The following is a 100,302-nucleotide window of genomic DNA, read 5'->3' as shown; positions in this document are numbered from 1 at the left end:
CCTGCTCAACCGGGTCTCCGGGGAGCTGCGCTCGGTGGTCCACGACGTCGCCGGTACGACGGTCGACCCGGTCGACTCGCTGGTCGAGCTCGACGGCGAGGTGTGGCGCTTCGTCGACAGCGCGGGCGTGACCCAGTGGAGGCGGCTGGGCCCCGGGCTTTCGGCGGGCATCGCCGATCCGATACAACATGGTCATCATCTGATGACACAGCGTCGCCACGGTGTCGCCCGAAAACCGGTCGAAACGGCGACAGGACGCGGACAGGGGGACGCCAGGTGAGTTGCTCATGACGCCGGCGGATGACGAGCAGGAGCTCGGTCTGATCGGTGCGGTCTTCGAGGATCCCTTCGAGGAGGAGAATCGCTCGGCGTTCGTCCGGCCCTACGTGTTCACCAAGGGCCGGACCCGCTCCCGCTACGAGCTGGGCATCGAGACGCTGGTGTCGACGGTCCCGGCGGCGCTGCACCGGCCGGACCTCGAGGAGCACCGCGGCGTCCTCGAGTTGTGCCTGCAACCGCGGTCCGTCGCCGAGGTGGCTGCGCTCTCCCGCGTCCCACTGGGGGTGGGGCGGGTGATCGTCGGCGACCTCGCGGTGGCCGACGCGCTCGTCGTGCACCGCACGACCGGCGCCGCCGGGCCGGACCTCGCGCTGATGGAACGGGTGCTGAGCGGGCTGCGCCGGCTCTGATCCCGGCCCCGCCGGGGAGTGATGTTGCCGGTCCTGCGGTGCGGCGCGGGTCCGGCTGTGGCACAACATCACCGTGACAGAGACGTCTGCGCCGTCGCCGGATCCCGCCGACCTGATGCCGCCGCCGATTCCCGTGGTGCCCCCGCCGTACCACTCCCCGGAGCGCGAGAGGCTGCAGGCGCAGGCCCGCCGGTTCGCGGCGGAACGGGTGCTGCCGGTCGCCAACGAGCTGGACCCGGTCAAGGGCGAGATCCCGCGATGGCTGCTCGAGGAGATGGCCGCCGAGGGCTACTTCGGTATCACCGTGCCCACCGAGCACGGCGGGCTGGGACTCGGCGCGTTCGAGTACTGCATGGTCGCCGAGGAGCTCGCCAGGGCCTGGATGAGCGTCGCCAGCATCATCGCCCGGGCGCAGGGCGCGGGTACCGGAGTCGCCGACGAGGCCCGCCGCCACGAGCTGCTGCGCCGCAGCGCCCGGGGGGAGTGGATCGGCGCGATCGCGCTGTCCGAGCCCGACGCCGGCTCCGACCTGGCCGGGGTGGCGACCCGGGCCGAGCGGGACGGTGACGCGTTCGTGCTCACCGGCCGCAAGCGCTGGACCGGCAACGCCAAGGCCGCCGACTTCATCCAGGTGCTGGTGCGCACCGCCGACCCGGGCCCGGACGAGCGCCGCTCGGCCGGGCTGGCGACGCTGCTCGTGGAGAAGCAGCGCGACAGCTTCCCCGAGGGCCTCACCGGCCGGCCCATCGACAAGATCGGCTACCACGGGTTCGTCACCTGGGACCTGGAGTTCGACGGGCTGCGGGTGCCGGTGGCCAACCAGCTGGGCGGCGAGAACGCCGACGAGGGCGCGTTCGCCTCCACTCAGCAGTGGCTCAACATCGCCCGGGTGCACACCGCCGCCCGGGCGGTCGGCCTGGCCCGCGCCGCGGTCGAGGACTCCATCGTCTACCTGCAGGAACGCCGGCAGTTCGAGCACCCTATCGGCGACTTCCAGGCCGTGCGGTTCAAGCTGGCCACCATGGCCGCCCGGGTGGAGCAGGCGCGGGCGTTCTACCAGCACGTGGCGCACCTGATCGATCTCGGGCAGCCCTGCGAACGGGAGGCCGCGATGGTGAAGCTGCTGGCCACCGAGATGGCGGCCGAGGTGACCGGCGATGGCATCCAGCTGCACGGCGGCAACGGCTACACCACCGAGCACCGGGTCGAGCGGCACTGGCGCGACGCCCGGCTGACGACGATCTTCGAGGGGACCAGCGAGATCCAGATGAAGATCGTGGCCGACCGGCTGCTGCCGCGCAGCCCGCTGGGTTAACCCGAGGGCTCGGCGGTGGGCAGCTCCCGCACCCACAGCTCGGCGAGCCGGCGTCCGACGATCGTGCCGACGGGCCAGTCGGCCACCAGTTCGGCGAGCTCGTCGGCCTCCTCGTCGGCGCAGTCGTCGCACGGCTCGTAGCCCTGCTGTTGCAGGCTCGACCGGATCGCCTCCACGTAGTCGGGGTAGGACAGCGGGACCTCCGCGACCCGGGCCGTGGTGGTCGCGCGGTGGGAGTTCAGTCCGGCGAACGCGCGTCCGCAGCCGCAGCCGCCGCCCGGGTCCGCCCGGTCGAGTGCGCAGATCTCCCCGATCCGTACCAACTCGCCCTCGACACACCAGTGGTAGTCACCTGCCCGGGCACCCTGCGTCCGCGCGGTCGCCACCAGGACCTTCATGGCCGTCTCCTCTCGTCGACGGCAGAGATCTAGCAGTGACCCCCGACACCTGCGCGGCGCGGCGTGTGCCGCGACCTGGTCGCCCATGTGTCAGCGATACATTGACGCTCCTACGATGTCAATCGATCGTTGACGCGACGTGCGCGCTCGTCCGTCCGCGCGTGGCAGTCAGGGCAGTGGGCGTCGGCAGCTGCGGCCGATCCGGGACCCGGGGCCGGTCATCCGGGCCAGCGCGGGTGGCGGGGCCGTGAATCGGTGAGCGGCGCGGGCGCGAGCGATGGGGGAGGCGGCCGGCGTCTCGCGGGGCCCCCGGACCGATCTCCGGCGAGCGGGGCGCCCGGCCGCGGCCCGGAGACGCTGGTGATCGGGGCGTCCGATCGGCGCCGGGGACGGCCGATCACGCGTGGTCGCCTGCCCCCGCCGGGGACGGCCGGACGGTGTGCGGGGTCGCGGGCGGGTTGCGGTTCGGGCGGCCGGTCCCGGTGGGCACGGCCTGCCTAGCCCTGCGCGTCGCCGCCGGCGTCGGTCTGCTTGCGGCGGCCACCACGCTGCATGTCCCCGGTCGTGGTGCGCCGTCCGGGGTCGATGAGCCGCTTCCACTTGCCCTGCGCCGCCTGGCGGCTGCTGAGCTGGGCCTGGACGGTCTCCGCGACCTGGGCCCAGGTCATCCCGTCCTTGCGCAGCTGACGGATGAGATCGCGCTCGTAGTAGTCGGCCAGCCGGCGCATCTCCTGGACCAGGGCGTACCAGGTGGCTGCCCCGTTCTTCGTCAACGCGCCGTTCTTGCCGAGCTCCTTGAGCGCGTCGAGCTGGCCGACGATCGACGGGTTCCCGCTGGTCGTGGCCAGGCCGGCGTTCTCGAGCCAGCGCTGCGCCTCGTCGTACTTCATTCGTCAACCATAGATTGACGGCTTCATTTCGTCAATCATGCGTTGACATCATCAACCACGCCGCGGTGACGCGGGATTCGCGGCGTGGATCGACCTGGGCAGAGACGCCCGCACGTCGCCGTGCGGGCGGGGAGGAACGCCCGGGCTCAGACCGTGTCGGAGACGCCGGTGACCCACACGACCGCGGTGCCCTCCTCGTCGGAGGCGGTCAGGTCGATCTCGGCGGTGATGGCCCAGTCCCGGTCGCCGGCCGGGTCGTCGAGGACCTGCCGGACGATCCAGCGCTCGGGCTGCTCCTCGATGTCGATCAGCTGCGGGCCCCGGGCGTCCGGGCCGATGCCGATCTCGTCGTGCAGCTCGAAGTACGGCTCGAACGCCTCGCGCCATGCCGCCGCGTCCCAGCCGGCGTCGGCGTCGAGCTCGCCGAGCAGATCCCAGCGGCGCAGCGCGGCCAGCTCGACGCGGCGGAACATCGCGTTGCGCACCAGGACCCGGAAGGCCCGCTTGTTCGACGTGACCCCGGCCGGTAGCTGGTCGACCGGCGGGGGAGCGACGTCGGCGCCGCTGTCCACTCCGGCCGCGAGCTTCTCCCACTCGTCGATCAGGCTGGAGTCGACCTGGCGGACCAGCTCGCCCAGCCACTCGATGAGGTCGCTGAGCTCCTCGGTCTTCGCCTCGTCCGGCACGGTCTGGCGCAGCGCCCGGTAGGTGTCGGCGAGGTAGCGCAGCACCAGGCCCTCGGACCGGGCCAGTTGGTAGTGCGAGATGTACTCGACGAAGGTCATCGCCTTCTCGGACATGTCCCGCACGACCGACTTGGGCGAGAGCCGCGCGTCGGAGACCCACGGGTGGCCGCGCCGGTAGGTCTCCAGCGCCGCCTCCAGCAGCTCGGCGAGCGGCTTCGGGTACGTGACGTCCTCGAGCAGCGCCATCCGCTCCTCGTACTCGATCCCCTCGGCCTTCATCGCCGCGACCGCCTCACCGCGCGCCTTGTTCTCCTGCGCGTGCAGCACCTGGCGCGGATCGTCGAGCGTCGCCTCGATCACCGACAGCACGTCCATGGCGTAGCCCGGCGACTCCCGGTCCAGCAGCTCGACGGCGGCCAGCGCGAACGGCGACAGCGGCTGGTTGAGCGCGAAGTCGAGCTGCAGGTCGCCGACCAGCCGGACCCGGCGGCTCTCCGCGTCGGGCGCGGGCAGCTCCTCGACGACACCGGCGTTGCGCAGCGCGCGGTAGATCGCGATCGCGCGCAGGATGTGCTTGCGCTGCGCGGGCCGCGGCTCGTGGTTGTCCTCCAGCAGGTGGCGCATCGCGGTGAACGCGTCGCCGGGCCGGGAGATGACGTTGAGCAGCATCGCGTGGGTCACGGCGAACTGGCTGGTCAGCGGCTCGGGCTGGGCGACGGTGAGCTTCTCGAAACCCTTCTCGCTCCAGCCGACGAAGCCCTCCGGCGGCTGCTTGCGCACGATCCGCTTGCGCTTCTTCGGGTCGTCGCCGGCTTTCGCGAGCAGCCGGGCGTTCTCCACCTCGTGGTCGGGGGCCTCGGCCACCACAGTGCCGACGGTGTCGTAGCCGGCGCGGCCGGCCCGCCCGGCGATCTGGTGGAACTCCCGGGCCTTCAGGCCGCGGGTGCGCACGCCGTCGTACTTGGACAGAGCGGTGAACAGCACGGTGCGGATCGGGACGTTGATCCCGACGCCGAGGGTGTCGGTGCCGCAGATGACCTTGAGCAGGCCGGCCTGGGCGAGGGTCTCCACGAGCCGGCGGTAGCGCGGCAGCATCCCGGCGTGGTGCACGCCGATGCCGTGCCGGACCAGCCGGGACAGCGTCTTGCCGAAGCCGGCGGTGAACCGGAAGTTGCCGATCAGCTCGGCGATCGCCGCCTTGTCCTCCTTGGACGAGACGTTCACGCTCATCAGCGACTGGGCCCGCTCGATCGCCGCGGCCTGGGTGAAGTGCACGACGTAGACCGGCGCCTCGTGGGTCTCGAGCAGCTCGGTGATCGTCTCGTGCAGCGGGGTGAAGACGTAGCGGTAGTGCAGCGGGACCGGCCGTTCGGCGGAGGTGATCACCGCGGTGGGCCGGCCGGTGCGCCGGGTCAGGTCGTCGCGGAAGAACGTGACGTCGCCCAGCGTGGCCGACATGAGCAGGAACTGGGCCTGCGGCAGCTCGATGAGCGGGACCTGCCAGGCCCAGCCGCGATCGGGGTCGGAGTAGAAGTGGAACTCGTCCATCACGACGCTGCCGACGTCGGCGGTCGGGCCTGAGCGCAGCGCGATGTTCGCGAGGATCTCCGCGGTGCAGCAGATGATCGGCGCCTGCTCGTTCACGGCGGCGTCGCCGGTGAGCATGCCGACCTTGTCCGCGCCGAACACCTCGCACAGCGCGAAGAACTTCTCGCTGACCAGCGCCTTGATGGGTGCGGTGTAGAAGGTCCGCTCGCCGCGGGCCAGCGCGGCCGCGTGCGCCCCGATGGCCACCAGCGACTTCCCGGACCCGGTGGGGGTCGACAGGATGACGTTGCCGCCGGTGACGATCTCGAGCAGCGCCTCCTCCTGGGCCGGGTACAGGGACAGTCCCTGTTCCTCGAAGGCCCACTCGGTGAAGGCCTCGACGAGCGCGTCGGGGTCGGTGGAGCCGGTCGGCAGCCGTTCGGTGAGGGTCATGGTCTCCTGATCGTCCCGGGTCACCGACCGCCGCTGCGGCCCGGGTGTCTGCTTCCCGGTTCGGTAACGTAGTCCAGTGTACGCCGTGACCGATATCGTCGCATTGGTCACGGAGATCGACATCGAAGGGCGCGCACATGGTGGCCGGACGCAGGGACCTGCTCCTGGAGGTGGCCGCCGAGCTCGTCGCCCGACGGGGCTTCGCCAAGACCGCGGTCGCCGACGTCGCCGAGGCGGCCGGGGTGGCCAAGGGCAGCGTCTACCGCGAGTTCGCGAGCAAGGACGACCTGCTCGACGCGCTGCTGCGGGACCGATCCCTGCGGCTGCTCGCCCGGGTACGCGACGCGGTCGAGGCCGATCCGGACGGCGGGCGACTCTCGGTGCTCTACCGGCACGCCCTGTGCGCCGTGCTCGACGAGCCGCTGCTCTGCGCGCTCTACGCCCGCGATGCCGGGGTGCTCGGGACGCTCGTCCTCGGGCGGGGCGCCGGGGACTCGCAGGAGGAGTGGCCGCGCGAGGTGCTGCGGACCCTCGACGACGCCGGGCTGCTGCGGCCGGGACTGGACGCCGGGGCCGTGCAGCACGTCCTGGGCGCCCTCGCGACCGGGATGATCGCGCTCGCGCGGCGCCCGGGAGCGCAGCAGGCCGCGCGCACCGAGGACACCCTCCGGGTGCTCACCGACCTCGTCGCCCGCGGACTGGAACCCGAGGGCCCGGTCGATCCGGATCCGGGGAAGCGGGCCGTCCGCGCACTGCTCGACCGGTTCACCGAACGGGTGGCCGGCCGAGTGCCGGCTGGCAGCCGATGACGCGGCCGGTACCGGCCGTCATGCGGATCGGGCCGTTCGGCGGGTCCGGGGCCACCGCACACCAGTCCGATCGGGAACGAACGGACGGACGCCGACTACGCTGAACGTGTGAAAGGCCGGGTGTCTTCGGGTGGAATGCCCGATCTCGTGCCCGCCATGCAGCCCGCGGAGGGGGAGTTGCCCGCCGGGCCCGGATGGGCGGTCGAGCTCGCCTGGGACGGGCTGCGGTGCATCGCGTATGCCCGCCCGGGCCGCGTCCGGCTGCTCACCACCGAGGGCCGACCCGTCACGTCCGCGTTTCCCGAGCTGGCCGTGCTGGGTGACAAGGCACCGCGCCGCGGGATGATCCTCGACGGCACGGTGGTGGCCTTCGACGGGGCCGGGATCGGGCACCGGCGGCTGCTGGTGCGCCGCACCGCCGCCGCGCGGCCGTCGTCGGCGCTGGTCGCCGACGTGCCGGTCGGCTTCCTCGTCAGCGACCTGCTGTGGCTCGACGGTGCGCCGACCGTCGCGCTGCCCTATGCGCGGCGCCGCGAGCTGGTCGACGGGCTGGGGCTCGCCGAGATGCCCGTGCTGCTGTCGACGTCGTGGCCGGCGGACGACCCCGGCGTGCTGCAGACCGCCGAACGCTTCGGTGTCGACGCGCTGCACGCGAAGCGGCTCGACGCGGCCTACCGGCCCGGGCAGCGGTCCCGCAGCTGGCTGCGGGTGACGCTGCAGCGCACCCGGCAGGTCGTCGTCGGCGGCTGGAACCCGGCCGATCCGCGGCGCCCGGAGTCGGTCGGCGCGCTGCTGCTCGGGGCGCCCGGTCCGGCCGGGCTGCGCTATGTCGGCCGGGTCGGTCTGGGTTCGGGTGCCGTGCGGCGGCCCGTCACCGAACTGCTGGGTGACCTGAGGGCCGATGCCTCGCCGTTCACGGGTGCGCTGCCGCCCTCGGTCGCGCACGACGCGGTCTGGGCGGTGCCCCGGCTGGTCGGCCGGGTGCGTTTCCCGGCATGGACCGCGGACCAGCGGCTGCGGCTGCCCACCTGGCTGGGGCTGGTCGGCCCGGACGAGGTCGACGACGCGCTGTGGGAGGACGGGCCGGACGACGGTCCGTACCGGGGGGACTCCGCCCGGCCTGCGGCCGACGCGGGCCCCGGCGGTCCGCCCGGTCCGGCCGCGCCCGCCGCGGCTCCCGAGGTGGCGCGACGGCCCGGGCAGGCCGCCGCCGAGGCCGGCCGCACCGCCGTTCGCCGGCTCGAACAGCACTTCGTCTACAACTCGCTCAGCACCATCGCCTCACTCGTGCGCACCGACCCGGCCCGGGCCCGCGAGTTGCTCCTCGGCTTCGCCGACCTCACCCGCGCCGCCGACCAGCCCGCCGACGCCGTGACCACCCTGGGTGACGAGCTCGCCGCGGTGCGCGCCTATCTGCAACTCGAGCAGGCCCGCTTCGGGAGCCGCCTGCAGGTCGAGGTGACCGTCGACCCGGCGCTGCACGAGACCCCGGTCACCCCGCTGGTCGTGCTGAACACCGTCCGGGCCGCGGTGCAGCAGCGCATCGAACCGCGTCCCGAGGGCGGCACCCTGCGGGTGACCGGCGAGGACACGGGGACCGACTGTGTGATCACCGTGACCGACGACGGCCCGGCAGGACCGGTGCGGCTGCAGGTCGGTGCGCCGGCGGGGCCCGCTCGGGCGGCGCGGACGGGAGTCGCCGGTATCACGCTGTGACGTGGGGCGTCAGCGCACTCCTGCCCGGCCGGTCCGATCGGTCACCGGCTACCGTGCGCGCATGCTGGGGCTGCCCGAGGGCACGCGTGCCTGCTTGTTCGACCTGGACGGGGTCCTGACCGACACCGCCAGCGTGCACGCCGCCGCGTGGAAGCAGATGTTCGACGAGTATCTCCGTGCTCGCGCAGAGCGCGAGGGGACCGCGTTCCGGGAGTTCGACGTCGCGGCCGATTACGGCCGCTACGTCGACGGCCGGCCGCGGCTGGAAGGCACCCGGGAGTTCCTGCGGTCGCGGGGGATCGAGCTGCCCGATGGCGGCCCGGACGACCCGCCGGACGCCGAGACGGTCTACGCGCTGTCCACCCGCAAGAACGACCTGGTGCAACAGAAGATCAAGGCCGACGGGGTCGAGGTGTACCCGGGCTCGGTGCGCTACCTGCACGCGGTCCGCGACGCCGGCCTGAGCACCGCCGTCGTCTCGTCCTCGGCGAACGCCGCCGACGTGCTCGACGTGGCAGGGCTGAGCGCCCTCATCGACCACCGGGTCGACGGCGTCAGCGCCAGGGAGCGCGGCCTGCCCGGCAAGCCCGCGCCCGACACCTTCCTGGCCGCGGCCGCCGACCTCGGGGTCGCGCCGGGGGTGGCCGTGGTGTTCGAGGATGCGCTGGCCGGGGTTCAGGCCGGTCGTGCGGGGAACTTCGGCTCCGTCATCGGGGTGGACCGCCTCGGGCAGGCCGAGGCGCTGCGCGAGCACGGTGCTGACGTCGTCGTCGCCGATCTCGCCGACCTGCTGGGGGGCCAGAAGTGACCGCTGCTCCGGACTCAGGGCGTCCGTTCACCGTCGAGCCGTGGGTGGTGCGCGAGCCGGCGCTGCACCTGGAGGCGATGGGACAGACGGAGTCGGTCTTCGCCCTGTCCAACGGCCACATCGGGATGCGCGGCAACCTCGAGGAGGGGGAGCCGCACGCGATCCCCGGCACCTACCTCAACTCGCTCTACGAGCGCCGCCCGCTGCCGTACGCCGAGGGTGGCTACGGCTACCCGGAGTCCGGCCAGACGATCATCAACGTGACCAACGGCAAGCTGATCCGGCTGCTGGTCGACGACGAGCCGTTCGACCTGCGCTACGGCCAACTGCGCCGCCACGAGCGGGTGCTGGACATGCAGGCCGGCACGCTCACCCGCGAGGTCGAGTGGATGTCACCGGCGGGGCGCGGGATCCGCGTGCGCAGCGAGCGGATGGTGTCGCTGACCCAGCGCGCGATCGCCGCGATCTGCTACGAGGTCGAGGTGCTCGACGAGCCGGCGCTGCTGGTGGTGCAGTCCGAGCTGGTGGCCAACGAGCAGCTGCCGCCCGCCGACGACGGCGACCCCCGGGTGGAGGCGGCGCTGGCCGAGCCGCTGGTCGCCGAGCTGCACCGCAGCGACGAGGCCGGCGCCACGCTGGTGCACCAGACCCGGCAGTCCGGGCTGCGGGTGGCGGCCGCGATGGACCACGAGGTGCACGGCCCGGCCGACACCAAGGTCACCTCCGAGGCCACCGAGGACATCGCACGCACCACGGTGATCACCCGGCTGAAGCCGGGGGAGAAGCTGCGGATCGTCAAGTACCTGTCCTACGGCTGGTCGTCGCGGCGTTCGCTGCCCGCGGTGCACGACCAGGTCCGCGCCGCGCTGGCCGCCGCCCGGTTCACCGGTTTCGACGGGCTGGCCAAGGAGCAGCGGGCCTACCTGGACGACTTCTGGAGCACGGCCGACGTCGAGATCGAGGGCGACGCCGAGCTGCAGCAGGCCATCCGGCTGGCGATCTTCCACGTGCTGCAGGCCGGGGCCCGTGCCGAGCGCCGGCCGATCGGGGCGAAGGGCCTGACCGGCAACGGTTACGACGGGCACACGTTCTGGGACACCGAGACCTTCGCCCTGCCGGTGCTCTCCTACCTCGCCCCCGATGCGGCGGCGGACGCGCTGCGCTGGCGGCAGTCGATCCTGCCGTTGGCCTACGAGCGGGCCGAGCAGCTCGGCCTGGCCGGGGCCGCGTTCCCGTGGCGGACCATCCGCGGCCAGGAGTGCTCGGGGTACTGGCCGGCGGGCACCGCGGCGTTCCACATCAACGCCGACATCGCCGACGCCGTGCGCCGGCACGTCGCCGCGACCGGGGACACCGACTTCGAGCGCGAGGTCGGCCTGGAGCTGCTGGTGGCGACGGCGCGGCTGTGGCGTTCGCTGGGCCACCACGACTCGTCGGGTGAGTTCCGCATCGACGGGGTCACCGGGCCCGACGAGTACACCGCGATCGTGGACAACAACGTCTACACGAACCTGATGGCGCAGTTGAACCTGCGCTACGCCGCGGAGGTCGCGGCCCGGCACCCGCGCTCGGCGGCGCGGCTGGGGGTCAACGCCGAGGAGATGGCCAGCTGGCGGGACGCGGCGACGGCCATGCGGATCCCGTACGACACGAACCTCGGGGTGCACCCCCAGTCGGAGGGCTTCACCGACCACCAGGTGTGGGACTTCGAGAACACCCCGCCGGAGAAGTACCCGCTGCTGATGAACGTCCCGTACTACGACCTGTACCGCAAGCAGGTGGTCAAGCAGGCCGACCTGGTGCTGGCCATGCAGTTGCGGCCCGATGCCTTCACTCCGGAGCAGATGGCCCGCAACTTCGCCTACTACGAGGCCATCACGGTCCGGGACTCGTCGCTGTCGGCGGCCACCCAGGCCGTGGTCGCGGCGTGGACCGGGCATCTCGACCTCGCCTACGACTACCTGGCCGAGGCCGCGCTCGTCGACCTGAACGACCTGGCAGGCAACACCGATCACGGCATGCACATCGCGTCGATGGCCGGCACCTGGAACGCGGTGGTCTCCGGGTTCGGCGGGATGCGTTCGGACCGTGACGGGATCTCCTTCGCGCCCCGGCTGCCCCCCGCGCTGGGCCGGATCTCGTTCGGGCTGAACTGGCAGGGCCGGCAGCTGCGCGTGACGCTCAGCCAGGAAGAGGCGGAGTACCGGCTGGTGAGCGGGCCGCCGATGCGGCTGCGCCACCACGACGAGCCGCTGGCCCTGGCCGACGAGCCGGTGACCCGGCCGATCCCGTCGGCCCCCGTCGTGGAGCCGGTGGAACAGCCCTACGGCCGCGCGCCCCGCCAGCGCCACCCCGGCTGAACCCACCCCTCTCGAACCGCGATCCGCAGCGGTCAGGCCGCGGATCGCGGATCGGGGGTACATCGCGACGTGAGCGCCCTGGTCGCCGGACCCCCGTCGGACTGATCCGGGTCGACCCGGCGCCGCCCGGGTGGGGCAGGCGCCGTGGTCCGCTTGATCCGCTCCTCCTGACCGCGATCAGCGGGCTCGCCACTGCGGCTCGTCCTTCGAGGCCGTGACCTTCCGGCCGGCGGCCCGCTTCTCCGTGGTGATCTTCTCGACCACCTCACCCACCGCCGTGCCCCCGTGGCTGTGCCATTCGACCTCGTCACCCTTCTGGAGATTCTTGTCGCTCATGCTCGCCGCCTACCCGACCGCGTAACCCGGCACACCGTTTGGTGCCGACCGGACCAGGGCATCCCGGGGGAGAACCGGTCTTCGAACGGCCGGGTCGGGAAGGGAGTCATGGCAGGAAAGTTGGACGGCAAGCGCATTGCGATCCTGGCCACCGACGGGGTGGAGCAGGTCGAGCTCACCCAGCCCCGCGATGCGGTGACCGCCGAGGGGGCGCGCGCCGAGATCGTCTCGATCAACGACGGCGCGATCCAGGCGATGAACGGCGACATCGAGCCGGCCGACACGTTCGGTGTTGACGTCACCCTCGACAAGGCCCAGGTGGCCGACTACGACGCGCTGATCATGCCCGGCGGCACCGTGAACGCCGATCGGCTCCGGATGGACGAGAACGCGCGCCGCTTCGTGCAGGAGATCTTCCGTGCCGGCAAGCCGGTCGCAGCGATCTGCCACGCGCCGTGGACGCTGGTGGAGGCCGACCTGGTGCGCGGCCGCACCCTGACGTCGTTCCCCAGCCTGCGGACCGACATCCGCAACGCCGGTGGGACCGTCGTCGACGAAGAGGTCGTCACCGACAAGGGCCTGGTCTCCAGCCGCAACCCGGACGACCTGCCCGCGTTCTGCGCGAAGATCGTCGAGGAGTTCGCCGAGGGCAAGCACCGGGTGCACGACGAAGGGGCCACCGTCGGCTGAGCAGGCTGCTGTGTTCCGAGCCCGGGTACCCGCCGCAGGGGCCCGGGCTTTGTCGTGTCCACCCCCGCCCGGACCGCTGATCGGCGTCGACCCGTCACACGGCGACGGGGCCGCTCCGCGGTGCGGAACGGCCCCGTCGCTCCGGGCAGGGACGGTGGGTCAGGCCGGCGGTCCCGCGGTCTGTCCGCGCTGGGACGCGCGCTCGACGTCGCCGCGCCACGCGCCCTCCGCGGCGCCCCGGGACTCGATGAAGCGTTTGAAGTTGTCCAGGTCGGACTTGGTCCGCCGTTCCACGATGCCCAGCGCGTCGCCGACCTTCTCGGTCACGCCCTCGGGCTCGTAGTCCAACTGCAGGGTGACCCGGGTCGTGTCGGCGTCGACCCGGTGGAAGGTGACGACGCCGGCCTGGTGCACGCCGTTCTCGGTCTTCCACGCCACGCGCTCGTCCGGGTGCTGCTCGGTGATCTCCGCGTCGAACTCACGCTGGACGCCGCCGATCGAGGTGACCCAGTGCGTGCGGGTCCGATCGAGCTGGTCGATCCGGTCCACACCCTCCATGAACTGCGGGAAGCTCTCGAACTGCGTCCACTGGTCGTACGCGGTGCTGACGGGAACGGCGACATCGACACTGTGCAGAAGGTTGGTGCTCATGTCAGCTGCGTACCTCACCGGAAAACGCGCCAAACATTGTTCATAAGAATCCGATGTCGTCCTCGTTCATCCGCTGGCGCAGCTGCGCCACGGTCTGGGCGAGCAGCCGGGACACGTGCATCTGGGAGATTCCGACCTTCTCGGCGATCTGGGTCTGCGTCATGTTCCCGAAGAACCGCAGGACGAGGATCATGCGTTCGCGCTTGGGCAGCTCGTCGAGCAGCGGGGCGAGGGTCTGGCGGTACTCGACCTTCTCCAGCTCGGCATCGGCGACGCCGAGGGTCTCGCTCAGCGCGGCGTCGGCACCGGCCACCAGCTCGTCGAGCGACGTGCTGCGGTAGACCTGCTGGGCGTCGAGCCCCTCCAGCACCTCATCGGTGTCCAGGCCGAGCCGGGCGGCGATCTCACTGGGCTTCGGGGCCCGGCCGAGCTCCTGGGACAGCGGGCCGATCACCCCGTTGATCGCCCCCTGCAGTTCCTTGAGCCGCCGCGGTACCCGCATCGACCAGGTGCGGTCCCGGAAGTACCGGCGCACCTCCCCGGTGATCGTGGGAACCGCATAGGACAGGAAGTCGACGCCCCGGCCCGGGTCGAACCGGTCCACGGCGTTGATCAGGCCGACCGTGCCCGCCTGCTCGAGGTCGTCGACCGGCTCGCCGCGGCCGGCGAAGCGGCGGGCGATGTGCCGCACGATCGGCAGATAACCGGTGACGAGCTCCGCGCGCAGCTCGCCGCGCCGGGGTGCGTCGTCGGGTAGTGACGCGAACTCGTCGAACAGGGGCAACAGGTGCGCGTACTCGGGATCAGGAGTGGTGCCGGACCGCAGGTCAGCCACGGTGCCGAGAGGGGCCGCAGGGCCGGAGAGGGCGCACCCGGGCGTCTACCCGCTGCCCCGCAATCGGAAACCCGGGCGCTGGTACGTTGGATAGTCGCTCGGCTCGAGGGTGCATGTCGACCGGGCGTACGTCGTCCCTCCCCTGGTGAAGGTGTCCGTCTGGTGTCGAACAGCGCGTCGTCCGAGAGTCCGCGCGACCCGCGACAGGGCAACGGAACCGCTCCCGCCGACGATGGCCTCGCGCACGAGCAGGCCTATGTCGGCATGCTCTACGAGCGGCTCGACGAGCGGCGCCGGGAGACCGCGCGCCGGTTGCACGACGTGCTGCACGGCGAGACCGTCGGCACCCCGCAGGCGCTGACCGAGCGGGACGCCGCCGCGGCCATGTACACCGACCGGCTGGCCGCCCTGCGGGCCGCCGAGCACGGGCTCGCGTTCGGCCGGCTGGACACCGAGGAGAACGAGACGCGCTACATCGGCCGGCTGGGTCTGCTCGACGAGGAGCACGAGTACGAGCCGCTGCTGATGGACTGGCGCGCCCCGGCGGCCCGGCCGTTCTACACCGCCACTGCCGCCTCGCCCGAGGGGATCCGCCGCCGCCGGCACCTGCGCACCCGCGGCCGCACCGTCATCGGCGTCGACGACGAGGTGCTCGACCTCGCCTCGGCCGAGCAGGGCAGCCGCCCCGGGCTGACCAGCGAGGCCGCGCTGATGGCGGCGGTGACGCAGGCCCGCACCGGGCGGATGAGCGACATCGTGGCCACCATCCAGGCCGAGCAGGACCGGATCATCCGGTCCAAGCCGTCCGGGGTGCTGGTGGTGCAGGGCGGACCGGGCACCGGGAAGACCGCGGTCGCGCTGCACCGCGCCGCGTACCTGCTCTACACCCACCGCGACCGGTTGGCCCGCCGCGGCGTGCTCGTGGTCGGCCCGAACGCGACCTTCCTGCGCTACATCGGGCAGGTGCTGCCGTCGCTGGGGGAGACCAGCGTGGTGCTCGGCACCGTCGCCCAGCTGCACCCGGGACTGCACGCGCGCCGGACCGAACCGGCCGCGACCGCCGAGATCAAGGGCCGCGCGGAGATGGCGCAGGTCATCGCGGCGGCGGTGCGGGACCGCCAGCAGGTGCCGCGCAAGCCGATCGAGCTCGTCGTCGAGCAGCAGAAGGTGCGGCTGGACCGCGACATCGCCAACCAGGCCCGTACCAGGGCCCGGCGCTCCCGCAAACCGCACAACGAGGCCAAACGGGTGTTCCAGCGTGAGGCCATCCGGCTGCTCGCCGAGCAGGTCGCCCGGACGCTGGGCGGGCGCCGGCTGCTCAGCCCGGCCGACCTGGATGACATCCGCGAGGAGCTGCGGGAGAGCCCCGAGCTCACCCGCGAGCTCGACGAGCTGTGGCCGACGCTGTCGGCCGAGCAGCTGCTCATCGACCTGTTCGCCTCGCCGCGGCGGCTCAACTCGGTCGCCCGCCGGATCCCGGCCGAGGAGCGTGCGCTGCTGGCCCGCGAGGCGCCCGGCGACGATGTTCCCTCCGACGATCGGTGGACCCCGGCCGACGTCCCGCTGCTCGACGAGGCGGCCGAACTGCTCGGCGACGACGGGTCCGCGGCGGCCGCCGCGGCGGCCGCCGCGCTGCGCGAGGAGGTCGAGTACGCCCAGGGCGTGCTCGACGTGCTGGATCTCGAGGAGGACCTCGACCCGGAGCTGCTGCGGGCGACGGACATCGTCGACGCCGACCGGCTGGCCGAGCGCCAGCAGGTGCGCCGCTACGACTCCACCGCCGACCGCGCCATGGCCGACCGGGAGTGGACCTACGGCCACGTGATCGTCGACGAGGCCCAGGAGCTGTCACCGATGGCCTGGCGGCTGATCATGCGGCGGGTCCCGAGCCGGTCGATGACCCTGGTCGGCGACATCGCCCAGACCGGCGACCTGGCCGGTGCCGGGTCGTGGAACGAGGTGTTGAGCCCGTTCGTGGCCAACCGCTGGCGGCTCGAGCAGCTGACCGTCAACTACCGGACGCCGGCCGAGATCGCCGACGTCGCCGACGACGTGCTCGCCACCATCGATCCGGGCCTCGCACCGCCCAGCTCGGTGCGCAGCACCGGCGTCCCGCCGCGGGCGCTGCGGGTGGCGCCCGGCTCGCTCGACGGGTCGGACGGGCTGCTCGTCGACGTGGTCGGCGAGGAGCGCGAGGCGGTCGGGGACGGCCGGGTCGCGGTGCTCGCCCCCACCGAGCGGGTCGCGGCGTTGCGCGAGCGCCTGCTCGGCGCGGACGGGTCCGCCGAGAACGGTGACGACGCCGAGGACCTCGAGGCGCCGGTCGTGGTGCTGCCGATCACCGCGGCCAAGGGCCTGGAGTTCGACGCGGTGGTGCTGGTGGAGCCCGCCGAGGTGCTCGCCGAGTCCCCGCGCGGCACGAACGACCTCTACGTCGCGCTCACCCGGGCCACCCAGCGGCTCACCGTCGTGCACGCCGCAGACCTGCCGTCGATGGTGAAGCGGCTGCGCCGCCCGTGAGCGGATAACGCCGTTCCGGCGACTGTTTTCGCTCACAATGCACCGGATGATGTGGTTCGGGTGGTCCGTCCGGAGCTACCGTGATCAGGTGCGTGAGCTGTTGCTGACCCGCCGCTGGTGGGTGGACCTGGGAACTCTGCGCGGCGGGGCGTGTCGCGGCCGCTGAGCCCGCCCGTCCCCCGCAGCGCAGAAGGAAGACCCCGATGTCGGTCGACGCACCTCCCCGATCTCTCCTGGCCCCGGCGCCGACCTGCGGGCCCCGGCCGCCCGCCGGCGCCGCGCCGCCGGTCCAGTGGCTTCCGCTGAGCCTGTTCCTGCTGGTCGGTGCGGTGCTGACCGGGCTGGTCGCGGCCGAACACGGGGCCCGGCAGGCCGTGCTGCTCGCGCTCGGCGTCGGCCTCGGCTTCGCGCTGTTCCACTCCCGGTTCGGGTTCACCTCGGCGTGGCGCCAGCTCGTGGCGGTCGGCAACGGCTCGGGCCTGCGGGCGCACACCCTGCTGCTGGGCACCACGGCGACGCTGTTCGCGCTGATCATCGGCACCGGGACGGGGTTGTTCGGCTCGACGCCGGCCCCGACGGCCGGGCCGCTGGGGGTCGGGCTGCTGCTCGGCGCGTTCCTGTTCGGGGCCGGCATGCAACTCGGCGGCGCATGTGCCTCCGGGACGTTGTTCGCCGTCGGCTCCGGGCAGGGCACCATCGTGCTCACCCTGCTCGGGTTCGTGGCCGGCTCGGTGCTCTACACCTGGCAGTACGAGCTGGTCGCCGACCTGCCCGCGCTGCCGGCCGTCGTGCTCGCCGAGCACATCGGCTGGTTCGGCTCGTGGGTGGTGACGATCGTGGCGCTGCTCGCGGTGGTGCTGGTGAGCCGTGCGGTGCAGGCCCGGCGCAACCCGCCCCCGGCGGGCGCGGTGGCCACCAGCACCGGGGTCGCGCGGGTGGTCCGCGGGGCCTGGCCGATGCTCGTCGGCGCGGTCGTGCTCGCGGTGCTCGGGGCGGGCGTGCTCCTCGTTTCCGGCGGCGCATGGGGCGTGACCAGCGCGTTCGGGCTGTGGGGGGCGAAGGTGCTGCAGCTGATCGGGTTGCACCCGCAGACGTGGGCCTTCTGGCAGCAGCCCGCACAGGCCCGGATGCTGGCCGGGCCGGTGCTCGCCGACAAGACGTCGCTGACCGACATCGGGATCATGGTCGGGGCCGCGGTCGCGGCCGCGGCCGGCGGCGTGTGGGTGCTGCACCGCAGCATCCCGTGGCGCACGGCGCTGGCCGCGGTGCTCGGCGGGATCATCATGGGCGTCGGCGCCCGGCTGGCGTCGGGCTGCAACATCGGGGCCTACCTGGCCGGCATCGCGTCGGGCAGTCTGTCGGGCTGGGTGTGGGGGCTCGCGGCGCTGGTCGGCACCTGGGTCGGGCTACGCGGCCGGCGGCTGTTCGGCCTGACCAATCCGAAGCCGTCGGACTCGGTCTGCTAACCGGCCGTCGATCACGGTCTCGACCCGGCAGGACCAGCGGGCAGCTACGACGCGGTCACCCCGGGTGGAGGTGCGGGCACCGGTGTCGGGCGCAACCTGGGACCAGGCCGGCGGCGGGGTGGTGGATCTCGTCGCCGGCGTTCCAGGAGGCGTGATGACGACAGCGGTGCGATCGGTGGTTCTGCCGTCCGGGGAGACCATCGCGGCGCTCGGGCAGGGCACGTGGCACTTCGCGGAGAGTCCCGCCCGGCGTGCCGACGAGATCGCCGCGTTGCGGCTGGGCCTCGACCTCGGGATGACCGTGGTCGACACCGCCGAGATGTACGCCGACGGCGCATCCGAGGAACTGGTCGGCGTGGCGATCGCGGGTCGCCGCGACGAGGTGTTCCTGGTGGACAAGGTGATGCCGCACCACGCCACCCGGGTCGGCACCGTGCGGGCCTGCGAGGCCAGCCTGGCACGGCTGGGCACCGACCGCATCGACCTGTACCTGCTGCACTGGCGGGGCCGGATCCCGCTCATCGAGACCCTCGCCGGGTTCGCCGACCTGATGGCCGCGGGCCTGATCCGATACTGGGGCGTGAGCAACCTCGACCTCGACGACATGGTCGAGCTGATGGGTCTGCCCGGCGGCGACCGGTGCCAGACCGATCAGATCCTCTACAACCTGACCCGCCGCGGCCCCGAGTACGACCTCATCCCGTGGCTGTTCCGGCAGAACATCCCGATCATGGCGTACTCGCCGATCGAGCAGGGCCGGTTGCTCGGCCACCCGGTGCTGTACGAGGTCGCGCGGCGGCACGACGCCACTCCGGCCCAGATCGCCCTGGCCTGGGTGCTGCGCCTGGACGGCGTCAACACCATCCCGCGCGCGGCCAACCCCGAGCACGTCCGGGAGAACGCCGCCGCCCGCGACATCCGGCTCACCCCCGAGGACCTGGCCGAGCTCGACGCGGCGTTCCCGCCGCCGACCCGGCCGCGGCCCCTGGAGATGCTGTAGCGGTCTACAGCGGGGTGACGTAGGCGCCGGAGATCCCGCCGTCGACCAGGAACGTCGACGCCGTGATGAACGAGGCGTCGTCGCTGGCCAGGAACGCGACGGCGGCGGCGATCTCCGACGGCTCCGCGAACCGGCCCGACGGCACGTGCACGAGCCGGCGCTGGGCGCGTTCGGGGTCGGCGGCGAACAGTTCCTGCAGCAGCGGGGTGTTCACCGGACCCGGGCACAGCGCGTTGACCCGGATGCCCTCGCGGGCGAACTGCACCCCGAGCTCGCGGGACAGCGCGAGCACCCCGCCCTTGGCCGCGGTGTAGGAGATCTGCGAGGTCGCCGAGCCCATGACCGCGACGAACGAGGCGGTGTTGACGATCGAGCCGCGCCCGGCGCGCTGCATGTGCGGGATCGCGGCCCGGCAGCACAGGTACACCGAGGTCAGGTTCACCTCCTGCACCCGATGCCAGGCGTCCGGTCCGGTGGTGAGGATGGAGGCGTCGTCGGGCGGGGAGATGCCGGCGTTGTTGAACGCGACGTCCACGCCGCCGCAGGTCGTCGCGGCCGCGTCGAACAGGGCTGCGACGGCTGCCTCGGAGGTGACGTCGGTCGGCACGAACAGGCCGTCGACCTCGGCCGCGGCGGCCTTTCCGCCGCCTGCGTCGACGTCCCCGATCACCACCCGGGCGCCCTCGGCCGCCAGCCGTCGCGCGGTGGCGAGCCCGATCCCGCTCGCCGCGCCCGTGATCACCGCGGTCCGGCCGTCGAACCGCCGGATGCCGGGTGCCGGTGTGGTCACCGGTCCACCTCCTCGTGTCGTCCGGCGGCGAGCTCAGCGGCTCTCACGAGCGCGCTGACCAGCCGGATGTCCGTGACGTCCTGCTCCGGGTGCCACTGCACGCCCACGACGAAGCGGTGCCCGGCCAGCTCGACGGCCTCGATCGTGCCGTCCTCGGCCCGTCCGGTCGCGACCAGTCCCCGGCCGAGCCGGTCGATCGCCTGGTGATGGTGGCAGTGCACGAGCGCGCGCTCGCCGAGCAGTTCGGCGGTGCGGCTGCCGGCGGTCAGCCGCACCGCGGTCGGGCCGAACACCCCGGGCGCCGGGTTGTGCCGTTCGTGGCCGAGCACCTCGGGCAGGTGCTGGCTGAGCGTGCCGCCGAGGCCGACGTTGAGCAGTTGCGCGCCGCGGCACACGCCGAGTACCGGGATGCCCCGGTCCAGGGCCCGGTGCAGGATCACCAGCTCGGTCGCGTCGCGCTCGGGGCGCGGGGTGAAGGCCTCGGGATGCGGCGCTGCGCCGTAGTGACCGGGTCCGATGTCCGGGCCGCCGGTGAGGATGAGGGCGTCGAGCGCCGCGACGGCCTCGGCCGCGGCGAGCACCGGGGGCAGCAACACGGGGGCGCCGCCGGAGGCGGTGACGACGTCGACGTAGCTGCGGGGCAGGAGCGCAGCCTGGTGGTCCCAGACCAGGTACCGGGCCCGCTCGCCGTACGTGGTCAGGCCGATCAACGGCCGTCGCGGCGGGTCCGCCATCCGCGCCGCGACGGTGTGCTGCTCCTCGTCCGCCAGGACGCGCAGGTTCTCCAGCGAGAGCAGGCCCTGGCGAGGGGTCATGGCGGCACGCTCCTGTCGTGATCCGCGGGGCTGGGCGGGCCCCGGGATCGACGCTACCGGTGATGATCGGCTGATGATCGGCTGATGATCGGCTGATGATCGGCGCTGTGCAGGACGGTGATGACAGAAGCGGCGCAGCCCGGCTCAGTCCTCGCACAGCGAGAGCGCTTGGCTGGGGCAGATGTGCACGGCCTGCCGCACGCGTTCGAGGGCGTCTCCGCTCACCTGGGCGGTGCGCAGCACGACCGTTCCCTCATCCTCGTCCTGATCGAAGATGTCCGGCGCGGTGAGCACGCACTGCCCGGCGCCCACGCAACGTCCGGTGTCCGCCACGATCCGCATGGCGACTCCTCCTCACCAGGTCACCGGGAGCGCGTGGATGCCGTAGATGAAGACGTCGTCCTTGAACGGCAGCTCGTCGACGGTGGTCGCCAGCCGCAGCCCGGGGATGCGCCGGAACAGCGTGTCGAACACGATCTGCAGCTCCGTCCGCGCCAGGTTCTGCCCGAGACACTGGTGGGCGCCGAAACCGAACGCCACGTGATGCCGGGCGCCGCGCTCGACGTCGAGGGCGTCCGGGTCGTCGAAGGCCTCCGGATCGCGGTTGGCCGCGTTGCCCAGCGCTATCACGCCCTCCCCGGCCCGGATGTGCACCCCGCCCAGCTCCACGTCGTCGAGCGCCAGTCGCGACGTCGCCGTGTCGACGATGGTGAAATACCGCAGCAACTCCTCGACGGCGGCGGGCGTCTTGCCCGGGTCGGCCGTGACGATGGCGAGCTGCTCGGGGTTCTTCAGCAGTGCGACGGTGCCCAGCGAGATCATGTTCGCGGTGGTCTCGTGCCCGGCGAGCAGCAGCAGGAAGGCGAGCCCGACCAGCGCTGCGTGGTCCTCGGTGCCGGTCTCGCGCTGTTTGAGCAGCTGCCGGCTGAGCAGGTCGTCGGCCGGCTCGCGTTCCTTCTCGGTGACCAGGTCGTCGAGGTAGGACCTGAGTTCGTCGATCCCGGTCTGCCGCTGCTGCGCGCTCGAGGTGCGGCTGATCAGCAGTCTCGTCCGTGACTGGAAGAAGTCGTGGTCGGCATAGGGCACGCCGAGCAGCTCGCAGATGACCAGCGAAGGCACCGGCAGCGAGAGCGCCTGCACCAGGTCCGTCGGGCGCGGCCCGGCCAGCATCGCGTCGATGCAGTCGTCCACGATCTCCTGGATCCGCGGCCGCAGTTCCTGGATCCGCTTGACGGTGAACTCGCCGACCACCGCGCGCCGTGCCGGACCGTGTTCGGGCGGGTCCATCGAGATCAGCGACGGAGTGAAGTTCGAGTTGGGCTGCGGGAACTTGATCAGCCGCGGGAAGTCGGGGTGGCGGCGATCGGAGCTGAACCGCGGGTCGGTCAACATCGCGCGCACGTCCGCGTGCCTGGTCACCAACCAGGCATGCCGCCCGGACGGCAGCAGAGCACGGGCGATCGGGGTGGTCTCGCGGAGCTCGCGGTACTCGGCCGGCGGGCTGAAGGGGCAGGCGCGCTGCATCGGGAACGTCGACACCTGCTGGTCGGCCACTTCGGTCATGGCGAGGCCCCAATCCGGACGACACGTCACTGGAGGATTTCATTTCGCTCCGTCGTCAGGCTACGCACGGGGAGGGCGCTCTCCCACCCCCGCGAGTCGGCACTTCCGGGAGCGCGAGTCGGCGGTTTCGGGAGCGCGAGTCGGCACTTCCCGCCCCACGAGTCGAGCACCGGCGGGCTACGCACCCCTCGTCGCGGCCGCCAGCGTCTCGAGGATCTGCTGCCCGTACTTCGCCAGCTTGTTCTCCCCGACCCCACTGATCGTGCCGAGCTCGGCCAGGCTCGCCGGCGACGTGGCCGCGATCTGCCGCAGCGTGGCGTCGTGGAAGATCACGTACGCGGGCACACCCTGCTCCTTCGCGGCCGCGGCCCGCCAGGCGCGCAGCTGTTCGAACACCGGCGCGGCCTCCGCGGGCAGGTCGACGGGTGCGGTGCGCGACGACCGGGACGATCGCGCGGGCCTCGCGGGCCGCTCCGGATCGCGGCGGAGCATGACCTGCCGCCGGCTGCGCAACACGTCGTTGCTGGCATCGGTGAGTGCGAGCGTCTGGTAGGTGCCCTGGATCGCGAGCAGCCCCTGGGCCAGCAGCTGGCGGATCACGCCGCGCCATTCGCCCTCGCGCAGCTCGGTACCGACACCGAAGACCGTGAGCTGGTCGTGGTCGAACTGGGAGACCCTGGCGGTCTGCTTGCCGAGCAGGATGTCGATGATGTGGCCCGCGCCGAAGCGCTGGTGGCGCTCACGGTCGAGCCGGAACACGGCCGACAGCACCTTCTGAGCCGCGGTGGTGCCGTCCCAGGACTCCGGCGGGGTCAAACAGGTGTCGCAGTTCCCGCAGGGCTCTGCGCGCTGGCCGAAGTACGCGAGCAACTGCACCCGACGGCACTCCACCGTCTCGCAGAGGGCCAGCATGGCGTCGAGATGCGCGGCCAGCCGGCGGCGGTGGGCGAGGTCGCCGTCCGAGTCGTCGATCATCTTGCGCTGCTGCACGACGTCGGCGAGTCCGTACGCGAGCCAGGCGGTGGACGGCAGCCCGTCGCGCCCGGCCCGACCGGTCTCCTGGTAGTACCCCTCGACGGACTTCGGCAGATCCAGGTGGGCGACGAAGCGCACGTCGGGCTTGTCGATGCCCATGCCGAACGCGATCGTCGCGACCATGATGAGGCCGTCCTCGCGCAGGAACCGGGCCTGGTGGGCGGTGCGGGTGGCCGCGTCGAGCCCCGCGTGGTACGGCAGCGCAGGGATGCCGTTCGCCGCCAGGAACCCGGCGGTCTGCTCCACCGACTTGCGCGACAGGCAGTAGACGATCCCGGCGTCGCCGGGGTGCTCGGTGCGGATCACGTCCAGCAACTGGCGCCTCGGCTCGTTCTTCGGGGCGATGCGGTACTGGATGTTCGGCCGGTCGAAGCTGGCGACGAAGTGCCGGGCGCCGCCCAGGTTCAGCCGGGAGGCGATCTCGGCGTGGGTGGCTTCGGTGGCGGTCGCGGTCAGCGCGATGCGGGGGATGGTCGGCCAGCGCTCGTGCAGCTCGGACAGCGCGAGGTAGTCGGGCCGGAAGTCGTGGCCCCACTGGGCCACGCAGTGCGCCTCGTCGATGGCGAACAGGGCGATCGTGCCACGGTCGAGGAGGCGCACGGTCGACTCGACGCGCAGCCGTTCCGGCGCGAGGTAGAGCAGGTCCAGCTCGCCGGCGAGGAACGCGGACTCGACCTGGCGGCGCTCGTCGGGGGTCTGCGTCGAGTTGAGGAATCCGGCCTGCACGCCGAGACCTTTCAGCGCCTCGACCTGATCCTGCATGAGCGCGATGAGCGGCGAGACGACGACGCCGACGCCGTCCCGGACGAGCGCGGGGATCTGGTAGCACAGCGACTTGCCGCCGCCGGTCGGCATGAGCACGAGCGCGTCGCCACCGGCGCAGACGTGGTCGATGATCTCCTGCTGGTCCCCCCGGAACGAGTCGTAGCCGAAGACGCGGTTGAGTACCTGCAGGGCGTCGCTCGGACGGTTCTCCGGGAGAGCCATCCGGCGATCCTACGAGGATCTTCCACGTGCCCGTGGCCGGATCTGTGCAACGCGGCGTCCGTCGCGCCCGGTCGACGGCGCCGAGCGGTGGGGCGGCGGGTGCTCCGCAGCGGCCGACCGGCGGCCTCCGGGTCGTCCAGGTAGCCCGCCATCAGGGTCCGCCCCGGCTCGCCGCCCACCAGCAGCTCAACGGGCTCGCCGGGGGCCACGTCGCGCCCGCGCTCGTCGACGATCCGCAGCCGAGGGTGTCGGTGGGGGACACCGGCGTGGCCCCGGCATGATCGTCGGGCCGGCCCCAGGGCTCGTCGACGCCGACGATCGTGGCCGCGGCGAACCAGAGGTCGTAGAACGCGGGGCGGTTGGTCAGGTGGACGTTGAACCGGTCGCCGGGGCCGATGCCGCGGCCGACGAGGGCGCCCGCGGTGCGGGAGGCCCGGGCGTCCATCTCCGCCCGGCTGATCTCCGCGACGTCGCCGGGCGCGCGCTCGAACACCAGGAACGGCGCGCCGGGGCGCCGGTCGGCGTGCCCGGCCAGCGGATGCTCAACGCGGTCATCGGTCCCGGGGGGTCGTCGCGAGGACGGGTGGGCCGAACTCGGTGCGCACGCCGTCGCTGAACGCGACGAGGTCCGGCGGGCGGCCAGCGAGGTCGCCGAACCCGACCGAGGCGAGCAGGTCGTCGTCGAGTTCGGTGACCCGGGCGGCGCGCAGCGGCCAGGCCGGGTGTGCGTTGGGGATGTACCAGGTACGTCCCAGGTGGGCCACGTGCAGGCCCCAGCGGGCGGTGAGGAACTCGTCGAGCGGGGCGGCTGCCACCGGGCCGCCGGAGCGCACCACGATCCGGCTGCGGGGCCGCCGGCCCGGCCGGCGCAGCGCCGCGGTGTAGGTGTGCTCGATCGTCGCGCCGGTCCGGCGGCGCCGGTAGTGCATGCGGGCCCAGCGGTAGGGCAGACCGGACACGGTGCGCGCGCCGGCGACGACGACCGCCCGGTCGGTGTCCAGGCTGAGGAAGACGATCCCGCGCCGGCCGGTGCCGTCGACGGAGTAGAGCCGGACGTTGGTCTCGAGGAAGGTGCCCGCCCAGGGGATCGCGGGGCCGCGCGCGAAGCCGGCGTCGACCATCCGGAACGGGACGAGGCCGACGTAGGTGCTGCCGTCGAGGGTGTCGGGGTACACGCCGGGTGGCATGAACCCGGCGACCGCGTCCGGATCGACGGCCCAGTGCAGGAAGGCGATGTCCCGCCAGTCCTGGCGCATCAGCCGTGGGCGGCGCAGCCGCGGCGCCACCGTGCTCACCGGCTCTGGAACCGGCCCGGTGATCGTCATGGCTCCACCCTGCCGCGTGCGCCCGCAGCTGGCGACCCGAACCGCCCGCCAGCCCGGTTGCCGGGCCGGGCGCCGCCCGGGCACCGTGTGCTCGCCGACACAACCGTCGCACGCCGCCCGGGCGGGACCGGGCCCGCCGCAGGGGGTGCCGACCGCGCCGTGACCGACCGGAGCAGACAGCAGCGAGCGGGGCGCCGCGTCCTCGTGGTGGACGACGACGAGCGGGCCCGCACCGTGGTGTGCTGGCAGCTCGAGGCCGACGGGTTCACGGTGGCGCAGGCCTGGGCCCGCAGCGCGTCCGAGGCGGCGAGCCGGGTCACATCGGAGTTCCTCCCGGCGGTGTCGCACGAACTGCGCACTCCGCTGCAGGCGATCACCGGGTCCACCGAACCGCTGGGCACTCTCGACCTGAACCCCGAGCGCCGCCGGGACGCGCTGCGGCACATCGCCGGCGCCGCGTCGCACATCCTGGCCCTGGCCGACGACGTGCTGGACATCGCGAAGATCGAGGCGCGGGCGCTGCCGCTGCAGATCACCGACGTGGAGCTGACCGGCCTGGTCGGGAAGGTGCTGGACCTGCTCGCCCCGCTGGCCGCGCAGCGCGGCGTCACCCTGGACCGGAGTGCGCTCGACGGCGCGGTCCGCGCCGACCGGCGGCGGCTGCGCCAGATCCTGATCAACCTGGTCACCAACGGGATCCGCTACCACCACGGCGCCGGCTGGGTGCGCGTCGAGGCCACCCCGGCGCCGGGCACGGAGGAGCGGATCGTCCGGGTGGCCGACAACGGGCGGGGTATCCCGTCGGCGCTGCTCGGCCGGTTGTTCATGCCGATCGACCGGCTGGGACGGGACGATCCCCGGCCGGGCGAACCCGAGCCCGCCCGGGGCACCGGGCTCGGCCTGGTGCTCGCCCGCGGCCTGACCGAAGCGCTGCAGGGGTGCCTGGAGGTGCAGAGCGTGGCGGAAGTGGGAACCACCGTCGCGGTAGCGCTCCCGGACGTGTCGACGGTCACGGCTGCAGCACGCGAAGATCCCGTGTAGCAGTCTGAGGGTGGTCGCCCGGGAGGCGTGGCGACGATCGATCGGGAGGACGCGGACGTGAGTGTGCGTTACGGCTACAAGGCCTCGGCGGAGCAGTTCGGGCCGCGGGACCTGGTGGAGTTCTCGGTGCGGGCCGAGGAGGTGGGGCTGGACAGCGCGGTGGTGTCCGACCACTTCCTGCCGTGGCGGGCCGAAGGCGGGCACGCGCCGTTCTCGCTGGCCTGGATGGCAGCGGTGGGTGAGCGGACGTCGCGGATCCAGCTCGGAACGTCGGTGCTGACCCCGACGTTCCGGTACAACCCGGCAGTGATCGCGCAGGCCTTCGCGACGATGGGGCTGCTCTACGAGAACCGGGTCATGCTGGGCGTGGGCACCGGTGAGGCGCTCAACGAGATCGCGGTGTCGGGGATGCAGTGGCCGGACTTCAAGGAGCGGTTCGCCCGGCTGCGGGAGGCGGTGGCGCTGATCCGGGAGCTGTGGACGAAGGACAACGTCAACTTCGAGGGCCAGTACTACAAGACGGTCAACGCCAAGATCTATGACCGGCCGCAGAAGCCGGTGCCGATCTACATCGCCGCGGGTGGGCCGGTGGTGGCCAAGTACGCCGGCCGGGCCGGCGACGGGTTCATCTGCACGTCGGGCAAGGGCATGGAGCTCTACACCGACAAGCTGATGCCCGCGGTCAAGGAGGGTGCCGAGGCGGCCGGCCGGGATCCGGAGCAGATCGACCGGATGATCGAGATCAAGATCTCCTACGACCGGGACCCGAAGCTGGCGCTGGAGAACACCCGGTTCTGGGCGCCGCTGTCGCTGACTCCGGAGCAGAAGCACAGTGTCGACAGCGCCGAGGAGATGGAGCGGCTGGCCGACGAGCTGCCGATCGAGCAGGTGGCCAAGCGCTGGATCGTCGCCTCCGATCCCGACGAGGCGGTCGCGCAGATCAAGCCCTACCTCGATGCCGGGCTCGACCACCTTGTCTTCCACGGCCCCGGCCACGACCAGGAGCGCTTCCTCACCCAGCTCACCGAGGACGTGCTGCCGAAGCTGCGTGAGCTGACCGGGTGAGCGGGGAGCGATGACTGCATGACCCGGGTCGTCGGGCTCGGCGGAGGCATCGGCGCCTCCCGGCTGTGGCGGGCGCTGGCCGCCGCCGTCGGGGCGCCGAGCCTGACGCTGGTCGTCGACACCGCCGACGACCTGTGGATCCACGTGCTGCGGGTCTGCCCGACATCGACACCATCCTCTGCGCGTTGTCCGGGCGGCAGGACGCCGAACGTGGCCGGGGTGCGCGGGGAGACCTGGCGGTGCATGGATGCGCTGCCCGGTCTCGGGGAGGAGGTCTGGTTCAACCCCGGGGACCTCGACCTGGCGACCCACCTGCGGCGCACCGCGATGCTGCGGTTCGGGGCCGGGCCGGCAGCGGTGACCCGGGCGCCGGCCGCGGCGATGCAGGTCGATGCCGTGGTGCTGCGATGACGGAGACCGAGGTGATCACACGGGTGACCACCGACGACGGCGCCGACGTCGTCGTGCTGGGACCGAGCAACCCGGTGGCCGGCGTGGGCCCGATCCTGGTGCTGCCCGGCGTCCGCGACGCGCTGCTCGCCGCGATCGGGGTCCCGGCCACCGCCGCCGGGGTCGCGGGGCTCTACACCGGGCTGTGCGAGCGGTGCGTGATCGACACCGCCGACGTGGCGGAGGCCGACGCCGTTGCCGGGTACGGGATGACGCCGGTCGCGGCGGCGACGCTGCTGCACGGCGGGGCGCCCGGGGCCGGGCTGGTCGATGCGGTGCTCGGGGTGCCGCGTTGATCCGCGCCGCGCTGGTCACCCCGCTGTCCGGTCCGCTGGCCGGCTACGGCGGTGCCGGGGCGACGGCGCTGTGGCTGTGGGCCGAGTCCGCGGCGGAGCCGGTCCGGCTCGATGTGCACGATGCCCATCCCGACCCGGTCGCCGCGCTGCGTCGCGCCGAGCGCGACCACCCGGACCTGCTCTTCGCGCCCTACGGCAGCGGACCGACGCGTGCCGTGGCCGCCGCGACCGAGCGAACACTGTGGAACCACGGCGGGGCCCGCGCCGACGCGGCGAACCTGGTCGACGTGCTCGCCCCGGCGCAGGACTACCTGGTCGGGGCCCTGCGGCTGGTCGCCGTCGGGGACCCGCCCCCGGCGGGGGTGGTGCTGCGCCACGGCGACACCGGGTTCGGCCGCGCCGTGGCCGACGGCGCAGCGGCCGCTGCGGGGCGGCTCGGGCTGCCGGTACAGCGGGCCGTGCTGCCGGGCCCCGCCCCCGCCGACACCACCGACCAGGTGTTGCTGGTGGCCGGCGACTTCGCCGCCGAGCGTGCCACCGCCGAGGCCCTGTTGCCCGGCCGGTGGCGGGCGGCGGTGTTCGTCGGCGCCGGGGTCGACGAGGTGCTGGCCGGGCTGGGGGAGCGGCGGGAGGGGCTCTTCGGGCCTGCCCAATGGCTCCCGGAGACCGCGCCGCCGCGCCCGGACGAGGGTCCGACGGCGGCACAGTTCGTCGCCGCGTACCGTCGCCGCACCGGCGCCGAGCCCCCGTACCCCGCAGCGCAGGCGTTCGCCGCCGGGCTCGTCGCCGCGCGCTGCCGGCGCGACGCCGGCACCACCGACGACGCCGCCCTGCTGGCCGCGGCCCGGGCGCTGGACACCACCACGCTGTTCGACCGGTTCCGGCTGGACCCGGTGACCGGCCGCCAGGTCGGGCACCGGGTGCTCACGGTGCAGTGGCAGGACGGACGTCGCCGGGTGGTGGCGCCGGCCGACCGGGCCGAGGTGGCCCCGCGCCGGGGCCCGACGTCGCGGGGATAGCGGCCTCCTCGCCACCGGCCCCGCGAGCCCGCGCCTCACGCAGCGGGACGAAGGAGCGCTGTGCCGTGGGTCCGGGGAGACGAGCACCCGGGCGGCCTCGCCGCCGTCGAGGTCGATGGAGAAGTCCTCGATGACGCCGACGACGGCGTCGTCCTGCTCGTAGAGCGATCGTCCCTGAGCGATCGTCCCTGAGCGATCGTCCCTGAGCGATCGTCCCTGGTAGTCGGCTCACTCGAGAGGTTGGGTCATCGCCGCCTGCTGATCCTCGACCACCCGCCGCGCCGCGGGCCCGAACAACCTGATGTGCGGGATGACACCCGATCGGGGGGTGAGACACCCTTGTCCCGATCGGGCGGAAGCGCCGACACGGATCACAGCAGTCAGCTCTGACTGCTATCGCTCGCGAGCCCTAGTCTCCGAGGACGACAGATGGGGCGACGGCGCCCCAGCGGAGGGAGCGACGATGACGCAGTCGGACCAGACGGCCCTGCAGGGCCGCACGATCATCATGTCGGGCGGCAGCCGGGGGATCGGCCTGGCCATCGCGGTGGCCGCTGGCCGGCTCGGCGCCAATGTGGCGCTGCTGGCCAAGACCGACCAGCCCGACCCGCGACTGCCCGGCACCGTGCACACCGCGGTCGAGGAGATCGAGGCGGCCGGCGGCAAGGCCGTCGCCGTCGTCGGTGACGTGCGCAAGGAGGAGGACGTCGCCCGCGCGGTCGCCACCGCGGCGGAGCGCTTCGGCGGGATCGACATCGTGGTCAACAACGCCAGCGCGCTGAACACCGCAGGCACCGCCGACCTCCCGGTCAAGCGCTACGACCTGATGCAGCAGATCAACTCCCGCGGCACGTTCGTGCTCACCAGCACCGCGTTGCCGCACCTGCGCGAGTCCGGCCACGCCCGCATCCTCACGCTCTCCCCGCCGATCAACCTGGCACCGCACTGGCTGGGCAAGTTCCCGGCATACATGCTGTCCAAGTACGGCATGTCGCTGCTGACGCTGGGCTGGGCCGCCGAGTTCGCCGACGCCGGCATCGCCGCGAACTGCCTGTGGCCGCAGACCACCATCGCCACCGCCGCCGTGATCAACCTGCTCGGCGGCGAGCAGGCGGCGGCCCGGTCCCGCACACCCGAGATCATGGCCGACGCCGCCGTCTCCGTGCTGTCGCGGCCCGTTCACGTGACCGGGCAGACCTTCATCGACGTCGACGTGCTGGCCGAGGACGGGATCACCGACCTGTCCCGGTACGGCGGCGGGAACGACCCGGAGCTCGACTTCTTCGTGGACCCGGTATGAGCGACACCGGCCCGGCGGTCAGTCGCGACGGGCGGGTGCTGCGCTGCCGTATCACGCGTGGCAAGCACGGCACCCTCGACGGCGAGGCGCTGGCCGAGGCGGGCCCGGCGCTGGCGGAGCTGGCGGCCGCCGACCCGGCCGACCCGGACGGGATCGGCGCGGTGCTGTTGACGGGTGAGGGCGCCAGCTTCTGCACCGGCGGAAACGTGCGCGCGTTCGAGTCGGCGAGCGACCGGGGCGGCTACGTCCGCGAGTTGGCCGACACGTTCCACGTCTTCCTGCAGGCACTGGTGAACTGCCCGGTACCGACGGTGGCCGGGGTCCCCGGCTGGGCGGCCGGGGCCGGGATGAGCATCGTGTGCGCGACGGACCTGGCGGTCGCGGGCCGATCGACGCGAATCCGGCCGGCCTACCCGGGCATCGGGTTCTCGCCCGACGGCGGGATGAGCTGGACACTGCCGCGGATCGTGGGAGCCGGCCGGGCCCGGCACATCCTGCTCACCGACCAGGTGCTCGACGCCGAGACCGCCTGCGCGGCGGGCATCTTCACCACCGTGGTCGACGACGCCGACGTGCTCGCCGAGGCCGAGCACACCGCCCACCGGGTGGCCCAGGGGCCGACCGCCGCGCTGGGCCGGATCAAGCGGCTGCTCGCGGCGACCTGGGACAACGACCTGGCCACCCAGCTCGACGCGGAGGCCGCGTCGATCTCGGCCAGCGCCGCAGGACCGGAGGGCGCCGAGGGCCTGACGGCGTTCGTCGAGAAGCGGGCGCCGCGCTTCCACACCTAGCGCGCAGCCGGTGGAGGCGGACGGGTCGGCCGCCACGGTGGCCGGCCGTCCGCCTCGGCCGGGCTAGCGGGCCATCCGGTCCGACGGGGGCCGGGGCTTGTCCACGAAGCGGCGGAACGCCTTCATGCCGTAGCGGTCCACCGCCGTCTTCACCAGCCCGAACACCGCGCCCTGCAACGCCGCCGCGAACAGCACCTCGCGTGTGCTGTAGTCCTCCGACAGCGGGGCGGGCGTGTCGTCCTCGTGGGAGATCCGCTTCCAGATCACGGCGAACACCTGACCCGCCAGCACACCGCCGATCACCCCGGACAACAGTCCGACCGGTTTGTAGGCGATCTTCAGCGGCCCGCTCAGCTCACCCGTGCTCGGTTTCTTCGTCGGAGAACCCATGATCGGCAGGTACCCATCCGTGGCTGTGCTCATACCGGCGTCGCCATCGACCGGTCACCCCGTGTTTGACCGATCCGGCGACCGGGATAACTCCTCATGACGGCAGACCGCGAAGTTCGGGGGGCTACATGATCAGGACGGCGGGATGATCAGGACAGCGGGGCCGCCGGAGTGAGCCGGCACGGTCCGGGAGGAACGCACGACGAACGCGTGCGGGCGTTGGCCGCCGTCGGCGGCGCTTCGGCGCTGCGGTTGCGGCACCCGGCCGATCCCCGGGAACTGAGCCGGATGCGGGCCGCCATCGGTGAGTGGGCGCAGTCCGCCGGTATCCCCGACGAGGTCCTCATCGATCTGCAACTCGCGGTGGGCGAGGCCGCGGCCAACGGCATCGAGCACGCCTACCGCGGGCAGGCGGCCGGACTCATCGAGGTTGTCCTCGAGATCCGGGGTACGGGGACCGCGGGAGCGCATCCGGTGGTCGCCGCCCGGGTGGCCGACCGGGGCCGCTGGCGGCCGACACCGCTGCGCAAGGGGCACCGCGGCCGCGGGCTCATCCTCATCCACGAGCTCGCCGAGCACGTGTCCGTGTCCGTGACCGGGGGCGGCACCGATGTCTGCTTCGAGATCGCGCTCCCCGGTTGACACCCGGTTCGGCCCGCACCCGATCGGGTATGCGGGGGCATGGACGCTGCTGCACCCGATCCCCTCCGCCCACCGGCAGCGGCCCTCGGCCGGGACGACGAGCGGCGCCTGCTCACCCTGCGTATCTGGCTCTCCGCCGGATCGACGGTCATGTTCGTGGTGGCCGCCGGCTTCGTCTTCGCCGGGGGCTTCGGCTTCTTCGGGGTGGCCCTCGCCGTGCTGGCGATCTTCGCTGCGGTCGACCTGACCTGGACGCTGCGCCGGCGCGCGGGGTACCGCCGACGATGACCGGCCGGCACACACGCACGCGGGCCCGGTGACCGATCCGGTCACCGGGCCCGCAGCTGTGTGGTGTGTGGTGTGACGCCGGTGCGCTCAGCGCGCGGTGCCGGGCACCGAACCGCCGGTCACCAGCCGCCGCGAGAACGTCGGCGCATTGCGGATCGAGCGCAGTCCCGGCAGCGCGACCGCGGAGCGCTGCACCGGGCGGCGGAAGCCACGCACCACCGGCCACGCCGGGGACGGCGGAAGGATGCTGTCCAGCGCGGACGCCACCGGGCCGCCGATGCTGGACCGCAGCAGCTCCTGGTACTCGTCGTACGCGGCCACCGCGGCTGCGATGTTGCCCTGGGCGAGGTGGGCCTCGATGAGCACCCGGCGGGCGCTCTCCCGGCTCGGCGCGGCGCGCACCGCGGCCTGACCGACCTCGATGGCGTCGTCGTGCCGGCCGGCCGCGGTCAACTGCAGGCTCAGCTCCTCCAGAGCGTGCAGCCGGATCTGCCGGAACCGCTCGCGCTCGACGGCGATCCAGGACGAGGTCCACGACGGCAGGATGTCCGCGCAGAGCGGTTCGATCTCGGCCAGATCCGGTGCGGGCCGCTCGGGCAGCCCCCGGACCAGCGTCATCGCCTCGGCGAGGTCGACCTCGACGTCGGCGGCCAGGGCCAGCGGGGCGCCGTCCGCAGTGTCGGCGGCGGCGAGCAGCCCGGGTACGTCGATCGCGACGAGGGCCTCGTCGAGCAGGCGCTGCGCGGCGTCCGCGGGGACCCCCGGCCACAGGTCGGCGGCCAGCGCGAGACGCGGCTGGGGGCGGGGGTGAACAGCCAGGTAAGCGACGACCCGGCGGGCATCGACGGTCAACGGCACGGTGGTGCCGTCGGAGGTGAGGGTGAATGACCCGAGCACCGTCAACCGGTGCTGCGGCCGTGGCGTGCGAGGTCCTCGCTGATCGTCAGGCATGGGTATCCCCAGGTGGTGGAACGCTATTGTGACCCGTCCGCAAGCCTCGTGGCGCCCGAGTCCGCCAGAGAGTGTTCTCCGGGTCACACCGCTTGCCAAGGGGCTGTTTCGTCACAGTTCGAGCCCATGTACGGCCGTCCGGGTGACGTCGCAACGATCTTAACTCAACGGGCTGCATGCATTCGGACGTGGGTCCCCTCACCGTCCCGCCAGACGTGGAGCAGATCGCAGAGCTGCCGCGCGATCCACACGCCCCGCCCGCGCGGCTCCGACGGGTGCGGCGCGCGCAGGCCGGGCAGCGGCTCGGTCAGGGTGCCCCCGTCGTGCACCTCGCACACGAGGCCCTCCGCGGAGCTCCACAGCCACACCTGCGCCTCGCTGGTGCCGTGCTCGACGGCGTTCGTCGCCACCTCGTTGATCGCCAGCACGACGTCCTCGGCGCGGCTGGCACCGAAGGACGCCGCCGCCGCTAGCCGCTCGACCGCCGTGCGCACCTCGTGCAGCTGCCAGGCGGTGTAGGCGAGGACGAGGTCCGGCGGACCCAGCACCATCGGTGCGCCCGCCGGCGCGGCGGCGAGCACGTCGCGCGGGCCGCGGTGCTCGTGGTTGTGCCGCAGCTCGCCGTCCTCCAGCAGCAGCGGATGGTTCGCCCGGGCGCCCTCCAGGATCTCCAGGTGCAGCGGCAGCTCGGGGTAGAAGCAGGTCAGATTGACCGGCAGCTCACCCAGCGCCACGTTGACGGCCGCGTCGAGCTCGGTCCAGTAGCGGCCGTCGAAGCCATCCAGGCTGCTGTTGTGTTCGGCGACGACGGTGACCGCGACCGCGCCGCCGGTCAGCTCCCGCAGCTCCCGCGCGCGCCGCGCCGCCATCGTCTGCCCGGAGCCGTAGGCCACCGCGTCCGGCTCGGCCAGCCCGATCAGCCCGGCGGTGCCGCCGAGCGCGGCGTACAACGCGCGCTCGGTGGCCGGGCGGACCGACAGCGCGACCGGCTCCCCGCGTTCGAGGGCCGCGGTGACCAACGGCAACGCCTGGCGGAGGAGGTGCTCGGCGGACTCGAAGAAGCAGGCCGCGTGCCGGAGCTGGACCGGGGCGGCGACCCGGGTGGTCTCGACCTTCACCGGGCCTCCCGCAGCGGCTCGGCGACCCGCTCGGACCAGGACTCGGGCAGCTGGTGGGCGGAGCTGAGCGGGGGCTCGAACTCCCGCACCGACAGCTGGGCGGCGAACGGCGCCCCGCAACGGTCCAGCACTCGCACCACCCGCGGCCGGACGTCGGCGAGGACCAGGCGGTGGGTGCTGGGGAACGCCTCCGCCGCGTGCACCAGACTGACCGCGCCGGCCACGTCCAGGAACCGCAGCGATGCCAGGTTGAGCACGATGTCGGTGGGCGCGGAGTGCGAGCGCAGCGCCTCGTCGAGCGTGGTCTCGAGCAGCCGGGTGATCATCGGGCGGTTGCTGTGGTCGACCTCGCCGGCCAGCCGCGCCGTGGTCGGGCCGGTGCGGGTGATCCGCAGCAGGCCGTCGTCGTAGGCCGGGGGAAGCATCAGCTCCTCCCGGTGCACGGCGCGCATCTGCTCGATCTGGTCATCGGTGTAGCGGCGCCGGTCGTAGAGGCACAGCGCGATGGCGGGCCGGTCGCGTACGGCTGCGTCCAGGCCGGCGTCGTACTCCACCAGGCCGGCGCCCGAGGGCTGGACGGTGCCGTAACTCATCTGCCCGGTCATCCGGAATCCGGTGTAGCCCGCCGCGATGGACTCCTCGATCCGCGCGGCGAGTCTTTCCTGCACCTCGCCGATGGGGGTGCGGAAGGCGAGGCGGGTGACCTCGGGCGGGACGATCGCCAGCTGGCCGGTCTGCAGCGGCTGCTCGACGGCGATCCGGTCGTCGGCGAGCCGGCCGAGCACCGAGTCGGCGGTCCCGTCGTCGAAATAGAACACCTGTTCGTTCCGGGCGAGTCCGTCGGCGACGAACTCGGCCGACAATTCCCAGAGTTGTTCATCGCTGACCGGCACCGCGCACACGTGATCGCCAGGCGTCATGCCTTCCGTCGACCTGACCAATGCGCACCCAACCGAAGCTCTGTGTCACTCCGATGACCACTGTAGATCCGGTCCGGTGTCCGATACCGCCGTCGAACGGCCTATCCCGCGCCGAATCGTCGATCAGCGGCGTTGAACGGACCGTGGGCCGTGAGCGCCGATTACCGCGCACGTGGTCGCATCCGGGTGACCCGTTCGCCGCAGCGCGGCCCCTCCGTACGGCGCACCGGGGCGGGGCCGGTGGGATCGGAGATCGGTATGGTCGGCGCGGGAGGACGAATGCGACGGATCGGGCTCGGCGAGGTGCGGGGCCGCGGAGTGGCGGCGGTCGCGCTCGCGGTCCTCGTCGCCGTGGCGAGCCTGCTGGGCCAGCTGGGTCGTCCGCCTCCGCAGGCGGGGGCGGCAGTGCTGGCGGGTGCCTCGGCGCCCGCTGCGTTCGTTCGCGGTGGCGCGCCCGCCCGGGCGGCGCGGGACGCGCTGCCCGGCGCCGCGGACGCCCCGGCGCCGGGGACGACCGCGGCGTCCGCACCCGCGGCAGTGGTCCCGGGGCCGGTGGGGGAACGGGCCGGGATACGTCCGGGCTGGCCCGGGCAGCGCTCCTGGGTGCCGGTGCCCCCGCTCCTCGCGGTGCTCGCCGCCGCGGCGCTGCTGGTGCCGCCGGCGCGGCGCGGGATCACCGCGGCCGCGGTCGTGGCCCGTGCGCATCCGTTCCGCGGGGGCGCGAGGCCCGCACGCGCACCGCCGGTGCCGGCCGGCTGCTGATCACGCCGGTGGCGCCCCGAGGGGGCCATCGTGCCGGCCGCTTGCCGACCGTGCTCCGCCGAGGAGCCGCCCCGGAGGAACCCCCGTGTCACGCCACTCGCCGTGGCGCGCCGTCGCGGCCCGGGCACTGCTGTGCCTGCTCGTGCTCGGTGCGTCCGCCGCCGTCCTGCTCACCGTCGAACCCCGCCTCGGCCTCGACCTGCGCGGCGGTACCCAGATCACCCTGCAGGCCGGTGACGACGCCCGGCCCGCCACCGTCGAGGACACCGACGCCACCCTGGAGGTGTTGCGCGGCCGGGTCGATGCGCTCGGCGTCGCCGAACCGGTCCTGGTGCGCGCCGGCGACGACCGCATCGTCGTCGAACTGCCCGGGCTCACCGACCCGGCCGAGGCCGTCGAGGTGCTCGGCCGCACCGCCCAGCTGACCATCCACCCGGTGCTGTCGGCCCGTCCGGACCCGGCACTGCTGGCCGGTTCGCCACCGGCGGCGGAGAACGAGTTGCCCGACGGAGCCGGCAACCTGCTGCGCCTGGCCCCCGCCGCGCTCACCGGCGCCGGGGTGTCCGACGCCGGCCCCGGCCGGGATCCCCAGGCCGGGCCCGGGTCGTTCGTCTCCATTGACTTCACCTCCGAGGCCGCGCCCACCTGGCAGGCCATCACCGCGCAGGCGGCGTGCGCCGCCCCCGGGGACCCGTCCCGGCGGGTCGCGATCGTGCTGGACGGGACCGTGATCTCGTCGCCGGGGATGGTCGAGGCGATCGGCTGTGGGGTCGGGATCGCCGGCGGCCGCACCCAGATCACCGGGCAGTTCTCCGCCGAGCAGGCCCGCGAGCTGGCCGTCCTCATCCGCGGCGGGTCACTGCCGGTCCCGGTGGAGATCATCGAGCAGCGGACGGTCGGTCCGACGCTGGGCGCCGCGGCCATCGAGGCCAGCGTGCAAGCGGTGCTCCTCGGTGCGGCGGGGACCGGCGTGTTCCTGCTGCTCATGTACAAGGTCGCCGGCCTGGTCGCGCTGATCGCGCTCGCCGGCTACGGGCTGATCTCCGCGGCCGTGCTGCTCGGGCTCGGTGCCACCGTGACGCTGCCGGGCCTGGCCGGGTTCGTGCTGGCCGTCGGGATGGCGGTGGACGCGAACGTGCTGGTGTTCGAACGCGCCCGTGAGGAGTGGGCAGCGCGGCCGGCGACGCGCAAGGGGCACCAGAGCCGGCTGCGGCGGGCCGTCGACGGCGGGTTCCGGGGCGCGTTCTCCGCGATCGCCGACGCGGGCGCGACCACGCTGATCGCCGCCGGGCTGCTGGTCTGGCTGGCCGCCGGACCGGTCCGCGGTTTCGGGGTGACCCTGGCGGTCGGCGTGCTCGTGTCGCTGTTCAGCGCGCTGGTGCTGACCGGGGTGCTGCTGCGCCTGCTGGTCGCCTCGGGTCCGCCGGCGCGGCGGCCGCGCTGGTCGGGGCTGGACGGGCCGGGCCGCGTCCGGCGCGCGCTGGCCGCCCGGCCGGGGCTTCCCGCCGCGCTGTACCGCCAGCCGGTCCGGTGGGTGGTGATCTCGGGCGCGGTCGCGGTGCTGGCGCTGGCCGGGCCGCTGATCCGCGGGCTCGACCTGGGCATCGAGTTCACCGGCGGGCGGCTGCTGTCCTACGAGCAGGTGCCGGCCGATCTCGACCCGGAGCAGGTGCGTACCGCGCTGGCGGCGGCGGGGGAGGACCGCGCCGTGGTCAGCCTGTCCGACGGCGGTCTGGACGTCCGCACGCCGCCGATCACCGAGGCCGAACGCGCCGGGATCGACGACGTGGTGGCCGCCGCGACCGGGGTCGCCGACAGTGCCCCGGTGCGCGACGAGCAGGTCGGCCCGAGCCTGGGTCAGGAGCTGGCCCGGCGGGCGCTGCTCGCCCTCGCGCTGGCCGTCGCGGCCCAGCTGGTCTACCTGGCGATCCGGTTCGACTGGCGGCTCGGGGCCGCCACCGTGCTCGCGCTGATCGCCGACTCGGTGGTCCTGCTCGGGGCGATGTCCTGGTTCGGCCGTCCGGTCGACGGGATCTTCCTGGCCGCCGCGCTGACCACGATCGGCTACTCGGTGAACGACTCGGTGGTGGTGTTCGACCGGGTCCGGGAGATGTGCCGGCACCACCGCGGCGAACCGTTCGCCCGGGTGGTCGGGGCGGCCGTGCTGCAGACCCTGCCGCGCACCGTCGCGACCGGGGCGGGTGTGGCGTTCGTGCTCGCGGCGCTGCTGCTCTTCGGCGGCGGGGCGCTCACCGACCTGGCGTTCGCGTTGCTCGTCGGGTTGCTGGCCGGGACGCTGTCGACGATCACGCTGGCGGCCCCGGTGGCGGTGCTGATCGACCGCCGACGGCCGGGGGCCGGGTCACCGGGCCGCGAGCGGGCCCGGGCGCAGGAGGGCAACGGCGCGGTCATGTGAGGCCGGGCGGGGCGCGGTGCTCAGTGCGGCTTGGCCGTGGTGAGCACCGTGAACCCCTCTCCGACCAGCCGGCGGTCGACCGGCCCGGTCAGCCCGGCCCCGGCCAGCAGCTGCTCCTGCTCCTCGCGGGTCGGGAGCACGTTGCCCCAGAGCAGCTCCTCGAACCCGGTCATCAGCGGGAACCGGTACTCGGGTTCGCGGGCCTGCTCGGCGGTCGAGGGGTAGGTCTCGTCCACGATCACCAGCCAGCCGCCGGGGCGCAGCGCGGCCGCCGCGTCGCCGATGACCCCGGGGCGCAGCGCGGGCGCGATCTCGTGCAGCACCTCGACCAGCACGACGACGTCGACGCCGCCGGGCCGGGCCTGCGCGACCGCCTCCGCGACGGCGCCGTGGTGCAGCGTGACGCGCCGGTCGAGCCCCGCCGTGGTGATCTTCTCGCCCGCGGCGGCGAGCGAGTCGGCGTCGATGTCCACCCCGATGCACCGGGCGGTGGGGAACTGCGCGGCCAGCGCGAGCAGCAGGTTTCCGGTGCCGCAGCCGATCTCGAGCACGGTGCCGCCGTGGCGCAGCGCCTCCGCGACGCCGGGCAGCTTGGGCAGGATGCCGCGCGCGGTCATCGTCTGCAGCCCGCGGGTGGCCTCGGCGACCAACCGGGTGAACAGGTCGCCCCGGCCCTGGAACGGCACGACCGCACCGGTCCGCATGGCCTCCGCGGTCGCCTCGAAGTCGCGGGTCGCGACCTCGGCGCCGAGCAGGATGTACCCGGCGAGGTAGCGGGGGTCCGAGGCGTCGGTGAGGATCGTGTCCAGGTGCGGGGCGAGCCGGTAGCCCGGCCGGTCCACGTCCACGATCTCGAAGCCCTGCGCGGTGCGCAGCCAGGCCGCGGTGTACGGCCCGTGCAGCTCCAGCCGCTCGGCCAGCTCGGTGGCGGTCGCCCCCGGGTGGGCGGCCAGCGCGTGCACGATCCCGCTACGCAACCCGACGGCGAGCAGCCAGGTGACGTCGAACCCGCGTCGCCACTCGAAGATCCTGCCGACCTGTCCGTCGGCGGTGATCGCGGGCCCGACCGCGGCCGCCTCGGGCGCGCCCCCCGGCTCGGCCATCACGGCACCAGTGACGGGACGACCGCCTCGATCAGGTGCGGGCCCGGATCGGCCTGGGCGCGGCGCAGCGCGTCGGCGAACTCCTCGGCCGTCGTGGCCCGCACGGCCGGCACGCCCATGCCCCGGGCGATCGAGACGAAGTCGAGCTGCGGGCCGCCGAGGTCGAGCAGGGCCCGGGCCCGCTCCCCGTCGGTCGCCGCACCGACCTGCATGAGCTCCATCCGCAGGATCGCGTAGGCGGAGTTGTTGTAGATCACCGTGGTGATGTCGAGACCCTCCCGGGCGTGCGTCCACAGCGCGGAGATCGTGTACATCGCGCTGCCGTCGGCCTCCAGGCACCACACCGGCCGGTCCGGGCAGGCGACGGCGGCGCCGGTCGCGGCGGGCAGCCCGTAGCCGATCGAGCCGCCGGTCAGCGTCAGCCAGTCGTGCCGGGGCGCGCCCGCGGTGGCGCCCGGCAGGCCGAGCCCGGAGGTGTTCGCCTCGTCGACGACGATCGCCCACTCGGGCAGCAGTGCCCCGACGACGGCCGCGGCGGTCTCCGCGGTGAGCGCGCCGGTGGGCAGCTCCGGGCGGGCGTCGGGGGCCGGCGGGGCCTCGGTACCGGCCGCGACCAGGTCGGCGAGGGCCTCCAGCGCCGCGACGGCCGCACCCTCGCGGGACGCCACCGGGTACACCCGGCAGCCGTCGGGGACGAGGTCGCTGGGCTTGTTCGGATAGCCGAAGAACGTCACCGGCGACCTCGCGCCGGCCAGGATCAGGTGCTTGACCCCGCTGAGCTGGTGGATCGCCATGTCGGCGAGGTAGCCGAGCCGGTCGACCGCCGGGACCCCGGCGCCGCGCTCGAGCCGGGCCGGGAACGTCTCGGCGAGCAGCTTCGCCCCGGTCGCCGCGGCGATCCGGGCGGCAGCGGTCAGGCCCGCCTCCCGGGTCGCCTCGCCGCCGATCAGCACCAGGCACGGCTCACCGGAGCCGAGCGCCTTCGCCGCGGCCTCGAGCGTGTCGGCGTCGAGGGTGCCCCGGCCGAGCGGGGCTGCCGGCTCCGGGCAGGTGCCCGGCGCGGCGTCGCCGTCGGACCAGGAGACGTCCGCGGGCAGGATCAGGGTCGCCACCTGGCCGGGCGGGCCGGACGCGGCGGCGATCGCGGCGGCGGCGTCCGGGCCGACGTCGGCGGTGCTCGCGCTGCGCCGGACCCAGCCGGACACGGAGCCCGCGATCGCACCGATGTCGGACTCCAGCGGCGCGTCGTACTGCTTGTGGAACGTCGCGTGGTCACCGACCACGTTGACGATCGGGGTGCCGGCTCGGCGCGCGTTGTGCAGGTTCGCCAGGCCGTTGCCCAGGCCGGGGCCCAGATGCAGCAGGGTCGCGGCGGGGCGCCCGGCCATCCGGCCGTAGCCGTCGGCCGCGCCGGTGGCGACGCCCTCGAACAGGGTCAGCACCCCGCGCATCTGCGGCACCGCGTCGAGCGCGGCCACGAAGTGCATCTCCGAGGTGCCGGGGTTGGCGAAGCAGACATCCACCCCGCCGTCCACCAAGGTGCGGATGAGCGCCTGGGCTCCATTCACGGATACGGCTCCTTAGTCGAGCAGCACGCCGGGGTTGAGGATCCCGGCCGGGTCGAACGCATGCTTGATGCGGCGCATCAGGTCGAGGTTCACCGGGTCGGTCAGCTCGGTGAAGTAGCGCTTCTTGGTGCGGCCGACGCCGTGTTCGCCGGAGATGAGACCGCCGAGCTTCATGCCGGCCTCGAACAGCTCGCGCAGCAGCCGGTAGCGCACCTGCGGGTCGGTCTCGAACACCGACAGGTGCACGTTGCCGTCGCCGGCGTGCCCGCACCCTGCGACGAACGATCCGTGCCGCTCGGCGATGTCCCGGGCCCGGCGCAGGAACTCCGGCATGGCCGCGCGGGGGACGACCACGTCGACGACCTCCTGCGCGCCGATGGCCTTCGCGGTCCAGAACGCCTTCTCCCGGGCGTCGACCAGCCGGCGGGCGGCCGGGCCGGGCAGCACGTAGGCGTCGGCCGCGCCGAGGGACACGAGGTGCTCGCCGAGGCGCTGCACGTCCTCGTCGAGCCGGTCGGCGACGGCGTTGTCCAGCATCACCAGCAGATAGGCCTGGGTGGACTCGCGGACCTGCTCGCAGATGCCCAGGTCGAGCTCCTGAGCCTGGGTGATCGCGGCCATCGTCAGCGCGTCGATGTACTCCAGGACCAGCGGCCCGATGCCCGATGCGACGATCTTCGGCACTGCGGCCGCGACCTCGTCGACGCCGGTGAACGGGGCCAGCACGGTGGCCTGGTGCGGATGCCGCGGGTAGAGCCGCAGGGTGGCCTCGGTGACGAGCGCCAGGGTGCCCTCGGAGCCGATGATCAGCTGGGTGAGGTCGTAGCCGGTGCTGGCCTTGGCGAGCTTGCCGCCGGTGCGGACGACCTCGCCGGTGGGCAGCACCGCCTCCAGGCCCTGTACCTGCTGGCGGGTCACGCCGTAGCGGACCGCGCGCATCCCGCCGGCGTTGGTGGCGACGTTGCCGCCCAGGCTCGCACCGTTCTCGCCGGGGTAGACGGGGTAACTCAGGCCGTGCGCGGCCGTCGCCTCGTCGAGTTGGGCCAGCGTCACCCCGGGCTGGACGACGGCGACGTGGTTCTCGGTGTCGATCTCCAGGATCCGGTTCATCCGTTCGAAGGAGACGACCAGACCGTCCGGGCGGGGGATCGCGGCACCGGAGAGCCCGGTGCCGGTGCCGCGCGCGGTGACCGGGAGCCGGCGCCCGGCGGCCAGGCGCAGGATCGCCGACACCTCGGCGGTGCTACCGGGCCGGACCACCGCCGCGGGTGGTTGCGCGGCGATGGACAGGGCCTCGTCGTGGGCGTAGTCCGACAACTCGGCGGCGGCCGTCGCGCCCCCGGTCACGTGCTCCGCGCCGACCACCGCGGCGAGGGCCTCGAGCACGGTCGGATCGACGGCGGACCCAGCGGCGTCGGCGGCACTCCCCATGCCGGGAACCTACCGCCGACGCCGGATCCGTGGGACTCCCCGGCGGCCGCCGGGATCAGGCCGCGGCGTCGTCGGAGACCGTCACCGAGACCTCGGTGGCCGGCGAGGACTTGATGGTCTGCAGCACCACGCAGTACCGCTCGGTGAGCTTGATCAGGGTGGCGACCTGGTCGGCGTCGGCCGTGGTGTCCAGGTCGAAGGACAGCCGGATGTCGCGGAACCCGACCGGCGCCTCCTTGTCGACGCCGAGGGTGCCGCGGAAGTCGAGGTCGCCCTCAGCATGCACCCGGCCGCTGACCTGCAGCTCCAGTGCGGTGGCGACCGCACGCAGGGTCACCCCGGCGCAGGCCACCAGCGCCTCGAGCAGCATGTCCCCGGAGCACAGCTGGGTGCCGTCGCCGCCGGTGGCGGGGTGCAGGCCGGCCTCGGCCAGCGTCGTCGCGGTCTGCACGCGGCATGCCACGCCCGTGCCGTCGAGCTCGCCGTCGGCCTTCAGGGTGATCAACGCCGCGCCCGGATCCTCCCGGTAGCGCGCCTTCAGCGGGGCCTGTGTCTGCTTGAGCTCGGAAGCATCCATGCCCGGCATCGTGCCGTGTGCCGATGGCGTCCGCACCCCCCGGGGTAGATCGCCGCATGGCCCGTGCAGCCGCCGACGTAGGCTGCTCCACGTGGCCGACGCGCCGACCCCGCACGCCGGCACCGACCGGGTGCTGACGGTCCCGAACCTGCTCAGCGTGCTCCGGCTGGCCGGGGTGCCGCTGTTCCTGTACCTGCTGCTCGGTCCGCGCGCCGACGGTTGGGCGATCCTCGTGCTGATGCTCGGCGGGCTGACCGACTGGCTCGACGGCAAGCTCGCCCGGTTGCTCGGCCAGTACAGCAGGCTCGGCGCGCTGCTCGACCCCGCCGTGGACCGGCTCTACATCCTCGCCGCGCTGGTCGCGCTGGGGGTACGCGAGGTCGTGCCGTGGTGGGTGGTGCTGGTCCTCGTCGCCCGCGACCTGGTGCTGGGCCTGTGCGTGCTCGTGCTGCGCCGCCGCGGGTACGGCCCGTTCGTCGTGACCTACCTGGGCAAGGCGGCCACGTTCCAGTTGCTCTACGCGTTCCCGCTGCTGCTGCTGGGGCAGGGCGAGGGCTGGTTCGCCGAGCTCGCCCGGCCCTTCGGCTACGCCTTCGCGGGCTGGGGAGTCGGGCTCTACCTGTGGTCGGGGCTGCTCTACCTCGCGCAGTTCGTGCTGGCCCTGCGCACGCCGGCGCCGCGGCCGGCCACCTCGGACCGCGAAGCCGAACCCCACCGCGGCGGCCTGTGAGGGCGGGCTAGGCTCGCCGGGTGATCCCCGACGACCTGCGCTATACCGAAGCCCACGAGTGGGTGCGGGAGCTGGGCGACGGTGTCGTCCGCATCGGCATCACCGACCACGCTCAGGAACAGCTCGGGGACGTCGTCTTCGTGCAGCTCCCGGCCGTCGGCGACAGTTTCGCCACCGGTGACGCGCTGGGTGAGGTCGAGTCCACGAAGTCCGTGTCGGACATCTACGCTCCGCTGGCCGGCGAGGTCGTGGCGGTCAACGACGCGCTCGAGAACACCCCCGAGCTGATCAATTCGGGTGCCTACGAGGCCGGGTGGATCGTGGAGCTGCGGCTGTCGGACGCCGGGGCGGCGCAACTCGGCGAGTTGCTCGACGCCGCCGCGTACCGGCAGCTGACCGAGCAGTCCTGAGCGCACCACCGCACGGTAGGTTTGTGCCCCGATTCCCACAGACCTGAGACGGCACCCCCACACCGCAGGAGGAGACCCCGAGGTGACCACGAACGACGTGCCCGGCGTTCCGCCGGAGCGTGCTCCGGAGACCACGTCGGTCTTCCGGGCTGACTTCCTCGCCGACGTCGAGCAGCCGGCGCAGGAGCAGCCGATCTCCGGCGTCGACGCGCTGCCGCCCGGCTCCGCGCTGCTGGTCGTCAAGCGCGGACCCAACGCCGGTTCGCGCTTCCTGCTGGACCGCTCCACGACCAGCGCCGGGCGCCACCCCGACAGCGACATCTTCCTCGACGACGTGACCGTGTCCCGTCGGCACGCCGAGTTCCGCCGGGACTCCGGCGAGTTCGTCGTCGTCGACGTCGGCAGCCTCAACGGCACCTACGTCAACCGTGAGCCAGTCGACACCGCCGTCCTGGCCAACGGCGACGAGGTGCAGATCGGCAAGTTTCGGCTGGTCTTCCTGACCGGGCCGCGTGAACCGGGTGCCCGCCACGACTGACCACGATCACGATTCGGCCGCGAACTGCCCGTCCGGAGGCGCGCGCGGCCGGGATCGCCCGTGTAGCGTCGAAGGGGTCAGACGCCGCCCGGGGCCCGCAGCGATCAGATCGGGATCAGATCAGCCCGGATCGAGCCCGGAACGAGCCCCGGAACCGAGCGGAGTGCGGACGTAGATGGGTGAGGAGGCGGGCGCATGAGCGAGATGCGCGTCGTGGGTGTCAGGGTCGAGTTGCCCGCGAACCAGCCCATCCTCTTGTTGAGGGAGACCAGCGGAGACCGCTACCTGCCGATCTGGATCGGCTCGGTGGAGGCGACGGCGATCGCTCTGGAGCAACAGGGCGTCAAGCCTGCCCGGCCGTTGACCCACGACCTGCTCAAGGACGTGATCACGGCGCTGGGGCGGCGCCTGGAACAGGTACGCATCACCGACCTGCAGGAGGGCACCTTCTACGCCGAGTTGATCTTCGACGGCGGGATCAAGGTGTCCGCGCGGCCGAGTGACTCGGTCGCGCTGGCACTGCGCGTCGGGGTGCCGATCCACGCGGAGGAGAGCGTGCTCTCCGAGGCGGGCCTGATCATCCCGGACGAGCAGGAGGACGAGGTCGAGAAGTTCCGCGAGTTCCTCGACTCGGTCTCCCCGGAGGACTTCCGCGGCGCTCAGCCCGGATAATCGGCGCGGCACCCGACGGCGGCGCGACACGCCCGTCTCCGGGTGAAACGCAACGGCGCGGCGCGTTGACCCAGTGCGCGCACCCGCTTACGGTCAGATCATCAGCTGGTCAGTGGGACGGGCGACGCGCAGAGATGCGCATCGCCCGGCGGGAGGGAGTGCCGTGGACGCGTCGCCGCCCGACGCGCCGGAGCAGGGCGAACTCTTCCCTGACCCGCTGGTCGGGGAGGGCCTCGACGGGCTGCCCGACCAGCTCGTCGGGTTCCGTGGACCGACGGCCTGCCAGGTCGTCGGCATCACCTACCGGCAGCTGGACTACTGGGCCCGGACCGGCCTGGTCGTCCCGTCGATAAGAGGTGCGGCCGGCTCCGGGAGCCAGCGGCTGTACTCCTTCAAGGACGTGCTGGTCCTCAAGGTGGTCAAACGCCTGCTCGACGCCGGGGTCTCGCTGCAGAACATCCGGGTCGCCGTGGAACACCTGCGACGGCGTGGGATAAGAGATCTGGCCGGCATCACGCTGTTCAGCGACGGCACCACGGTCTACGAATGCTCCTCCCCGGAGGAGGTCGTCGACCTGCTGCAGGGCGGGCAGGGGGTCTTCGGGATCGCGGTCAGCGGCGCGATGCGCGAGATCAGCGGCTCGATCAAGGACTTCCCGGTGGAGCGGGCCGACGGCGGCAGCGTCGACGACGCCCCGGAGGACGAGCTGAGCCGCCGCCGGGCGCGCCGCGCCATCAGCTGACCGGAGCCGGCCCGTCGATCGCCGTCAGGCGACACTCGCGAACGGGTCGTGCTCGGCGAGCAGCTTGTCCAGCCGCGCCTGATCGACCCGGCTCACCACGCTCGTCGACTCCTGCTTGTCCCGGACGCACGTGGACAGTGTGAACGCCGACGTGGTCACGTAGAGCACGCTGATGGCGAGGAACGCCCGGACCCACGGGTCCGCGGGCAGATAGATGATCGCGATCGTGACGGCCGCCAGCGAGATCGCGAACGACGCGACGGCCTGCATGGAGAACGCGGCGGTGGTGGCGGACGGCGGGGCCTTCGGGCCGGACGTTGTCATGGGCGAATTGTGGCGACGCCCGGGACCAAGGGCCTCGGTGGAACTACGGGTCTCGCAGTAGGCTGTGCTGCGTAGTCGCCGATCCCACGCGGGAGAGACCCGGCCGGTCGAGCCGGGCGCCGAAGGAGCAAATCCTCCCCGGAACCTCTCAGGCAGCACGGACCGCGTGGGCGAGACGCCTCTGGAAAGCGACGGTGGCCGTCACCGCCGTCCGCCGACGGGGAAAGCTCCGGTCAGCCGGGGTGAATCTCTCAGGCGCCCGGTCACGGGTATCGACAGAGGGGGAGGGCAGCCCGAGCGCGCCCACGTCTTGCGAGAGGTCGACCGATGAGCCCCGAGCCCCACGTCCCGCTGACCGTCCTGCAGCGCGGCACCCCGTTCGCCGACCGGCACATCGGCCCCCGGGCGGACGACCTGGACCGGATGCTGGCCACGATCGGAGTCGGATCGCTCGACGAACTGGCCGATCGTGCGCTGCCGGCCACGATCCGTGACGGCTCCGGCGTCGCCGCGTCCTCGTCGCTGCCCGCGCCGGTCTCCGAGGCCGAGATGCTCGCCGAGCTGCGCGCCCTGGCCGCCCGCAACACCGTGGCCGTCCCGATGATCGGGCTGGGGTACGCGGGCACCCAGACCCCGCCGGTGATCCGCCGGCACGTGCTGGAGAACCCGGCCTGGTACACCGCGTACACCCCCTACCAGCCCGAGATCAGCCAGGGCCGGCTCGAGGCGCTGCTGACGTTCCAGACCACGGTGTCGGACCTGACCGGGTTGCCGGTGGCCGGGGCGTCGCTGCTCGACGAGGCCACCGCGGCGGCCGAGGCGATGACGCTGCTGCGCAGGGCCGGGAAGTCCACGTCGCCCCGTTTCGTGGTCGACGCCGACACGCTGCCGCAGACCCTCGAGGTACTGCGCACCCGGGCCGAGCCGCTGGGTATCGAACTCGACGTCGCCGACCTGGGCGCCGGGCTGCCGGACGGGGAGTTCTTCGGGCTGCTCGTCAGCTACCCCGGTGCATCCGGCGCGGTGACCGGCCCGGCCGGCCTCATCGAGGCCGCACACGAGCGGGGCGCGCTCGTGGCCGTCGCCGCCGACCTGCTCGCGCTGACCCTGCTCACCCCGCCCGGCGAGCTGGGCGCCGACGCGGCGGTGGGCACCACCCAGCGCTTCGGTGTCCCGCTCGGGTTCGGTGGCCCGCACGCCGGCTACCTGTCGGTGCAGCAGAAGCTGGCCCGCCAGCTGCCCGGCCGGCTCGTCGGGCTGACCCGCGACGCCGACGGGAACCCGGCGCTGCGGCTCGCGCTGCAGACTCGCGAACAGCACATCCGCCGGGAGAAGGCGACCAGCAACATCTGCACCGCGCAGGTGCTGCTCGCCGTCGTCGCGGCCTGCTACGCCGTCTACCACGGCCCCGACGGGCTGCGCGCGATCGCGCGCCGGGTGCACCGGATGGCCGCGGTGCTGGCCGGTGGGCTGCGCTCCGGCGGCGTCGAGATCGTGCACGAGGCGTTCTTCGACACCGTCACCGCCCGGGTCCCCGGACGGGCCGACGCGGTCGTCACCGCCGCGCACGACGCCGGGATCGCGCTGCGCCGGGTGTCCTGCGACGTCGTCGGGATCGCCTGCTCGGAGCTGACGACCATCGCCCACCTGGAGGCGGTGTGGGCGGCGTTCGGGGTCGCGGTCGGTTCGGTCGACGACCTCGACGCCGCGACGGCCGATGCGCTGCCCGAGGCACTGCGCCGGGAATCGGAGTACCTGACCCACCCGGTGTTCCACTCCCACCGCAGCGAGACCTCGCTGATGCGCTGGCTGCGCCGGCTCGCCGACGCCGACCTGGCGCTGGACCGCACGATGATCCCGCTCGGGTCGTGCACGATGAAGCTCAACGCGACCGCGGAGATGGAGCCGATCACCTGGCCGGCGTTCGCCGACCTGCACCCGTTCGTGCCCGCGGCCGACGCCGCCGGCACGCTGGAGATGATCGCCGACCTGGAGCGCTGGCTGGCCGAGCTCACCGGATACGCGGCGGTGTCGCTGCAGCCCAACGCCGGCAGCCAGGGTGAGCTGTCCGGGCTGCTGGCCATCGCCGCCTACCACCGCTCCCGGGGGGAGGCACACCGCGACGTGTGCCTGATCCCGGCCAGCGCGCACGGCACGAACGCGGCGTCGGCGGTGATGGCCGGGATGCGGGTGGTCGTGGTCGCGACCGCCCCGTCCGGTGACGTCGACCTGGACGACCTGCGGGCGAAGATCGCCGAGCACGCCGACCGGCTCGCCGCGCTGATGATCACCTACCCGTCGACGCACGGGGTGTACGAGGAGCACGTGCGCGACGTCTGCGATGCGGTGCACGCCGCCGGCGGGCAGGTCTACGTCGACGGGGCCAACCTCAACGCGCTGGTCGGGCTGGCCCGGCCCGGGGCCTTCGGCGGCGACGTCAGCCACCTCAACCTGCACAAGACGTTCTGCATCCCGCACGGCGGTGGCGGCCCGGGCGTCGGCCCGGTCGCCGTGGCCGAGCATCTTGCGCCGTTCCTGCCCGGCCGTGGGGTGGTGGGCGCGGTGTCGGCGGCGCCCTACGGCAGCCCCGGGGTGCTGCCCATCTCGTGGGCCTACATCCGGATGATGGGCCTGCCCGGGCTGCGCCGGGCCACCCTCACCGCGGTCGCGGCCGCGAACTATGTCGCGCGCCGGCTCGGTGAGCACTACCCGGTGCTCTACACCGGCCCCGGCGGGTACGTGGCCCACGAATGCATCCTCGACCTGCGCCGGATCACCAAGGAGACCGGTGTGACCGTCGACGATGTGGCCAAGCGGCTCGCCGACTACGGCCTGCACGCGCCCACGATGTCCTTCCCGGTGGCGGGCACGCTGATGGTCGAGCCGACCGAGAGCGAGGACCTCGCCGAACTCGACCGGTTCGTCGAGGCGATGATCGGCATCCGCGGCGAGATCGACCGCGTCGCGGCGGGGGAGTGGCCGGTGGAGGACAACCCGCTACGCGGGGCCCCGCACACCGCGGCCTGCCTGGCCGACAAGTGGGACCACCCGTACACCCGCGAACTGGCCGCCTACCCCACCGGCGTCACGCCCGGTGTGCACGACCGCAAGGTCTGGCCCCCGGTGCGCCGCATCGACGGCGCCCACGGCGACCGCAACCTGGTGTGCTCCTGCCCGCCGGTGGCCGCCTACGGCAGCTGACGCTGCTCGTGGAGCGCCTCGCACAGGGCGATGAGGCGGTCGCGCAGTGGCGCGGCCCGGGTGGCGAATCCCGCCTGGGCGCGGGCGTACTCGGCGCGTCCGGCCGGGGTCTCGATGCGCACCGGGGGGTAGCCCAGCGCGGCGAGGTCGTAGGGGCTGGCCCGCATGTCCAGCTCGCGCACCTCGGCGGTGAGGGCGAAGCAGTCGGCCAGCAGGTCCGACGGGGTGGCCGGCGCGAGCTTGTAGGCCCACTTGTAGAGGTCCATCGTCGCGTGCAGGCAGCCGGGCTGCTCGTGGCGCACCTGGTCCTCGCGACGCGGGGTGATCGCGTTGCGCGGGCGGGCGGCGGCGGTGAAGAAGCGGAACGCGTCGTGGTGTGTGCAGTGCACCGGCAGCGACTCGACGACCGCGTCGGTCCCGTCCGCACCCAGCCGCAGCGGCACCGCACCGTGCCGCGGGGCGTCGGTGCGGTAGACCATCGCCCACTCGTGCAGCCCGAAGCAGCTCAGCCGCGGCGCCCGGCCGGCCGTGGCGGTGAGCAGGGTGTGCACGGAACCGGCCGTGGCCCGCAGCCGCCCGGGCAGCACGGCGAGGTCGAGCAGGACGCCGTCGCCGTCGCGGCGGTAGCCGGGGAAGCCGAGGTAGTCGTCCGCACCGGCGCCGCGCAGCAGCACCCCGGGGCCGGGATGCCACTGCTCGAGCCGCGACGGTCGCAGCGAGTAGTACGTGAACAGGAAGTCGAGGACGGGATGGGCCTCGCCGCGGCGCCGGCGTTCCCGGTGCGGCTCGGTCCACCGGCCGACGCGCTCGCGGTGGGCGGCGGCCCGGGCCCGCCACGCCGGCTCGTCGAGGACCAAGAGCCCCGCCTCGGGTGCGTCGCCCGGGTGCTGCTCGATCGTGCTCGGCCCCATGCGGCCGACGGTACCCGCCGGTCCGCCGGCCGCCCGGCAAGGGCGACTCGCCCTCCGAGAATGGGCGACTCACCCTCCCGAAGGGGACGACTCGCGGGGGAGTTCGTCGGCATGGGTGGAGTCGCGCACCGTCCCGACGTAGTGCTCGAGAAGGTCCTCCATCGCGACCAGCCCGACGGTGTCCCCGCGTCCGTTCACCGCGCGTGCCAGGTGCGCCCGGGAGCTGCGCAGCGCGGCCAGGGCGTCGTCCAGCCGTGCGTCGGCCGGCACCTCGGGCAGTCCCCGGACACGCCCGCGCGGCACCGCCGCGGCCGGGTCGTCCATCACGTCGAGGATGTCCTTGACGTGCAGGTACCCGGTCAGCCGGCCGTCCGGGCCGCGCAGCGGGAAACGGGAGAACCCGGTCTGCTCCACCGCCTGCGCGACCTCGCCGACGGTCGGCCGGGCCGACAGCGTGATCAGCTTGTCGGCCGGGACGAGTGCGTCGGCCACGGTGGCCTCCGCCGAGCGCAGGGTGCGCGCGAGCCGGCTGGACTCGGAGTCGTCGAGCAGTCCCTCACGCCGCGAGTCGGCGATCATCGCCGACAGCTCGCCGGAGGTGAACGCCGCCTCCAGTTCGTCGCGCGGGGCGATCCCCATCAGCCGCAGGGTGCCGTTGGCCATCCAGTTGAACAGCTCGATGACCGGCCGCATGATCTTGGTGAAGACGAGGAACGGCGGCACCAGCAGCGCCGCGGTGCGTTCCGGTCCGGCGATCGCGATGTTCTTGGGCACCATCTCGCCGAGCACCATGTGCGCGACGACGACCAGCGCCAGCGAGAGCGCGAACGCGATCGGGTGCAGCAGCGCCGGTGGCAGCCCGAGCAACTCGAACGGCCGCTCGATCAGGTGCGCCACCGCGGGCTCGCCGAGCCGGCCGAGCAGCAGCGACGCGATCGTGATGCCCAGTTGCGAGGCGGCCAGCATCCGGGACAGGTCCCCGCTGGCCTTCAGCACCGTCCGGGCCGACGCCACACCAGCCTGCGCCATCGCCTCCAGCCGGTCGCGCCGGGCCGAGATGAGCGCGAACTCGGCTCCGACGAAGAACGCGTTGGCCGCCAGCAGCAGCACCGCGGCCAGCAGCGCCAGCAGGTCGCTACCCACGGGCAGGCTCCCGGTCCGGGGTGCGCTGCACGGGCGCCTCGGCCTCCGCCTGGTCGCGGCGGGCCAGCCGCAGCTCGGCGACGCGGTTGCGGTCGCGGCGCATCACGGTCAGCCGCCAGTCGCCGACGTTGACGTCGTCGCCGACGTCGGGGATCCGGCCCAGCCGGGACAGCACCAAGCCGGCCAGCGTCTCGTAGTCGCCGGGCGGCATGATGAAACCCGTCGCATCGGCCACCTCGTCGCCGCGCAGCAGACCCGACACCAGCCAGCTGTCCCGGCCCAGCGGACGGATCCGGGCCTGTTCGGCACGGTCGTGCTCGTCGCGGACGTCGCCGACGATCTCCTCGACCAGGTCCTCGAGGGTGACCAGGCCGGCGGTGCCGCCGTACTCGTCGACCACCATCGCCGTCTGCAGCCCGGAGTCGCGCAGCCGGCTGAGGAGCTCGTCGCCGTCCAGCGATTCCGGCACGGTCGGCGCAGGCTGCGCGATGTCGCGCACCGGCGTGGTCTCGCGCTCCTCGGCGGGCACTCCGAACGCCTGCTTGACGTGCACCAGCCCGAGCACGGAGTCGGGGTCGCCGTTGTGCACCGGGAACCGGGAGAACCCGGTGCGCCGGGCCTGCCGGATGAGGTCGGCCACGGTGTCGTCGGTGTTGAGCGATTCCATCCGCACCCGTGGGGTCATCACGTCCTCGGCCACCCGGTCGGTGAACCGCAGTGAGCGGTCCATCAGCGTGGCGGTACCGGCGTCGAGCGTGCCGTGCTGCGCGCTGGTCCGGACCAGTGAGCTGAGCTCGTTGGGCGAGCGGGCCGAGCGCAGCTCCTCGGCCGGTTCCACGCCGAGCTTGCGGACGATGGCGTTGGCCGCCGAGTTGAGGGCGTCGATCAACCAGCGGAAGGTGCGGGCGAAGCCGCTCTGCAGCCAGACGACCGCCCGCGCGGTCTGCAGCGGCCGGGCGATCGCGATGTTCTTGGGCACCAGCTCGCCGAACACCATCGACAGCGCCGTCGCCAGGACCAGTGACAGCACCGTCGCGACACCGGTCGCGACCCCCGGGGAGACCCCCAGGTTCTGCAGCACGGGGTGGATCAGCTCGGCGATCGCGGGTTCGGCGATGTAGCCGGTGGCCAGCGTCGTCACCGTGATGCCGAGCTGGCTGCCGGAGAGCTGGAACGACAGCGCGCGGTGGGCCTTCTGCACGGTCTTCGACCGCCGGTCGCCGACCTCGGCGACGTGCGCGTCGATCTGGCTGCGTTCCAGCGCGGTGAGCGAGAACTCCGAGGCCACCGAGATCGCCGTGCCCAGCGTGAGCGCGACGACGGCGAGCAGGCCGAGGATCGACAGCAGCGTGCTCATCGGGCTCCACCCGCGCGAGGGCCTACTGCGATGGCGATCGTGCGACGGTGGACGGGGCGCCAGGTCGGTCGACCCGGCCGACTACTGCAGCCCGGCTCGGCGGGCGCTGGGGTGGGCACTGATGCTCCTGGTACTGGCTGTCGTGCTGGCGTCGCCGACGATGCCGGCCAGTCTAGGACCGCGGGCCGGGCGCTGCTCGCTGCGACACCACCCTGACCCCGGCCCCGGTCGCGACCCTGAACCAGCGGATCCGACGACGGCAGCAGCCGGACCAGCTCGATGACGGAGGTGGGCATAACGGGCATCCTGCCGGGCCGCACGGACGATCGGGGGCCGGCGGTGCGATTGATGTCACCACAACCGGATCCGGGTGCAGCGTCTAGGTTGGATCTCTATGTCGGCGAGTCTCAACGGGCAACGAACGCTCGTGACCGGCGCCTCCTCCGGGATCGGCGCCGCGGTGGCCCGGGCGGCCGCCGCCCGCGGCGCCCGGGTGGCGCTGCGGCCGGGGTCTTCCACGTCGGGCCGGTCGCCGAGACCGGGCCGCAGCAGTGGCGGGACATGTTCGCGGTCAACGTCATCGGGCTGCTCGTCGTGACCCGCGCAGCGCTGCCCCACCTGCGCCGCGGCACCGCCCCGGCGGTCGTCACCATCTCGTCGATGTCCGGGCGCCGGGTGCCCACCGCCGCCGGTGGGGTCTACTCGGCGACCAAGCACGCCGTGCACGCGATCGGTGACGGGCTGCGCCTGGAGCTGCGTGACGAGAGGGTCCGGGTCACCACGATCGCGCCCGGTTTCGTCCGCACCGCGATCCTCGACGACTGGCCCGACGGCCCGCTGCGCGACCGCTACAGCGAGCGGATGGACAGCGTCGGGCTCGACCCGGACACCGTCGCCGACGCCGTCGTGCACGTGCTGGGGCTGCCCGCCGGGGTGGCGGTCGCCGAGTACGCGGGCACCGCGGTGTGCCAGTGAGCCGCCCGGGCAGCACCCGAAACGGTGCCTCGCCGTTCGTCGACTTCGACCGGGCCGCCTGGGCGAAGCTCGGCGAGAACACGCCGCTGCCGCTGGCCGCCGCCGAGCTCGACCGGGTGCGCAGCCTCGGCGACGAGGTGGACCTCGACGAGGTTCGTGAGGTGTACCTGCCGCTGTCCCGGCTGCTCACGCTGCACGTACAGGAGGGCGGCCGGCTCTACCGCGCCTACCGGACGTTCCTGGGTGCCAACACCGCGCGCACCCCGTTCGTCATCGGCATCGCCGGGTCGGTGTCGGTCGGCAAGTCGACCACCGCCCGGCTGCTGCGGCTGCTGCACGCCCGCTGGCCGCAGCACCCCCGCGTCGAACTCGTCACGACCGACGGGTTCCTGCACCCGAACGCCGAACTGGTGCGGCGCGGGCTCATGCAGCGCAAGGGCTTCCCGGAGTCCTACGACCGGCGGGCGCTGCTGCGCTTCGTCACCGAGGTCAAGGCGGGCCGTCCGGAGGTCACCGCGCCGGTGTACTCGCACCTGGTCTACGACATCGTGCCCGACCGGCGGCTCACCGTGCACCGCCCGGACATCCTGCTGATCGAGGGGCTCAACGTGCTGCAGCCCGCGCAGCCGCGCCGGGAGGGCCAGGCCGCGCTCGCCGTCAGCGACTTCATCGACTTCTCGGTCTACGTCGACGCCGCGACCGACGACATCCGCCGCTGGTACGTGGAGCGGTTCCTGCGGCTGCGCGAGACCGCGTTCCGCGACCCCGCCTCCTACTTCCGGCGCTACGCCGCGCTCAACGAGCAGGAGGCCATCGCGCACGCCGAGGGAATCTGGGCGGAGATCAACGGGCCGAACCTGGAACAGAACATCCGGCCCACCCGGGGCCGGGCCAGCCTGGTGCTGCGCAAGGGTGGTGACCACAGCGTGACCGGGATTCGGCTGCGCAAGGTCTGACCGCCCGTGACCTCCCCTGATGTGTCTGTGACCCGCCGGGTCGCTGTGGTCCTGGTCGACCGGGCTGGCACCATGGGGTGATGAGCACCGCCGCCGACACCGCCCAGCGCCCCGACCCCGCCGGAGTCGGCGACGGCCGTCCGGAGCCCGACGAGGCGCAGACCGAGCTCGCCGCGCGGCTGCGGCTGGCCGTCGGGCGGTTGCACCGCCGGATCCGTATCGACGGCCGCGAGTCGGTGCCGCCGCTGCAGCTGTCCGCGCTGGTCACGGTCGAGCAGCACGGTCCGCTGCGGCTCTCCGAGCTGGCCCGCCGGGAGGCCGTCACCGCCCCGACGATGAGCCGGGTGCTCGCGGCGCTCGACGAGCAGGGGCTCGTCGTGCGGACCGTCGACCCGCAGGACGCGCGCGGTGTCCGGATCACGCTCTCGAACAAGGGTGCCGCCGTGCTCGCCGAGGTGCGCAGCCACCGCACCGCGCTGGTGGCCCGCCGGCTGGCCCGGCTCGACGAGCGGCAGCGCGCCGCCCTGCGCGAGGCGCTGCCGGCCCTGGAGGCGCTGCTCGTCGACGAGGAGGACTAGGCGGGCCGGCCGTCCACCAGCACCTCGACCCCGTCGTGGGCGAAGCTCAGCAGGCCCGCGATCCGGGAGGACTCCGGCAGCGGCTTCGGGTAACTCCACGCCACGTCGGTGAGCACCCGGCCGTCGGGCAGCGTGGCCGAGAAGTAGCTCGCCTCGCCCTTGTAGGGGCAGTGCGTGCGGGTGTCGGTGGGCTGCAACGGCACCCGGACGTCGTCGGGGCTCAGGTACCAGCGGTTCGGCAGCCCGGTCTCGGACAGCACCACCGGTGAGGTCGACTCGGCGATCACGGTGTCTCCGGAGCGCACCCGGACGGTGCGGCTGGTCGGGCGTACGTCGATGCGCGTGTAGGGGTCGGTGAGGTGCCCGAAGACCTGCTCGTCCTCGTCGTACCAGGCGTCGGCCGCGCGCCAGTACATCGACGCGTACCCGGCCAGCCAGGACGCGTCGGCCTTCGGCGTCGGGTAGGACCAGACGGCGTTCTCCGCGACCCGGTCGCCCACCCGCACCGAGTGGTAGCGCGCGTCCCCCTTGAACGGGCAGTGCGTGGTGTGCTCGGTCGCCTCCAGCAGCGAGGCGTCGAAGTCGGCCAGTGGCACGTAGAGCATCGGCAGCAGCGCGGTCTCGTGCAGCAGCATGCCGGCGCGGGTGTCGAGCACGGTGCGCCCGGCGAACTCGGCGCGCACCCGGCGTGGGAACGGATGGAACAACAGCTTGTGCGCCGGGCCGTCGATGGCGTAGTTGACCGTCGTCGGCGCGTGCGGGGACAGCGGTCCGTCGGTGCGGGTCAGGCCCATCGATCGTTCCTCTCGCTCGCGAATGTCCTCATCCTGCGCAACCCTGCCGGGTTCCGCCGGATTCCCCGGTGGCGCGGCCGCGGCCCAGGAAGGCGAGCAGCCGGTCCTCCGCGCCGGCGGACGGGGAGGGCGTCCTGGCGGCGGCGAACCGCACCGGCCGGTCGGCGTCGGTGATCAGCAGCGGGGTGAGCGCGAGCAACTCCGCGGCCAGCGCCGGCGGGATCGGGCGCGGGTGCCCGCATGCCCGGGCGACGTCCCAGCCGTGGACGGCGATCTCCACGGCCCCGGCGGCGAACATCAGTCCGGCCGGCATGTGGAGGTCCCCGACGGCGATGCGATCGCGGGGCGGGGCACCGGTGCAGACGCCGAGCAGGTGGCACGCCCGCGCGCGCAGGGACGCGACGGGGTCCGCGGCCGGCTCCGCGTGCGGTGCGGCCACCAGGTCGACCCGGCCGCACCCGATCGCCTCGTGCAGTGCGGCGAGGGAGTCGTCCATGTGCACCAGCAGCGCGCGCAGGTCCCACGCGTCGCAGGGCGTCGGGCGGGTCAGCGCCAGCGGGGTCACCACGTGCAGGCTCCCCAGGGTGTAGCCGATCGCGCGTTCGAGCAGCGCGACCCCGGGCGGTGTCGGCGCGCTCGCGCTCATCCGCCGACCGGTGCGGGCGAGCCATGGCCGGGGCGGAACCCGGTGCCGTCCGGGTGGCTGCTGCTGGCCCCGTCGCCGGTCTTCTGCGTCATCGCCGGTTCCCTCCTCGCCGCGCGCCGCGCGCTGCCGGTAGAGACCGCCGCAGGACTGCGAAGTCACCGGTCGGCGAGAACTGCGGTGTCGACCTCTCCGCGCGATGAGCCCGCGACGGGTGTCGCGGTCGGCCAGCCGACGGCGTTGGCCCCGGGCGGGCAGGAACCGGCAGCCTCGTCGCTGCCGGCGAGGGCCGGAGAACGGCGACGAGGCTGCGGGGTGCGGCGGGGCAGCGACGGCTCAGAGGTCGAGCGTCACCTCATAGTCGGTGAGCCAGGCGTCGAGGGACAAGACCTGCTCGAGCTGCATCCGGGACCCCATCGACGAGTGCGCCTCGGCCGGTGAGGCCAGCCGCTCACGCACCGCCTCGGCGTTGACCAGCGGCGCGACCGGTGCGTCGTCGCGGGCCAGCACGGCCGACACCCGTGAGCGCAGCACCTGCTCGTAGCCGGCGTCCTGGGTCGACGGATACGGGCTCTTGACCCGCTTCACCACCGACTCCGGCAGCAGGTCGGCCGTCGCCGCCCGCAGCAGGCTCTTCTCCCGGCCGTCGAAGGTCTTGTGCGCCCACGGTGTCCCGAACACGTACTCGACGAGCCGGTGGTCGCAGAACGGCACCCGGACCTCGAGACCGACGGCCATGCTCATCCGGTCCTTGCGGTCGAGCAGGTTCGGCAGGAACCGGGTGAGGTAGAGGAAGCAGATCTCGCGCATCCGCCGCTCGTGCGGGTCGGCCGCGGCGGGCCCGGTCAGCTGCGGCACCTCCGCGAGCGCGGTCCGGTACTTGTCGTCGAGGTAGCCGACCATGTCGAGCTGCTTGGCCAGGGCGGGGTCGAACAGCCCGGGGTCGGACGCGTCGTGGTTCATCATCCGCCCGGCGAGCCAGGGGAAGGTGTTTGCGGCCACGGTGTCGGCGTCGTGGAAGTCGCGGTAGCCGCCGAACACCTCGTCGGCCGACTCCCCGGACAGCGCCACCGTCGACCGCTGGCGCACCGCCTTGAACAACAGGTAGAGCGAGGTGTCCATGTCCCCGATGCCCGAGGGCAGGTCACGGGCGTGCAGGGTGGCGGCGCGGACGCCCGCGTCCATCAACTGCTCGGTGGACAGCGTGATGTCGGTGTGGTCGGTGCCGACGAACCTCGCGACCTCCTGCACGTACGGCGCGTCCGGGGTGCCGCGGACGTCGTCGGCGGTGAAGTTCTCGGTGTAGCCGGTGAAGTCGACGGCGAACGACCGGACGGCGCCCTGGGTGTGCCGGGCGGCCAGGGCGGTGAGCGCCGAGGAGTCGAGCCCGCCGGAGAGCAGCGTGCACAGCGGGACGTCGGCGATGAGCTGCCGGCGCGCGGTGTCCTCGAGCAGCTCCCGGACGTGGCGGACCGTGGTGGGCACGTCGTCGGTGTGCCCGGTGTCCTCGAGCGCCCAGTACCGCTCCTCGCGGACGCCGTCGCGGTTGACCCGCACGACGTAGCCGGGCGGGACCTCGCGCAGCCCGCGGAACACGGCGTTGGCGGGGTCGGCGACCCAGCCGAGGATCCGGCGCAGCCCGTCGGCGTCGACGACCCGCTCGGCCAGCGCGTTGGCGAGCACGGCCTTGGGCTCGGAGCCGAACAGCACGCCGTGGGCGGTCGGGTAGTAGTACAGCGGCTTGATCCCGAGCCGGTCGCGGACCAGCACGAGTTCCTGCGCCGCCGGCTCCCACAGCGCGTAGGCGAACATGCCGTTGAGCTCGCGGACGGCGTCGCGCGGGTCGCGGCGGCCCCACTCCAGGTGAGCGTGCAGTACGACTTCGGTGTCGCTGCTGGTCTCGAACCGGTGCCCGGCCGCGGCGAGCCGCTCGCGCAGTTCCCGGAAGTTGTAGGTCTCGCCGCTGTAGACGAGCGCGGCGGTGGTCCGGCCGTCCTCCTGCACGGTCATCGGCTGCCGCCCGCCCGGGACGTCGATCACGGCGAGCCTGCGGTGCCCGAGCGCGGCGTGCGTGTCGACCCAGGTGCCCTCCTGGTCCGGGCCGCGGCAGGCCATCGTCGCGGTCATGTCGGCCAACTGGCGGCGCTCGTCCGGCCGTTCGAGGTCACGCTCGTAGTCCACCCAGCCGCAGATACCGCACATGCTGATGCCACCCCCGTTACATTACGTAACCACTCGGTAACACCATTGCACGCCGCAACGTTGCATCGCGCAACCCGAGTAGGATCGTTTCATGCCCGATCGTCCTGATCCTGTCGGAGTGACCTCGGTCACCGTAGCCGGTCACTCCGACTCGCTGCCCGTGCTCGAACGCGAGGTCACCGTCCTGATCCGACGGAGCATGGAGTCATTGTGGTCCGCCGGGTACGGCGAGCACCCCGAAGTGGACCGATACACCTATCCCGTCATGGTGCTGCTCGACGAGCACGGGCCGCAGCGGCTCACCGTGCTCACCCGCCGGCTCGGGCACAGCAAGCCCACGGTGAGCCGCCAGGTGTCGCGTCTGAGCCGCGCCGGGCTCGTCGCGACCCGGCCCGACGAACGCGACCCGCGCTCGGTCGTGGTCCGCCTGACCCGGGCCGGGGCCGCCCGGGTCGAGGCGGTACGCCAGGCCCGCCTGGCCCCGCTGCGCGAGGTGCTCGCCGCGTGGCCCGAGGAAGACCGGGACGCCCTCGCCGTGCTGCTCAGCCGGTTCAACGCCGACCTCGCCGGCTACCGCGCCACGGAATGAGCAGACCGCGGCCGCCGGATCTTCTAGATTGCGCCCCATGAGCGCGCCCGGAGTCCCGTTGTCCGCCTACGCCGCCGAGATCTACTTCCGCGGTCTCGCCGACGAGCGGCCGTCGTTGCCCACCGACCCGGCCCGGCTGGAGGCCGCCGCGCGCGAGGTGCTCGCCGACGGGCCCTTCGGTTACGTCGCGGGCGGGGCCGGGTCCGGGGCGACCATGCGGGCGAACCGGGATGCCTTCGACCGCTACCGGCTGGTGCCGCGGATGCTGCGCGAGACCACCGTCCGGGACTGGTCCACCACCGTGCTGGGGACCGCGATGCCCGCGCCGCTGCTGCTCGGCCCGGTCGGGGTGCTGTCGATCCTGCACCCCGACGGCGAGCTGGCGGTGGCCCGCGCGGCCGCCGAGCTGGGCGTGCCGATGGTGCTGTCCAACGCTGCGTCGCACACCATCGAGGAGGTCGCCGATGCCGGGGGAGCGGGCCCGCGCTGGTTCCAGCTGTACTGGCCCACCGAGGACGCCGTCACCGTCAGCCTGCTGGAGCGGGCGCGCGCCGCGGGCTACTCGGCACTCGTCGTCACCGTCGACACCTGGACGCTGGGCTGGCGTCCCTACGACCTCGACGGGGCCTACCTGCCGTTCCTGCGCGGGGTGGGGTGCGCGATCCCGTTCTCCGACCCCGCGTTCCGGGCCGGGCTGGCCACGCCGCCGGAGGAGGACCTGATGGCCGCGGTCGGCCGCTGGGTGCCGATGTTCACCGGGACCGCGCTGCGCTGGGACCGGCTCGACCTGCTGCGCGAGCACTGGGACGGCCCGATCCTGCTCAAGGGCGTGCAGCACGTCGACGACGCCCTGCACGCCCTCGACGCGGGCATGGACGGCATCATCGTGTCCAACCACGGTGGCCGGCAGGTCGACCGTGCGGTCGGCGCGCTGGAGACGCTGCCCGGCATCGTGCACGCCGTGGACGGCCGCGCGAGTGTGCTGTTCGATTCCGGGATCCGCACCGGCGCCGACGCCGCCGTCGCGCTGGCCCTCGGCGCCGACGCGGTGCTGCTGGGCCGGCCTTACGCCTACGGGCTGGCGCTGGGTGGCCAGGACGGCGTCCGGCACGTGCTGCGCAGTGTCCTGGCCGAGCTCGACCTCACCCTGGGGCTGTCCGGGTACGCGGATCTGCCCGCGCTGCGGGCGACCAAGGACGCGGTCAGCACGCCGGCGTAGCCCCCGGCCGGGCGCGCCACCCGGTGGCGCAGTGGTCCGCCCCTCATTAGTCAATGATAGATTGACGCTCCATATCGTCAACCATACGTTGACAAAGAAGCCGGGACGACCTCCTCGACCACAGAAGCGGGCGCCCAGGTCGCGACCCGCGCGCGGCGCCGACGGCGGGTCGCGACCGTTCACCGCACAGCAGCGGTGGCCGCTGCGCTTCTCAGGCCACGGCGCTGCCCCGGCCTGAGAAGCGTGATCTCAGTAGCGGCTGCCGACCGGCTCCGGAAGGGCGTCCAGGGTCGCCAGATCCGCGGCCGGCAGCACGAGGCCGGCCGCGCCGGCGTTCTCGTCGAGCCGCTCCGGGCGCTTCGTCCCCGGGATCGGGACCACCCGGTCGCCCTGGGCCAGCACCCAGGCCAGCGCGACCTGGGCGGGCGTCGCGCCATGCCGGCCGGCGACCGCGACGACGGTGTCGAGGATCTGCTGGTTCGCCGCCATCGCGTCGACGCCGAAGCGCGGATTGTGCGCGCGGAAGTCCTTGCCCTCGAAGGAGCCGGCCTTGAGCGTTCCGGTCAGGAACCCCCGCCCCAGCGGGGAGAACGGGATGAACCCGGCGCCGTGCCGGGCGCACCACGGCAGCACGTCGGTCAGCGGTCCGCGGGTCCACAACGACAGCTCCGACTGCACGGTCGCCACCGGGTGGATCGCGGCGGCGCCGTTCAGCTCGGTGACGTCGACCTCCGACATCCCGATCGCGCGCACGTATCCGGCCTCCACCAGCTCGGCCATCGCGCCCCAGGTGTCGGCCAGCGGCACCTCGGGGTCCACGCGGTGCAGCTGGTAGAGATCGATGACGTCGACGCCGAGGCGGCGCAGCGAGTCCTGACAGGCGGCCTTGATGTGCTCGGGCCGCCCGTCGCGGGACGGGACCTTGCCGGGGGTGCGGTCGCGGGCGACCAGACCGGCCTTCGTCGCCAGGGTGACCCGCTCTCGGTCAGCGGGGGCGAGCCCGGCGAGGGCACGCCCGACGAGCTCCTCGTTGTGGAAGGGGCCGTAGACGTCGGCGGTGTCGATCAGGGTGACGCCCAGGTCCACCGCCCGGCGGATGACCGCGACGGATCGGTCGTCGTCACGTTCGGCGGGGGAGTAGGCCCAGGACATGCCCATGCAACCCAGACCGATCGCCCCGACCGTCGGTCCACCGCTGAAGAGTTCACGTGTCTGCACGTGCCCGACGCTAGTCCGGATGGCCTGCGCCTCATCGGGTGCGCCCGTGACCGGCCCGACCGGCGTCGAGACCGGACCGTAGTCGTCCGCCGCCCCCGGCACCCGATCGTGATGCCATAGTGGTCGGAACGGACGGGGGAGGTACGTGGTGGACGCGCTGGCCGCGCTGCTGGCCGGGTTGCTGAACGGACTGCGTCCGATCGTGGCCCCGGACGTGTGCCCGGGCGGCTGGGCCTGGGCCACGTCGGCGGTCGGTGTCGGGGTCGGCCTGTTGCCCACCGTGGGCGCGGTCGGGGTGGCGCTGTGGCGCCGCCGGATCGGTTCGCACTACGGCGTGGGCGAGTCCCTCGTGCTGACGGCGACCGGCGTGCTCACCGCCGGCATCCTGCCGCTGCTGTTCTTCACCGCCACCGGCCAGGTGTTCGCCACGGCCGCGGCCGGCGGCGCGGTGCCGGGGCTGACCAGCAGGGCGATCCGCAGCATGGACAGCGCGGTGTGCCTGACCGGGCCGCAGAGCAGCTACCTGGGTGCAGGCAGCGTGGGGGACGCGTTCAACCCTGCCGACCCGGTCCGGTTCGGCATCGCCGTGATGCTGCTGGCCCTGGTCCCGCTGCTGGCCGCGCTGTTCGTCGCGGCGCAGGCACGGCTCGCTCTGCGCCGCGGCCCACGCTGGCCGTCGAAGTTCTTCTGGCTGCCGGTGCTGGCCCTCACCGTGTTCACCGCGCGCACGCCCGCCGGGTCGACCGAGCACCTCTGGGTCGGGTTCGCCACCGGAGCCTTCCTCGGCATCGTGGTGACCGCGATGGTGGGGCCGCCCTCGCGTGAGGTGGTCCGCACGTCGCTGGCCCGGCCGCAACCGGTCCGGCGGCCGGGCCCCGCCACCGCCGGCGGCGCCGCCCCGGCGCCGAGCCTGGCCGACCGCCTCGCACAGCGCTTCGCCGCGCGCACCCCGGAGCCTCCGGTGCTGCCGCGGCAGCGCACGGTCGCGTCGCCGCAGCAGCTCGCGGCCACTCCGGGCCCGGTGCCCGCCGCCGCGGCCGGTACGCCGGTGCCCGCCCCGCCCACGCCGCGGCGCCCCGCGTACCCGCCGACGCTCGTCGCCGCCGCGCCGGCCCCGATGCCGGGTCGCGGGCCCCGGTTCCGGCTGATCCGGCGGCTCGGCTCCGGCGGATTCGGCCGGGTGTGGCTGGCCCACGACGCCCAGCTCGGGCAGACCGTCGCGCTGAAGTCGGCGCACGCCCCGGACACCGAGACCGAGCAGCGGATCCGGCGTGAGGCGGCCGCGCTGGCCGCGATCCGGCACCCGAACTGCGTCCGGATCCACGATCTCGTGCACGCCGGCAGCGACCCCGGCCTCGTCGGACTCGAGGGCATGGTCATCGTCATGGAGTACGTGGAGGGGATGTCCCTCGGCCAGCTCGTGCAGGAGCGCGGCCCGCTCGACGACGTCTCCGCGGCCCGGGTCTGGGCCGGCATCGCCGGCGCGCTCGACGCCGCCCACCAGCGCGGTGTGCTGCACCGCGACGTCAAGCCGGGCAACGTCATCGTCGACCCGTCGGGCCTGGCGCACCTGATCGACTTCGGCATCGCCCGGCGGACCGGGGACGCCACGCTCACCATGGCCGGGTTCGTGCTGGGCACACCCGACTTCCTCGCCCCCGAGGTGGCCGGCGGAAGGGCCGCCACCCCCGCGTCGGACGCCTGGCAGCTCGCCGCGACGGTGTCCTACGCGCTGACCGGCTACCCGCCGCGCGGCGGCCACGCCGACGCGCTGTCCGGGCTGCGTGCCGCGGCGGCCGGCGCGAGGCTCACTCACCTGCCTCGCCGCACCGCGCACCTGTCGCTGCTCAAGTCCTCGCTCAAGACCGACCCGGCGCGGCGCCCCGAGCTGCACGCCGTGCACCGCGGATTGGAGGACTGGCTGCGCCGCACCGGGGCGCGGATGGACGGGCCCGTGACGGCCGGGCTGATCCGCCGGTGACGCCCGGGTGAGCGACCCGTCGGCGGACCGGCTCCGAACCGCCGCCGACGCCGTCCCTGCCGCGACACGCAAGGCCGGCCGGACGGCGGGGTCCGTTGGAGGCAGTGGTGTCGTGGGCCGCGGCCCGGCGGGCGGTCAGCCCACGGTGAGGACGATCTTGCCGGCGACCCGCCGCTCGCGCAGCGCCTCGAGCGCCGCCTTCAGGTCGGTCCAGTCGGCGACGTAGGCGACCGGGGCCCGCAGCCGCCCATCGGCCAACAGGTCGACGAGGATCCGCAGGTCGGGGCCCATCGGGCCGTAGGCGTAGGAGAAGTAGGACTGCAGCCGGGCGTTCTCGTGGCCGAAGAAGTCGTAGAGGCTGATCGGGGTCGGGTCACCGAGGGTGGCGCCGATGAACACGATCGTCCCGTCGCGGGCCACCTTTCCGATCGCCGCCTGCAGCACGTGGCCGCCGAGCTGTTCGAGGATCAGCGGGAACTCACCCTCGGCGTCCTCGACCCCGGGCACCACCTGCGCGGCGCCCAGGCCGGTCAGGTCGTCGGCGTGGTGGCGGGCCACCGCCACCACCGTGGCGCCGCGCGCGGCGGTCAGCTGGATCTGGAACCGGCCGACCGCGCCGCTGGCGCCGGTGATGAGCACGCGGCGGCCGAGCAGGTCCCCGCCGTAGCGCCCGGTGCGCAGCCCCGTCGTCCCGGCGACGGGCAACGCCGCCGCGTCGGTGATCGTGACCGCTGCGGGCAGCTCGGCCAGCTGCGACGTGCGCACCGCGACCCGTTCGGCCCAGCCGGCGCCTTCCACGTAGCCCACGACCCGGGCGCCCTCGGCCGGGCCGCTGCCGTCGGCCGCGGGCCGGGCGAGGGCGCCGGCGACGTCCTGTCCCGGCCGCCAGCCGTTGGTGCGTTGCGTCAGCAGGGCCAGCTCACCCCGGTTGATCGAGAAGGCCTGGACGGCGACCAGTGCCTCGTCGGGCGCCGGGACGGGTTCCTCGACCTCTTCGATCACAGGGCCGTCGGGGGTGTTGACGTAAGCGCGCATGGGGACAGTCCACTCCTTGCGTCGAGGCGCTGCAGGACGGCGCAGGAGTACCCGGGCGCGGTTACGGCAGCCGGAACGCGTCGATCCCCAGCTTGACCGCCAGCCCGACGCCGGCCAGCGCGATGGCGGTCCGCAGCGCGGCCGTGGGCACCCGGCGGGCGACCGCCGGGCCGGTCCACGCCCCGACCAGCAGCCCGATCGCCATCGGCAGCACCGCCGACCACTGCACCGGCCCGAACAGCGCGAAGCCGACCGCGGCCACCCCGTTGGCCAACCCCAGGAGCACGTTCTTCAGCCCGTTGGCCTGCAGCAGCGACACCGGCAGCGCGGTCAGCAGCAGGACCAGCATCAGCACACCCGCCGCGGCGCCGAAGTAGCCGCCGTAGACCGCGACCGCGACGATCCCCAGGATGACCAGTGGCCCGCCGCGGTGCGCCGACTCGACCGCCACGGTCTTGATCCACGGTTGCAGCAGCAGGACGACCGACGCCCCGGCGACCAGGAACGGCACGATCTTCTCGAAGCCGCCGGGCGGGGTGAGCAGCAGCAACCCGGCACCGGCCGCGCCGCCGAAGATCACCAGGAGCGCGAACCGGCGGATCGTGGGGCCCTGGCCGGTCAGCTCCGGACGTGATCCCGCGGCCGAGCCGATGCTGCTGAACGCCAGCGACACGGTGTTGGTGACGTTGGCCGTGGTGGGCGGGAGCCCGATCGCCAGCAGCGCGGGGTAGGAGAACAGCGACGCGAGCCCGGCGATCGAGCCGCACAGCCCGGCGGCCACGCCTGCCACGACGAGCAGCAGGAACGTTCCGGTCATGGGCGCGGATGCTCCGGGGGCTCGGGTGGAGGGGCGCTCCGAGCCTAGACGCGCCGGTCCGCCGTATCGTCGGTTCCGGGTGGGACACCGGCCACACCGCAGGCTGCGTGCAGGATCGCGGCGCCGGCCCGGCGAACCCCACCGCCCGTGCCGTGCCCGAAGAGGTGACCCTCTACCGTGGTCCGGTGCTCGCGGCTCGTCGACGTCTGGCCGTCGCCCTGGCCGTGATCCTCATCGGTGCGGTCGTCGGGTGGCTGGTGGTGCGCGGCACCCGCCCTCCTGCTCCGGGCTGCCAGGTCGCCGGGAACCCGGTGGTCCGGCTGACCGTCGAGCAGGCGGAGAACGCCGCGACGATCGCCGGTGTCGGGGTCAAGCTCGGGATGCCCGACCACGCGGTCACCATCGCCGTCGCGACATCCCTGCAGGAGACGGGGCTGCGCAACCTGCCCGGTGGCGACCGCGACTCCGCCGGGCTGTTCCAGCAGCGGCCGAGCCAGGGTTGGGGCACCTACGCGCAGGTCTCCGACCCCGTCTACGCCGCGACGGCCTTCTACGCGAAGCTCAAGACCGAGCCGAACTGGGCGACGCTGGCCCTCGCCGACGCCGCACAGGAGGTACAGCGCTCCGCCGACGGGGCCGCGTACGCGCAGTGGGAGCCGCAGGCGCGGGCCATCGCGGCGGCGCTGACCGGCGAGGCGGGCGCCGCCTTGAGCTGCCACGACCTCACGCCAACGGCGCCCGGCGGGGACCTCGTCGACATCGCCATCCAGGAGCTGGGCACCGCGCGGCTCTCCGGTCCGCAGCCGGCGGCCCACGGCTGGACGATCGCGAACTGGCTGGTCGCGCACGCCGCCCGGCTGGGCCTCGACCAGGTCAGCTACAACGGCCAGACCTGGACCGCGAAAGCCGGCACCTGGGCATCGACCGGTGCTCAGGACGGGGTGCTGTCGCTGCACCAGACGACCACACCCAGCCCCTGAACGGCGGCCGGCCGTGCGACCTGACAGACCAGCCGCCGGTCGTCCGCACGATCGGTCGAAACCCGCCGTCCGGGCTCGACGTTCAGCACCCGGACGCGATCTGATCGTTGCGGGGCGCAACCTATGGCGCTGCTGTGCGTCCTAATGGGTAGACCGCGGAAGAGCGGTCCGGATAGGGGGGAACGATCATGACGACGATGAGGATGCGGCTCGGGGGAGCGGCGATCGCGGCCGCGGCCCTGCTGCTCGCGGGGTGCAGCAGCGGAAACAACGAGGTCAACAGCGGCACGTCGGCCGCCGGCACCGGTGCCATGTCGACGTCGGCGGCAGCGCCGACGTCGCCGACGTCGCCGACCGGCGACGCGGCGGCAGCCGCCACCGGCGCGACCGTGCCGGTCGCCCAGAGCGGCGGCTCGGGCAGCACCAACGGGACGCCGCGCTGCACCGCTGGCGAGCTGAAGGTGTCCCTCGGGCAGGGTGACGCCGGGGCGGGCTCGGTGTACCGGCCGCTGGTGTTCACCAACACCGGGTCGCGAACCTGCGAGCTGACCGGTTTCCCGGGCGTCTCCTACGTCGCCGGCGCGGACGGCCACCAGGTCGGCCCGGCGGCGCAGATGTCCGGGCCGCGTGGCGGCGAAGTCCGGATGGCCCCGGGCCACACCTCGGTCGCGCAGCTGCAGCTGGTCCAGGTGCGCAACTACGACGAGGCGGTCTGCAAGCCGACGCCGGTGCGTGGCCTGCGCGTCTACCCGCCGGGCGAGACGGCGTCGCTGTTCGTGCCGATGGACGGTGAGGGTTGCGCGGGTAACCCGCCCGGCCCGCAGCTGACGGTCAAGACGATCACCGCTCAGTAGTCCGCCGTCAGCCGCACCCCGGGCGGTCGGCCCGGGGTGCGGCGACCGGCCGCGGCACGCCCCTTGAGAGGCTGCTCCACGTGTCCGGCGAACTGCTGCTGCTGTCCAACTCGACCGACCACGGCGCGGAACTGCTGGCCCACGCCCGCGACGCGCTGGCGGAGTTCTACGCCGGCCGTGAGGTGCTCTTCGTGCCGTACGCCCTGGCCGACCACGACGGGTACGCCGACGCGGTCGGCGCCGCGTTCGCCGCCGCAGGCCTGCGGCTGCGCAGCGTGCACACCGACCCCGACCCCGCCGCGGCCCTGCGCGCGGCCGAGGCGGTCTGGGTCGGCGGTGGCAACTCGTTCCGGCTGCTACGGGCCCTGCAGCGGGCCGACCTGCTGACCACGATCCGGACGGCAGTGGCCGGCGGAGCACGCTACGGCGGGGCGAGCGCGGGCACGAACATGGCCTGCCCGACGCTGCGTACCACCAACGACATGCCGATCGTGGAACCCGCCGGGTTCGCCACCCTCGGCCTGGTTCCGTTCCAGATCAACCCGCACTACGTCGACGCCGACCCGGGCTCCCGGCACATGGGCGAGACCCGGGAGCGGCGGATCGAGGAGTTCCTGGAGGAGAACGACGTCCCGGTACTCGGGTTGCGGGAGGGCGCCTGGCTGCGGGTGAGCGGGCCGACCGTGACCCTGCACCGGCGCACGGCCCGGCTGTTCCGCCGCGGCCGGGCGTCCGAGGAGTGCGCCGCCGGCACGGATCTGTCGTTCCTGTCCGCGGTCGAGCCGGGCTTCGACGTCTGTCAGTTCTCGAGCTGGCCGGTCCCGGCCCCGTCCGCCTGCTGCCGGCCGACGAGCCGATCGCGGCCCGCGGCCGCCCCGACCGCGCCCTGCGGCACCAGCAGCAGCGCGAGGACCACCAGTGGGACGGTCCAGGCGCCGGTCAGATCGTGCAACGCTCCGACCGCGAACGGACCGGCGGCCGCAACCACGTAGCCGACGCTCTGCGCCATCCCGGACAGCTGCGACGCGTGCGCGCCGTCCGGGGCGCGCAGCACGATCAGGGTCAGTGCCACGCTGATCGCCGCACCCTGGCCGAGGCCGAGCACAGCCATCGACACCCACTCCGCGCCGGGCACGGTGATCACACCGACCAGTCCCGCGGCCGTCACGGCGGTCACGGCGAGCACCAGCCCGCTCTGCCGACGCATCCGGTCGGCCAGCATCGGTGTCAGCAGTGAACTGGCGATACCGACGAAGCTGGCCAGCGCCAGCATCCAGCCTGCGGTCGACGGGTCGGCGCCGCGCTCGACGAACAGCGTCGGCAGCCAGGCGACGGCGGCGTAGAAGCTCAGCGACTGCAGGCCCATGAACACGGTGACCTGCCAGGCGAGCGGGTCGCGCCACAGGCCGGTGGCCGACCCGCCGGTCGTGATCCGGTGGTCGTCGCGGCGTAGCTGCGTCAGCCAGACCAGCAGCGCGGCCGCGGCGAACAACCCCCACAGCCCGAGGGCGCCGCGCCAGTCCAGCCCTGCGGCGCGCGCCACCGGCACCGTGACACCCGCGGCGAGCGCGCCCCCGGCGGAGATCGCCATCGTGTACAGGCCGGTCATCAGCCCGGCCCGGTGCGCGAAATCGCGCTTGATCAGGCCGGGGAGCAGCACGTTGCCGATCGCGATGGCCCCGCCGACGAGCACCGTCCCGGCGAAGAGCGCGACCGGGGACGCGATCAGCCGCAGCGCGAACCCGGCGCAGAGGATCACCAGCGCGGCGAGCAGCGACCGCTCGATGCCGAACCGGCGGGCCAGCCGCGGGGCGAACGGGGCCAGCAACCCGAAGCAGAGCACCGGCAGCGCGGTGAGCACCCCGGCCGCGGTGGCCGACAGTCCGGCAGCGGCCCGGATCTGTTCGAGCAGCGGGGAGACGGCGACGACCGCGGGCCGCAGGTTGCAGGCGACGAGGAAGATCGCGACGCCGACCCACCAGGTGGCCGAGCGGCGGACCGCGGGGGGCGCGGTCACCGGGAGTGTTGCGCTCACCGGGTGCCCTCGGGGGCGACCAGGGACCGGGCCGCGGCGAGGTAGGAGTCGACGGCCGCGCGGGCGGCGTCGGGGTCGCGGTCCGCGATCGCGGTGGCGAGTTCCTCGTGTCCGGGGAAGGACGCGGGGTCGTCGTCGAGGTCGTCGGTCGTGGTGACGCTGTGCCGCAGGGCCTCGGTGAGCCCGGCGTAGAGCTCGACGAGCACCCCGTTGCCGGTGGCGGCCACGACGGCCTGGTGGAACGCGAGATCGGCGGAGACGAAGGCGTCCCGGTCACCCGCTGCCGCCGCGGCCCGGCGGGCCGCGGCGGCGGCCTGGATGGCGGCGACGTCGGCGTCGGTGCGGCGCAGCGCCGCGGTCGCGGCGGCGTCGCGTTCCAGGCCGGCCCGCACGTCGAGCACGTCGAGCGCGGTGCACCGCCGGGCCCGGCGCAGCAGGGCGGCGCCCAGGTCGCTGGTGGCCCGCACGTAGGTGCCGTCCCCGCGGCGCGGCTCGAGCAGGCCGGCATGCTCCAGGGCCCGGACGGCCTCCCGGACGGTGTTGCGGCCGACGCCGAGCGCGGCGACCAGTTCGGGTTCCGGCGGGATCTTCGACCCGACCGGCCACTCGCCGGAGGCGATCAGCGCCTCCAACTGGGCCAGGACCTCGTCGCAGACCCGACCCGCCCGCACCGCCGACAGCGCCACCGCACACCTCCGCAAAACCGGCAGACAACCTAACATCCCATGTTTGGCGTCAGCGGCTTTTCGGACGTGGGATCGGCGACATTCCGGGCGCCGGCCCCGGCACGACGGAGGCCTGGTCTCCCGAGCCTCAGGCTCGGGAGACCAGGCCGGTCGGGCGGTGCGTCAGATGGGGCCGTCCCCGTCGTCGGGTCCGCCGTTGTTGTCGGCGTCCTGGTCGCCGCCGTTGTTCTGCGGGATGCCGGGGACCTGCGCGGTCACCTGCTGCCCGGGCACGTGGGTCAGCCCGACGGTCGGACTCCCCGTCGCGGCCGGGACGGACGCCTGCGCCACGGTGGCGGCGCCGGTACCGAGCATCGCGGTGAGGCCGGCCGAGACGGCGGCGACGGCCAAGGCTGATCGAGAGATTCGCATGAGACCCCCTCCGTATGCGACACGGCCAGTATCCGGACCCGCCGCCGGGGACGTACCGCCGGACAGTCGCTCATGATTCGCCCGCAGGGCAGGCAGGAGATCGCCGCCGTCGCCGGGCCGGCGACGAGCGGGCCGGGGCGAGGTCGGAGGGTTGCGCCCAGAGCCGTGTAGAACAACGTGATCGGGTGCAGTACGCCGATGGGGTCAGCGGCGTGGTCCGGAATGACACCGGCCGCCGTCCAACCGGCCGCGCGGTAGAGCGCCTCGGCGGCACTGCCGGTCTGGGTATCCAGGAGCGGTGGCCAGGCTCTCCCACCAGAGCGCGGCCGCGGCCGACCGGGAGGGGCCCTACCGGCGGGCGACGACCCACAGCGCGGGCCCGTGCCGTCGGGTGTGAACGGTCGACATTCCGTTGTCATGCAGGTCCGCGGCGACCTGGTCGGGATCGAAGAACTGCAGTTCGCCCGCGGTGCCGAGCAGCCGCGCCAACCGGTCGAACAGGCCTCCGCGCACGGTGGGGACCATCAGGGCGAGCTGTCCGCCGGGCGCCAGGACCGAGGCCGTCTGCGCCAGCACGGACCTCGGTTCGGGGATGAGCTGCAGGACCGCCACGCAGGTCACGAGATCGAAACCGGCGTCACGGAAGGGCAACTGCCGCGCATCGGCGCGCAGGAAGCCGACGTTGGCGGCCCCCTTGTCGCGAACCGCCCGTTCCAACATCGGCACGGAGACGTCCATGCCCAGGGCCAGGCCGTGCGGCCCCGCCGCGCGTCCCAGCGCGGCGGTGATGTCACCGGGCCCGCAGCCGATGTCCAGCGCCCGGCCCCCCACCGGCAACCGCAGCGAACCGGGCAACCGAGCGAAGGTGAACAGCCGCCGGGCGAACGCCTGCAGCGGGTCGTAGAGCGCCGCGCCGATGCCCGACTCCCACACGGCCTGTATCGACCCGGACGCCGGCATCGGCTCGTCGCCGGACAGGTCGAGGTAGCCCCGCTCGACACGCGGCTCGCTCGGCTGCACCCGCAGCAACGGCAGCGCCCGGACGAGCGCCTCCGGCAGCGACGCGGCGGCGGTTGTCACGACACGGCGCCTCCTCTCGGTCGCCACGACGTCGCCATTGAGCCGGGAAGTCGGCGGCGCTGTCAACGGTCGACAACCAGGGCCGCGCCGCGATGATGACCGGGAGACGCCGGAGCATCGAGCCGTACCCACCGTCCGGCCGGCGCGGTGACCGGCGGGTGGGGAGACTGCGGTGTTCGAGAAGCTGCTGATCGACCGGTTCGCGCGGCAGTTACGCGATGGTCGTCTGATCGTGCGGTACTGGGACGGCGAGCGGCGGTCGTACGGCACGACCGGGGCCCCGGTGTCGATCGAGATCACCACAGCGGCCGTTGCCCGGAAAGCGTTGCGCGACATGACACTCGCGTTCGGCGAGGGGTACATGCGCGGCGAGGTCCGGATGGCGGAGGAAGACCTCGAACGGCTGCTCTCGATCGTCGCCAGGAACCGGGAGAGCCTCAACGTCCGGCCACCCCTGCCGTGGCCGCAACGCACCGAGCGCAACCGTCGCCGCAGCCAACGCGACCAGATCAGCCGGCACTACGACATCGGCAACGACTACTACCGCCTCTTCCTCGATCCGACGCTGACCTATTCCTGTGCCTACTTCGAGGACCCGGCCGACTCGCTGGAGCAGGCCCAGCAGCGCAAGATCGAGCACGTTCTGCGGAAGCTGCGTCTCGAGCCCGGGCAGCGGTTGCTCGACATCGGCTGCGGCTGGGGCTCTCTCGTGGTGGCCGCAGCGGAGCGGTACGGGGTCACGGCCCTCGGCATCACGCTGAGCCACGAACAACTCGCCGGGGCGCTGGAGCTGGCGGAGCGCCACGGCGTTGCCGACCGCGTCCGGTTCGCGTTGATGAACTACCAGGACCTGCCCGTCCGACGTGCCGCGGACCCGCTGCTGCGCGGTCCCTTCGACCGTGTCGCCAGCGTCGGCATGTTCGAACACGTCGGGCGCGGCCGGCACTCGACGTACTTCCGGAAGGTGCACGACCTGCTGATCGACGGCGGGGTCTCCGTGCTGCACACCATCACCAACCAGCAGCGGGAGAACACCGAGGTGTGGCTCGACCGTTACATCTTCCCGGGCGGCCACCTGCCGACCCTGGCGGAGATCGAGAGCGCGCTGGCGAGACATCGGCTCTGGTCGATCGACCGCGAGAACCTGTGGCGGCACTACGCCCGGACGTTGGGGCGCTGGCGGCAGAACCACCGGTCCCACCGGGAACAGATCATCAGCATGTTCGGCGAGGAGTTCTACCGGATGCGCGACCTGTGGCTGGCCGCATCGAAGTGCGGGTTCGAGGACGGTGGCCTGGGACTGGCACAGCTGGTGTTCACCAAGGGCAAGCCCAGGGACTGGCCGTTGACGCGACGGTATCTGTACGCGGAGACGTAGCGAGGCCGCCGCCCCGACCGTCCGGCGCAGCACGCCGTCGCCGGCGCCGCGGCGCTCGGCACAGCTGGCGGCCGGGCCCTACCGCATTCGGCCCGGTCGCCAGCGCGTGTCGGTTCCTCCTGTCTAGCTCTTGGCCTTCGCACCCTGCCTGGTGCCACTCTCAGCGGTGACCGGCTGCGGTTCCTGGTCGCCCACCTGGAGTGAGATCCGCCGGGGCTTGGCCTTCTCGGAGACCGGGACGCTGAGTTGCAGCTCGCCGCGCTCGTAGTTCGCGGTCATCCTGTCCAGATCCAGGCTCTCGCCGAGGAACACCTGCCGGATGAAGGTCCCGTAGGGACGTTCGTCGACGATCACCTCGTCGCCCTCCTGGTAGGCAGGACGCCGTTCCGCGCGGATGGTGACGACGTTGCGCTCGACGGTGATGTCGACGTCCTCGGGCATGACCCCCGGCAGGTCGAAATAGGCGACGACCTGATCGCCCCTGCGGAAGGCCGACATCGGAATGGTCAGGGGCCCCTGCCGTTCCCTCATCATCTGTTGCGTCAGCCGCTCAAAGCCTGCGAACGGATCGAACCTCATCAATGACATCGGTATCCTCCTTCACTGAGTGCTCGTCCACCGTCGACCGGTCACTGCCGCGGTCTGGTTTGCACACCGGTTCCGGACGATGGCCACGTCCCGCCGAGATCCACAGCCTGGCCGGGACCCGCCCACCGACGCGCGATGCCGTCCCGGCGTCGCCGGCGGCACCACTCACCGGGTAGACGATTGTCCCGCAACGCCGTTCGCCAGGTCTGGGCCCGAAGGCATGAGATGGGGGCACAGGAGCCGACCTGTCAGGACCACCGGGCACTGCCCGCGACGGGCGTCGAACGGCGTTCCGGCGATGAGGGGGACCGTCAGCGCACCCGCGGCACACCGGGTTCACGCCTCGACCGGCGGCGCGTCGTTCACCGTTCCAGGTAGCTCGGGTGTTCAATGGGTGATCGAACGGGTTCGCTACGTAACGGAGCAGGCCATGATCGAGGTCATTCCCGCTACCCCGGCCGAAGCCGCCGCACTCGCCAGCGTTGATCTCAACCCCGACGACGGGGACGTCCTGCGGGCGTTCCGGGTCGGCATGCGTGTCGGACGAGAGCGTGGGCTGGGATGTCCCGCAACCGGTCCGACCGTCGCCTACGAACACGCCTGCGACCCGGGTGAGGCCAGCGCCTGAGCCTCTGCCCGTTCCGCCGCGTGTCGAGGCTCGGGCCGGCGGTCGGGCGGGTGGGGGAGAGACGGTGCAGCAGACCGCTGGAGATGATGATGGCGCGCGAGCTGGTCACACGACCCGGCACCGAGGAGTGGGTGGTGGGGCCGGGCTCACCCGGTCACCGTCCCACGGGATTCGTCTCGTCCGGCCTGTCGTGCCCGGTACAGCAGGGACACGACGGTCCCGACGACGTCGGTGTCCCATTTGGCCAACCAGTCGATGATCTGCTCGTCGTAGGTGCCGAGGTCGATTCCGGCCAGGGGCTCGTGCAGCGCGGCCAGCTTGTCGGCGTGACTGCGGGGCCGCCGGTGTTCCACCGCGTCCTGGCCCGCCCGAGCCGGGCCCGGGGTAGGGACCTCGAAGGGCGGGCGGATGTTGCGGGGCTGGTGGTCGAGAGGGCCGAGCTGCAGCGCGCTCATGCGTTCACCGTGCCACGCCGTCCTGACGACCGTCCCGTTCGTCGGGCATGCGTCTGGATCGTCGTCATCGTCCGGTGGTGCGCCCGATGTAGCCTCTCGCTCCGGGCGAAGCCACGCCGTCCAGCGCTCCCCGCCGACATGACCCATTCGTTCGTACACCGGACGGCCGCCGTCGCTCGCGATCAGGGGGGTGGATCTAGGCCCGCACCCTGGGCTGCTCCGAGCGGTGAACAACAGCAGCTCAGGACCTTGTATCTGTCATAACGTCGATTATCGGCTTAGGAGTGGGCGAGTCGAAACAGCGGAGCGAACTCGTCTCACGGTGTCCGCGAGGGCCTCGGTCAGATGCCGATGTAGGCCGCGAGGTGCTCGCCGGTGAGGGTGGAGCGGGCGGCGACGAGGTCGGCGGGTGTGCCCTCGAAGACGATCCGGCCGCCGTCGTGGCCGGCGCCCGGACCGAGGTCGATGATCCAGTCGGCGTGCGCCATGACCGCCTGGTGGTGCTCGATGACGATGACCGACTTGCCGGAGTCGACGAGCCTGTCGAGCAGGCCGAGCAGCTGCTCGACGTCGGCCAGGTGCAGGCCGGTGGTCGGCTCGTCGAGGACGTACACGCCGCCCTTCGCACCCATGTGGGTGGCCAGCTTGAGCCGCTGCCGCTCGCCCCCGGACAGCGTGGTCAGCGGCTGGCCGATGGTGAGGTAGCCGAGCCCGACGTCGGCGAGCCGCTCGAGGATCTTGTGCGCGGCCGGGGTGCGCGCCTCGCCGGCGCCGAAGAACTCCTCGGCCTCGGCGACCGACATCGCGAGCACCTCGCTGATGTCGCGGCCGCCGAGGTGGTGGTCCAGTACCGACGGCTCGAACCGCTTCCCCTCGCACACCTCGCAGGTGGTGGCGACGCCGGCCATCATCGCCAGGTCGGTGTAGATCACGCCGGCGCCGTTGCAATTGGGACAGGCGCCCTCGGAGTTGGCACTGAACAGCGCCGGCTTCACGCCGTTGGCCTTCGCGAACGCCTTGCGGATCGGGTCGAGCAGGCCGGTGTACGTGGCCGGGTTGCTCCGCCGCGAGCCGCGGATCGCACCCTGGTCGACCGACACCACCCCGTCCCGCCCGGACACCGAACCGTGGATCAGCGAGCTCTTGCCCGAGCCCGCCACGCCGGTCACCACGACCAGCGCGCCGAGCGGGATGTCGACGTCGACTCCCCTCAGGTTGTGGGTGGCGGCGCCGCGCACCTCCAGCGTGCCCGACGGCGTCCGCACCGCGGGCTTCAGGGAGGCGCGGTCGTCGAGGTGCCGCCCGGTGAGCGTGCCACTGGCCCGCAGCCCCTCGACGGTGCCCTCGAACACCACCTCGCCGCCCTCGCTACCGGCGCGCGGGCCGAGGTCGACGACGTGGTCGGCGATCGCGATCGCCTCCGGCTTGTGCTCCACGACCAGCACGGTGTTGCCCTTGTCGCGCAGCCGCAGCAGCAGGTCGTTCATCCGCGCGATGTCGTGGGGGTGCAGCCCGATCGTCGGCTCGTCGAAGACGTAGGTGACGTCGGTGAGCGAGGAACCGAGGTGGCGGATCATCTTCGTGCGCTGCGCCTCGCCGCCGGACAGCGTGCCCGACGGCCGGTCGAGCGAGAGGTAGCCCAGCCCGATCTCCACGAACGAGTCGAGGGTGTGACGCAACGTCGTCAGCAGCGGCGCCACCGACGGCTCGTCGAGGTCGCGCACCCACACGGCGAGGTCGCTGATCTGCATCGCGCACGCGTCGGCGATGCTGATCCCCTCGATCGTGGACGATCGGGCCTCCTCGCTGAGCCGGGTGCCGCCGCACTCCGGGCAGGTGGTGAAGGTGACCGCCCGCTCCACGAAGGCGCGGATGTGCGGCTGCAGCGAGTCGACGTCCTTGGAGAGCATCGACTTCTGGATCTTCGGGATCAGACCCTCGTACGTCAGGTTGATGCCCTCGACCTTGATCTTGGTCGGCTGCTTGTGCAGCAGGTCGTTCAGCTCACGCTTGGTGAACGTGCGGATCGGCTTGTCCGGGTCGAAGAAACCGCAGCCGGTGAAGATGCGGCCGTACCAGCCGTCCATGCTGTAGCCGGGGATCGTGAGCGCACCCTCGTTGAGCGACTTGCTGTCGTCGTACAGCTGGGTCAGGTCGATGTCGTTGACCGCGCCCCGGCCCTCACAGCGCGGGCACATGCCGCCGGTGATGGAGAAGCTGCGACGCTCCTTCACCGTCCGTCCCCCGCGCTCCACGGTGACCGCACCTGCGCCACTGATCGAGGCGACGTTGAAGGAGAAGGCCTGGGGCGAGCCGATGTGCGGCTGCCCGAGCCGGCTGAACAGGATGCGCAGCATCGCGTTGGCGTCGGTGGCGGTGCCGACCGTGGAGCGGGGGTCGGTGCCCATCCGCTGCTGGTCGACGATGATCGCGGTCGTCAGCCCGTCGAGCACGTCGACCTCGGGCCGCGCCAGTGTCGGCATGAAGCCCTGCACGAACGCGCTGTAGGTCTCGTTGATCAGCCGCTGTGACTCCGCGGCGATCGTGTGGAACACCAGGGAGCTCTTGCCCGAGCCGGAGACGCCGGTGAACACGGTCAGCCGCCGCTTCGGGAGCTCGACGCTGACGTCCTTGAGGTTGTTCTCGCGCGCGCCGTGCACGCGGATCAGCTCGTGGCTGTCGGCAACGTGCAGCGCGGGCGACTGCGTGTCCGTCCTCGTGGCCGTGCTCATCGTGTCTCCATCTGTGAGGCGGGGCCGCTCACCCCGCTCCTGCGGCAGCGCGTCGGTCTCGAGGGCGGCTCAGCGGAGCTCGTTGATGCGGATCAGGTTGCCCGCGGGATCGCGGAAGGCGCAGTCGCGTACGCCGTACGGCTGCTCGATCGGCTCCTGGACGACGTCGGCGCCGCTGGCCTGCAGCCACTCGAAGGTGTCGTCGAGGTCGACGGCGGCCAGGGTGATGATGGCGTAGGTTCCCTTGGCCATCATCTCGGCGATGGTGCGGCGCTCGTCGTCGGTGATGCCGGGGTCGGCGGCCGGCGGGTGCAGGACGATGGACGTGCCCGGCTGGTCGGCGGGGCCGACCGTGATCCAGCGCATCCCGTTGTATCCGACGTCGTTGCGGACCTCGAAGCCGAGGGTGTCGCGATAGAAGGCCAGGGATGCGTCCGGGTCGGTGTGCGGGAGGAAGGTCGCGTGAATGGTGATGTTCATGACGGTCACGCTAGCTGCGCCCGGTGACCGGTGCTTCTCGATTCCTGATCGGTCTGGTGACCTGTTTCGCCACGCACGACGGCATGCCCGCCGTCGCCCGCGCCGCCCGGCGCCGGTAGGCGCTGGGCGGCATGCCGACCAGCTCGGTGAAGCGGCTGCTGAAGGTGCCCAGCGATGAGCAGCCGACCGCGAAACAGACCTCGGTGACGCTGAGGTCGCCACGGCGCAGCAGCGCCATCGCACGCTCGATGCGTCGGGTCATCAGGTAGCCGTACGGCGACTCGCCGTAGGCACGCCGGAACTCGCGGCTGAGGTGCCCGGCCGACATGTGCGCGCCGCGGGCGAGCGCCTCGACGTCCAGCGGCTGCACGTACTCCCGGTCGATCCGGTCGCGGACGCGGCGCAGCCGCGCGAGGTCGCGCAGGTGCTGCGCCGCGGCGGGTTTGCTGGTCACCTGCGGGATCGTGCCACGGCGCACCGGAGTTGCGCTGAATGGACCCCGTCGCGGCAACGGTCGGATCAGCGCCCGCGCCCGGTGCGTTCCTGCAGATCGTCGATCAGCTTCGACGCCTCGGCCTTCGTCATCTGCTCCAGGTTGCCCGGCACGTCCTCGCCGGCCTGCCGGCTCAGCGTCTCCAGATACGACCGCTGCGGGCCGGTGATCGCCTCATCGCCCGTCGTCCAGTGGTCCGGATGCTTCTCGGCGGTGCCGATGCCGTCAGGGTTCGCGCTGTGCTGATCAGCCATGCGATCGAACATATCTTCGATCCCCGACACTCGCCCGGTGAGGCGCTGATCGGATTCCGGGCGCCATGTTATGACAGACTCGGTCTCGAACCGTGGCGGGCGGGGTCCGGGCCGGCAGGGGGCGGCCGGGGGCTTCTGGTGGCGTCGGTCTCGGGCACCTGCCGAGCGGCCGAATGTTATGACAACTTTGATCAGGGCCGGTGGCGCGCCCCGATCCCTAGGGATGCGCCCCCGGCCGGTCCCGGCAGAGGAGCTCTCAGCCCGGCTTCGGCGGCTGGTCGACCAGCTGGGCCAGGTAGAGCTGCTCACCGAGCCGATCGATCAACTCGAGATTGGTCTCGATGTAGTCGATGTGGTGCTCCTCGTCGGCCAGGATCTCCTCGAAGAGGTTGGCCGTGGTGATGTCCCCCTTCTCGCGGCACATCGCGATGCCGGGGCGCAGCCGCTCGACGACCTCGAGCTCGATGGCGAGGTCGGCCTGGAGCTGTTCACGGACGGTCTGGCCGACGCGCAGCTGGAACAGTCGCTGATAGTTCGGCAGGCCCTCGAGGAACAGGATCCGGTCGGTGATCTTCTCAGCGTGCCGCATCTCGTCGATGGACTCTTCGCGGGTGTACGCGGCGAGCTTGGTGAAGCCCCAGTTCGCCTGCATCTTGGCGTGCAGGAAGTACTGGTTGATCGCGGTGAGCTCGCTGGTGAGCTGCTCGTTGAGCAGAGCGATGATCTCGGGGTCGCCTCGCATGTACGGAACCGTAGCGGTGCCGGCGTCGGGTCGGGCACAAAGGACAGACTGCGTCCTGGATAGGCGGCCCTCAGGAGTGGATCACCAGCGCCGGCCGGGTCAGGCGGTCAGCGGGAGTCCCGCGATCTCGGAGGGACTGTGTGCTGCCGCGAGGAACACGTCGACGTGATCCTGGCAGCCACCGCAGCCGGTGCCGGCGCCGCACATCTCGCCGACCTCCTCGACCGTCCGCGCGCCGCCGGCGATGCAGGAACGCAGTTCGGTGTCCGTGACGGCTGCGCAGATGCACACGTACATGCAGGCCACCCTTCCCCGTGCTTAGGTCAGCCTATGCTGCCAGCCGATCGGGTTATCCCACAAGGGGTGGTCCGGTTCGTCCCGGTTGGTGCGCGGTGGCGTCCTAACCTGGCCGGGTGCCCCTCGAGGAGTACCGCCGCAAGCGCGATCCGCGACGCACGCCCGAGCCCGTCCCGGCTGACGACCCGGGCCCCGGCACCTCCGGCGAGCGGCGGTTCGTCATCCAGGAGCACCACGCGCGGCGACTGCACTGGGACGTCCGCCTCGAACGCGACGGGGTGCTGGCGTCCTGGGCGGTGCCCAAGGGCCTGCCCACCGAGCCCGGCACCGTCCGGCTCGCGGTGCGCACCGAGGACCACCCGCTCGAGTACCTCGAGTTCTCCGGCGAGATCCCGGCGGGCGAGTACGGCGGCGGCCGGATGACGATCTGGGATGCGGGCGACTACGACGTCGAGAAGTGGAACGACGCCGAGGTCGCCGTCGTGCTGCACGGGCAGAAGGCGACCGGGCGGTACGTCTTCATCCGCAGCGACCGGCGCGACGGCGACCGCGAGGACGGCTGGCTGCTGCGCCGCTCCGACCCCGCGCCGGACCACATCCGGCTCCCCCGCGACACCGCGCCGATGCTGGCCACCCCCGGACGGCCCCCGGCCGCCGACGGCTGGTGGCTGCAGATCGGCTTCGGCGGCGCGCGGGTGATCGTGCGTGTCGAGGGCGGCCGGGCCCGCATCACCGACGCCGACGGCGCGGAACTCCACGTTCCGGTGCTGCGCGAGCTCGGCCCGTCGCTGGGCGCCACCCAGGTGCTGCTGGACGGGGAGGTGGTCGGCGACCCCCGCACGGGCGCGAAGCTGTGGATCGGTGACCTGCTCCACCTCGACGGCCGCGACGTCGCCGAGCTGCCCTTCCGCGAGCGCCGCGCCCTGCTCGAGGAGCTGCCGCTGTCCGGGCCGCACTGGCGTCTCGCCCCCGTCTACCCCGACGCCGGCCCCGAGGTGCTCGCCGCAGCGGCCGAGCAGGGCCTGCCCACGGTCGTCGCCAAGCGGGCCGACTCCGCCTACGTCCCCGGCCGGCGCAGCAAGGACTGGATCGAGGTGCCGACCGAGGCCGGGGCCCGCGAGCGTCCGGCGCCCCGGGCCGCGCGCCGCTCGACCCGGGTGGGCCGGGCCAAGCTGACCAACCCCGACAAGGTGCTCTACCCGTTGACCGGCACCACGAAGGCCGACGTACTCGAGCACTATCTCGCCGTGGCCGACGTGATACTGCCGCACCTGCGCGACCGCCCGGTGACGATGGTCCGCTGGCCCGACGGCGTGGAGAAGGCGTCGTTCTTCGAGAAGGACGTGTCCCGGCACGCGCCCGACTGGATCCGCACAGCGCGCGTCGGCACCCCGGGCGGGCGCTCGGAGAACGCCGACTTCCCGCTCCTCGACGATGTCGAGGGCCTGGCCTGGGCGGCCAATCTGGCGGCACTGGAGCTGCACGTCCCACAGTGGACGGTCGGTCCGCGCGGCGGGGTGCGGGAGCCCGACCTCGTCGTCTTCGATCTCGACCCGGGCGAGGGCGCCACGATCGTCGACTGCTGCCGCGTCGCCGAGCGCATCGCCGATCTCCTCGCCGAGGACGACCTCGGCGCCTATCCCCGCACCAGCGGAGGCAAGGGCATGCAGCTCTACCTGCCGGTGACGGTCTCGCGCGCCGAGCAGACCTCGGAGTTCGCCAAGAGCGTCGCCGAACGCCTGGCCGCGGACTGGCCGCAGAAGGTCGTCGCGGCGATGGCCAAGGCCCGCCGCCGGGGCAAGGTCTTCGTCGACTGGAGCCAGAACAACCCGGCCAAGACGACCATCGCCAGCTACTCGCTGCGCGGCCGCGCCCGCCCGACCGTCGCCACTCCCGTCACCTGGGACGAGGTGCGGGCGACGCGCCGCCCGGACGACCTCGTGTTCACCCTCGCCGACCTGCCCGGCCGGATCGCCGAGCACGGCGACCTGCTCACCCCGTTGTTCACCGAGTCGCAACGTCTCCCGCGTCGCGACTGATCCGCGGCGGCTGGCAGGCTTCTCGGCCGTGGAACAGCGGCACCCGTATCTTGACGGCCCCTATCCGCGGGCCTACGCCCACCGCGGATGGCACCTCGACGAGCTGGCCGGCTGCGAGAACACCCTGGCCTCGTTCCACCGCGCGGTCGCCGAGGGCTTCTCCTACATCGAGCTGGACGTGCACTCCAGCGTGGACGGTGTCGCGATGGTGCACCACGACCGCACCCTCGACCGCACCACCGACGGGACGGGTCCGCTCGCCCACCTGCCCGCCGCGCAGATCGAGCGGGCCAAGGTGCGCGGCCGGGAGCCGGTGCCCCGGCTCGAGCACGTGCTCACCGAGCTGCCCGACACCCGGGTCACGATCGAGCTGAAGTCCGACGCCGCCGTCGTCCCGACCCTGACAGCGCTCGACCGCACCGCCGCCTGGGACCGGGTCTGCATCGGCGGCTACAACGAGCGCTGGCTGCGCCGGGCCCGCGCCGGTGGCGGCGCCCGGCTGTTCACGTCGATGGCGCAGAACTCGGCGTTCGGGCTGCGCGGCCGGGCCTGGCTGGGGGCGCTGCCCGCGCCGTTCTCCGGGCTCGCCGAGCTGCCGGTGCTGCCCGCCGTGCGCGGCCGGCTCGCCCAGCTGCCGCATCGCTTCGGCGCGCTCACCGTCGTCGACTCCGACCTGCTGCGCGTCGCGCACGACTCGGACCGCGAGGTGCACGTGTGGACGGTCAACGATCCGGTGCAGATGGGCGAGCTGCTCGACCTCGGCGTCGACGGGCTGCTCTCCGACCGTCCCGACCTGCTGCGCGACCTGTTGCGCGACCGCGGCGAGTGGGCCGCCTGATCGTTCCCTCCGCCGCTAGCATCGCGCCGTGAGCACCGCTGCCGCACCGCCGGGAGGCTCCGTCGACGTGCCCGCCACGCGGAGCCAGATCGTCGCCTGGGGGGTGTGGGACTGGGGCTCGGCCGCGTTCAACGCCGTCATCCTCACCTTCGTCTTCTCGGTCTACCTGACCGACTCGGTCGGCAAGGACCTGCCCGGGTCGATCAGTGCGAACAGTTGGCTGGGCTGGTCGCTGGGCGTCGCCGGGCTGATCATCGCGCTGCTCGCCCCGGTGATCGGCCAGCAGTCCGACGGGGGCAGGCGGCGGCGCTCGGTGGCCGTCTGGACGGCGCTGGTGGTGGCCTCGATGGTCGGCCTCTTCGCCGTCCGCAACTCCTACGGCTACCTGTGGCTGGGCCTGCTGCTGCTGTCCCTGGGCTCGATCTTCTTCGAGCTGGCCTCGGTGTCCTACAACGCGATGCTGCGCCAGGTCTCCACCCCGGACACGATCGGCCGGGTCTCGGGTTTCGGCTGGTCGATGGGCTACTTCGGCGGGATCGTGCTGCTGCTGGTGGTCTACCTCGGGCTGATCGCCGGGGACGGGCCGGCCCGCGGCCTGCTCGGGGTGAGCACCGAGGGCGGGCTCAACATCCGGGTGGTCGCCCTGCTCGCGGCCGCCTGGTTCGCGCTGTTCGCACTGCCGCTGCTGCTCACGGTCCCGGAGGCACCGGCCCGGCCCGGCCGGGAGGCCCACCTCGGCGTCGTCGGGTCCTACCGGCGGCTGTTCACCGACCTGCGGGACCTCTACCGCACCAGCCCGCACACCGTGTACTTCCTCGGCGCGAGCGCGCTGTTCCGCGACGGGTTGGCCGCGATCTTCACCTTCGGTGCGGTGCTCGCCGTGCGCGTCTACGGCATCGACCCGGGCGAGGTGCTCCTCTTCGGTGTGGCCGCGAACGTCGTCTCGGCGGCCGGGGCGCTGACCGCAGGGCGGGTGGACGACCGGGTCGGGCCGAAGACGGTGATCGTCGGCGCGCTGCTGGGCATGATGACCTGCGGCGTGATCCTGCTGTTCCTGTCCGGGCCCACCGTGTTCTGGATCTTCGGGCTGGGGTTGTGCCTGTTCGTCGGGCCGGCGCAGTCGTGCTCGCGCACCTACCTGGCCCGGCTCACCCCGCCCGGGCAGGAGGGCCAGATGTTCGGCCTCTACGCCACCACCGGGCGCGCGGTGTCGTTCCTCGCGCCGACCCTGTTCGGCCTGTTCACGTTCCTGTTCCACGCCGATCGCGCGGGCATCGTCGGCATCCTGGTGGTGCTCGGTCTGGGCCTGCTCGCGCTCTGGCCGGTCCGCCCGCCGGTGACCGCTGCGTGATCGGCTCCGCGCTGCTCCCCCGGGTGCCGGTCGGACGGGTGGTTCGCACGGTCCGTAACGCCGATCCGGCGGGCGTGTAAACAATGAGTGCGCCAGCGGTGACGTAAGTCACAAGTGGCTGACACGTCACAAGCGCGTGTGCCAAGGCGACGAATGGGGGACACTCTCGAGTCGGGGCGGGCACGGATCCGGAGTCCAGCCATGTGCGGGCACCACCGGTGAGTGAACACCCCAACGGCGGGAATGACGCCTGCACCGCAGACGTTACACCCCATGTAGTCGAGATTACGTCGAGGGAGCCTCCCTCGGCTCTGTTCAACCGGGAGGATGACGCATGGCCGACCGCGTGCTCCGTGGCAGCCGGCTCGGGGCTGTCAGCTACGAGACCGACCGCAACCACGACCTGGCGCCGCGGCAGATCGTCCGCTATGTGTCCCCGAGCGGCCACGAGTTCGAGGTGCCCTTCGCCAACGACGCCGAGCCGCCCGCCACCTGGGAATCGCCCCAGGGCGGCATCGGCAAGCGCGTCGACGGCGTCGAGCCCGAGCAGAAGAAGGCCAAGCCCCCGCGTACGCACTGGGACATGCTCCTGGAGCGGCGCACCGTGGCCGAGCTGGAGGACCTGCTCGCCGAGCGCCTCGAGCTCCTGCGGGAGCGTCGCGCAGAGATCGCCTGATCTGCTGACGCGTTGAGCCACGACGAAGCCGGGCCACCTCCCGCGGGGCCCGGCTTCGTCGTGTCCGGCTGACCGTCGCCCCGGCCCCGCTCCCCCGGGCCACGCCCTGATCCGTCGGCCAGGTGTCGGCCGGCGGCCGCGCTCAGGCGTCGCCGGCCTGCCCGTCGCGCTTCACCACCGGCGGCACACTCGACCACGGGAAGTTGATCCACCGGTCGGTACACCGCCACACGTACTCGCAGCGCACCTCGCTGCCCGGCTTCTCGTAGATCACCGCGCAGCGGACGGCGGCGACGTGGCCGGAGCAGAAGTCGCGGACCAGCTTGAGCGTGGCCCCGGTGTCGGCCACGTCGTCGGCGATGAGCACCCGGGCCCCGGAGAGGTCGACGACGTTGGGCACCGGCGGCAGCATGATCGGCAGCGGCAGCCGCTCGTCCACGCCGGTGTAGAACTCCACGTTCGCGACGTGCAGGTTCTTCACGTCGAGCGCGTAGCCGAGGGCGCCGGCGACGAACAGCCCGCCGCGCGCGATCGCCAGGATGATGTCCGGCCGGTAACCGCTGTCGGCGATCTGCTGGGCGAGCTCTCGCGACGCGGCGCCGAACCCCTCCCAGCTCAGTTCCTCGCGAGGCTGACTCACGGGTACAAGCCTGACAGCCGGCCCTGCGCGATCAGGCGTTGACCTGGCCTGCGGCGGCCCGGTCGCCGCGGCGGAGGCGGTGGAACCGGTGCGCCAGCCCCCAGCGGGTGACCCGCCAGAGCGCCTCCCCGACGATCGCCCCGCTCATCTTCGACGAGCCGCGCTCGCGCTCGGCGAAGGTGATCGGCACCTCGCGCACCCGGAACCCGGCCTGCACGGCGCGCCACGCGACGTCGACCTGGAAGCAGTAACCCTGCGAGGCGACCTCGTCGAGGTCGAGCTCCTCGAGCACCTGGCGGCGGAACACCCGGTACCCGCCGGTGATGTCGCGGATCGGCACGCCCAGGGCGAGCCGGGAGTACAGGTTGCCGCCGCGGGAGAGCCACTCGCGGTGCGCAGGCCAGTTCAGCACCTGGCCGCCCTCGACGTACCGGGAGCCGAGCACCACATCGGCGTCGGACAGGGCCTCGAGCAGGGCCGGGAGGTCCTCGGGGGCGTGCGAGCCGTCGGCGTCCATCTCGACGACGACCTGGTGCTCGCCCTGCAGCGCGGTGGCGAAACCGGCCAGGTAGGCGGCGCCCAGGCCGGCCTTCCCCGCCCGGTGCAGGACACGGATCCGCGGGTCCGCGGCGGCCATCTCGTCGGCCAGCTCGCCCGTGCCGTCGGGGCTGGCGTCGTCCACGACGAGAACATCTGCAGCGGGCACCGCGGCGTGCAGCCGCTTCACCACCGGGCCGAGGTTGTCCCGTTCGTCGTACGTCGGGATCACCACAAGTACTGGCCCCGTGGGCTCAGTCATCCTCGTCTTCTCCTGCCTGGGCCGTCCGGCCCGCGGGTCTGGAACCCGGCCTCACACGGCCGCGCCGGGTCCCGAGGACCGCAACGGCAACCGCCACCACGCCTAACGCGGTCAGCACCCACTCAGGTACCGACCGCAACCGGGTTGCCAGCGTAGTGGTGCTGTGCAAGACGGTCCGATCGACCAGGGTCCCCGGCGCGAACTGCCGGGTGCTCGCGGTGACCGTACCGTCGGGCGTGATCGTCGCGCTCACCCCACTGGTGGTCGCGACGATCACCGAACGGTCGTGCTCGACCGCGCGTACCTGTGACATCGCCAGCTGCTGGTAGGTCATCTCGGTGAGACCGAACGTGGCATTGTTGCTCGGGACGGCGAGCACCGTGGCGCCCGCGCGGACGCTGTCCGAGACGAGGTCGTCGAACGCGATCTCCCAGCAGATCGCGATCCCGACCTGCACCCCGGCCATCGACACCACGCCCGGCCCCGGCCCCGGCACGAAGTACCCGGCGCGGGCGGCATAGCTGGAGAACAGGCTGAAGAACGGCCGCCACGGCAGGTACTCCCCGAAGGGCTGCACGCGGCGCTTGTCGTCACGCTCGATGGGCCCGATCCCCGGCTGCCAGACGAGCGCGGAGTTGGTCGTGGTCTTCCCGTCCGGGTTGAGCAGAACCGCCCCGACCAGGATCGGGGCGCCGATCGTGTCGGCGGCCTGGTCGATCTCGACGGCCGCGTCGGCGTTGCGCAGCGGATCGATGTCCGAGGAGTTCTCCGGCCAGATCACCAGATCGGGCTTCGGCTGCCGGCCGGCGGCGACGTCGCGGGCGAGCTGCAGGGTGACCCGGACGTGGTTGTCCAGCACGGCGCGCCGCTGGGCGTTGAAGTCCAGGCCCAGCCGCGGGACATTGCCCTGGATCGCGGCGATGGTCACGGTGCGGTCCGGCGCCGTCCGGGCGACCGGGACCATGCTCGCGGCCGGGCCCGCCACCAGCGTGAGCACGACCAGCAGCGCCGGCGCCGCCGCCATCCGCCGGCTCATCCCGGGCACCGGGCGGAGCGCGCGCCGGATCGCCTCGGCCAGCGCGAGCCCGGCCAGCACGGTGACGAAGGACAGCAGCGGCACGCCGCCGATCGAGGCCACCGGCAGCAGCGGACCGTCGGGCTGGCCGAACCCGGCCCGGCCCCACGGCAGCCCGCCGAACGGGATCCGGCTGCGCAGCGCCTCCCCGCCGATCCACACCGCAGCGGCCCAGAACGGTGCGCCCGGCAGCCGGGAGACCAGCGCCATCCCGGCGCCGGCGAGGCCGAGGAACAGCGCCTCGAAGGCGCAGAGCACCAGCCACGGCGCAGGGCCGACGAAACTGCCGATCCAGCTGAGCAGCGGGACGAGGAACCCGGCGCCGAACAGCCACCCGTAGCCGAAGCCGGCGCGGGCCCGCACGCCGCGGAGCACAGCGCCGAGCAGCGCGAACGCCACCGGGGCGAGCCACCACAGGGTGCGCGGCGGGAAGCTGAGGTAGAGCAGTGCGCCGGCGCCGGTCGCGATCAGCAACCGGGCGGCGAGAACATATCTGGCATGGTGGAGCGAGCGGGCCGCCGGCTCCGGCTCCGCGGGGGTGTCGACGGGTGGTGCGGCCACCCGGGCAGCCTACGGTGAGGCCGCTACGCACCCGCTCCGGCCGCCGCTCAGGCCACCACCGCACCGGCCAGCAGGTGTGCGTTCCCGAGCAGGTCGAGCACCCCCGGCGCGCCGGCGCGCACGAACCACTCGTAGCCGTAGGCGGCGGCGAACTCGTCGGCCGGCAGTTGCTCGGGGTCGACCTGACTGGCGTGCGCGGTGATCGCGGCGCGCTTGCGCTCGAGGTGCTCCGGCCCGCCCGCCACGGCCAGCGTGATCTCGGCGGTGACCCGGCCGAAAGCGACGTCCGCGGCGCCGGCCGCGCCGTGCACCAGGTGCGCCCCGCGGGCGCTGACGTGCAGATGCTCCCGGTCGACGGTGATGCGGTAGCCGGTCGCGCCGGTCAGCTCGGCGGCGATGGCGCCGATGTGGTGCGCCGCGCGGTGGTCGGGATGGCCGTAGATGCCCTGCTCGTCGTCGTAGATCAGCGTGCCGGCGCCCTCGGCGGCGGCCAGCTCGGCGACCCGGCCGGCCAGGGCGAGCGGGTCGGCGGCGGCCAGCGCGCGGGCGTGCGAAGCGCTGGGCCAGCCGGGCAGCCCGGAGTCGCGGTGTCCGAGCAGTACCAGCCGGGACACCCCCAGCAGCGCCGCCGAGCGCTCCAGCTCCGCGACGCGCCGCCGGGTGACGGTTTCACCGGGCCCCAGCGGCACCCGCGACTCGCCCAGCTCACCGCCGGTGGCGACGACCAGGACGACGCGGGCGCCGGCGTCGGCGAGGCGGCACAGCGTGATGCCGGTGAAGATCGCCTCGTCGTCGGGGTGGGCGTGCAGGGCGAGAACGGTCTGACCGCGCAGGTCGGGGGCGTTGAGCATCAGATGTGATCACAGACGGTGCGGGCCGCGACGGCGGCGCGATGGACGGATCCGGGGGTCAGTGGGTGGGGCGACAGCGCAGACAGCGCCGACAGCCCTGCAGACACCCCGGACAGCAGCACCCGGCGAGCGGGCGGCAGCTGGTCCGGTCGATCACGGGCGAGATGATGCCACAACCGGACGGGGCCGGGCAGCGCCGGTGGCCCCCGCACCATGTCGGGTGGGCCCGGTGGTGCCCTCAGCGGCCCGCTGCCGCGTCGAACAGCACCCGCCCGTGGTGCACGGTGCGCAGGCACGTCGGGGTGCCTGCTGCCCCGTCCAGCGGCCCGGCGCCGTCCCACAGCGCGTAGCTGGCCGCCGCCCCCGGGATCAGCCGCCCGGCTGCCGGGTCGGCGGAGCCCGCGGCGCGATGCCCGCCGATGGTGTGGGCGGCCAGCGCCACGGCGGCGTCGACCGCCGAGTCCGGGGTGGTGTGCCGCATCGCCGCGCGGACGGTGCCCCACGGGTCGACCGGGGTGACCGGGGCGTCCGAGCCGAACGCCAGCGTCACCCCGGCGCGGTGCAGCATCGCGAACGGGTTCATCGCGGCCACCCGGGCGGCGCCCAGCCGGGCCGCGTACATGCCCGAGGTGCCGCCCCACGCCGCGTCGAACGCGGGCTGCACGCTCGCCGTCACGCCGAGCTCGCCCAGCGTCCGGGCCTGCGCGGCGTCGACCATCTCCAGGTGCTCGAGCCGGTGCCGGGCCGCGCGCACGGCCGCCGGTGACACCTCCCGGGCGGCGTGGGCCAGCCCGGCCAGGACGAGATCCGCCCCGGCGTCGCCGATCACGTGGAAGCCGGCCTGCACGCCCGCGGCGGAACACGCCGCGAGGTGCGCGCCGATCGCGTCGGCGGCGAGGTACCGGTTGCCGGTGCAACCCGGGGCGTCGGCGTACGGGGCGCGCAGCGCGGCCGTGCGGGAGCCGAGCGAACCGTCGACGAACAGGTCGCCTGCCAGGCCGTGCGCCCCGGTCGCGGCGAGCAGCTCGCGCGCCTCGGCCGCGGTCGCGACCGGCTCGCCCCAGTACCCGACGACCTGCACGCCCGTGTCGAGCGCGAGCAGGTCGGCCAGGTCGTCGCGGCCGGAGATGTCGGGCCCGGCGCATTCGTGGACCACGGCGACCCCGCGCCGGGCCGCGTCGTCGAGGAACGCTCGCTGCGCCGCGCGGCGCTGGTCCGGGGTGATCGCGGCCAGCGCCGCCCGGCGCACGTGGTGGTGCGCGTCGGCGGAGAGCGGGCCGTCGGGCGACCAGCCGGCGGCACCGACGGCGGCCGGGGCCCGCTCCAGCAGCGCCGAGGACGCGAGGGCCGAGTGCACGTCGACCCGGCTGAGGTAGACGGGCGACCCACCGGCGGCCCGGTCGAGTTCGGCGCGGGTCGGCGGGCGGGCCGGGGACCAGCGGTTGTCCTCCCAGCCGTGTCCCCAGATCACCGTGCCGGGCCGGGCGGCCGCGCGCGCGGCGACCGCGTCCAGCAGGTCCGCCGGCGAGCGGCAGCCGGTGAGGTCGAGCCCGTCGACGAGCAGCCCGGAAGCGGTGGTGTGCACGTGCGCGTCGACGAAGGCCGGGCTGAGGACGGCGCCGTCGACGTCGTGCACGACGGCACCGCCGGCCCGGTCCCGGGCCTCGGCGGCCGAGCCGGTCCAGCTGATCCGCCCGTCGACGGTCTCCAGGGCGGTCGGGCCGGGGCCGGCGCCCGGGTCGAGCACCCGGGCGCCGATCAGCAGGGTGCGGGTCACCGGCCCAGGTCTATCGCACCCGGATCAGTAGGGCCGCCTGGGCATGAGCACCCACAGCACGATGTAGACGACGAACTGTGGACCGGGCAGCAGGCAGGACAGCAGGAACAGCAGCCGAAGCAGGTTGGGGCTCCAGCCGAAACGCTCCGCGATGCCGGCGCAGACGCCGGCGATGACCTTCCCGTGCCGGGGACGGGTGAGGGTCGATGCCACCGATGGCTCCTTCCTGCGCGGCGGATCTCGCCGCTGCGGTCCACTCTCCCGTCTGCAGGAGAGCCTGTCCTCGGTGAACGCCCGGAGATGATCTCGGGGTTCCCCGGAGGGGACGCCGTTGCGCCTAACGGATGATCTTCGGTCGCGCTCGGTGATGCCCGGTTGCTCCTCGCGGTGCGGCTGCGCAAGTTATCCACAGTAGGCGGTGAATGTCCTGGTCAGCGGCTCCCCGAGCTGGCAACGTCGCCGCCGTGCCGCTCTCCAGCCGCCTGCTCCCCGTCCTCGGTGCCGCGATCACGATCGCGGTGCTCGGCGCCGCACCCGCGGCGGCGCAGCCCGCCGCACCGGCCGCGGACACCCGGCCCACCGCCGTCGTCGCCCTGGGTGACAGTGCGGCCTCCGGGGAGGGCGCCGACGGCTACGAACCCGGCACCCGCGGGGAGAACGGCGACTGGTGCCACCGCTCGCCGGCCGCGTACGTGTACCGCGCCGGCCTGGCCGACGAGGCGGTCAACCTCGCCTGCTCCGGCGCCGACACGAGCGACGTCCGGTTCGGCACGGCGACGCACTACACCGAGGGTTCGCAGGCCGCCCGGCTGATCGGCGTGGCCACCCGTTACCGGGTCACCGTGGTGACGCTGCAGATCGGTGCGAACGACGACGCCGAGCTCACGGCGATCGGGATCGCCTGCATCCGCACGTTCCTCGACCCGACCATCGGGCCCTGCCGCGACACCCTCGGCCCCACCGTGGCGGGCCGGATGGCGGCGCTGGCGCCGAAGGTCGAGGCCGCGGTGGGCGACGTCCGGACGGCGATGCGCCGGGCCGGATATGCCGACGACGCCTACGCGTTCGTGCTCGCGTCCTACGCCTCCCCGGTCACGGAGACGATGGGCCCGCTGCACGGCGTCGAGGGCTGTCCGTTCAGCCGGGCCGACGCCGGCTGGGGCCGCACCGTGCTGTTCCCGGCGCTGTCCGACACGCTGCGCGGCGTCGCCGAGCGCACCGGCGTCCGGTTCCTCGACCTGTCCCGGGCCACCGAGGGCCACGAGGCGTGCAGCCGGACCGGCCACTCCGCGGAGTGGCAGCGGCGGATCACCGTCGACCCGCAGGCGCTGGTGTACGGCAAGCTCGACGCGATCGGTTTCCACCTGTTCCAGGAGTCGTTCCACCCGAACGCCGCCGGGCACGAGCAGATCGGCGGCTGCCTGGGCGAGTTCGTCCGCGCCGGCGTCCAGCGCGCGGCCTGCCTGGTCGGCGCGGACGGCAAGCTGCACTCCGTGACGCCCGCACCGACCCCGGCAGCCGCCTGAGCGTGCCCACCCCACGCCGCGGGGTGGGCGGCGGGCGCTACAGGACGGTGAGGTTGCGGGGGCGGTTGTTCAGGCGTTCCACGCCGGTCTCCGTCACCACGACGATGTCCTCGATCCGGGCGCCCCACTGCCCGTCGAGGTAGATGCCCGGCTCCACGCTGAACGCCATGCCCGGCTCCAGCGGCAGGGTGTTGCCGCCGACGACGTAGGGCTCCTCGTGCACGTCGAGCCCGATGCCGTGCCCGGTGCGGTGCACGAACTGCGGCCCGAACCCGGCAGCGGTGATCGGCTCCCGGGCGGCGGCGTCGATGTCCTCGGCGGTCGCTCCGGGCCGGACGGCCTGCACGGCACGCTCCTGGGCGGCCTGCAGCACCGCGTAGGTCTCGCGCACCTCGGCCGACGGCTCGGCGCCGACCGCGTAGGTGCGGGTGCTGTCGGAGTAGTAGCCGCCGGGCAGCGGGCCGCCGATGTCGACCACGACGACGTCGCCGCTCTCGATCACCCGGTCGGAGACGTCGTGGTGCGGGCTGGCTCCGTTGGGCCCGGAGCCGACGATGACGAACGCGGCGGAGGTGTGGCCCTCCTCCACGATGGCGGCCGCGATGTCCGCACCGACCTGCGCCTCGGTGCGCCCGACCTTGAGGAACTCGCCCATCCGCGCGTGCACCCGGTCGATCGCCGCCCCGGCCGCGCGCAGCTGCGCGATCTCGGCGGCGTCCTTGCGCATCCGCAGCTCGCGGATCACCGGGCCGGCCAGCGTCTGGGTCACGCCCGCGAACGCGTCGCGCAGCCCGAGCACGTGCCGCGCCGGCATCTCGTCGGCCACCGCGATCCGGGTCGGCCCGCCCGCCAGGTCACTGACCAGCAGGTACGGGTCCTCGCCGTCGGTCCAGGTGACGACCTCGACGCCGAGTTCGTCCAGCGGCAGCCCGGCGAGCCCGGGGGCCTCCAGCCGGGGCACGACGAGTGCCGGCGGGGCCAGGTGCCCGACGGCGGGCAGCACCAGGCAGGTGAGCCGCTCGTGCGACTCCCCGTCGGCGTCGATCAGGTACTTCAGGTCGGTGCCCGGGGTGACCAGCATCAGGTCGACGCCCTGTTCGGCGGCGACCTCACCGGCCCGGCGCAGGCGTTCGGCGAGCAGCTCGGTGGGGACGGCCGAAGTCATGCCGGCAGCGTATTCCCGCACGGTCCGGCGCCGCTCGCGGGCCGGTCCCGAACGGCCGGGCCGCGGCCGGCCTGGCAAGCTGTGGCGCCGTGACCTCGCCTGCGCCGTCGTTGATGCTGCTGGACGCCGCCAGCCTGTACTTCCGCGCCTACTACGGGGTGCCGGAGTCGGTGACCGCCCCGGACGGGACACCGGTCAACGCCGTCCGTGGCTTCTGCGACATGGTCGCCCGGCTCGTCGCCGAGCGGCGGCCGACCCGGCTGGTGGCGTGCCTGGACCTGGACTGGCGGCCGGCGTTCCGGGTGCAGGCGCTGCCGTCGTACAAGGCGCACCGGGTGCTGGGCAACGAGGACGACAGCGCGGCCACCGCACCCGCGGGCATCCCCGAGCAGGTACCCGACACCCTCGCCCCGCAGGTCCCCGTGCTGCTGGAGGTCCTCGACGCGGTCGGCATCGCGACCGGGGGCGCCGAGGGCTACGAGGCCGACGACGTCATCGGGACCCTCGCCGCCGCCGAGCGCGAGGACCCGGTGCAGGTGGTCAGCGGCGACCGGGATCTGATGCAGGTGGTGCGCGACGAGCCGACCCCGGTCCGCGTGATCTACGTGGGGCGCGGGCTGGCGAAGGCCGAGACGCTCGGGCCGGCGGAGGTCGCGGCCAAGTACGGGGTGCCGGTGACCCGGGCCGGGGAGGCGTACGCCGAGCTCGCGATGCTGCGTGGCGATCCCTCCGACGGGCTGCCCGGCGTGCCCGGGGTCGGCGCGAAGACCGCCGCCACGCTGGTCACCCGGTTCGACTCGTGGGCGGAGCTGCGCGCCGGCGTCGAGGACCGCGGCGACTCCCGGCTGGCCGCCACGCTGCGCGCCAAGCTGGCCGCCGCGGCCGATTACCTCGCCGTCGTCGAGCCGGTGGTCCGGGTGGCGCTCGACGCCCCGGTCCGGCTCGACCGCGCCGACGCGCTGCCCGCCGCACCTGCCGACCCCGACCGGCTCGCCGCCCTCGCGGAGCGCTGGGGTCTGGGTACGTCGGTGCAACGGCTGACCGCGGCGCTGCGCGGCTGAGTGCGGTCCGCTCAGAAGAACGTGCCGCACCACGGGGCCTCGGCGGTCCCGAACAGCGCGTCGGCGCCGTCGGGCCACCCGGCGGGACCGAGCGCGACAGCGGTGGTGCGGGCACGGCCGGCCACCCCGTAGCCGAACCGCTCCTCGCGCACGCCCATCGTGCGGCCGGGGGCGAGGACGCCTGCGTCAGATCCCATTCATCGTCGGTGAGTGGGCCGTGATGGATCGCGGTGGCGAACAGGGTGTGCGGGCCCGCAGCTCCTCGGGCCCAGGGTGGCGACGCCGATGCGCACGGTCGTGCGGGGCCGCTCAGACCCGGCCGACCTCGTAGTGCCCGTCGTCGCTGGTGACCTTGACCGGCACCTTCAGCCGCTCGCCGTCGACGGTCGCGTCGCAGGTGAACGTGGCCCCGGTCGTCACCTCGATGTTCTGCCCGCAGCTCACGTTGCTGACCTCGTGGCCGTAGTCGCGGGTGAGGACCTGCTGGACGCCGTTCTGCAGTGCGGTCTGGTCGAAGACTCGGGTGTTGAAGAAACCGGGCTTCCAGAAGCCGAGCACCCCGACCACCGCGATCACCAGGACGGCTGCGGCGACGACGATCAACGGAAGCAGGCGCTTCTTGCTCACTGCGGCGGTCTGCTGGGTCGGCTGCGGGCCCCAGCTCTGCTGGTCCCACTGCGGGGTCGGCTGCGGACCCCATGCCTGCCCCTGGGGCTGGGTCCACGCCTGCTGGCCGGCCTGCGGCTGCCCCCAGCCCTGCTGCGGCCAGGCTTGCCGGCCGCCTTGCTGGTCCCAGCCCTGCTGGTTCCAGGTGGCCGCCTGCTGCCCCCAGCCGCCGGCCGGCTGCTGACCCCATACGGGCTGCTCGGCGGGCTGGTCCGGCGACCCTGCAGCGCCGGCGTCACCCTGGTCCGGAGAGTTGCCGTGCGGGGGGTTCGAGCCCTGGGGCGTGCTCATCGCCGACCTTCCTCGTGCCTGATGGTGCGGCGATCAAAGCACAGCGACCATCTGCTTGGGGGTGGAACCGGGACGGCCGCCCCCCACATCGGGTCGCCATCCCGGCACGGACAGGGGTGCGTGTGGTGCGTGCCGACCATGGCCTCACACCGCACCGACGGCGACCACGCCGCGCCGGATCGCGGCCCCGGCCTGCATCGCGGCCCGGCCGACCGGCGTCGACCGCCCGGCCACCCCGGCGACCTGGTCGAGCAGGTCGAGCACCTGCCGGCACCAGCGGACGAAGTCCCCGGCGGAGAGTTCGTGGCCGTTCTGTTCGGCGGCGGCCAGCACCTGGGCCAGCGACTCGCCGCGGGCCCAGCGGTGCATCGGCCAGGCGAACCCGAGATCGGGCTCGCGGGTCCGGTCGACCTTGTGCCGGCGCTCGTCGGCCTCCAGCTCGGACCAGATCCGCACCGTCGCGGCGAGCGCCTCGGACACCGGCCCGCTCGGCACCCGGGGCACCGGTCCGGTGTCCCGGCGCGCCTCGTAGACCAGCGCGGACGCCACCGCCGCCAGCTCCGCCGGCTCGAGGCCCTCCCAGACGCCGTGGCGCAGGCACTCCGCGGCGAGCAGATCCGACTCGCCCCACAGCCGGGCCAGCCGCTCTCCGTGCGCGGTGACCTCCTCGCCGTCGAGGTACCCGCGCTCGGCCAGCAGCGCCCGGATCCGGTCGAACGCGCGGGCCAGCGAGTGCGTGGTGGCCCGGACCTTCTGGCGCAGCTGCTCGGTGTCGCGCTCCAGCCGGTTGTAGCGGTCGCCCCAGCGGGCGTGCGCTTCCCGGTCGGTGCAGCCGTGGCAGGGATGCGCGCGCAGCGCCCGGCGCAACGTGGCCAGCTCCGGGTCATCGACGGCGCACCCGCGGGTACGCCGCCGTTGCGGGGCCGGGGCCCGGAAACCCGTGTTGCGCAGCGACGACGCCAGGTCGCGGCGGGCCTGCGGCGAGCGGTGGTCCACCCGCCGCGGCAACCGCATCCGCCCCAGCGGCTCCACCGGGGTCGGGAAGTCGGACGCGGACAGCCGGCCGGACCAGCGGTCCTCGGAGACGATCAGCGGGCGCGGGTCGCCGTCGGGGCCGGCCCCCGGGTCGATGACCACGGCCAGGCCGGAGCGCCGCCCGCCCGGCACCGCGATGACGTCACCGGGGCGCAGCGCCCGCAGCGAGTCGGCCGCGGCCTGGCGGCGGTCGGCGACGCCCTGGCGGCTCAGCATCTTCTCCCGCTCGGAGACCCGACGGCGCAACCCGGCGTACTCGGTGAAGTCACCGAGGTGGCAACGCATCGACTCCGCGTACCCGGCCAGGGCCTCCTCGTTGCGTTCGATGCGCCGGGACAGCCCGACGACCGAGCGGTCGGCCTGGAACTGGCCGAACGACTGCTCCAGCAGCTCGCGGGCGGCGGCCACACCGAGGCGTCCGACCAGGTTGACGGCCATGTTGTAGCCGGGCCGGAACGAGCTGCGCAGCGGGTAGGTGCGCGTGGAGGCGAGACCGGCGACCTTGACCGGGTCCACGCCGGGTTGCCAGATGACGACGGCGTGCCCCTCGATGTCGATGCCGCGGCGCCCGGCCCGGCCGGTGAGCTGGGTGTACTCCCCCGGTGTCAGCTCGGCGAGCGACTCGCCGTTGAACTTGACGAGCCGCTCCAGCACGACGGTGCGGGCCGGCATGTTGATCCCGAGGGCGAGGGTCTCGGTGGCGAACACGCAGCGCACCAGGCCCTTGACGAACAGCTCCTCGACGGTCTCCTTGAACGCGGGCAGCAGCCCGGCATGGTGCGCGGCGATGCCCCGCTCGAGCGCCTCGCGCCATTCCCAGTAGCCCAGCACACCGAGGTCGGCCTGCGGCAGATCGCCGGTGTGCTTCTCCACGATGCGCCGGATCTCGGCGACCTCGGCGTCGGTGGTGAGCCGCAGCCCGGACCGAACGCACTGGCCGACGGCGGCGTCGCAGCCCGCCCGGCTGAACACGAAGGTGATCGCCGGGAGCAGCCCCTCCCGGTCCAGCCGGTCGATCACGGTGATCCGTGACGGCGGGCGGTAGCCGCCGCCGCGCCGCGGCGGCCCGGACCGTCCGCGGCCGCGGCCGCCACGGTCCCAGCCCGCCATCGCGCTCTGCCGGTCCAACTCCTGGGTGTGGCGCACCAGGTCCGGGTCGACCTGCAGCTCACCGGCGGCATCCTCGCCGGCGAACAGGTCGAGCATCCGGTTGCCGACCATCATGTGCTGCCACAGCGGCACCGGCCGGTGCTCGTCGACGACGACGGTGGTGTCGCCGCGCACGGTGACCAGCCAGTCGCCGAACTCCTCCGCGTTGCTCACCGTCGCCGACAGGCTGACCAGGGCGACGTGCTCGGGGAGCTGGAGGATGACCTCCTCCCACACCGCGCCGCGGAACGGATCGGCCAGGTAGTGCACCTCGTCCATCACGACGTAGCCGAGGTGCTCCAGCGCCGACGACTCCGCATAGATCATGTTCCGGAGCACCTCGGTGGTCATCACGACCACCTGGGCGTCGCCGTTGACGCTGGTGTCGCCGGTGAGCAGGCCGACGGCGTCGCTGCCGTAGCGCTCGACGAGGTCGGCGTACTTCTGGTTCGACAGCGCCTTGATCGGCGTCGTGTAGAAGCACTTGAGCCCCTGGGCGAAAGCCAGGTGGACCGCGAACTCGCCGACGACGGTCTTGCCCGCGCCGGTGGGCGCGCACACCAGGACCCCGTGACCGTCCTCGAGCGCGTTGCAGGCGGCGCGCTGGAAGTCGTCGAGATCGAAGGGCAGGCTGCCGGCGAACTCGGTCAACCGGGGGCGGGCGACGCGGGCTTTCGCGGCGGCGTAGGCCTGCGCGGGAGCCGGAGGACTGCTGGCCACGTCGTCCAGGCTTCCACATCCGCCGAATCGGGACCTGTCATACCCGTCACGTGTCGCACCGGAAGGGGCGCGCTCCGGCGTCAGGTGACGTCGTCCAGACGGCGGGCGGCGACCTCAGGGGCCGGGGTGGTGTCGATCGGCGACGGCTCGATGCGGGTCGGGCTGGAGTCCAGCCGGCTCGGCGCGGTGTCGATCGGCGAGGGCTGGTCGGGATCCCAGTCGTCCCAGCCCTCCGCGGCGCGCTTGCGGGCCTTGCTGCGGTCGTGCAGCCGGGCCATCTGGATCGCGATCTCGAACAGGATCGTCAGCGCCGCCGCCAGCGCGGTCATCGAGATCGGATCCTGGCCGGGCGTCGCGATCGCCGCGAACACGAACAACCCGAAGATCAGGCCGCGCCGCGACTTGCGCAGCCGTTCGTAGGAGACGATGCCGACCCGGTTGAGCATGACCACCAGCAACGGCAGTTCGAAGCTCACCCCGAAGATCAACAACAGGGCGATGACGAACCCGAAGTACGCATCGCCGGACAACGCGGTGGTCTGCACTGTGCTGCCGATCGTCAACAGGAACGACAGCCCCTGGGAGACGACGAGGAACGCCAGCACCGCACCCGCCACGAACAGCACCGCGGCGATCGAGACGAACGTCAGCGCGAAGCGGCGTTCCTTGGCGTACAGCCCCGGGGTGATGAAGCCCCAGAGCTGATAGAGCCACACCGGGCAGGCGAGCACGACACCGGCCGTGGCCCCCACCTTGAGCCGCAGCGTGAACTGGTCGAACGGACCGGTACCGAGCAGCGTGCACGAGCCGTCCGCGGTGAACACCGCGCGCGACGACGCCGGCAGCGAGCAGTACGGCGACTTGAGCAGTTGGCCCAGGCTCGGCAGGTGGAACAGCGCGACCTCGAACCAGATGTAGCCGAAGATCGTGGTGACGACGATGGCGGCGAGCGAGATCGCGAGCCGGTTACGCAGCTCGTAGAGGTGCTCGATGAGCGTCATGGTGCCGTCGGGGGACTTCCCCCGACGGTTCCGGCGTCCGAGGCCGCCGAACAGCTTGGCCACGGGGAAACGCTACTACGCGGTGTCGGCGCGACCCGACTGAGTGGTGCGGGTCGGGTCCTTCGGGGCGTCCTGGGCCGTCGGCAGGGCCTGCGGAGGGG

98 protein-coding genes, 1 pseudogene and 1 riboswitch are annotated in these 100,302 nt (G+C 73.2%); of the genes and pseudogenes, 45 read left to right on the top strand and 54 right to left on the bottom strand.

The genetic code is table 11. The features are described 5' to 3' along the window. From HF526_RS35320 to HF526_RS12830, 3 genes are all read left to right on the top strand, one after another. A partial coding sequence (locus HF526_RS35320; RefSeq protein ID WP_239028611.1) for a GTPase occupies nt 1-280 on the top strand: 280 nt, incomplete at its 5' end. 7 nt (nt 281-287) lie between these two features. Next, the gene (locus HF526_RS12835; protein WP_169381627.1) at nt 288-689 is read left to right on the top strand and encodes a DUF742 domain-containing protein; all 402 of its coding nucleotides are present in this window, start codon (nt 288-290) and stop codon (nt 687-689) included. 73 nt (nt 690-762) lie between these two features. After that, nucleotides 763-2,004: an acyl-CoA dehydrogenase family protein gene (locus HF526_RS12830; RefSeq protein WP_338051447.1), complete on the top strand. Its 1,242-nt coding sequence runs from the start codon at nt 763-765 to the stop codon at nt 2,002-2,004. On the opposite strand, the gene HF526_RS12825 is transcribed toward HF526_RS12830, so the two are convergent. The 3 genes from HF526_RS12825 to HF526_RS12815 form a co-directional block, all read right to left on the bottom strand. Then, entirely contained in the window at nt 2,001-2,402 is a 402-nt protein-coding gene (locus tag HF526_RS12825; protein WP_169381626.1) for a DUF7715 family protein, read from the bottom strand. The two genes, HF526_RS12830 and HF526_RS12825, sit on opposite strands and share 4 nt — an antisense overlap. A 497-nt stretch (nt 2,403-2,899) precedes the next feature. Next, nucleotides 2,900-3,292 carry a hypothetical protein gene (locus tag HF526_RS12820; protein WP_169381625.1) on the bottom strand — a complete coding sequence of 131 codons (393 nt, stop codon included), beginning with the start codon at nt 3,290-3,292 and terminating at the stop codon, nt 2,900-2,902. Between the two features lie 146 nt (nt 3,293-3,438). Then, nucleotides 3,439-5,958 (bottom strand): DEAD/DEAH box helicase, encoded by a 2,520-nt coding sequence (locus HF526_RS12815; RefSeq protein ID WP_169381624.1) that lies wholly within the window; start codon nt 5,956-5,958, stop codon nt 3,439-3,441. Nucleotides 5,959-6,095: 137 nt separating this feature from the next. On the opposite strand from HF526_RS12815, the gene HF526_RS12810 reads away from it, so the two are divergent. From HF526_RS12810 to HF526_RS12795, 4 genes are all read left to right on the top strand, one after another. Next, nucleotides 6,096-6,767 carry a TetR/AcrR family transcriptional regulator gene (locus HF526_RS12810; RefSeq protein ID WP_211177116.1) on the top strand — a complete coding sequence of 224 codons (672 nt, stop codon included), beginning with the start codon at nt 6,096-6,098 and terminating at the stop codon, nt 6,765-6,767. A gap of 156 nt (nt 6,768-6,923) precedes the next feature. Continuing rightward, entirely contained in the window at nt 6,924-8,483 is a 1,560-nt protein-coding gene (locus HF526_RS12805) for a histidine kinase (RefSeq protein WP_169381622.1), read from the top strand. A gap of 61 nt (nt 8,484-8,544) precedes the next feature. Then, nucleotides 8,545-9,291 (top strand): beta-phosphoglucomutase family hydrolase, encoded by a 747-nt coding sequence (locus HF526_RS12800; protein WP_169381621.1) that lies wholly within the window; start codon nt 8,545-8,547, stop codon nt 9,289-9,291. Continuing rightward, entirely contained in the window at nt 9,288-11,651 is a 2,364-nt protein-coding gene (locus HF526_RS12795; protein WP_169381620.1) for a glycosyl hydrolase family 65 domain-containing protein, read from the top strand. Before HF526_RS12800 ends, HF526_RS12795 begins: the two co-directional genes overlap by 4 nt. Before the next feature lie 177 nt (nt 11,652-11,828). Here HF526_RS12795 and HF526_RS12790 read toward each other — a convergent pair whose 3' ends face one another. Continuing rightward, nucleotides 11,829-11,987, bottom strand: coding sequence for a hypervirulence associated TUDOR domain-containing protein (locus HF526_RS12790; RefSeq protein WP_169381619.1), 159 nt, complete (start codon nt 11,985-11,987; stop codon nt 11,829-11,831). A 108-nt stretch (nt 11,988-12,095) separates the two neighbouring features. On the opposite strand from HF526_RS12790, the gene HF526_RS12785 reads away from it, so the two are divergent. Further along, nucleotides 12,096-12,677 carry a type 1 glutamine amidotransferase domain-containing protein gene (locus HF526_RS12785; protein WP_169381618.1) on the top strand — a complete coding sequence of 194 codons (582 nt, stop codon included), beginning with the start codon at nt 12,096-12,098 and terminating at the stop codon, nt 12,675-12,677. A gap of 159 nt (nt 12,678-12,836) precedes the next feature. Here HF526_RS12785 and HF526_RS12780 read toward each other — a convergent pair whose 3' ends face one another. Both HF526_RS12780 and HF526_RS12775 read right to left on the bottom strand, forming a co-directional pair. Beyond that, a complete protein-coding gene (locus HF526_RS12780) occupies nt 12,837-13,328 on the bottom strand; it encodes an SRPBCC family protein (RefSeq protein ID WP_169381617.1) in 492 nt (163 codons plus the stop codon). 40 nt (nt 13,329-13,368) lie between these two features. Next, nucleotides 13,369-14,163 carry a SigB/SigF/SigG family RNA polymerase sigma factor gene (locus HF526_RS12775; RefSeq protein ID WP_169381616.1) on the bottom strand — a complete coding sequence of 265 codons (795 nt, stop codon included), beginning with the start codon at nt 14,161-14,163 and terminating at the stop codon, nt 13,369-13,371. A gap of 264 nt (nt 14,164-14,427) precedes the next feature. On the opposite strand from HF526_RS12775, the gene HF526_RS12770 reads away from it, so the two are divergent. The 3 genes from HF526_RS12770 to HF526_RS12760 all read left to right on the top strand — a co-directional run bounded on the left by HF526_RS12770 (nt 14,428) and on the right by HF526_RS12760 (nt 19,149). Beyond that, complete coding sequence (locus HF526_RS12770; RefSeq protein ID WP_169381640.1) at nt 14,428-16,683, top strand: HelD family protein; 2,256 nt, start codon at nt 14,428-14,430, stop codon at nt 16,681-16,683. Between the two features lie 203 nt (nt 16,684-16,886). Next, a complete protein-coding gene (locus HF526_RS12765) occupies nt 16,887-18,149 on the top strand; it encodes a YeeE/YedE family protein (RefSeq protein ID WP_169381615.1) in 1,263 nt (420 codons plus the stop codon). An 82-nt stretch (nt 18,150-18,231) separates the two neighbouring features. Beyond that, nucleotides 18,232-19,149, top strand: coding sequence for an aldo/keto reductase (locus HF526_RS12760; RefSeq protein ID WP_338051446.1), 918 nt, complete (start codon nt 18,232-18,234; stop codon nt 19,147-19,149). A gap of 4 nt (nt 19,150-19,153) precedes the next feature. Here the strand turns inward: HF526_RS12760 and HF526_RS12755 are convergent, their stop codons facing one another. The 7 genes from HF526_RS12755 to HF526_RS12725 all read right to left on the bottom strand — a co-directional run bounded on the left by HF526_RS12755 (nt 19,154) and on the right by HF526_RS12725 (nt 25,664). Then, nucleotides 19,154-19,918, bottom strand: coding sequence for a 3-oxoacyl-ACP reductase (locus tag HF526_RS12755; protein ID WP_169381638.1), 765 nt, complete (start codon nt 19,916-19,918; stop codon nt 19,154-19,156). Between the two features lie 17 nt (nt 19,919-19,935). Beyond that, nucleotides 19,936-20,673, bottom strand: coding sequence for a gamma-glutamyl-gamma-aminobutyrate hydrolase family protein (locus HF526_RS12750; protein ID WP_169381637.1), 738 nt, complete (start codon nt 20,671-20,673; stop codon nt 19,936-19,938). Between the two features lie 225 nt (nt 20,674-20,898). Next, nucleotides 20,899-21,096, bottom strand: a complete 198-nt coding sequence (locus tag HF526_RS12745; protein ID WP_169381614.1) for a ferredoxin — start codon at nt 21,094-21,096, stop codon at nt 20,899-20,901. 12 nt (nt 21,097-21,108) lie between these two features. Further along, nucleotides 21,109-22,317: a cytochrome P450 gene (locus HF526_RS12740; RefSeq protein WP_169381613.1), complete on the bottom strand. Its 1,209-nt coding sequence runs from the start codon at nt 22,315-22,317 to the stop codon at nt 21,109-21,111. Nucleotides 22,318-22,494: 177 nt separating this feature from the next. Next, nucleotides 22,495-24,339: a DNA helicase RecQ gene (recQ, locus tag HF526_RS12735; protein WP_169381612.1), complete on the bottom strand. Its 1,845-nt coding sequence runs from the start codon at nt 24,337-24,339 to the stop codon at nt 22,495-22,497. Between the two features lie 151 nt (nt 24,340-24,490). Continuing rightward, nucleotides 24,491-24,874, bottom strand: a complete 384-nt coding sequence (locus HF526_RS12730) for an AMP-binding protein (protein ID WP_338051448.1) — start codon at nt 24,872-24,874, stop codon at nt 24,491-24,493. Between the two features lie 16 nt (nt 24,875-24,890). Next, entirely contained in the window at nt 24,891-25,664 is a 774-nt protein-coding gene (locus HF526_RS12725; protein ID WP_169381610.1) for a YqjF family protein, read from the bottom strand. 159 nt (nt 25,665-25,823) lie between these two features. On the opposite strand from HF526_RS12725, the gene HF526_RS12720 reads away from it, so the two are divergent. The 7 genes from HF526_RS12720 to HF526_RS12690 all read left to right on the top strand — a co-directional run bounded on the left by HF526_RS12720 (nt 25,824) and on the right by HF526_RS12690 (nt 31,626). After that, nucleotides 25,824-26,705, top strand: a complete 882-nt coding sequence (locus tag HF526_RS12720) for an ATP-binding protein (protein ID WP_169381609.1) — start codon at nt 25,824-25,826, stop codon at nt 26,703-26,705. 57 nt (nt 26,706-26,762) lie between these two features. Next, on the top strand, nt 26,763-27,770 hold the full coding sequence (gene fgd, locus HF526_RS12715) for a glucose-6-phosphate dehydrogenase (coenzyme-F420) (RefSeq protein WP_169381608.1): 1,008 nt from the start codon (nt 26,763-26,765) through the stop codon (nt 27,768-27,770). A gap of 18 nt (nt 27,771-27,788) precedes the next feature. Beyond that, nucleotides 27,789-28,181, top strand: a complete 393-nt coding sequence (locus HF526_RS12710) for a CofD/YvcK family protein (protein ID WP_169381607.1) — start codon at nt 27,789-27,791, stop codon at nt 28,179-28,181. Further along, a complete protein-coding gene (locus tag HF526_RS12705; RefSeq protein ID WP_169381606.1) occupies nt 28,178-28,516 on the top strand; it encodes a CofD/YvcK family protein in 339 nt (112 codons plus the stop codon). Before HF526_RS12710 ends, HF526_RS12705 begins: the two co-directional genes overlap by 4 nt. Continuing rightward, the gene (locus HF526_RS12700) at nt 28,513-29,535 is read left to right on the top strand and encodes an ABC transporter substrate-binding protein (RefSeq protein WP_169381605.1); all 1,023 of its coding nucleotides are present in this window, start codon (nt 28,513-28,515) and stop codon (nt 29,533-29,535) included. Before HF526_RS12705 ends, HF526_RS12700 begins: the two co-directional genes overlap by 4 nt. A gap of 463 nt (nt 29,536-29,998) precedes the next feature. Beyond that, nucleotides 29,999-30,835 (top strand): SDR family oxidoreductase, encoded by an 837-nt coding sequence (locus tag HF526_RS12695; RefSeq protein WP_169381604.1) that lies wholly within the window; start codon nt 29,999-30,001, stop codon nt 30,833-30,835. Continuing rightward, nucleotides 30,832-31,626 carry an enoyl-CoA hydratase/isomerase family protein gene (locus HF526_RS12690; protein ID WP_169381603.1) on the top strand — a complete coding sequence of 265 codons (795 nt, stop codon included), beginning with the start codon at nt 30,832-30,834 and terminating at the stop codon, nt 31,624-31,626. The genes HF526_RS12695 and HF526_RS12690 overlap by 4 nt, the downstream gene beginning before the upstream one ends. Nucleotides 31,627-31,689: 63 nt before the next feature. Here the strand turns inward: HF526_RS12690 and HF526_RS12685 are convergent, their stop codons facing one another. After that, a complete protein-coding gene (locus HF526_RS12685; RefSeq protein ID WP_169381636.1) occupies nt 31,690-32,016 on the bottom strand; it encodes a DUF4235 domain-containing protein in 327 nt (108 codons plus the stop codon). Nucleotides 32,017-32,226: 210 nt separating this feature from the next. Here HF526_RS12685 and HF526_RS12680 point away from each other — a divergent pair, with 210 nt between their 5' ends. Next, nucleotides 32,227-32,658: an ATP-binding protein gene (locus tag HF526_RS12680; RefSeq protein WP_169381602.1), complete on the top strand. Its 432-nt coding sequence runs from the start codon at nt 32,227-32,229 to the stop codon at nt 32,656-32,658. A 39-nt stretch (nt 32,659-32,697) separates the two neighbouring features. After that, nucleotides 32,698-32,946 carry a hypothetical protein gene (locus HF526_RS12675; RefSeq protein ID WP_169381601.1) on the top strand — a complete coding sequence of 83 codons (249 nt, stop codon included), beginning with the start codon at nt 32,698-32,700 and terminating at the stop codon, nt 32,944-32,946. An 87-nt stretch (nt 32,947-33,033) separates the two neighbouring features. Here HF526_RS12675 and HF526_RS12670 read toward each other — a convergent pair whose 3' ends face one another. The 3 genes from HF526_RS12670 to HF526_RS12660 all read right to left on the bottom strand — a co-directional run bounded on the left by HF526_RS12670 (nt 33,034) and on the right by HF526_RS12660 (nt 35,935). Then, nucleotides 33,034-33,843 (bottom strand): BTAD domain-containing putative transcriptional regulator, encoded by an 810-nt coding sequence (locus HF526_RS12670; protein ID WP_169381600.1) that lies wholly within the window; start codon nt 33,841-33,843, stop codon nt 33,034-33,036. Nucleotides 33,844-34,061: 218 nt separating this feature from the next. Beyond that, nucleotides 34,062-35,015: an ATP-binding protein gene (locus HF526_RS12665; protein ID WP_169381599.1), complete on the bottom strand. Its 954-nt coding sequence runs from the start codon at nt 35,013-35,015 to the stop codon at nt 34,062-34,064. Beyond that, nucleotides 35,012-35,935 (bottom strand): MEDS domain-containing protein, encoded by a 924-nt coding sequence (locus HF526_RS12660; RefSeq protein WP_239028609.1) that lies wholly within the window; start codon nt 35,933-35,935, stop codon nt 35,012-35,014. The genes HF526_RS12665 and HF526_RS12660 overlap by 4 nt, the downstream gene beginning before the upstream one ends. 279 nt (nt 35,936-36,214) lie before the next feature. Between HF526_RS12660 and HF526_RS12655 the strand changes: the two genes are divergently transcribed. Both HF526_RS12655 and secD read left to right on the top strand, forming a co-directional pair. Further along, nucleotides 36,215-36,697, top strand: a complete 483-nt coding sequence (locus HF526_RS12655; protein ID WP_169381597.1) for a hypothetical protein — start codon at nt 36,215-36,217, stop codon at nt 36,695-36,697. An 85-nt stretch (nt 36,698-36,782) separates the two neighbouring features. Then, the gene (gene secD, locus HF526_RS12650) at nt 36,783-39,113 is read left to right on the top strand and encodes a protein translocase subunit SecD (RefSeq protein WP_169381596.1); all 2,331 of its coding nucleotides are present in this window, start codon (nt 36,783-36,785) and stop codon (nt 39,111-39,113) included. A 20-nt stretch (nt 39,114-39,133) separates the two neighbouring features. Here secD and HF526_RS12645 read toward each other — a convergent pair whose 3' ends face one another. From HF526_RS12645 to HF526_RS12630, 4 genes are read right to left on the bottom strand one after another with little or no spacing between them, the layout of a single operon-like run. Beyond that, complete coding sequence (locus HF526_RS12645) at nt 39,134-40,216, bottom strand: class I SAM-dependent methyltransferase (RefSeq protein WP_169381595.1); 1,083 nt, start codon at nt 40,214-40,216, stop codon at nt 39,134-39,136. Further along, on the bottom strand, nt 40,216-41,784 hold the full coding sequence (locus HF526_RS12640; RefSeq protein WP_169381594.1) for an acetolactate synthase large subunit: 1,569 nt from the start codon (nt 41,782-41,784) through the stop codon (nt 40,216-40,218). The genes HF526_RS12645 and HF526_RS12640 overlap by 1 nt, the downstream gene beginning before the upstream one ends. 12 nt (nt 41,785-41,796) lie before the next feature. Then, on the bottom strand, nt 41,797-43,215 hold the full coding sequence (locus tag HF526_RS12635) for an FAD-binding oxidoreductase (protein WP_169381593.1): 1,419 nt from the start codon (nt 43,213-43,215) through the stop codon (nt 41,797-41,799). 55 nt (nt 43,216-43,270) lie between these two features. After that, on the bottom strand, nt 43,271-43,792 hold the full coding sequence (locus HF526_RS12630) for an OsmC family protein (protein WP_169381592.1): 522 nt from the start codon (nt 43,790-43,792) through the stop codon (nt 43,271-43,273). A 91-nt stretch (nt 43,793-43,883) separates the two neighbouring features. On the opposite strand from HF526_RS12630, the gene clsA reads away from it, so the two are divergent. The 5 genes from clsA to HF526_RS12605 all read left to right on the top strand — a co-directional run bounded on the left by clsA (nt 43,884) and on the right by HF526_RS12605 (nt 46,884). Further along, nucleotides 43,884-44,522: a cardiolipin synthase ClsA gene (clsA, locus tag HF526_RS12625; RefSeq protein ID WP_338051445.1), complete on the top strand. Its 639-nt coding sequence runs from the start codon at nt 43,884-43,886 to the stop codon at nt 44,520-44,522. A gap of 20 nt (nt 44,523-44,542) precedes the next feature. Continuing rightward, the gene (gene gcvH / locus HF526_RS12620; protein ID WP_169381590.1) at nt 44,543-44,932 is read left to right on the top strand and encodes a glycine cleavage system protein GcvH; all 390 of its coding nucleotides are present in this window, start codon (nt 44,543-44,545) and stop codon (nt 44,930-44,932) included. Nucleotides 44,933-45,014: 82 nt separating this feature from the next. Beyond that, nucleotides 45,015-45,470 (top strand): glycogen accumulation regulator GarA, encoded by a 456-nt coding sequence (gene garA / locus HF526_RS12615; protein ID WP_169381589.1) that lies wholly within the window; start codon nt 45,015-45,017, stop codon nt 45,468-45,470. A gap of 195 nt (nt 45,471-45,665) precedes the next feature. Further along, nucleotides 45,666-46,142: a bifunctional nuclease family protein gene (locus HF526_RS12610; protein ID WP_169381588.1), complete on the top strand. Its 477-nt coding sequence runs from the start codon at nt 45,666-45,668 to the stop codon at nt 46,140-46,142. Between the two features lie 163 nt (nt 46,143-46,305). Then, on the top strand, nt 46,306-46,884 hold the full coding sequence (locus HF526_RS12605; RefSeq protein ID WP_169381587.1) for a MerR family transcriptional regulator: 579 nt from the start codon (nt 46,306-46,308) through the stop codon (nt 46,882-46,884). Nucleotides 46,885-46,908: 24 nt separating this feature from the next. Here HF526_RS12605 and HF526_RS12600 read toward each other — a convergent pair whose 3' ends face one another. Then, entirely contained in the window at nt 46,909-47,208 is a 300-nt protein-coding gene (locus HF526_RS12600) for a YiaA/YiaB family inner membrane protein (protein WP_169381586.1), read from the bottom strand. A gap of 79 nt (nt 47,209-47,287) precedes the next feature. Continuing rightward, a riboswitch (glycine riboswitch) is annotated at nt 47,288-47,383 on the top strand. A gap of 152 nt (nt 47,384-47,535) precedes the next feature. On the opposite strand from HF526_RS12600, the gene gcvP reads away from it, so the two are divergent. Further along, the gene (gene gcvP, locus HF526_RS12595; RefSeq protein WP_169381585.1) at nt 47,536-50,409 is read left to right on the top strand and encodes an aminomethyl-transferring glycine dehydrogenase; all 2,874 of its coding nucleotides are present in this window, start codon (nt 47,536-47,538) and stop codon (nt 50,407-50,409) included. Here gcvP and HF526_RS12590 read toward each other — a convergent pair. From HF526_RS12590 to HF526_RS12580, 3 genes are all read right to left on the bottom strand, one after another. Then, the gene (locus HF526_RS12590; protein ID WP_169381584.1) at nt 50,397-51,320 is read right to left on the bottom strand and encodes a 3-methyladenine DNA glycosylase; all 924 of its coding nucleotides are present in this window, start codon (nt 51,318-51,320) and stop codon (nt 50,397-50,399) included. The genes gcvP and HF526_RS12590 overlap by 13 nt on opposite strands. A 69-nt stretch (nt 51,321-51,389) precedes the next feature. Continuing rightward, entirely contained in the window at nt 51,390-52,463 is a 1,074-nt protein-coding gene (locus HF526_RS12585; RefSeq protein WP_338051444.1) for a hemolysin family protein, read from the bottom strand. Beyond that, a complete protein-coding gene (locus HF526_RS12580) occupies nt 52,456-53,820 on the bottom strand; it encodes a hemolysin family protein (protein ID WP_169381583.1) in 1,365 nt (454 codons plus the stop codon). The genes HF526_RS12585 and HF526_RS12580 overlap by 8 nt, the downstream gene beginning before the upstream one ends. 561 nt (nt 53,821-54,381) lie before the next feature. Between HF526_RS12580 and HF526_RS12575 the strand changes: the two genes are divergently transcribed. From HF526_RS12575 to HF526_RS12565, 3 genes are all read left to right on the top strand, one after another. Continuing rightward, nucleotides 54,382-54,795 (top strand): SDR family oxidoreductase, encoded by a 414-nt coding sequence (locus HF526_RS12575; protein ID WP_239028608.1) that lies wholly within the window; start codon nt 54,382-54,384, stop codon nt 54,793-54,795. Further along, nucleotides 54,792-55,751, top strand: coding sequence for a type I pantothenate kinase (gene coaA, locus HF526_RS12570; RefSeq protein ID WP_169381581.1), 960 nt, complete (start codon nt 54,792-54,794; stop codon nt 55,749-55,751). Before HF526_RS12575 ends, coaA begins: the two co-directional genes overlap by 4 nt. A gap of 80 nt (nt 55,752-55,831) precedes the next feature. After that, nucleotides 55,832-56,329 (top strand): MarR family winged helix-turn-helix transcriptional regulator, encoded by a 498-nt coding sequence (locus HF526_RS12565; RefSeq protein ID WP_169381580.1) that lies wholly within the window; start codon nt 55,832-55,834, stop codon nt 56,327-56,329. Here the strand turns inward: HF526_RS12565 and HF526_RS12560 are convergent. From HF526_RS12560 to asnB, 3 genes are all read right to left on the bottom strand, one after another. Next, nucleotides 56,326-57,123, bottom strand: coding sequence for a DUF427 domain-containing protein (locus HF526_RS12560; protein ID WP_169381579.1), 798 nt, complete (start codon nt 57,121-57,123; stop codon nt 56,326-56,328). The genes HF526_RS12565 and HF526_RS12560 overlap by 4 nt on opposite strands. A gap of 28 nt (nt 57,124-57,151) precedes the next feature. Next, on the bottom strand, nt 57,152-57,769 hold the full coding sequence (locus tag HF526_RS12555) for a TIGR03086 family metal-binding protein (protein ID WP_169381578.1): 618 nt from the start codon (nt 57,767-57,769) through the stop codon (nt 57,152-57,154). A gap of 333 nt (nt 57,770-58,102) precedes the next feature. Then, on the bottom strand, nt 58,103-59,968 hold the full coding sequence (gene asnB, locus HF526_RS12550) for an asparagine synthase (glutamine-hydrolyzing) (RefSeq protein ID WP_169381577.1): 1,866 nt from the start codon (nt 59,966-59,968) through the stop codon (nt 58,103-58,105). A 91-nt stretch (nt 59,969-60,059) separates the two neighbouring features. On the opposite strand from asnB, the gene HF526_RS12545 reads away from it, so the two are divergent. Next, the gene (locus HF526_RS12545) at nt 60,060-60,557 is read left to right on the top strand and encodes a MarR family winged helix-turn-helix transcriptional regulator (RefSeq protein ID WP_169381576.1); all 498 of its coding nucleotides are present in this window, start codon (nt 60,060-60,062) and stop codon (nt 60,555-60,557) included. Between the two features lie 37 nt (nt 60,558-60,594). Then, nucleotides 60,595-61,776 carry a lactate 2-monooxygenase gene (locus HF526_RS12540; RefSeq protein ID WP_169381575.1) on the top strand — a complete coding sequence of 394 codons (1,182 nt, stop codon included), beginning with the start codon at nt 60,595-60,597 and terminating at the stop codon, nt 61,774-61,776. 249 nt (nt 61,777-62,025) lie between these two features. On the opposite strand, the gene HF526_RS12535 is transcribed toward HF526_RS12540, so the two are convergent. Continuing rightward, nucleotides 62,026-62,994, bottom strand: a complete 969-nt coding sequence (locus HF526_RS12535) for an aldo/keto reductase (RefSeq protein WP_338051443.1) — start codon at nt 62,992-62,994, stop codon at nt 62,026-62,028. A gap of 148 nt (nt 62,995-63,142) precedes the next feature. Between HF526_RS12535 and HF526_RS12530 the strand changes: the two genes are divergently transcribed. Further along, nucleotides 63,143-64,975: a protein kinase domain-containing protein gene (locus tag HF526_RS12530; protein ID WP_169381574.1), complete on the top strand. Its 1,833-nt coding sequence runs from the start codon at nt 63,143-63,145 to the stop codon at nt 64,973-64,975. Nucleotides 64,976-65,110: 135 nt separating this feature from the next. On the opposite strand, the gene HF526_RS12525 is transcribed toward HF526_RS12530, so the two are convergent. Both HF526_RS12525 and HF526_RS12520 read right to left on the bottom strand, forming a co-directional pair. Beyond that, nucleotides 65,111-66,010: a zinc-binding dehydrogenase gene (locus HF526_RS12525; protein WP_169381573.1), complete on the bottom strand. Its 900-nt coding sequence runs from the start codon at nt 66,008-66,010 to the stop codon at nt 65,111-65,113. 61 nt (nt 66,011-66,071) lie between these two features. Continuing rightward, the gene (locus HF526_RS12520; RefSeq protein ID WP_169381572.1) at nt 66,072-66,827 is read right to left on the bottom strand and encodes a sulfite exporter TauE/SafE family protein; all 756 of its coding nucleotides are present in this window, start codon (nt 66,825-66,827) and stop codon (nt 66,072-66,074) included. A gap of 185 nt (nt 66,828-67,012) precedes the next feature. Here HF526_RS12520 and HF526_RS12515 point away from each other — a divergent pair, with 185 nt between their 5' ends. The 3 genes and pseudogenes from HF526_RS12515 to pepE all read left to right on the top strand — a co-directional run. Continuing rightward, nucleotides 67,013-67,807: a VldE C-terminal domain-containing protein gene (locus HF526_RS12515; RefSeq protein ID WP_169381571.1), complete on the top strand. Its 795-nt coding sequence runs from the start codon at nt 67,013-67,015 to the stop codon at nt 67,805-67,807. Between the two features lie 188 nt (nt 67,808-67,995). After that, nucleotides 67,996-68,661 carry a DUF4232 domain-containing protein gene (locus HF526_RS12510; RefSeq protein WP_169381570.1) on the top strand — a complete coding sequence of 222 codons (666 nt, stop codon included), beginning with the start codon at nt 67,996-67,998 and terminating at the stop codon, nt 68,659-68,661. 80 nt (nt 68,662-68,741) lie between these two features. Further along, nucleotides 68,742-69,416: pseudogene (pepE, locus tag HF526_RS12505) on the top strand (dipeptidase PepE); the annotation flags it as partial. Between the two features lie 44 nt (nt 69,417-69,460). Here the strand turns inward: pepE and HF526_RS12500 are convergent. The 4 genes from HF526_RS12500 to HF526_RS12480 all read right to left on the bottom strand — a co-directional run bounded on the left by HF526_RS12500 (nt 69,461) and on the right by HF526_RS12480 (nt 72,873). Continuing rightward, a complete protein-coding gene (locus HF526_RS12500) occupies nt 69,461-70,696 on the bottom strand; it encodes a CynX/NimT family MFS transporter (RefSeq protein WP_338051442.1) in 1,236 nt (411 codons plus the stop codon). Then, complete coding sequence (locus HF526_RS12495; RefSeq protein ID WP_338051441.1) at nt 70,693-71,382, bottom strand: FadR/GntR family transcriptional regulator; 690 nt, start codon at nt 71,380-71,382, stop codon at nt 70,693-70,695. The genes HF526_RS12500 and HF526_RS12495 overlap by 4 nt, the downstream gene beginning before the upstream one ends. A gap of 162 nt (nt 71,383-71,544) precedes the next feature. Next, nucleotides 71,545-71,793 carry a hypothetical protein gene (locus HF526_RS12490; protein WP_169381545.1) on the bottom strand — a complete coding sequence of 83 codons (249 nt, stop codon included), beginning with the start codon at nt 71,791-71,793 and terminating at the stop codon, nt 71,545-71,547. A 348-nt stretch (nt 71,794-72,141) separates the two neighbouring features. Then, a complete protein-coding gene (locus HF526_RS12480; RefSeq protein WP_211177115.1) occupies nt 72,142-72,873 on the bottom strand; it encodes a class I SAM-dependent methyltransferase in 732 nt (243 codons plus the stop codon). A gap of 172 nt (nt 72,874-73,045) precedes the next feature. Between HF526_RS12480 and HF526_RS12475 the strand changes: the two genes are divergently transcribed. Continuing rightward, the gene (locus HF526_RS12475; RefSeq protein WP_211177114.1) at nt 73,046-74,251 is read left to right on the top strand and encodes a class I SAM-dependent methyltransferase; all 1,206 of its coding nucleotides are present in this window, start codon (nt 73,046-73,048) and stop codon (nt 74,249-74,251) included. 123 nt (nt 74,252-74,374) lie between these two features. On the opposite strand, the gene HF526_RS12470 is transcribed toward HF526_RS12475, so the two are convergent. Continuing rightward, entirely contained in the window at nt 74,375-74,830 is a 456-nt protein-coding gene (locus HF526_RS12470) for an Hsp20/alpha crystallin family protein (protein WP_239028607.1), read from the bottom strand. A 439-nt stretch (nt 74,831-75,269) separates the two neighbouring features. Here HF526_RS12470 and HF526_RS12465 point away from each other — a divergent pair, with 439 nt between their 5' ends. Beyond that, the gene (locus tag HF526_RS12465; RefSeq protein WP_169381565.1) at nt 75,270-75,467 is read left to right on the top strand and encodes a hypothetical protein; all 198 of its coding nucleotides are present in this window, start codon (nt 75,270-75,272) and stop codon (nt 75,465-75,467) included. 146 nt (nt 75,468-75,613) lie between these two features. Here HF526_RS12465 and HF526_RS12460 read toward each other — a convergent pair whose 3' ends face one another. The 7 genes from HF526_RS12460 to HF526_RS12430 all read right to left on the bottom strand — a co-directional run bounded on the left by HF526_RS12460 (nt 75,614) and on the right by HF526_RS12430 (nt 80,920). Further along, nucleotides 75,614-75,922: a hypothetical protein gene (locus HF526_RS12460; protein ID WP_169381564.1), complete on the bottom strand. Its 309-nt coding sequence runs from the start codon at nt 75,920-75,922 to the stop codon at nt 75,614-75,616. 341 nt (nt 75,923-76,263) lie between these two features. After that, nucleotides 76,264-78,654, bottom strand: a complete 2,391-nt coding sequence (locus tag HF526_RS12455) for an ATP-binding cassette domain-containing protein (protein ID WP_169381563.1) — start codon at nt 78,652-78,654, stop codon at nt 76,264-76,266. A 69-nt stretch (nt 78,655-78,723) separates the two neighbouring features. Then, a complete protein-coding gene (locus tag HF526_RS12450; protein WP_169381562.1) occupies nt 78,724-79,134 on the bottom strand; it encodes a VOC family protein in 411 nt (136 codons plus the stop codon). Between the two features lie 10 nt (nt 79,135-79,144). Beyond that, nucleotides 79,145-79,588 (bottom strand): helix-turn-helix domain-containing protein, encoded by a 444-nt coding sequence (locus HF526_RS12445; protein WP_169381561.1) that lies wholly within the window; start codon nt 79,586-79,588, stop codon nt 79,145-79,147. Between the two features lie 65 nt (nt 79,589-79,653). After that, nucleotides 79,654-79,881, bottom strand: coding sequence for a DUF3072 domain-containing protein (locus HF526_RS12440; protein ID WP_169381632.1), 228 nt, complete (start codon nt 79,879-79,881; stop codon nt 79,654-79,656). 256 nt (nt 79,882-80,137) lie between these two features. Then, nucleotides 80,138-80,623 (bottom strand): bacterioferritin, encoded by a 486-nt coding sequence (gene bfr, locus HF526_RS12435; RefSeq protein WP_169381560.1) that lies wholly within the window; start codon nt 80,621-80,623, stop codon nt 80,138-80,140. Nucleotides 80,624-80,722: 99 nt separating this feature from the next. Then, on the bottom strand, nt 80,723-80,920 hold the full coding sequence (locus HF526_RS12430) for a (2Fe-2S)-binding protein (protein ID WP_169381559.1): 198 nt from the start codon (nt 80,918-80,920) through the stop codon (nt 80,723-80,725). Between the two features lie 116 nt (nt 80,921-81,036). Here HF526_RS12430 and ligD point away from each other — a divergent pair, with 116 nt between their 5' ends. From ligD to HF526_RS12410, 4 genes are all read left to right on the top strand, one after another. Further along, nucleotides 81,037-82,959, top strand: coding sequence for a non-homologous end-joining DNA ligase (gene ligD / locus HF526_RS36900; protein WP_169381558.1), 1,923 nt, complete (start codon nt 81,037-81,039; stop codon nt 82,957-82,959). 28 nt (nt 82,960-82,987) lie between these two features. Beyond that, entirely contained in the window at nt 82,988-83,797 is an 810-nt protein-coding gene (locus HF526_RS12420) for a glycerophosphodiester phosphodiesterase family protein (protein WP_169381557.1), read from the top strand. Between the two features lie 28 nt (nt 83,798-83,825). Then, nucleotides 83,826-85,148 carry an MFS transporter gene (locus HF526_RS12415; protein ID WP_338051440.1) on the top strand — a complete coding sequence of 441 codons (1,323 nt, stop codon included), beginning with the start codon at nt 83,826-83,828 and terminating at the stop codon, nt 85,146-85,148. A gap of 334 nt (nt 85,149-85,482) precedes the next feature. Continuing rightward, nucleotides 85,483-85,824 (top strand): RNA polymerase-binding protein RbpA, encoded by a 342-nt coding sequence (locus HF526_RS12410; protein WP_169381556.1) that lies wholly within the window; start codon nt 85,483-85,485, stop codon nt 85,822-85,824. Nucleotides 85,825-85,966: 142 nt separating this feature from the next. On the opposite strand, the gene HF526_RS12405 is transcribed toward HF526_RS12410, so the two are convergent. The 6 genes from HF526_RS12405 to HF526_RS12380 form a co-directional block, all read right to left on the bottom strand. Further along, nucleotides 85,967-86,464 (bottom strand): phosphoribosyltransferase family protein, encoded by a 498-nt coding sequence (locus HF526_RS12405; protein ID WP_169381555.1) that lies wholly within the window; start codon nt 86,462-86,464, stop codon nt 85,967-85,969. 31 nt (nt 86,465-86,495) lie between these two features. Then, on the bottom strand, nt 86,496-87,263 hold the full coding sequence (locus tag HF526_RS12400) for a polyprenol monophosphomannose synthase (protein ID WP_169381554.1): 768 nt from the start codon (nt 87,261-87,263) through the stop codon (nt 86,496-86,498). Continuing rightward, the gene (gene lnt, locus HF526_RS12395) at nt 87,256-88,899 is read right to left on the bottom strand and encodes an apolipoprotein N-acyltransferase (protein ID WP_338051439.1); all 1,644 of its coding nucleotides are present in this window, start codon (nt 88,897-88,899) and stop codon (nt 87,256-87,258) included. Before lnt ends, HF526_RS12400 begins: the two co-directional genes overlap by 8 nt. Nucleotides 88,900-88,946: 47 nt before the next feature. Beyond that, nucleotides 88,947-89,750 (bottom strand): PIG-L deacetylase family protein, encoded by an 804-nt coding sequence (locus tag HF526_RS12390; protein ID WP_169381553.1) that lies wholly within the window; start codon nt 89,748-89,750, stop codon nt 88,947-88,949. Nucleotides 89,751-89,988: 238 nt separating this feature from the next. Then, nucleotides 89,989-91,527, bottom strand: a complete 1,539-nt coding sequence (locus tag HF526_RS12385) for an amidohydrolase family protein (protein ID WP_169381552.1) — start codon at nt 91,525-91,527, stop codon at nt 89,989-89,991. Between the two features lie 24 nt (nt 91,528-91,551). Continuing rightward, nucleotides 91,552-91,740, bottom strand: coding sequence for a PspC domain-containing protein (locus HF526_RS12380; RefSeq protein WP_169381551.1), 189 nt, complete (start codon nt 91,738-91,740; stop codon nt 91,552-91,554). A 251-nt stretch (nt 91,741-91,991) separates the two neighbouring features. Between HF526_RS12380 and HF526_RS12375 the strand changes: the two genes are divergently transcribed. After that, nucleotides 91,992-93,053 (top strand): GDSL-type esterase/lipase family protein, encoded by a 1,062-nt coding sequence (locus HF526_RS12375; RefSeq protein WP_338051438.1) that lies wholly within the window; start codon nt 91,992-91,994, stop codon nt 93,051-93,053. 37 nt (nt 93,054-93,090) lie between these two features. Here the strand turns inward: HF526_RS12375 and HF526_RS12370 are convergent, their stop codons facing one another. Then, nucleotides 93,091-94,218, bottom strand: coding sequence for a M24 family metallopeptidase (locus HF526_RS12370; protein ID WP_169381549.1), 1,128 nt, complete (start codon nt 94,216-94,218; stop codon nt 93,091-93,093). Nucleotides 94,219-94,331: 113 nt separating this feature from the next. On the opposite strand from HF526_RS12370, the gene HF526_RS12365 reads away from it, so the two are divergent. Next, nucleotides 94,332-95,279 carry a 5'-3' exonuclease gene (locus HF526_RS12365; protein WP_169381629.1) on the top strand — a complete coding sequence of 316 codons (948 nt, stop codon included), beginning with the start codon at nt 94,332-94,334 and terminating at the stop codon, nt 95,277-95,279. 11 nt (nt 95,280-95,290) lie between these two features. On the opposite strand, the gene HF526_RS12360 is transcribed toward HF526_RS12365, so the two are convergent. The 4 genes from HF526_RS12360 to tatC form a co-directional block, all read right to left on the bottom strand. Then, nucleotides 95,291-95,476, bottom strand: coding sequence for a hypothetical protein (locus HF526_RS12360; RefSeq protein WP_169381548.1), 186 nt, complete (start codon nt 95,474-95,476; stop codon nt 95,291-95,293). A 112-nt stretch (nt 95,477-95,588) separates the two neighbouring features. Continuing rightward, entirely contained in the window at nt 95,589-96,236 is a 648-nt protein-coding gene (locus HF526_RS12355; RefSeq protein WP_169381547.1) for a DUF4333 domain-containing protein, read from the bottom strand. Nucleotides 96,237-96,380: 144 nt separating this feature from the next. Continuing rightward, nucleotides 96,381-99,140: a DEAD/DEAH box helicase gene (locus HF526_RS12350; RefSeq protein ID WP_169381546.1), complete on the bottom strand. Its 2,760-nt coding sequence runs from the start codon at nt 99,138-99,140 to the stop codon at nt 96,381-96,383. Between the two features lie 80 nt (nt 99,141-99,220). Then, complete coding sequence (tatC, locus tag HF526_RS12345; RefSeq protein WP_169381628.1) at nt 99,221-100,141, bottom strand: twin-arginine translocase subunit TatC; 921 nt, start codon at nt 100,139-100,141, stop codon at nt 99,221-99,223. Nucleotides 100,142-100,302 lie beyond the last annotated feature (161 nt).

The organism is Pseudonocardia acidicola (genome assembly GCF_012911935.1).
Classification (GTDB): Bacteria; Actinomycetota; Actinomycetes; order Mycobacteriales; family Pseudonocardiaceae; genus Pseudonocardia; species Pseudonocardia acidicola.
Note: the sequence above shows the minus strand (reverse complement) of the source record. Positions and strands in the feature narration are given on the sequence as shown.

What these genes read in the sequence shown, in the direction of transcription:
- HF526_RS12835 (WP_169381627.1), top strand. Translation starts at nt 288, where the DNA reads ATGACGCCGGCGGATGACGAGCAGGAGCTCGGTCTGATCGGTGCGGTC.
- HF526_RS12825 (WP_169381626.1), bottom strand. Translation starts at nt 2,402, where the DNA reads ATGAAGGTCCTGGTGGCGACCGCGCGGACGCAGGGTGCCCGGGCAGGT.
- HF526_RS12820 (WP_169381625.1), bottom strand. Translation starts at nt 3,292, where the DNA reads ATGAAGTACGACGAGGCGCAGCGCTGGCTCGAGAACGCCGGCCTGGCC.
- HF526_RS12815 (WP_169381624.1), bottom strand. Translation starts at nt 5,958, where the DNA reads ATGACCCTCACCGAACGGCTGCCGACCGGCTCCACCGACCCCGACGCG.
- HF526_RS12810 (WP_211177116.1), top strand. Translation starts at nt 6,096, where the DNA reads ATGGTGGCCGGACGCAGGGACCTGCTCCTGGAGGTGGCCGCCGAGCTC.
- HF526_RS12805 (WP_169381622.1), top strand. Translation starts at nt 6,924, where the DNA reads ATGCAGCCCGCGGAGGGGGAGTTGCCCGCCGGGCCCGGATGGGCGGTC.
- HF526_RS12800 (WP_169381621.1), top strand. Translation starts at nt 8,545, where the DNA reads ATGCTGGGGCTGCCCGAGGGCACGCGTGCCTGCTTGTTCGACCTGGAC.
- HF526_RS12790 (WP_169381619.1), bottom strand. Translation starts at nt 11,987, where the DNA reads ATGAGCGACAAGAATCTCCAGAAGGGTGACGAGGTCGAATGGCACAGC.
- HF526_RS12785 (WP_169381618.1), top strand. Translation starts at nt 12,096, where the DNA reads ATGGCAGGAAAGTTGGACGGCAAGCGCATTGCGATCCTGGCCACCGAC.
- HF526_RS12780 (WP_169381617.1), bottom strand. Translation starts at nt 13,328, where the DNA reads ATGAGCACCAACCTTCTGCACAGTGTCGATGTCGCCGTTCCCGTCAGC.
- HF526_RS12770 (WP_169381640.1), top strand. Translation starts at nt 14,428, where the DNA reads ATGCTCTACGAGCGGCTCGACGAGCGGCGCCGGGAGACCGCGCGCCGG.
- HF526_RS12765 (WP_169381615.1), top strand. Translation starts at nt 16,887, where the DNA reads ATGTCGGTCGACGCACCTCCCCGATCTCTCCTGGCCCCGGCGCCGACC.
- HF526_RS12750 (WP_169381637.1), bottom strand. Translation starts at nt 20,673, where the DNA reads ATGGCGGACCCGCCGCGACGGCCGTTGATCGGCCTGACCACGTACGGC.
- HF526_RS12745 (WP_169381614.1), bottom strand. Translation starts at nt 21,096, where the DNA reads ATGCGGATCGTGGCGGACACCGGACGTTGCGTGGGCGCCGGGCAGTGC.
- HF526_RS12740 (WP_169381613.1), bottom strand. Translation starts at nt 22,317, where the DNA reads ATGACCGAAGTGGCCGACCAGCAGGTGTCGACGTTCCCGATGCAGCGC.
- recQ (WP_169381612.1), bottom strand. Translation starts at nt 24,339, where the DNA reads ATGGCTCTCCCGGAGAACCGTCCGAGCGACGCCCTGCAGGTACTCAAC.
- HF526_RS12725 (WP_169381610.1), bottom strand. Translation starts at nt 25,664, where the DNA reads ATGACGATCACCGGGCCGGTTCCAGAGCCGGTGAGCACGGTGGCGCCG.
- HF526_RS12710 (WP_169381607.1), top strand. Translation starts at nt 27,789, where the DNA reads ATGACCCGGGTCGTCGGGCTCGGCGGAGGCATCGGCGCCTCCCGGCTG.
- HF526_RS12705 (WP_169381606.1), top strand. Translation starts at nt 28,178, where the DNA reads ATGACGGAGACCGAGGTGATCACACGGGTGACCACCGACGACGGCGCC.
- HF526_RS12695 (WP_169381604.1), top strand. Translation starts at nt 29,999, where the DNA reads ATGACGCAGTCGGACCAGACGGCCCTGCAGGGCCGCACGATCATCATG.
- HF526_RS12690 (WP_169381603.1), top strand. Translation starts at nt 30,832, where the DNA reads ATGAGCGACACCGGCCCGGCGGTCAGTCGCGACGGGCGGGTGCTGCGC.
- HF526_RS12685 (WP_169381636.1), bottom strand. Translation starts at nt 32,016, where the DNA reads ATGGGTTCTCCGACGAAGAAACCGAGCACGGGTGAGCTGAGCGGGCCG.
- HF526_RS12675 (WP_169381601.1), top strand. Translation starts at nt 32,698, where the DNA reads ATGGACGCTGCTGCACCCGATCCCCTCCGCCCACCGGCAGCGGCCCTC.
- HF526_RS12660 (WP_239028609.1), bottom strand. Translation starts at nt 35,935, where the DNA reads ATGACGCCTGGCGATCACGTGTGCGCGGTGCCGGTCAGCGATGAACAA.
- HF526_RS12655 (WP_169381597.1), top strand. Translation starts at nt 36,215, where the DNA reads ATGCGACGGATCGGGCTCGGCGAGGTGCGGGGCCGCGGAGTGGCGGCG.
- HF526_RS12645 (WP_169381595.1), bottom strand. Translation starts at nt 40,216, where the DNA reads ATGGCCGAGCCGGGGGGCGCGCCCGAGGCGGCCGCGGTCGGGCCCGCG.
- HF526_RS12635 (WP_169381593.1), bottom strand. Translation starts at nt 43,215, where the DNA reads ATGGGGAGTGCCGCCGACGCCGCTGGGTCCGCCGTCGATCCGACCGTG.
- HF526_RS12630 (WP_169381592.1), bottom strand. Translation starts at nt 43,792, where the DNA reads ATGGATGCTTCCGAGCTCAAGCAGACACAGGCCCCGCTGAAGGCGCGC.
- HF526_RS12610 (WP_169381588.1), top strand. Translation starts at nt 45,666, where the DNA reads ATGAGCGAGATGCGCGTCGTGGGTGTCAGGGTCGAGTTGCCCGCGAAC.
- HF526_RS12600 (WP_169381586.1), bottom strand. Translation starts at nt 47,208, where the DNA reads ATGACAACGTCCGGCCCGAAGGCCCCGCCGTCCGCCACCACCGCCGCG.
- gcvP (WP_169381585.1), top strand. Translation starts at nt 47,536, where the DNA reads ATGAGCCCCGAGCCCCACGTCCCGCTGACCGTCCTGCAGCGCGGCACC.
- HF526_RS12590 (WP_169381584.1), bottom strand. Translation starts at nt 51,320, where the DNA reads ATGGGGCCGAGCACGATCGAGCAGCACCCGGGCGACGCACCCGAGGCG.
- HF526_RS12580 (WP_169381583.1), bottom strand. Translation starts at nt 53,820, where the DNA reads ATGAGCACGCTGCTGTCGATCCTCGGCCTGCTCGCCGTCGTCGCGCTC.
- HF526_RS12575 (WP_239028608.1), top strand. Translation starts at nt 54,382, where the DNA reads ATGTTCGCGGTCAACGTCATCGGGCTGCTCGTCGTGACCCGCGCAGCG.
- HF526_RS12565 (WP_169381580.1), top strand. Translation starts at nt 55,832, where the DNA reads ATGAGCACCGCCGCCGACACCGCCCAGCGCCCCGACCCCGCCGGAGTC.
- HF526_RS12560 (WP_169381579.1), bottom strand. Translation starts at nt 57,123, where the DNA reads ATGGGCCTGACCCGCACCGACGGACCGCTGTCCCCGCACGCGCCGACG.
- HF526_RS12555 (WP_169381578.1), bottom strand. Translation starts at nt 57,769, where the DNA reads ATGAGCGCGAGCGCGCCGACACCGCCCGGGGTCGCGCTGCTCGAACGC.
- asnB (WP_169381577.1), bottom strand. Translation starts at nt 59,968, where the DNA reads ATGTGCGGTATCTGCGGCTGGGTGGACTACGAGCGTGACCTCGAACGG.
- HF526_RS12545 (WP_169381576.1), top strand. Translation starts at nt 60,060, where the DNA reads ATGCCCGATCGTCCTGATCCTGTCGGAGTGACCTCGGTCACCGTAGCC.
- HF526_RS12540 (WP_169381575.1), top strand. Translation starts at nt 60,595, where the DNA reads ATGAGCGCGCCCGGAGTCCCGTTGTCCGCCTACGCCGCCGAGATCTAC.
- HF526_RS12525 (WP_169381573.1), bottom strand. Translation starts at nt 66,010, where the DNA reads ATGCGCGCTTACGTCAACACCCCCGACGGCCCTGTGATCGAAGAGGTC.
- HF526_RS12520 (WP_169381572.1), bottom strand. Translation starts at nt 66,827, where the DNA reads ATGACCGGAACGTTCCTGCTGCTCGTCGTGGCAGGCGTGGCCGCCGGG.
- HF526_RS12510 (WP_169381570.1), top strand. Translation starts at nt 67,996, where the DNA reads ATGACGACGATGAGGATGCGGCTCGGGGGAGCGGCGATCGCGGCCGCG.
- HF526_RS12490 (WP_169381545.1), bottom strand. Translation starts at nt 71,793, where the DNA reads ATGCGAATCTCTCGATCAGCCTTGGCCGTCGCCGCCGTCTCGGCCGGC.
- HF526_RS12470 (WP_239028607.1), bottom strand. Translation starts at nt 74,830, where the DNA reads ATGAGGTTCGATCCGTTCGCAGGCTTTGAGCGGCTGACGCAACAGATG.
- HF526_RS12465 (WP_169381565.1), top strand. Translation starts at nt 75,270, where the DNA reads ATGATCGAGGTCATTCCCGCTACCCCGGCCGAAGCCGCCGCACTCGCC.
- HF526_RS12460 (WP_169381564.1), bottom strand. Translation starts at nt 75,922, where the DNA reads ATGAGCGCGCTGCAGCTCGGCCCTCTCGACCACCAGCCCCGCAACATC.
- HF526_RS12455 (WP_169381563.1), bottom strand. Translation starts at nt 78,654, where the DNA reads ATGAGCACGGCCACGAGGACGGACACGCAGTCGCCCGCGCTGCACGTT.
- HF526_RS12450 (WP_169381562.1), bottom strand. Translation starts at nt 79,134, where the DNA reads ATGAACATCACCATTCACGCGACCTTCCTCCCGCACACCGACCCGGAC.
- HF526_RS12440 (WP_169381632.1), bottom strand. Translation starts at nt 79,881, where the DNA reads ATGGCTGATCAGCACAGCGCGAACCCTGACGGCATCGGCACCGCCGAG.
- bfr (WP_169381560.1), bottom strand. Translation starts at nt 80,623, where the DNA reads ATGCGAGGCGACCCCGAGATCATCGCTCTGCTCAACGAGCAGCTCACC.
- HF526_RS12430 (WP_169381559.1), bottom strand. Translation starts at nt 80,920, where the DNA reads ATGTACGTGTGCATCTGCGCAGCCGTCACGGACACCGAACTGCGTTCC.
- HF526_RS12410 (WP_169381556.1), top strand. Translation starts at nt 85,483, where the DNA reads ATGGCCGACCGCGTGCTCCGTGGCAGCCGGCTCGGGGCTGTCAGCTAC.
- HF526_RS12400 (WP_169381554.1), bottom strand. Translation starts at nt 87,263, where the DNA reads ATGACTGAGCCCACGGGGCCAGTACTTGTGGTGATCCCGACGTACGAC.
- HF526_RS12390 (WP_169381553.1), bottom strand. Translation starts at nt 89,750, where the DNA reads ATGCTCAACGCCCCCGACCTGCGCGGTCAGACCGTTCTCGCCCTGCAC.
- HF526_RS12370 (WP_169381549.1), bottom strand. Translation starts at nt 94,218, where the DNA reads ATGACTTCGGCCGTCCCCACCGAGCTGCTCGCCGAACGCCTGCGCCGG.
- HF526_RS12365 (WP_169381629.1), top strand. Translation starts at nt 94,332, where the DNA reads ATGCTGCTGGACGCCGCCAGCCTGTACTTCCGCGCCTACTACGGGGTG.
- HF526_RS12360 (WP_169381548.1), bottom strand. Translation starts at nt 95,476, where the DNA reads ATGGGATCTGACGCAGGCGTCCTCGCCCCCGGCCGCACGATGGGCGTG.
- HF526_RS12355 (WP_169381547.1), bottom strand. Translation starts at nt 96,236, where the DNA reads ATGAGCACGCCCCAGGGCTCGAACCCCCCGCACGGCAACTCTCCGGAC.
- tatC (WP_169381628.1), bottom strand. Translation starts at nt 100,141, where the DNA reads ATGACGCTCATCGAGCACCTCTACGAGCTGCGTAACCGGCTCGCGATC.